Origin of the sequence: Cellulomonas fengjieae, from assembly GCF_018388465.1 — a bacterium.
In the GTDB taxonomy this organism is placed as follows: domain Bacteria; phylum Actinomycetota; class Actinomycetes; order Actinomycetales; family Cellulomonadaceae; genus Cellulomonas; species Cellulomonas fengjieae.
The window spans coordinates 113,547-227,912 of record NZ_CP074404.1; the positions used below are offsets into that span (position 1 = coordinate 113,547).

The following is a 114,366-nucleotide window of genomic DNA, read 5'->3' on the forward strand; positions in this document are numbered from 1 at the left end:
CACGCGGTCGAGGATCGCGTCCAGGACCGCCCCGCGGTCGAACTGCAGGGCGTGCAGGCGGGCGCGGGTCTCCCAGTCGGCGCGCTCGTCGGCGGACATCGCGAGGATGTGGTCCAGCGACTCTGCGATCGCCGACGGTGACTCGACCGGCACGATGAGTGCGCAGTCGCCGACCGCCTCCCCGATCCCGCCGGTGTCGGTCGTCACGATCGGCCCGCCGCCGGCGAGCATCTTCTCGGCGAGGGCGATCCCGAACGTCTCGACGAACTCCGGACGCGGCTTGCTGGGCAGCACGTACGCCGCCGAGCCCGCCATGAGGTGCGCCTTCTCGTCGTCGTCGACGTCGTCGAAGAACACGATGCGGTCCGCGGCCGACGACGCCGCCGCGAGCTCCTGGAGCCGTGCGGCGTCCGGTCCGTTGCCCGCCACGACCAGCCGCAGCGACTCCGCCGCGCGGCTGGCGGCGAACCCCCCGATGAGGTCGTCGACCCCCTTGGCGTGCGCCAGCCGGGACAGGAACAGCACGTAGCCGTCGGCGACCAGGCCGCGGGAGTCGAGCACGCGCGCGGTCTCGGACGTGTCCAGGTCGAGGTAGGACCCGACGTCGATCGCCGGGTAGGACACGGTGACGCGCTCGCGGCACTGGGCGGCGAACGTGGTGCCGTGCTTGGCGTCGATGGCGGCGGCCTCCGCGATGATCAGCTCGCGGGTGTAGTCGGAGACCGCGAGGCAGACGTCGTGCTCGAGGTAGCTCGACAGCACGTGCGCCGCCGCGCCGAACTCGTCCTTCTCGACGCACGCGCGCACCACGTTCGTGACGTCCGAGCCCACGGCCTCGGCGACCGTGGTCACGTTGACCGGCAGCCCGGTCCGACGGGCGACGTGGACGGCGTCGGCGACGGCGAGCGAGTGCGGGCTCAGGTACAGCGACATCGCCACGGTGGGCACGCCGTCGGTGAAGAGCTCGACCAGCCGGCCGACGATCCCCGCGAGCCAGCGCCCGTCGGGGACCTTGTAGTCGCCGACGGGCTCGGGGCGCTCCACGGTGATGCCCGGGGAGTACGGCAGCACACCGTCCAAGGGCTTGAGCGGCAGGCCCGTCGCCTGCAGCCGGTCGATCGGCCACGTGACGATGCGGACGTCGTCGAAACCCCGGTGCAGGGCCGCCTCCGCGAGGTTGCGGGCCTCACCCGAGTGCCCGCAGATCACCGGATCGGCGCGGACGACGATCACGAGACGGCGATGAGTGGTCACGTCGACTCCTTCAGCGCCGCAGCGCGGTGGTCGGGGGGTGGGTGCTGACGGACGGCGGCCGGACGGTGGTGCCCCAGTCGCTCGGGGCGGGCCCGAGCTCGAGGTGCAGGCGTCCGCCGCGATGGAGCTCGGTGCCGGTCAACCACGTGCGGTCGAGCCGATCACCGTCGAGGTGGACGGACTGTACATACTGGACAGGCCCGTCCGGGGTCGGTTCGACGAATCCGGAGGTCTCGATCGTGAGACTGCGGTCGCCGAGGTCGATGCTCGACTCCCGCCAGGCCGGCGCGCTGAGCAGGAACAGGTTCTGGCCGGCGACGGGGAACAGGCCGAGCGACGCCCACACGAACCACGACGACAGCCCGCCCGAGTCGTCGTTGCCCGGCAGGCCGCCGCGACCGGTGCCGAACTGGTTCTGCACGATGGCGTGCACCACCTCCGCGGTGCGATCCGGCCGGCCCGCGTAGTGGTACGACCACGGGGCCTCCATGTCCGGCTCGTTGTTCAGGCCCTCGAACCGGTTGAGCCCGTACCCCGCAGCCATCTCCGCGAGGTCGGGCCGGAGCCCGGGCTGGCGCACCGGCGGCGCACCGAACCCGAAGAACTCGTCCAGCTGGGCGACGAAGGCGTCGTCCCCGCCCGAGAGCTTGATGCGTGCCGCCATGTCGTGCAGCAGCCGGAACGAGTAGTTCCAGCGCCCGCCCTCGTAGTACGTCGAGTCCTGCAGGAGCCCGGTCTCCTCGTCGAACGCGTTGACCCAGCGGGCGGCGAGCGGCGTGAACTGCTCCACCAGCATCGGGTCGCCCACGTGAGCCGCGATCTGCGACGTGCACCAGTACCCGAACGCCAGGTCGAGCGTGTGGCTGATCGGATGGACCTTGCCGCGCAGCAGGAAGTCCTCGCCGTAGGTTCGACGCAGGTCGTTGTGCATGTGCACGAGCGCCCAGTCCCAGTCGATCCCGGGCAGCCCCAGCTGGCACAGGTCGGCGAGGAAGGTGTGCGCGAGAGCGGACGCCTGACGGCTGAACTGGTCGGCACCGCGCGCCATCCGGTACCCGATGGGGAGGTTGCCCTCCTCCTCCGAGATGTACAGCAGCGCGTTCGCCAGCTCGACCGCCTTGTCGGGCAGGAGCGTCGTCAGCAGCGGCAGCTGCGTCCGGTAGATGTCCCACATGGTCGCGATGTCGAACGCGAACGGTCCGTCGGCCGGCCAGAACGGTGACTCGTCGGGAGCGAGGCAGGGCTTGATCAGCGAGTGGTACAGCGCGGTCGAGAACACCGTCTGCTTGTCCTTCGACGGCGTGTCGACGCGGATCTTCCCGAGCGCCTCCTGCCAGACGTCGGCGGTCGCCACGCGCCTCGTCGCAAAGCTGGACGGACCCGGCCCGCACTCCCGCTCGAGGTTCTCGCGTGCCTGGTCGACGCCCCGCAGGGAGAAGCCGAACCGCAGCTCCACCACCTGTCCGGGTTCGGACGGACCGGCCCACATGAGCCCGAACGGGCGCAGCGTGGTCGGCCGGATCCGGTCGAAGTCCAGGCGCGTGCCACCGGGCATCAGCCGCCGGTCGTACCAGAGCATCTGGCGCCAGCGCGGGTCGTCGCACTCGACGTGGATGGCCAGCGGGGCACCCTCGACGACGATCTCGCCCTGCGCGATCCCGGGGCTGATGGAATGCAGGTGCGCCCGCAGCGGCACCGTGCGGCCGTGCGGGATCGTCAGCCCGCCGAGCGAGAAGTCGATGACCAACCGCGCGTCGCGGTGCGCAGGGAACGTGTACCGGTGCACGGCGGACTTCGGGCCGACCGTGATCTCCGCCCGGATGCCGGAGTCGAGAGTGGCCGAGTAGTAGCCGGGGGCCGCGCTCTCGTCGACGACGTCCCACAGCTGGCCCAAGTCGTCGAGCGGCTGGAGCATCGGGGTGACGCGGAAGTAGTTGTAGTACTTGCGGATCGCACCCGTGCCCGACTGCTGGAAGTGCGTGAACCCGCTGGCCACCTGCCGGTCGTACAGCTCGGTGGGCAGGCCCTCGGTGCCCAGGTCGTAGCGCCCGTAGCCCGTCGGGTACGCACCCGAGTACGCGCACGCGCTGACCATGCCGAGGGGGTAGGTGGCGCCCGGGTGCGTGTTGCCCACCTGCGGCTTCGGCCACCACCAGCTCGTGGCGATGCCGTGCTGCTGCGGCAGGCTCGTGGCCTCCGTGCCGATGAAGGGGTCGACGCGTTCGAACATCCGCCGCTCCTCGCGCTCGTCGTACGGGGACGTCAGGGTCCCCTGCGGGCGGCGCCTGCGTCCATGCCTCGTTGGGGCGACGGTACGTCGGGTGTGTTGCCGGGGGGTTTCGCGATGTGTTCCGGCCTGGCCCGGACGGTGACCTGCCCGAAGCAACTTCCATCCGTTCGGAGCTAGCTTCCCGCGACGACACGGATGAAGCTGCTGACCATGGTTCAGCGCTACGCACGTTTCACGCGTAGCGACGTGACGTCGACCGAAGCCGTGGAGCTTGGGCGCGTCGATGTGGTCGCGGCTCAGTTGTCCCGACACCTGGAATCTCGCACAGCAGCCATCGACCTCGTTCACATCCACGGGGCAGGCAGCAGCGCGGTTCAGACCATCGTGTCCGAGCTGCTCTTCGCCGAGTTGGGCTTTCGCGAAGAGGTCGTTCTCACGCCCGAGGTGGGGCTGGTTACGCGAGCGAGGCCAGATTTCGTCTATCCGCTGGGTCAAGGCCGCGGGATTGTCGCGGAGGTTGAGCGGGGGGGCACGACCACCAACAACCACGACCTCAAGGACTTCTGGAAGGTCCACATCGCGCCCGACGCACATCACTTGTTCTTGATCGTTCCCATGGCGAACTGGAACGCGGCGGGCAAAGCCCGTGAACGCCCGTTCGCACGAGTGGCACGCCGAATCCAGGCCTTCTTCGGGGATCCGCGCCGCGAGGTCGACGTCCTGAGTGCGCACGTCTTCGGATACGGCGGCATCGGTCGCTGATCGGCACACTGTTCTGATCGTTCGACGCAGCGTCTGCACGCGTTTGCGCCCCGTCGGCTCCCCGAGGCAAGGTGAATGGCTGCGCGCCAGCGGGCCGCGTGACCATCTGATCGAAGGGTATGCGTCAGATGACGGACGACCAGGTCCGACCCACCGTCCCGCGCAGTGCGTGGAACGCGCTCGTCGTGCTGATGGCCGGCATGTTCATGGCCCTGCTGGACACGACCATCGTCAACGTCGCCCTGCCGACGATCCAGGTCAGCCTCGACGCGTCGGAGGCCACGCTCAGCTGGATCATCAGCGGTTACGCGCTGGCGTTCGGCATCGCGCTGATCCCGGCGGGTCGGATCGGTGACCGGGTGGGGCACAAGTGGGTGTTCTTCACGGGGCTGCTGCTGTTCACGGTCGCGAGCGTCTTCTGCGGCCTGGCGAGCAACAGCGCCCACCTGGTCGTGGCGCGGGTGGCGCAGGGACTGGCGGGCGGCATCTTCGTCCCCGCCGTGACCGCGATGATCCAGCTGCTGTTCCCGCCGCAGGTGCGCGGGAAGGCGTTCGCGATCCTGGGGTCCGTCATCGGGGTCTCGACGGCGCTCGGCCCGATCCTCGGCGGGCTCATCATCGAGGCGTTCGGCGACGAGTCCGGGTGGCGGCTGGTGTTCTGGGTCAACATCCCGATCGGGATCGTCGCCCTGATCGCCGCCGCGAGGATCCTGCCGTCCGGCGCCGAGGCGCGCAGCCAGCACGGGTACGACGTCGTCGGGCTGCTGCTGCTCACCGCGGGACTGATCGCCCTGCTCGTGCCCCTGATCGAGGGGCAGGACCAGGGCTGGCCGACGTGGACCTTCGTCACGCTGGCGGCCGGGATCCTGCTGCTCGTCGCGTTCGGGTGGTGGGAGAAGCGGATCGAGGACGACAACCCGATGGTGCCGCCGCACCTGTTCTCGCACCCGGCGTTCACGGGCGGGACGATCCTCGCACTGGTCTACTTCGCGGCGTTCACCAGCATCTTCTTCACCATCGCGCTGCTGTGGCAGGCGGGGCTGGGGCACACCGCGCTCGAGTCCGGGATCGTCGCGGTGCCGTTCGCCCTCGGCAGCATCCTCGGCGCCTCGCAGAGCAACCGGCTGTCCCTGCGACTGGGCCGGACGGTCCTCATCGTCGGCACGGGCATGGTGGCCGTCGGGCTGACGTGGGTGTGGCTGGTGCTGCGGGTCCAGCCCGCGGCGGACCTGACGCACTGGGACTTCCTGGTCCCGTTGCTGATCGCCGGGATCGGCAGCGGGTTGTTCATCGCTCCGAACGCGCAGTTCATCGTCGCCACCGTCGACCGCTCGGAGGCGGGCGCCGCCAGCGGGGTCATCTCGGTGATGCAGCGCGTCGGTGCGGCCATCGGCATCGCCGTCATCGGCAGCGTCCTGTTCGGCACGCTGCACGTCGCGGGCAAGGACCCCGCCCAGATCCCGCAGGCCTTCGTCGACAGCGCCGCGCACGCGATGGCCGTCAGCGCCGTGCTCTCGGTGGTCAGCTTCGCGCTGGTGTTCGTGCTTCCCAAGAAGGTGGACCCGCGCGGCGGGCCACCGCCGACGGAGTGATTCGCCGCGGGTAGCGTGCACCACGCCCACGACGACGAGGAGCACCGCCATGAAGGACTTCGACCAGGCCCTGCGTACGGCGGCGCCCGGCACGATCGACGGCGCCAAGCTGCTCACACGGTTCGCCTACGAGCAGCTGGCCGTCCCGAGCGCGGGGCCCGTCGGGGAGCACCTGACGGGGTTCATCCCGGCGCTCGTGCCGCGCGACGGCACCAACCACCTGGTGGCGTTCTCGTCCGAGCAGAGGTTCAGGGACGAGGGGCGCCTCGGCGGTGACGCGATCTCGATGCCGGTCCGCGAGGTCCTGCTGCGGATGCCCGCGGACGTCGGCATCGTGATCAACCCGGGCAGCTCGCAGGGGTTCGAGCTGGGTCCGGACGTGGTCGCCGCGTTGCGGGACGAGCTGGCGCGGCCCCACGACGAGTGATCAGGCGGGCACCTTCACGGTGGTCAGGAACGCCGCGGCCTGCGCGAGGTTGTCGAACTGGTCGTCGACCAGGTCGACGAGCAGGTCGTTGCTCCACAGGATCAACCGCCCGATGGTGAACTGCTCCTTGGCGACCTCCGGCAGCGTCAGCCCGTAGACGCGCTGGGCGATCTCGCGCTTGCCGCCCCGCGCAGCACCGTAGGTCGGGATCGGCAGGTACTTGTCGGGGGCGCTCGCCACGAGCACGCGGGTCAGGGCGGGCTCCTTGAACCCCGCCATGCCGAGCCCACCCTGGCCGAGGATGAGGCGCGTCAGGCGGTCCGGCAGCGGCACGGTCGCGGGCCCGTAGAGCAGGTAGCGGATGGTGTTGCGGGTGCGGGCCGACGCCTCGTGCTGGCCCATCGTCTTCCACGCCCGGTTGAACGTCGCGGTCGTGGCGTTGGTGGCGCCGGGCGTCTCGTTGACGAACGAGAGCAGGTCGCGGGGGTCGCAGTCGACGATCTGCTCGCGGCTGAACACCTGCTGGTAGTGCGACCAGTCGAAGCCGGAGTCGGTGCGGGGGGCGGACGCGGCGAGCTCGTTCACCAGCGCCAGGCGGGCCGAGTCGACCGCGGATCGATCCGGGAAGCGGGCCTGGAGATCGGCCGACGAGGAGGGGCGGATCGACTTGGACTTCGACTCCCCGCGCGTCCACTGGTGTGCACAGGCGGTGCATCGGATGGTGCGGCGATCGTCTGCCAGACGTTCGACCAGTTCGAGGTCTCCGGACTTACAGACCGGGCATGTCAGCATGGTGCTCCTTCGTCTCTACAGAGATTGTGACGCACCCGGAGACTGCCCGGTGACGCTCCGTGGGTGCAGCCACCATGTGATCCCTGTTCCGATGCGCCTCAGACCGCACCGCTCGTAGAGGCCGACGCCCGCGGGTGTCGAGTTGAGCACCACGTCCCGCGCGCCGGCGGAGGCCGCGGCGCCGCACACCGCCTGCATGAGCGCGGTGCCCAGTCCGCGCCGCTGGAACGGCGGCCAGACGTCGACGTCGAACACGCCCGCGAGGTCACCGACGCGGTGCGACCACGCCCGGCCGGCGAACCGGCCGCCGGTGTACGCGGCGGCGTACCAGGCGCGAGTCGGCCGCAGGCGTGCCATCGCGAGCTCGCGTGCGTAGGCGGAGTGCTCGCCGCTGTAGTCGGTGGTCTCCTCCTGCAACCGCACCCGGGGATCGGCCGGGACGTCGCGCGGGACGGGGCCGGCCATCCACCAGGGCGACCACCCCTTCTCGAACCCGGCCGCCGCCAGCGGGCTCGGGTCCACATCGAGCCCCAGCCACGCGCCGAGGACCGTGCTGCCGAGGTTCCGGGCGCGTTCGATGCCGCGAGCCAACGCTCTCGGGTCGATGACCTGCGGGAAGAGGAGGTTCCCGTCCACCCAGCGCAGCCCGCCGTCCTCCCATGACTCCCCGCCGAGGACGTCGGCCCGCAGCTGGAACCAGCTCAGCTGGACGCGCTCGCAGTCGGCGACCGTCGGGCTCACGCGGGGAGCGGGCCGCGCCGGATCCGCTCCAGCAGCCCGTCTGGCGTGACGGTGTCGAAGTCCCAGTTGGAGTCGATCCACCAGGTCACACCCGCGGCCTCGAGAGCGGCGATCTGGTCCGTCGTCGCGGCGGGATCGTCCGGCAGCACGCCCTCGGCGACGAGCTCGAAAGGCCTCCCGCCGCGCTGCTCGGCGACCCACGTGGCGACCTCACGCAGCTCGTCCGGCTTCAGCGGGTCGAACCCGTCCTCCCGCCGGACGGCGATGACCCCGTCACGCGCCGCCGCCCGGCGCATGGACCTGGGTGCGAACCAGGCGCCGATCACCCAGACGGGGATGGTCCCGTGCACCGGCCGCGGCTGGAACTCGAAGTCGGTGAGCTGGTAATGCTCGCCCTGGAAGCTGAACTTCTCGCCGGTCCATGCCAGGTCGAGGATCGCGAGGGACTCGTCGAGCAGCGCCGCCCGTTCCTTGACGTCGACGTGCTCACCGACCACCCGGCTGTAGGCGCCGTCGTCGACGGCACCGAGCCCGACGGGCAGCACCAGCCGACCGCCGGAGAGCTGGTCGACGGTCAGCGCCTGCCGGGCCACCTCCCAGGGCTTGCGCCGCGGCAGCGAGAACACCATCGCGCCGAGCGTGATGCGGCTGGTCCGGACGGCGGCCGCGCCGAGCAGCGTCCAGGGGTCGAACGTGTCCATGCTGCCCACGCTGATGCCGTCCCAGGCCATGAAGCCGTCCCAGCCCGCCTCCTCGGCGGCGACGGCCATCGCGACGTTCTGTGCTGCGGACCCGCACGTGGCGGTGACACCGAACTTCATGCGCACGACGCTACGCCGGGCCGCCGACAGACGGCCGTAAATCCCTGGCAGCGACAGCGCCGCCGAGTGGACCCTGGTCGCCGCGGGCGCAGGTCGCCGGCGGGTCGCCGACGGCTCGCCCCGGGAGGTTCGACTCCTCCGCCCGCGACCACACGCACACCCGGTGAGGCGAGGACGCGGCTGCACGTCGACGCCCGCCGGGGCTCAACCCCGGCGGGCGTTCTGCCGATGTCCGCGCAGAGAACGACCCGCGCGCGCGACCCGTATCCAGGAGCAGCAGTGAGCACGCAGGACCCCTACCAGCAGCCGGGTGCGACCGGGTCGCCGACAGGCGGCTACGCGCCGCCGCCGCAGTACCCCAGCTACGGCGCACCGCCGGTCTACGGCACGCAGCCCGGCTACGGCACGCAGCCCGGCTACGGCACGCAGCCCGGTTACGGCACCGCGCCGGCCACGCCGGGGCACCCGTCCTTCGCGCCGTACGGTGCGACGGCGCCGGAGTACGGCCAGAGGTACCCCGCCTACGGGTACCCCGCGTACGGCTACCAGCCCATGCCGTTCACCCCCGCGCCGACGTACGCGCACTGGGGGCTGCGCGTCGCCGCGTACCTGCTGGACCTGCTGGCGGCGATCCCGTACTGGGTCGGCGCGTTCGTCTCCGGCTTCCTGTCCACGCCGGGGTACGACCAGTACGGCCAGCCGACCACCGTGTCGACACCGGCCGGGTCGGCCGCGCTGCTGATCGGCGGGTCGGTGTCGTTCGCGCTCTGGGTGTGGAACCGCGGTTTCCGACAGGCGCGCACGGGCCAGTCGTGGGGCAAGAAGATCGTCGGTCTGCGTCTCGCCGCGGAGGCGACCGGGGCCAACGTCGGTGTGTGGCGGGCGCTCCTGCGCGACCTGGCGCACTGGCTCGACGGCTGGCTCCTGGGGCTCGGTTACTGGTTCCCGCTCTGGGACGCGAAGCGGCAGACCTTCGCCGACAAGATCGTCGGAACGGTCTCGGTGCGATGAGTACCCCTCCCGGCTGGTACGACGACGGCGCCACGCGTGGCGTGCTGCGCTGGTTCGACGGCGCCGGCTGGACCGAGCACACGGCGATGCTGCCCCCGATGCCGGGGACCGTGGCGGCCGCGCCGTGGCCGCCGGCTGCGATCGTCGGCGCCGCGCCCGACGAGACGCTGCACTGGCTGCTCCCCGTCGGCCGCTCCTGGCAGTCGGTGCTGGCGGGCTACGTGGGACTCGTCGCGCTGGTGCTGTGGGTGCTGGGACCCGTGGCGATCCTGTTCGGCGTCCTCGGCCTGCGACAGGCCCGCACCGGCGGCCGCGGTTCCGGGCGGGCGTGGTTCGCGATCGTCGCCGGCGTGCTGGCGTCCGTTCTCGGCGTGGTCTCCCTGCTCGGCTTCCTCGTCTAGCCGCTGCGCACGTCGCCGACCGACGATGCCCGGTCGGGTGGCGGCGGCGCGCGAAATGCGGACGATGGAGGGATGAGCGATCAGACCACGCCCCAGGACCCCCGTACGCAGCACCCCGGTGCCGAGGCCCAGCCGGCCCAGAAGATCCCGCACCCGGGACTCACCGGCGAGATGCCCAGCGAGCCCGACCACGGCGAGGAGACGTACCGCGGCTCCGAGCGGCTCCAGGGCAAGCGAGCCATCATCACCGGTGCCGACTCCGGGATCGGGCGCGCGGTCGCGCTGGCGTTCGCGCGCGAAGGCGCCGACGTGGTGCTCTCCTACCTGCCCGAGGAGGAGGAGGACGCGCAGGAGACGGTGCGGCTGGTGGAGGCGGCCGGGCGCAAGGCGGTGACCGTGCCGGGCGACATCCGTGAGGAGTCGCAGTGCCAGGCGATCGTCGACACCGCGGTCGCGGAGCTCGGCGGGATCGACGTCCTGGTGAACAACGCGGCCTACCAGATGTCCCAGGAGGACGGACTGCTGGGGATCAGCACCGAGCAGCTGGACCGCGTGCTCAAGACGAACCTCTACGCCATGTTCTGGCTGACCAAGGCGGCCGTGCCGCACATGGAGCCGGGCAGCGCGATCATCAACACGAGCTCGATCCAGGCCACCCAGCCGAGCCCGGGGCTGCTCGACTACGCGGTCAGCAAGGCCGGGATCCTCAACTTCACCAAGGGGCTGGCGCAGCAGCTCGGGGAGAAGGGGATCCGCGTCAACGCCGTGTGCCCGGGCCCGATCTGGACGCCCCTGATCCCGGCGACGATGGACGAGGAGAAGGTGGACCAGTTCGGTGCCGAGACGCCGCTGGGCCGGGCCGGGCAGCCCGCGGAGGTGGCACCGGCGTACGTGTTCCTCGCCTCGCAGGAGTCCAGCTACGTGACCGGCGACCGCATCGCGGTGACTGGCGGGCGGCTCCTCTAGCCCGTCACGCCGAGCCGGCGCGCGCGGAGCAGGACCGCGTCCAGCATCTCGGGCGTCAGTCGTCCGGTGAAGGTGTTCTGCTGGCTCACGTGGAAGCAGCCGAGCACCACGAGCTCTGCGCCGTCCGGCCCCGCGAGGACCAGCTCCGCGCCGTGCCCGAACCGCGGTCGCGGTCGGGGGACGTGCCAGCCCTGCTCGGCGAGGGTCGTCAGGAGGGCCTGCCAGCCGAACGCGCCGAGGACGACGACCACGCGCGGGCGGATCAGCGCCAGCTCCCTGCCCAGGTACGGCCCGCACGTCCGACGTTCCTCGGGCGTCGGGTCGTTGGCCGGCGGGGCGCAGCGCACGGGCGCGGTCACCCGGATGTCGGTGAGCGTCAGCCCGTCGTCGCGTCGGGTCGAGGTCGCCTGGTTGGCGAAGCCGGTGCGGTGCATCGCCGCGAACAGGAAGTCGCCCGACCGGTCGCCGGTGAACATCCGGCCGGTCCGGTTGGCACCGTGCGCGGCGGGCGCGAGCCCGACGACGAGCACGGGCGCGTGCGGGTCGCCGAAGCCCGGCACCGGGCGTGCCCAGTACGTCTCGTCGCGGAAGGCGGCCCGCTTCTCGACGCCGACCAGCTCCCGCCACGCGACCAGTCGCGGGCACGCACGGCACGTGGGGACCACCGCGTCCAGCGCGGCCAGGTCCCGTGCGCCGGCGGCTGCGCGCACGACGTCCTCCGGCGTCGTCGGAACGCCTGCCGGGGTCACGGTGCGCTCGCGGCGGCACCCGGCTCCGGGACGTCGCGGACCCCGATCGTGCGCGCGCCGGCCGGTAGCGCGTCCAGCAGGCTGAGTGCCTCGTCGACCGACGCCACGTCGCGCGGCCCCGCCCCGGGTGCGGGCCCGTCGAGGCCCCAGCCCCGGACCGCGACCACCGGCAGGCCCGTGCGCACGGCGAGCGCCACCTCGCTGAGCGTCCCCCAGGAGCCCCCGACGCTGACGACGACGTCGCTCGACCGCACCAGCAGGGCGTTGCGGAGCTCGCCGAGCCCGGTGGGGATCGCCACGGTGACGTAGGGGTTCGCGTCGGCACGGTCCGCTCCGGGCAGCAACCCGACGACGACGCCACCGGCCTGCGCTGCGCCGCGCGCGGCCGCCTCCATGACCCCGCCCAGCCCGCCGCAGACCACGACGTGCCCGCGCTCGGCGAGCCCGCGCCCGAGCGCCTCGGCGTCCCCGAGCTCCGCCTCGGAAGCGCGAGACGGTCCCACGACCCCCACGTAGCTCATCCGACCCCCACGAGATCGTGGCTCCGGCACGAGATCGTGCGTGCGCACCCACGATCTGGTGCCGACGCCACGATCTCGCGGCGACGGGCGCGGCCGGCCCGGGACATCAGCCGAAGCGGTCCGGGTCGCCGGCGCCCACGCGGACGACCTCGGGGGCGCCCTCGGTCCAGTCGACGACCGTCGTGGGCTCCGTGCCGCAGTCACCGGCGTCGACCACCGCGTCGAGCACCAGGTCGAGCTCCTCCTTGATCTGCCAGCCCTCGACCATCGGCCACTCGGCGCCGGGCATGAGCAGCGTGCTGGACAGGAGGGGCTCGCCGAGCTCGCGCAGGATCGCCAGCGCCACCGGGTGGTTCGGGATGCGCACGCCGATCGTCCGCTTCTTGGCGTGCGCCAGCCGCTTGGGCACCTCGGACGTGGCCGGGAGGATGAACGTGTACGGGCCGGGCGTCGCCGCCTTGATCGCGCGGAAGGCGCTGTTGTCCAGCTGGACCAGCTGCCCGAGCTGGGCGAAGTCGGCGCACACCAGCGTGAAGTGGTGCCGGTCGTCGAGGTGGCGGATGGCCCGGATGCGGTCCGCGCCGGCGTGGTTGTCGATCCGGGACCCGAGCGCGTAGCAGGAGTCGGTGGGGTAGGCGATCAGCGCGTCCTTGCGCAGCAGGTCGACCACCTGCGCGATCGACCGCGGCTGGGGGTTCTCGGGGTGGACGTCGAAGTACCGGGCCATGGTGACGAGGCTACGGCTTGTCCGGCGCGACGCCGCGGACCTGGTCGGCCGCGAACCGTACGTGCGACGCGGCCAGCTTGCTCCGCGCGGCCTCGCCCAGGTCGACGCCGAGCACGTCCGCCAGGCAGACCAGGTAGACGAGGACGTCGGCCATCTCCTCGGCCGCGCGGGCCTTGCGCGCGGGGTCGGCGAACCGTGCCACCGCCTGATCGGCCGGGACCCACTGGAACAGCTCGGCCAGCTCGCCGACCTCGCCCACGAGCGCGAGGAGCACCGATTTCGGGTCGTGGAACTGCTGCCAGTCCCGTTCGGTGCTGAACTCCCGGACGAGGCGGGTCAGCTGGGCGATCTCTGGCTCTGCGATCTCAGGCTCTGCGGTCTCGTCGGTCACGGGACGAGGATCTCAGGCCGGGACCAGGTGCTCGGGACACACCTCGAACCGGTCGGGCGCCATGGACAGCTCGGCGCGGCCACCGGTGAGCGAGCGCAGGTCGAGCACGTAGCGGGCGAGCTCCGCCTCCGGCACCGAGGCCTCGATCTGCACCAGGCCGCCGTCGAGGGAGGTCGTGGCGTCGATGTGGCCGCGGCGCGCGGACAGGTCGCTCATCACGTCGCCCTGCGCGGCGATCGGCACCGTCACGGACACGTGGCTCACGGGCTCCAGCACGATGGTGCCGGCCGCGTGCAACGCCTCGCGCACGCCCGCCGCACCGGCGGTCCGGAACGCCATGTCCGAGGAGTCGACCGAGTGCGACTTGCCGTCGTAGACCTCGACGCGCAGGTCGACCACCGGGTACCCGTGCGGGCCACCCGCGGCCATCGCCTCGAGGACACCCTTGTGCACCGCCTGCACGTACGTCCGCGGGATGGCACCGCCGACGACGGCGTCGACGAACTCGACCCCGGAGCCGGGCGGCAGCGGCGCCACCCGCAGCTGCACCACCGCGAACTGCCCGTGCCCGCCCGACTGCTTCTTCACCTTGCCCTCGGCGGTCACCTCGCGCCGGATCGTCTCCCGGTACCCCACGGGCACGGGCGACGTGCTCACGTGCACCCCGAAGACGCGGGCCAGCCGCTCGAGGGCGACCGCCAGGTGGGTGTCGCCCAGGCCCAGCAGGACCGTGCTGTCCCCGGAGCGCTCCACACGCAGCGTCGGGTCCTCGGCGGTCAGCCGGGTCAGCGCGGCGGAGAGGCGGTCGTCGTCCGACTGCGTGACCGGTTCCAGCGCGAGACCGAACACGGTCGCCCGCTCACGCGGGGGCCGGGCGGTCATCGACGCACCAGGCCCGGAACGCTGTGCCAGCAGGCTTCCCGACAGCGTCCCGGTGAGCTTGGCCACCGCGCCGATCTGCCCCGCCGGCACCGCGTCGACCGGGAGGTGCTCCTTGCCGCGCAGCCGGAACAGGCCGGGGATCCGCTCCTCGGTGCGCGTCGCGGTGTTGAGCAGGCGGTCGCCGTTGCGGACGGTCCCCGACAGCACGCGGAACATGGTGACCTGGCCGACGAACGGGTCGGCGAGCGTCCGGAACGCGTACAGCAGCGTGGGCCCGGCCGGGTCGGCGGCCACCTCGACCTCGGTCCTGCCCGCCAGCACGCGCGCGGTCCGGTCGGCCGGTGACGGGCCGAGCTCGCACAGCAGGTCCGCGAGCCGGTCGACGCCCACACCCGTGACCCCCGACACGAGCACGACCGGGAACGCCGCACCGGCGGCGACCTCGTGCGCGAGCGTGCTCTCCAGCTCGGCGGAGGTCGGCACGTCACCCGACAGGTACCGCTCCAGCTGCGCGTCGTCGTGCGCGACGATCTCCTCGGTGACCTCGTCGTGCAGGCGGTGCTCCTCCTCGGACAGGCTCACCGGGAGCGCCTCGACGTGGTGGCGGCCGTCCGGGTCGTACGCGAGGCCCTCCTCGCTGAGCACGTCCGCGACCCCGGTGAACCCCGACTCCTCGCCCAGCGGCAGCTCGAGCGGGACGAGCCCGTCGCCGAACGCCTCCCGCAGGTCCGCCAGCACGTGGCGGAAGTCCGCCCGCGCCTTGTCCTCCTTGGTGACGACGACCATGCGCGGCACCCCGGCCTCGGCCGCGAGCCGCCAGGCGGCGTGGGTGCCGGCCTGCACCCCGTCGACCGCGCTGACCACGACCAGCGCGAGGTCCGCGACCGCCAGGGCGGCGTCGACCGCGCCCGCGAAGTCCGCCGACCCCGGGGTGTCCAGCAGGGTCACGTCGTAGGAGCTGCCGTCGGTCGCGGTCCAGGAGAAGGGGGCGACGCCGAGGCCCAGGGACATGCCTCGGGCGATCTCCTCGGGCTCGTGGTCGCACACCGTCGACCCGTCCTCGACCCGGCCGGCCCGGTTCAGCGCACCCGACCGGTGCAGCAGCGCCTCGGCGAGGGTCGTCTTGCCCGATCCCGCGGCGCCCAGCAGCGCCACCGTCCGGATCCGCGGCGTCGTTGCCTGGTCCATGGCCCACTCCCCGTCGAGGGTTGCTCTTGAGCCACCCTAGGACGCCACGAGCCCGGGACGCGAGGAACGTCCCGGGCTCGTGGTGGTGGTGCGGTGGGTCAGGACGCCGCGAGGATGTCCACGACGAAGATCAGCGTCGAGTTCGCCGGGATGGTCTCCGTCGCCTCGGCGCCGTAGCCCTTGTCCGGCGGGACGACGAGCAGCACCTGGCTGCCGACCGTCTGGCCGGGCAGGCCCTCGGTCCAGCCCGCGATCACGCCGTTCAGCGGGAACGTCGCCGGCTCTCCGCTGTCGAAGGACGACTCGACGGGCGTGCCGTCCCAGAGGAACAGGCTGTAGTTCACGGTGAGCGTCTGGTCCGCGGTGACCTCGGCGCCGGTGCCCTTGATGAGCGGCTGCACGACGAGGCTCGTCGGGGCGTCGCCGCCGACGGGCGTCACGGTGGGCTTGCCGGCGTCGTCGAGCGTGACGGTCGGGAGGCCGGCGGGCGGGGTCACAGCCTCACCCTCCGGTCCGTCCAGGGGCTTGGGCGTGTCCTGCGCGTCGACGACCTCGCCGACCACGACGTTGGTGCCCGACTCGCTGGGGACGGCGAAGACGATGCGGACGCCGACCTTCTGGCCGACGAGCGCGTCGTGCAGGTCGGGGACCAGCTGGTCGTCGGCGACGATCTTCTCGGCCTGGCTGGAGTACGTGTCGCCCAGCTCGGTGCCGTCGGCGCCGGAGACCGCGGTGGTCTGGATGGCGAGCGTCTGGCCGTCGGTGATCTCGGCACCGTCGCCCTCGTCCACCACCCGGACGACGAGGCTCTCGACCTCGAACGGCGTGGTCGGGAGGGTGATCGTCGGCTTGCTGCCGCGGTCACCCTCGACCTTGACCTTCTCCAGCGCCGCGACGTCGGCGGCGCTCGCGGTAGACGAGGCGGTCGAGGACGCGGACGGCTTGGGGTCGTCGGCCGAGCCGCCGGAGCAGGCGGTCAGCGCGAGGCCGAGGGACAGGACGAGAGCGGTGGCGGCGTAGCCGCGGCGAGCGGTGGTCGTGCGGCGCACGAAGATCCTCCGGAAGTTCGGGTCCCGCCCGATGAGGCGGCGGACCCGGGAACGGTACGCGAGATTGCTGGGAGTCCGCTGGACGGGGTGCCCGCCGGGCGGTGCGAAACGCTTCAGTCGCCACCGCCCGCGGGCCTCACAGGAGCCGGCGGTCGCCCTCGCGCACCACGCGCAGCCAGCGGTAGCCGTACCCGTCGAGCTCGACCTCGGTGGCTCCGCGGGCGTCGACCGTGCACGCCCCGTCCTGCAGCAGGTCGACCAGGCGCACGCTCTCGTCGCAGTCGTCGAGCCGCAGGGGCACCATGACCGACTCGGCGCCCAGGTTGTGCAGCGCGACGAGCGAGCCGTCGTCCCAGGTGCTGCGGTGGGCGAGCACCGCACCGTGGGGCTGGTCCAGGACCTCGGCCCTCGGGGTCCAGCCGAGCTCCGGGCACTCGCGGTAGCGACGGACCAGCAGCCGGATGAAGCTCAGGAGCGAGTCGGGGTCGCGTCGCTGGTCCGCGACGTTGACGTGCTCGGGGGAGAAGCCGCCCTCGGTGACCGGACCCGCGAGCTTGCGCTTGGGCGCTCGCGAGAACCCGCCGTTCACCTCCGACGTCCACTGCATGGGCGTGCGGACCGCCAGCCGGCCCTCGGCCGCCAGGTTCTCGCCCATGCCGATCTCCTCGCCGTAGAACAGCACCGGGGTGCCGGGCAGGGAGAACAGCAGGGAGTAGACCATCCGGATGCGGCGGGGGTCGCCGCCGAGCATCGGCGGCAGGCGCCTTCTCAGCCCGCGCCCGTACAGCTGCATGTCGGGGTCCGGGCCGAAGGCGTCGAACACCTCCTGCTTCTCGTCCTCGGCGAGCTTGTCCAGCGTGAGCTCGTCGTGGTTGCGCACGAACGTGGCCCACTGGGCGTCGTGCGGGATGTCCGGTCGCTCCTGGAGGGCCTTCGCGATCGGTCCCGCATCCTGCCGCGCGAGCGCCAGGTAGAGGTTCTGCATCCCGATGAAGTCGAACTGCAGCGACAGCTGGTCGCTGTCGGCGCCGTCACCGCCGAAGTAGAGCTTCTGCTCCTCGTAGGGCAGGTTGACCTCGCCCATGAGGATCGCGTCGCCCACGCGGCGCGTGAGGAACGCCCGCAGCTCCTTGAGGAAGTCGTGCTTGTCCTCGACCTTGTCTCCGGGGGTGTTGGCGGCGTCCGCGAGGAAGAACGGCACCGCGTCCACCCGGAACCCGCTCAGCCCCAGCTCCGCCCAGTACCCGATGACCTTCGCGATCGCGTCCCTGACCTGCGGGTTCGCCGTGTTCAGGTCCGGCTGCTGGTGGTAGAAGGTGTGCCGGTACCACTCGCCGGTGGCGTCGTCCTTGGTCCAGATGCCGTCCTCCTTGTCCGGGAAGACGACCTTCTCCTTGGTGGACGGGGGCGGGTCGGAACGCCACACGTAGAAGTCGCGGAACGGGCTGTCCTTGCTCTTGCGCGCGCTGACGAACCACGGGTGCTTCTCGGACGTGTGGTTCACCACCAGGTCGACGATCACGCGGATCCCGCGGTCCTTCGCGGTCCGGATCACCTCGACCAGGTCGCCCGAGTCGCCCAGCCGCGGGTCGACGCCGTAGAAGTCGGAGACGTCGTAGCCGTCGTCGTAGTCGGCGGTCGGGTAGAACGGCATGAGCCACAGGCACGTGACGCCGAGGTCCGCCAGGTGGTCGATGCGCTGGAGGAGGCCGCGCAGGTCGCCGACGCCGTCGTCGTTCCAGTCCATGTACGTCTCGACGTCCAGGCAGTAGATGACCGCGTTCTTCCACCACAGGTCACCGGTGTCGTGGATCCTCACGCGCCCACCTGCTTCAGCTGGGGGAGCAGGTGCTCGGCGGCCATGTCGACGAACGCGTCGAGCGTCGCGCTGCGCGGGGTGCTCGTCGGTGCGGCGTCGTCGTGCTTGTCGTGGCTGGGGCGAGGGTCCGTGGCTGCCTGGTGCAGGTAGACGGCGTCGAACCCGAGGGCGACCAGCTCGCTCACGCGGTCGGCGAGGCGCGCGGGGTCGTGGTCGATCAGCAGGCTGCGGTGCAAGGAGTCGTCGCCGACGTGGACGCCGAGGGAGTCGAACGCCTCGGGGGTGTCCAGGTCCCATGCCACGGGCGGACCGAACACCTGGCCCGCCATCTGCTCCCGGGCCACCGTCAGCGCCAGCTCGGCGGTCGGCGCCCACGAGAGGTGCACCTGCAGTGCGATCTGCCCACGCCCGCCGGCGTCGCGGTACTCCTGCACCACCTGCTTCATGATCTCGGGGCTCTGGTTCACCGTGACCAGTCCGTCGGCCCAGTCGGCGTGCGCCCGGGCGGTCGCCGGGGTGACCGCCGGCCCGATGAGCAGCGGCTTCTCGTCGGGAAGCGTCCAGAGCTTGGCCCGGTCCACCGTCACCAGCCCGTCGTGCGTGACCTCCTCGCCGTCCAGCAGCGCCCGGATCACCTCGACGCACTCCCGCAGGCGTGCGTCGCGCTTCGCCTTGGCCGGCCAGCGGTCACCCGTGATGTGCTCGTTGACGTTCTCACCGGAGCCCAGCGCCACCCAGAACCGGCCCGGGAACATCGCGGCGAGCGTCGCGGCCGCCTGGGCGATGATCGCGGGGTGGTACCGCTGGCCCGGTGCGTTGACCGCGCCGAGCGGCAGGCCGGTGGTGGCCAGCGCCGCACCCAGCCACGTCCACGCGAAGCCCGAGTGCCCCTGGGCGACCGACCAGGGTGCCCAGTGGTCCGAGCACATGGCGGCGTCGAACCCCGCCTGCTCCGCGCGCTGGGTGGCCGCGAGCAGCGCGGCCGGGTGGACCTGCTCGTGTGCGTTGTGGAACCCGACGATCGTCATGGGCATCGGTTCTACCGGCTGCAGCCCTCGCCCGCCCGTCGAGCGGCGTACCTCCGGGCGCCGAGAACACCGTGGTTCGCGCTATGAGCGGCCAGAACGCGACCAATGTCGTTCTCGAACGTCTGCGTCACACAGCCCGATGAACGCACCCAGCTCCGCGAGGGTCTCCGGGCGGGTCGGCAGGTAGTCGGTGAGGCGCGTCGAGCGGACGATGACCGCGCACCACTGCGCGCGCGAGACAGCGACGTTCAGCCGGTTGCGGTTGAGCAGGAACTCCATCCCGCGCGGCACCTCGTCGGCGGACGACGCGCACGTCGTGACCAGCACGACAGCGGCCTCCTGACCCTGGAACTTGTCCACCGTGCCCACCCGGACGTCGGGGATACCCGCTGCCTCCAGCGCCCGGCGGACGGTCCAGACCTGGGCGTTGTAGGGCGCGACGACGAGGACGTCCTGGCCCGTCAGGGGCCGGGCGGTGCCGTCCGTCCAGTCGCGGCCGAGCAGCGCACGGATCTCGTCGACGACCACCGCGGCCTCCTCGGGCGACGACACCGCGTTGCCCACGTGGTCGACGGCGACGGTCCGCAGCCCGGGCTCGACACCGTCGAGCGACCGCTGCGCCGTGCGGGGGACCGCAGTGAGCCGGTCCTCGTAGGACAGACGCGACACCGCCGCGCACAGGGCCGGGTGCATGCGCCAGGTGCGCGCCAGGAAGTAGCCGAGCTCGTCGGGAAGCGTGTCGTGCCCGTCGACCAGCCAGCCGAGCGCCGACCGGTCCACCGGCTCCGGGTGCCGGCCCTGCGTGACCTGCGGCAGCTGCTGCGGGTCGCCGAGCAGCAGCAGGTTCCGCGCCGCCGTGGACACCGCGATCGTGTCGGCCAGGGAGAACTGCCCCGCCTCGTCGATGACGAGCAGGTCGAAGCCACCGCTCGGGATCCGGTCGCCGCTGGTGAAGTCCCACTTGGTGCCGCCGACCACGAACCCGCCGGGCTGCCGGTCGTGGAACGCCCGGGCGCGCCTGCCGTCGGGCAGCGACTCCCAGACGGCGTCGTCGGGGTGCTGGTCCTGCGCCTTCTTGCCGATCTGCTCGGGTGCCAGGCCCGCGTCGTTCACCGCCCGCAGCATGTTCTCGACGACCGCGTGCGACTGCGCGACGACGCCCACCTTCCAGCCCTGCGCCGCGAGCGCCGCGACGACGTGACCGCCGGTGTACGTCTTGCCCGTCCCGGGCGGACCCTGGACGGCGAGGTAGGAGCCGTCGAGGTCGAGGACCGCGGCGATGATCGCCTCGGTGGTGCCCGTGACGTCGTCGGGCCGGGGTAGCGCAAGGGTGCGGGTGCGCGGGGGGATGCGGCGCAGCAGGTCGACCGCGGGCAGGTCCGGCAGCGCGGGGAGCCCGTCGGCCACGGCCTCGACGAGGACGCGGATGGCCGCCTCGATGCCCGTGGTCTGCGGCCCGGGGGTCGGCGCGAGGGCCATGGGCAGGCCCGGAGCGGGGACCTCACCCTTGCGCAGCCGCTCGACGATCCGCAGGACGTCGCGGGTGCCGGACGCCGAGTCGCTCGCGTGCTGCGTCGTCACGCCGAGGACCTCGACGCTCTGCGTCCACCCGCGATGCCCGGTGCTCGACGTCTGGGCGTAGGCCGGCGGTGGGTCGTAGAGGGCGTACGCCTTGCCGCCCACGCGCAGGTCGCTGCCCGGCTCCAGGTGTCCCGCAACCCGCAGGACGCGGCCGAACGTCTGCTTGCCGGGGCCGATGTTCCAGTCCTCGACCACCTCGGGTGACCCGTCGACCAGCAGCGTGCCGCGCGGGTCCAGCCACTCGGCGGGGTCGGACTGCAGCCGGTCGAAGTGCGCCCACCAGAACGGCTTGGCCTCCCGCGTGTGGTAGTCGACCGCGGCCGCGAGCAGCCGGACCGCCTGCTGGTCGCGTGGGTGCTCGAGCCGCTCGGCCTTCGCCAGCACGTCCGCGACCAGCGGGTCGACCGGCTCAGGCTCCCGCAGATCGGCCGCCACGGACCCCGTCGGCGCCGGTCCGTGGTCCAGCAGCCAGTCGCGCAGCCGCAGCGTCGAGACGCAGTCGTACCGGTTGTACCCGGCGATCTCGTCGAGCTTCTTGCGCCACTGCGTGTCGTTGCCGGCGTCGCGCAGGTCGCACGCCTCGGCGTACTCGGTGATGGAGTCGGTCGCGGTGGTCACGTCCCCCTCGCGGGTCTGATCACCCATGTACAGCGGCTCGAGCTTCTTCAGCGAGTACGAGGCGGCACCCACCCGCAGGCCGCGGCGCACGGTGGCGTACAGGTCGACCAGCACGCCGTCGCGCAGCAGCTGGTCCACCTGGTCCTCGCCGACGCCGTGCCGGCCGGCGAGCCGCAGCAGGGCCGTCCGCTCGTAGGGGGCGTAGTGGTAGACGTGCATGCCGGGGTGCGCGGCGCGGCGCTCGGCGACGTACGCGAGGAAGTCGACGAACGCCCGCTTCTCCTGCGCGCGGTCGTGCGCCCAGAACGGCCGGAACGCCTCGCCGGCCTCGACCACGCCGAACAGGTACTCCAGCCCCCAGTCGGCGGGCTCGTCGGCGGAGGCCGAGTCGTCGGTCCACAGCGGGTCGCCCTCGAAGTCGAAGAAGATGTCTCCCGGGTCGGGTGCGGGCAGGTCGGCGACTGCCGCCGGGTCGACCACCTCGAAGACCAGCGGCTCGGCCGACGTCTCCTGCCGGACCTGGAGCGCTGCCTGCCGACGCAGGTTGGCCAGCGTCGCACCGCCGATGCCCGGCACCGGGTCGGTCCCGGCCGCCAGCTGGTCGATGGTCCGGACCCCGGCCGCCGCGAGCCGAGCCCGCTGCGTCGAGCGCAGGCCCGCAACCAGCAGGACGTCCCGGTGCGCCGCGACCTGCGCCGCGCAGGCGTCGCACCGACCGCACGCGCGGTAGCGGGCGTCTCCCCACGTCACCGGGCGACCGCCCGCCCGGTGCTCGTCGAGCACCTGCTCCAGGCGCGCACGGCGCTCGCGGTAGAGCGGGAGCAGGTCGGCCAGCCGGTGGCTGGACCGCGACCGGTCGCCGAGGACCAGGTGGACCTCGTCGGTGACGGGGACCCCCGAACGGATCAGCTGGTCCGCGTACGCCGCCAGCTGCAGGAGGGCCGTGACCTTCACGCTGCGGGCCAGCTTGGTGTCCAGGACCGACCAGCGGCCGTCCTCGCGGACCAGGAAGTCGGCCCAGCCCGTGAACCGGCCGTCGAAGAACCCGGCCTGGTAGACGACGTCGGCGCCGGACGAGAGGGCCTCCAGCGTCGCCGCGTGCACGCGTTCCAGCGCGGCGCGCTCGCCGGCCTCGTCGTACCGGGGCCGGGCGATCATCACCACGGGGTGCGACGCGCGGTACGACCGCAGCACGCGGTCCTCGTGCGCCGAGCCCAGCGCGGAGACGCGTTCCAGCATCGCGTCGGCGGCGATCGGCACCGGCTCGCTCCAGCCGAGCCGGCCGTCGAGGTGGCTGAGGACGGCAAGCTCGCAGGCGGCGGCGTTGGCCAGGTCGCTCGGGCTGAGGACCAGGCCGCCGTCGTCGAGGAGGAACATGCGCTGAGGCTAGACGGCGTCTCCCACACCTCCCGGGCAGATCGCCCCGTACGGGGGTGTTCAGGACATCGCCGGGCCAGTAGATTCCGCGCAGCCCTGCGGGACCGCCGCGCGGCAGAGGCAAGGGGGCCGTCGTGCGCGCAGCGTTCCGGATCAGTGCCATCGCCGTCGTGACCGCGAGCGCGCTCGTCGTGCCGGCGGTGGCCGCGTCGGCCTGGACGTACCCGACGGGCCGCGCGCCGGTGGTGTCGGAGGCCGGGACGTCGGACCCCGCGACCACCTGCGCGGTCGGGGCCGAGCGTCCCTGGGTACGGAGCACCGCACCGACCCTGAGGGCCACGCTGAGCGACCCCGACGGGCAGGCGGTGCGCGCGACCTTCGCCGTCCTCGACTCCCGCGCCCGCGTGGTCTGGGCGCCGCCGGCGACCGCCGCGCAGGCGTCGGGCGCGCAGCACGCCGTCCAGGTCCCCGAGGGTCGCCTCCAGGACGGCGGCACGTACACCTGGCTCGTCACCGGCCGGGACGCGGGCGGACGCTGGGGTCTGCCGACCATCTGCCAGTTCGGCGTCGACGCCGCGGCTCCCGCGATCCCGGTCGTGACGCCGGTCGCCGGTGAGCCTGCCGTCTACGTGGAGGACGCCTCGTCCGGCGGCGTCGGCCAGCGAGGCTCCTTCGCCCTGAGCGACGAGGCGGCGGACGTCGTCGCGTACCGGTACTCGTTCGACAGCTCCGCGCTCGACCAGACCGTCGCCGCGAGCTCCCCGACGATCACGTACACACCCACCACCTCCGGCCCGCACACGCTGGAGGTGCAGGCCGTCGACCGGGCGGGCAACGTGAGCCCGTCGCGCCTGTACCGCTTCACGGTCACCCCGTCCGCCCCGACCGGCGGCGGCCGGTGGCTGCTGGACGAAGGCGCCGGCAGCACCGCGTCGAGCACCGGGAGCGCGGCGCCGCTGACCCTCACCCCGAGCACGACCTGGACGGCGGGCCCGCTCGCCGAGTTCGGCTCGAAGCCCGCCGACCGGGCACTGCTCCTGGACGACCCCGCCGACGGCGCGGCGGCCGCGGGTCCGGTCGTCGACACGTCGGTGAGCTTCACGGTCTCCGCGTTCGTCCGGCTCGACACGCTCGGCGCCCGAGGGACGGCGGTCAGCCAGGACGGTTCCCTGACCAGCGGCTTCGCGCTGGGCTACGACACGACTGGCTGCGCGGACGGGGCGCCCGCGTGCTGGACCTTCGGCATGGCCCGGGACGAGGTCGGTGCCGACGCGGCCGTGGTGCGGTCCGAGGCGCCGGCGAGCACGGGCTCCTGGGTGCAGCTCACGGGCGTGTACGACCGGGATCTGGGCACGGTCGACCTGTACGTCTGCGAGGTGGGCACCCCGGACGCGCCCGGCTCGAGGAACCCGGAGGGCAGCTCTCCGGTGGACTTCTCCGCCACCTGGTCCGCGACCGGCCCCTTCCGGCTCGGTCAGGGGTTCGACGGCGACGCGCCCTTCGGCGGCGCGGTCAGCTCCGTCGCGGTCACCGAGGGTGTTGCCGCCTCGCTGCCGTCGATCCGGCGGTCCTGCTCGGCGGGCGCCTGAGTCAGGCGGGAACCCGGACCCGTCCGGCGGAGCCGACCAGCGCGCGGGCGGGCAGCAGCCGGTCGATGCCGATGATGACCAGCCCGAGCACCCAGAACCCGGCGCCGTACAGCAGGACGTTCAGGCCCAGCCCGCCCCAGCCGAGCTCGCCGCGGTCGACGAAGCCGTACGGGTATGCCAGGTCGGGCCAGCCCAGCCCGCGGACGGTCACGAGCGCGACGTACGCGAGCAGGTAGCCGAGCCAGTACAGCGAGTGGCGCAGGCGCAGCCGGTGGTGGGCGTCGACGAGCAGGAAGTCGAGGAAGGCGGCGACCGGGTCGATCTGGTGCTCGATCTGGCCCGACGTGAGCCCGAACGCCACGCTGGGGGCATCCGCCCCCTCGGGTGCCAGCACGAAGGTCGCGACCAGGCCCGTGATCAGCAGGAACAGCGTGACGCCGCCCTTGAGCCAGCCGGGGGGCTGCGCCCGGTGCCGCAGCGACGCGATGCCGCCCCAGATCATCACCACGGCGAGCAGCAGGCCCGACTGGTTGGTGAAGTACAGCAACCCGTCCAGCTGCCCGCGCAGCCAGATCTCCTGCGTGCCGATGAGGGCGAGCGCGGCGACGGCGAACCGGAACAGCGCGACGACGACGTCCAAGACGGCCCCCTGACCGGTCGCGACGGGTGGTGACCACCGTGGCACGCGGGATCGGCGCTCAGAAAGGGCTGCTCGACGGGAAGGTTCCGGGCAGCCGTTCGGTTGCCTCGAAGAAGCAGCAGGACCCGCTGAGAGGAACCCCGTCATGTCCGTCGTCGTCACCGGTGCCAGCGGGCACCTCGGCCGTCTCGTCGTGCAGCACCTCCTCGCGGGCGGGATGCCCGCCGACCAGGTCGTCGCCGGAGGGCGGCGGACCGAGCGGCTCGAGGACCTCGGCACCCGCACGGCGACGGTGGACTACGACGACCCGGCGTCGCTGGAGACGGCGTTCGCCGGGGCCGAGACCGTCCTGCTCGTCTCGGGCAGCGAGGTCGGTCAGCGGGTCGCCCAGCACGGACGGGTCATCGACGCCGCGAAGGCCGCCGGGGTCCGCCGCGTCGTCTACACGAGCGCGCCGCACGCCGACACCACCGGCCTCGTCCTCGCACCGGAGCACAAGGCGACCGAGGAGCTCCTGCGCGCATCGGGTCTCGCGTGGACCGTCCTGCGCAACAACTGGTACACCGAAAACTACGTCGGCACGCTGCACCAGGCACGGAGCACCGGCGTGATCCTGACCAGCGCCGGCGACGGGCGCGTCGCCAGCGCGACCCGCGACGACTTCGCCGCGGGGGCTGCGGCGGTGCTGCTGGGCGGCGAGCACGACGGCCGCGTGTACGAGCTGTCCGGTGACGTCGCCTGGTCGTTCGACGACCTCGCCGAGGCGGCCTCGACGGTGCTCGGGGTGCCCGTCGTCGCCAAGCGGGTCTCCTCCGAGGAGCACCGCGCGATCCTGGTCGGCGCGGGTCTCGACGAGGGCACCGCCGGGTTCGTCGCGGCCCTCGACGCCGACATCGCCCGGGGCGACCTGGCCGACGCGACGTCGGACCTGCGCACCCTCATCGGCCGCCCGACGACGCCTCTGGTCGACGGCCTGCGCGCGGCGCTCGCGGAGTCCTGACCGCTCCGAGCGGTATCGAATCCAGCCGCTCCTGTGACTGGCGAGGCCGGCGTGACGGGTGAGTCGCCTCGAGCGCCCCACCAGTCACTCGGGCACGAGGAGCGGCTGGTTCCGACGGCGAGGCGATGTGCCGCCCCCGAGCAAGGAGAATGACCGCATGACCGCAACCGTTCAGGCCAAGGGTGTCGGGGCCGGCTTCGGCGATCGTGAGCTGTTCTCCGGTGTCGACCTCGTCGTCGCGCCCGGCGACGTCGTCGGCCTCGTCGGGCCCAACGGCGCCGGCAAGTCGACGCTCCTGCAGATCCTCGGCGGCCGCCGCCAGCCCGACACGGGCAGCGTCTCTGTGTCACCGGCGCACGCGCAGCTGGGCTACCTGGCGCAGGAGATCGAGCGCGTCGACGGCGAGTCCGTGCGGGCGCACCTGGAGCGCCGGACCGGCGTGGCCGACGCGCAGCGCGAGCTCGACCGGGCCGCCGACGCGTTCGGCGCCGGCGAGGAGGGAGCCGACGACGTCTACGCCGAGGCGCTCGAACGCTGGCTCGCGCTCGGTGGCGCCGACCTCGAGGCGCGGCTCGGCACGGTGGCCGACGACCTCGGGCTGACCGTCGACCTCGACCACCCGATGACCGCGCTGTCCGGCGGGCAGGCGGCGCGCGTGGGTCTGGCGGCGCTGCTCCTCTCGCGGTACGACCTGTACCTGCTGGACGAGCCGACCAACGACCTGGACGCGGCCGGCCTGGACCTGCTGGAGGATTTCGTCGTGCGGTCGGAGGCCGCCATCGTGGTCGTCAGCCACGACCGCGAGTTCCTGAGCCGCACGGTCACGGCCGTCGTCGAGATCGACCGCAGCCTGCAGCGCGTCTCCACCTACGGCGGCAGCTACGACTCGTACCTGGAGGAGCGCTCGATCGCCCGGCGCCGGGCGCGCGAGGCGTACGAGGGCTACGCGTCGCGGCTCGACGCCCTGAACGCCCGCGCCCGCATGCAGCGCGCGTGGATGGAGAAGGGTGTCCGCAACGCCCGCCGGAAGGCCTCCGACAACGACAAGTTCGTGAAGCACCACCGCGGCGAGACGTCCGAGAAGCAGGCCGCGAAGGCCCGGCAGACCGACAAGATGATCGCCCGCCTGGACGTGATCGAGGAGCCGCGCAAGGAGTGGCAGCTCCAGATGAGCATCGCCACGGCCGCTCGGTCGGGTGCGATCGTCGCGGTCGCGCGCAACGCGGTGCTGACCCGTGGCGAGTTCACGCTCGGGCCGGTCGACCTCCAGCTGGCCTGGAAGGACCGCGTCGCGGTCACCGGGCCCAACGGCGCCGGCAAGTCCACGCTGCTCGCCCTGCTGCTGGGCCGCCTGGAGCCGACGTCCGGCACGGTGGACCTCGGGTCCGGCGTGCTCGTCGGCGAGGTGGACCAGGCGCGGCGCGCGTTCGAGGGCGACGAGCCCCTGGTCGACGCGTTCTCCCGGGAGGTCCCCGACTGGCCGACCGCCGACGTCCGCACGCTGCTGGCCAAGTTCGGCCTCGGCGGGCACCACATCCACCGGCCGGCGTCCTCGCAGTCGCCCGGTGAGCGGACCCGCGCGGCCCTCGCGCTGCTGCAGGCCCGCGGCGTCAACCTGCTGGTCCTCGACGAGCCGACCAACCACCTGGACCTGCCGGCGATCGAGCAGCTGGAGTCCGCGCTGGACAGCTTCGAGGGGACGATCCTGCTGGTCACGCACGACCGCCGGATGCTGGACACCGTCCGGCTGACCCGCCGCTGGCACGTCGAGGACGGCCAGGTCACCGAGGTGACCGCGGACTGACGCCGAGGATCAGCCCTCGGGGGTGATCCCGCGGTGGCGCGCGACCATGGCGAACGCCAGGCGCAGCACGACCGTCAGCGCTCCGATGAGCATCACGAGCGCGCCGATCGAGGCCGCCGGCGTCAAGCCGGTCACCAGCCCGATCACCATCGCCAACGCGCCGGCCACGATCGCGGTTTTCTCGCCGTGGGTCATGTCTCGTCCCTCGCTCGGTCACGGCAGGGCGCCGCAACGGGGCGCTGAGGTTTTCACAGCCCGTTCGGAGAAGCAAAGAGCGGGCCCAGGCCGGCATCCCTCTGACGACGCCGAATCGGCGCGTGCGAGGACGTCGGCGTGCCCGGGCGCAACGATGTCCGCATGCCGTGGTTACGCTCGGTCGATTCGCCCGACGACGATGACGAGGACGGTTCATGAGCCAGCACGCACCCATCAGGTTCGGCGTGGTCGGCAGCGGCTGGCGGGCGGAGTTCTTCGTCCGCATGGCACGGCTGATGCCCGAGCGGTTCCAGTGCGTCGGCGTGGTGACGCGCGCGGCGGAGCGCGGTGCGCAGGTGGAGCGCGAGTGGGGCGTGCCGACGGTCCGCACCATCGAGGAGCTGGTCACCGCCGTCGGACCGACCACGGACCGCCCGGAGTTCGTCGTCGTCTCCGTCCCGTGGCCCGTGACGCCCGAGGCGACCGCAGAGCTGGTGGCGCTCGGCATCCCGGTGCTGGCCGAGACCCCGCCGGCGCCCGACGTGGATGGTCTGCGCGAGCTGTGGGCCGAGGTCGGCGCGACCGGGCTCGTGCAGGTGGCCGAGCACAGCCTGTCGATGCCGTCGCACGCGGCGCGGATCGCGGTGGTCGACCACGGCCTGATCGGGACGCCCACGAGCGTGCAGGTCTCCTCGACGCACCTGTACCACGCGGTGGGGCTCATGCGCCGGCTGCTCGGGGCCGGACGCGGTGACGTCGACGTGCGTGCCTCGGTGTTCACGGCCCCGCTCGTCGGCCCCCGCGGACGCGACGGCTGGACCGGCGCGACCGAGGCGGTGGACGCCTGGAACATCCTCGCGACGCTGGACTTCGGCCACGGCCGCAGCGCGCTCTACGACTTCACCGACAACCAGTGGCACAACCCGCTGCGCACCAACCGCATCGTCATCCGTGGCTCGCACGGCGAGATCGTCGACGACACGGTGACGCGCTGGGTGGACGAGCGCACGGTCCTCAGCTCGCCGATCGTGCGTCGGGTCAGCGGGATCGAGCAGAACCTGGACGGGTTCGACCTGGAGCACCTGAGCCACGACGGACGGGTCGTGTACCGGAACCGGTTCGAGGGGGCGCGGCTGGCCGACGACGACATCGCCGTCGCGTCGTTGATCGACGCCATGGGCTCCTGGGTGCGCGGCGACGGCCCGCCGCCGTACCCGCTCGCGGACGGCTGCCAGGACCACCTGCTGGGCCTCGCGATCGAGGAGGCGGGCCGCACCGGCGCGACGGTCCGCGCGGCACGGGAGGCCTGGGCGGACGCGTAGCGGATGCGGACTGGCGTCACCGGTGTAACGGTCTGTCCGTGACCCGTTTCGGCTACACCCTCATGACCGAGCAGTCCGGACCGAAGGACCTGGTCCGGTACGCGATCGCCGCCGAGCGCCTCGGGTTCGACTTCGAGGTGTCCAGCGACCACTACTTCCCCTGGCTCGACGCCCAGGGTCATGCGCCGCACGCGTGGACGCTGCTGGGTGCCGTCGCCCAGGCGACCGAGCGCGTGGAGCTCATGACCTACGTGACCTGCCCGACCATCCGGTACCACCCAGCCGTCGTCGCGCAGAAGGCCGCGACGCTCGGGGTGCTCTCCGACGGTCGGTTCCAGCTCAACGTCGGCGCGGGGGAGAACCTCAACGAGCACGTCGTCGGTGAGCGCTGGCCCGCGGTCGCGGAGCGTCACGACATGCTCGAGGAGGCCGTCGAGATCATCCGCGAGCTGCTCACCGGCGACCGCGTGAACTACACGGGCGACTTCTTCCAGGTGGACTCCGCCAAGGTGTGGGACCTGCCCGACGAGCCGATCCAGATCGGTGCGGCGATCTCCGGCCCGGCCTCGATCCAGCGGTTCTCCCAGCTGGTGGACCACCTGGTGGCCGTCGAGCCCGACGCCGACGCGATCCAGGCCTGGGACGACGCGCGCGGCCACGCGCTGCCGGTGTCGCGCAAGATCGGCCAGATCCCGATCAGCTGGGACCCCGACGAGGACGCCGCGATCGCCCGGGCGCACGAGCAGTTCCGCTGGTTCGCGGGCGGCTGGAAGGTCAACGCCGACCTGCCGACGACGGAGGCGTTCGAGGCCGCGAGCCAGTTCGTGCGACCCGAGGACGTCGCCGACCAGATCCCCTGCGGGCCGGACCTGGACGCCGTCGTCGAGGCGGTCTCCGCGTACTGGGAGGCGGGGTTCACCGACATCGCGCTCGTGCAGGTCGGCGACGAGCGCCAGGAGGAGTTCCTGTCGACGGCCGCCGGTCCGCTGCTCGAGAAGCTCCGCGCCGCAGCACCCAGCGACTGAGAGGACCGCACATGGCTGTCACCGCATTCGGCGACCTCCCGCTCGCCGACCGCGACCGCGAGTGGGACGGCGCCGCCGCCGAGAAGCGCGTCCGCGCCTGGGCCGGGGCGCAGGACGAGCCGAACGAGAAGTACCGGGACGCGCACGTCTGGTACGACGCCGACTCGAAGGACAACTTCACCGCGTACAAGCTGCTCATCGCCGATGTCGTCGACGGGAAGCTGACGGCGGTCCCGCGCGGGGTCTTCGCTGCCGCCGCCGTGATGCAGGGCTCGCGCGGCGGGGTCGACGTCCCGGACAAGGACCGGATGCGCATCAAGAGCCACCTGGCGAAGTACTACACGAAGCTCGACGACACCCCTCCCTGGGAGGACTGAGCCGCGGTAGGGCGCAGGGCGCGACAACGCGAAGACATCGTCCTGCCGGGCAGGACCAAGTCTTCGCGTTGAGCCGCAGAAGCCGGGGATCAGTCCCGGACCACGCCCGCGTCGACCGCCAGCAGGGCTGCCTGCAGGCGCGAGTCGCAGCCGAGCTTGGCGAGCACGCGCGTGACGTGCGTCTTCGTCGTGGCCTCCGTGATGTCCAGCGCCCGGCCGATCTCGGCGTTCGACATCCCGGCGCCCAGGCAGGCGAGCACGTCGCGCTCGCGGGGGGTGAGCTCGTCGAGCCCGGCCGTGGGCGCGCGTGGCCTCACCTGCGCGGCGACGAGGTCGGCGAGCAGGCGGCGGGTCACCTCGGGGGCCAGCACGCCGTCCCCGGCGGCGACGCGCCGGACGGCGTCGACCAGCTCGGCGGCCCCGACGGTCTTGAGCAGGAACCCGACGGCGCCGGCCGCCAGCACGCCACGCACGTACTCGTCGAGGTCGAAGGTGGTCAGGGCGAGCACGTCGGCGAGGCCCTCGGAGACGATCGCCCGGGTGGCCTCGATGCCGTCCATGCCGGGCATCCGGATGTCCATGAGCACCACGTCGGGCCGCAGCGCGCGGGCGTTCGCCACGGCCACGGCGCCGTCGGACGCCTCGCCCACCACGGTGATCCCGTCGGCGCTCTCGAGCATGAGCCGCAGGCCCGCCCGGATGGCGCCGTGGTCGTCGGCCAGCAGGACTCGCACGTCGGTCACGAGACCACCTTCGGCAACGTGGCCCGCACGACCCACCGGCCGTCCGACGGTCCGGCGGCGAGCGTCCCGCCCAGCGCCTCGGCACGCTCCCGCATGACGAGCAGGCCGGTGGCGGCGCTCAGCGGAGGGGTGGCACGGGACGGCTTCAGGGCGTTGGTCACGACGACCTCCACACGCTCCTGCCCGCCCACGGCGATCTCCACCGGGGCTCCCGGGGCGTGCCGGGCGGCGTTGGTCAGCGACTCCTGCACGATCCGGAAGGCGGCGTGGTCGGTCGCGGCCGGCAGGGGGGTCGGGGCGGTGCCGACCACCGCGACCTCCTGCCCGGTGGACCGCGCGGCGGCGACCAGGGCGTCGAGGCGGGCCAGGCCGGCGGGCGCCGTGACGGGGTCGGGCCGGCCGCGCAGCACCAGGATCATCGAGCGCATCTCCGACAGCGCGTCCAGCGCACCTGCGCGGACGGTGCGCAGGGTGGCCCGGTCGCGTTCGGTGTCGGCCGGCGCGGACAGGGTGGCCGCGGTGTGGATCGCGACCGCCGACAGGTGCCCCGCGACGACGTCGTGCAGGTCCCGTGCCATCCGCGCCCGCTCCTCGCGGATCGCCGACTCCAGATCGAGCTCGGCGATGCGGATCGCGTCGGCGGCCACCTCGCGAGCCAGGTCGGCACGCTCCCGCTCCAGGTCGGCGCGCCGGCTCTCGAGCTCCGCCAGCTCGGTGCGCTGCCGCACGTCCGAGGCCCACCACAGGGGCGTGCCGTACAGCGCGACCGCCTGCAGGAACAGCACCACGGCATCCCGGAGCGCGCCCCCGGCCACGACGAGGGCGACCGGCCCACCGACGCTGACGATCGCCACCACCCAGATGATCCGGCGCCGCACGACCGGGCCGGTGACCAGAGCAGCGGTGTACAGGGCGTCGAACAGCACGACGAAGATCGCGATGCCGCCGCCGAGGTACCCGTCGACCGCGGAGAGCACCGCCACGACGACCACGGTCAGCACGGGGTGCTTCCGCTTGGCCAGGAGCATCGACGCCGACGCCACCAGGATCAGCAGGTGCCACCAGACGGCGTAGCGGTCGATCGCGGTTCCGGTGAGGGTCGCGGGCGGGTTACCGGACAGGCCCAGCATCGCCAGGACGACGCCGAGCAGGACCAGCGAGGCGGCGACCACGCGGTCGTCCTGCATCGCGGCGCGCAGTCGTCCCATCCCGTCATCCCAGCACACCGTCGAGGCGCCGAGGTCGTCCGAAGGAGGTACGCGCTGGTGCGGCCAACGCCCGACGTGCCCGTGCGCGGACGCACCGAGGCTGGACGCATGATCGACGCCATCACGCAGAACCCCGTCGCCGCCCTGGTCGTCGCGTGCGAGGTCGCCTTCTGGGTGTTCCTCGCCGCCGCCGTCGTCGCGCGGTACGCCCTTCACCTGCGCCGGACCTCCACGGTCCTCCTGCTGTGCGAGCCGCTGCTGGAGGTCATCCTGCTCGTCGCCACCGTCGGGGACCTGCTGCGTGGTGCCGAGCCCACGTGGACGCACGGCCTGGCGGCCCTGTACCTGGGCTTCACGGTCGGCTTCGGCAAGCTCACCGTGCACACGGTCGACGCCTGGGTCGCCCACCGCTTCGCGGGCGGGCCGGCGCCGGAGCCGCGCCCGCGCACGGGTGCCGCGTCGCGCAGCTACGAGTGGCGGCTGTGGGGCCGGGTGGTTGTCGCGTGGGGGGTGGCCTGCGGCGTGCTGGCCGTGCTCATGCTCATCGCGACGGAGCCGGAGCAGCGCGAGGTCCTGCTGGGGTGGGCTGGCCGCGCGTCGATCGTGCTCGTGGGCTGGCTCGTGTCCGGGCCCCTCTGGCAGGAGATCTCGTCACGAGGACGCGCCGAGAGCGTCAGCTCTCGCTGACCCGGCGGACCTCGTCGACGTCCGCGTGGCGCATCTCGAACCAGACCGCCTTGGCCGCCTCGCCCTCCTCCTCGCACGTGCCCCAGCTGCTGGCCAGACGGTCGATGAACATCACGCCGCGACCGCCGAGGGCGGTGGCCGGGGGGTCGCGCACCACAGGCACCTCACGGGCGCCGTCGGTGACCTCGACGCGAGTCCGCTCGTCGTCGACGTGCACGCGCAGCACCACGGGCGGGTCGGCGTGCGCGACGGCGTTGGTCACGAGCTCGCTCACCAGCAGGACCAGCAGGTCGAGGTGGCCGTCGTCGACTCCCGCCTCGGCGAGGCGGTCGCGGGCCCAGTGGCGCGCAGGCGCTATCGCGGAGAGTGCGGGCGATACGGCCGTCTCGGCATACATCGGTGGCCTTCCGGTGGGCGAAGCGGGAACGACGAAGACCTGGGGCTTCCCTCGGCGTCAGCCACGGTTCTGCACAACGGGCGATTCGGCAACCTGAACACGCGTCTTGGGCACAAGTTCGTGCTGAGCGGCTGGGACGATGGGGGCGTGCAGACCACACCGAGCGCGCGCCACACCCCGTCGCGGAGCCAGGTCCGTCGGTGGCGGCAGTACCTCGCCGACGAGCGGGCCGAGGGTGACGTCTACCGCGACATCGCGTCCCGGCGCACCGGGGAGGAGCGCGAGATCCTGCTCGCGCTCGCCGAGGCCGAGCGCCGGCACGAGCAGCACTGGCTGGACCTGCTGGGCGACGATGTCGGCCGGCCGCGCAGCGGAGACCTGCGGACCCGCCTCCTGGGCGCGCTCGCCCGACGGTTCGGGTCGGTCTTCGTCCTCGCCCTGGCGCAGCGCGCGGAGGCGCGGTCCGGGTACGACGACGACGCCGATGCGACGGCGTCGATGGCGGCCGACGAGGCCATCCACGAGGAGGTCGTCCGCGGCCTGGCCACCCGGGGGCGCAACCGGATCTCGGGGACGTTCCGCGCCGCCGTGTTCGGTGCCAACGACGGGCTGGTCAGCAACCTCGCGCTGGTCCTCGGCATCGGGGCGAGCGGCGCGTCCAACGCCACCGTGCTGCTCACCGGGCTGGCCGGGCTGCTGGCAGGCGCGCTGTCGATGGGTGCCGGGGAGTACGTGTCGGTGCGCTCGCAGCGCGAGCTGCTCGAGGCGTCCCGGCCCGGTCCGGCCGCCCGGGCGGCCCTGCCGTACCTGGACGTGGACGCCAACGAGCTGGCCCTCGTCTACCGGGCGCGCGGCATGGATGCCCGGGCGGCGCAGGCCCACGCCGACGAGGTGCTCGGCTCGCTGGGCGACCCCGACGCCGTGCACGAGGCGGAGGCCGTCGACGAGCACGAGTCCGTCGGTACCGCGTTCGGCGCGGCGGCCGCCAGCTTCTGCTTCTTCGCGTCCGGTGCGGCGATCCCCGTCCTGCCGTACCTGCTCGGTGCCGAGGGCCTGACGGCCGTGGCGTGGGCGTCGGGGTTGGTGGGCCTCGCGCTGCTGGCCACGGGGGCGACGGTCGGGGTGCTGTCGGGCGGGTCGCCGGCCAAGCGTGCCCTGCGTCAGCTGGCCATCGGCTACGGCGCCGCCGGTGCCACCTACCTGCTCGGCCTCGCCTTCGGGGCGACCGTGTGACGTTCGTCATTCAAGACGAGCATTGCCAACCCTTACTTAGTAGAGGCTAACCTCACCAGTGTGACCTCCTGCGAGCGCGACGCCCTGCGCGGCGACGACCTCACCCTCGGCTACCACGGCACCGTCGTCGTGACGTCGGCGGGCCTGCGGCTGCAACCGGGCCAGGTCACCGCGCTCATCGGCCCCAACGGGTCCGGCAAGTCGACCCTGCTGCGTGCGCTCGCCCGGCTGCACACCCCCACGTCGGGGTACGTCAGCCTGCCCGACGTCCCGGACGTCCACACCCTGTCCGCCAAGGACTTCGCCTGCCGGGTGACGCTGCTGTCGCAGTCGCGGCCGACCCCGTCGGGCGTCAGCGTGCGGGACGTCGTCGGCTACGGCCGGCACCCGTACCGCGGCCGGTGGCGGCAGAACGACGCCGACGGTCCGCGCGCGATCGCCTGGGCCATGCGGGTCACCGGCGTCGAGACGATGGCCGAGCGCGGGGTCGACGAGCTGTCCGGCGGCGAGCTGCAGCGCGTCTGGCTCGCCACGTGCCTCGCCCAGGACACCCGGGTGCTCCTGCTCGACGAGCCCACCACCTACCTCGACCTGCGCTACCAGGTGGAGATCCTCGACCTGGTGCGCGACCTGGCCGACGACCACGGCGTGGCCGTCGGCGTCGTGCTGCACGACCTCGACCAGGCCGCCTCCGTCGCCGACCACGTGGTGCTGCTGCGCCGCGGCGAGGTGGTCGGGTCCGGCACGCCGCACGAGGTGCTCACCGCCGAGGCGCTCTCGCAGACCTACGGCATCCGGATCGACGTGCAGCACGACGAGGCCACCGGTCGTGTGCACACCCGCCCCGTCGGCAAGCACACGCACCGCGCCCACCTGACCACCGTCTAGACCCCACGCTCACCGACCTCTGAGGACACCCCTGTGCGCAAGACAGCCCTTCCCGCCCTCCTGGCCGCAGCCGCGCTGCTGCTGACGGCCTGCGGCACCACCGAGGACGCCGCCGAGGCGGCCCCCGCGGACACCGCAGCCGCCGGCGGGCCGATCACGATCACGGACGACCGCGGCACCGTCGAGCTCGACGCACCCGCCACCAAGGTCGTCTCCCTGGAGTGGGGCCTGACGGAGAACCTGCTCACGCTCGGGATCACCCCGGTCGGGGCCGCCGACGTCAAGGGCTACAACACGTGGGACACGTCCGTGCCGCTCGACGAGTCGACGCCCGACGTCGGCTTCCGCGGCGAGCCGTCGCTGGACGCCATCTCCGCCCTCGAGCCGGACCTCGTGGTCACCACCACTGACCTGCCGGCCGAGGTCATCGAGCAGATCGAGGCCGAGTACCCGGTCATCGCACTGCGCGGCTCGGACGCGTCCGACCCGATCGGCAAGATGCGCAGCACGATCGAGATCCTGGGCGAGGCCACCGGCACGTCCGACGCCGCGCAGGCCGCGCTCGACGAGTTCGACGCCAAGGTCGAGGACGCCAAGGGACAGCTGGACGAGGCCGGCGTCGCCGGTGCCTCCTTCACGATGGCCGACGGCTGGCTCTCGGACGGCGCCGTGTCCATCCGCATGTACACGCCCGGCTCCTTCCTCGGCGCCGTCGCCGACGAGATCGGCCTGACGAACGCGTGGACCGGCGAGGGCGACCCCGACTACGGCCTGGCCCAGACCGACGTCGAGGGCTTGACCGAGCTCGGCGACGTCCACTTCCTCTACGTGGGCAACGACACCGAGGGTGGCGACCCGTTCAAGGACGGCCTGACCGGCAACGCGATCTGGGAGCAGCTGCCGTTCGTCGTCGCGGGCAAGACCACGCGCCTGCCCGACGGCATCTGGATGTTCGGCGGCCCGGAGTCGGCGGCCGTGTTCATCGACGCCACCGTCGCCGCCCTGACGGCCTGACGGTCGAGCCGGCGGGGAGCGCGCACGCATGAGTGTGGTCGCAGAGGCGGGGTCCGCAGCGCTCGGCGCAGCGGACCCCGCCGCCCCGCCGGAGCGGGGGCGCAGCGCGCGGCCCGGCCGGATCGTGGCGGTGTTCCTCGCCGCGATCGTCGGCGTGGCCGTGCTCGCGGTCGTCGACCTGACGCTCGGCACCTCGCACGTCGGCGTACGGGACCTGCTCGGCCTGCTCACCGGGTCGGGGGACGACGAGGCGCTGGCCGTGCTCGTCGCCTCGCGCGCCCCGCGGGTGCTGGCCGCACTGGTGGTCGGTGCGGCCCTGGGGCTGTCCGGCAGCGCCCTGCAGTCGGTCGCGCGCAACCCCCTGGCCTCGCCCGACACGCTCGCGGTCAACGCGGGCGCGTACTTCACCGTCGTGCTCGCGGCGGTCACCGGGCTCGCCCTGCCGTTCGCGGTCAACGGCGTGCTCGCGTTCGTCGGCGGCCTCGCGGCCGCGTCGCTCGTGCTCGCCATCGCCCGCGGCGGTGCGGAGGGGCCCACCCGGCTGGTCCTCGCGGGCTCGGCCACGATGCTCGCCCTGTCGTCGCTCACGATCCTGCTGATGCTGCTGTTCGAGCAGGAGACGATGGGGATGTTCGCGTGGGGCGAGGGCTCGATCGTGCAGTCGGGCACCGCCAAGGTGGCCCAGGCGGCGCCGGTGCTGCTGCTCGCCGGGGCCGCGCTCGTGATCTGGTCGCGCCGGCTCGACGTGCTCGCGCTCGGCGACGACACGGCGTCCGTGCTCGGCCTGGACGTCAAGCGCACGCGCATCGTCACGGTCCTGCTGGCCGTGCTGCTCGCCGCGCTCGCGGTCACCGTCGCGGGGCCGATCGGGTTCGTCGGGCTCACCGCGCCGGTCATCGCGCGACTGGTCGCGGGACGCGTCCCGGGCCTCTCGCGGCACCGGCTGCTGCTTCCGCTGGCCGCGCTGGCCGGCTGCGTCGTCGTGCTCGCCGCCGACGTCCTGCTGCGGCTGGCCGTGCCCGGGGTCGCCGGTGTCGCGATCCCCACCGGCATCGTCACCACCTTGTTCGGCGCCTCGGTGATGGTCTGGCTGGCCCGGCGGCTGCGGGACTCGGGCCCCGCGCGCAGCACCGCGTCCGTCGGTGCCCACCCGGCGACGCGGAGCCGGACGGCGCTGGTCATCGGCGTGCTCGTCGCGGCCGTCGTCGCCGCGCTCGTCGCCGGCTTCCTGCTGGGCGACCGCCTGCTGCTCCTCGGCGACGTGACCAACTGGTTCGCCGGGGCGAGCGGGCGCCAGGTGACGTTCGTGCTGGACCAGCGCACGCCGCGGGTGCTCGCCGCGGTGCTCGCCGGTGCCGCGCTGGGCCTGGCGGGCACCACGGTGCAGGCCGTCGCGCGCAACCCCCTCGCCGAGCCCAGCCTGCTCGGCATCACCGGTGGGGCCGGGGTCGGTGCCGTGCTGGCGATCGCGCTGTTCCCCGGTACCGGCTTCTGGGTCGTGTCGCTCGGCGCGGCCGTCGGCGCCCTGAGCACGTTCGCGCTCGTCTACACGCTGGCCAACCGCCGCGGTCTGAGCTCGGACCGGCTGGTCCTGGTCGGCATCGGCGTCTCGGCCGTCGCGACGTCGCTCATCACCCTGCTCGTCCTGCTGACCAACCCCTGGAACACCACGATGGCGCTCACGTGGCTGTCGGGCTCGACGTACGGGCGCACGGCCACGCAGGTGTGGCCGGTGGTGATCGCGCTGCTCGTGCTGGTCCCGCTGCTGGTCCGCTGGCGCCGCGACCTGGACGTGCTGGCCGTGGACGACGACGTGGCCCGCGTGCTCGGCGTCCAGCTGGAGCGCACCCGGCTGGGGCTGCTGGTCGCGACCGCCCTGCTGACGGCGGCGGCGGTCTCGGCGATCGGCGTCGTCGGGTTCGTGGGCCTCGTCGCGCCGCACCTGGCCCGCTCGCTCGTCGGCTCGTCCCACACGCGGGTCATCCCCGTGGCGGCGCTGCTGGGCGCGCTGCTGGTCAGCGTCGCGGACACCCTGGGGCGCTCCGTCATCGCGCCGGCACAGATCCCCGCGGGCCTGCTGACCGCCATGATCGGCGCCCCGTACTTCATCTACCTGTTGTGGCGGACGCGAAGGAGCGCACTGTGACGAACACCGTGGTGAGGGTTGCCTCACCTTCCTCTACTGTGGGCGACGTGACAGTCACCGTGGAGGCCCCGGCAACGCCCTTCCGCATGTTCGCGGTGCAGGTCGCCGCCGTGCAGACCGTGTGCCCGAGCGTGCTGCGCGTGACGTTCACGGGCGACGACCTGGACCGCTTCGCGGACAACGGGTTCGACCAGCGGATCAAGTTCTTCCTCCCCCTGGCGCACGCGTCCTACGACGAGCTGCTCAGCCTCCAGGGCAGCGACGACTGGTACGGCCGCTGGCGCTCGATGCCCGACGACCGGCGCCACCCGATCCGCACCTACACGGCCCGCGGTGTGCGCCAGGAGCGCCGCGAGGTCGACGTCGACATCGTGCTGCACGGCGACCTCGGGCCCGCGTCGCGCTGGGCCCTGAACGCGGTGCCCGGCGACGACCTGGTGATCCTCGGTCCCAATGCCGATGCGACCGGCCCGCACGGCGGGGTCGACTTCATCCCGCCGGCCCACGCGGATCGTCTGCTCATCGCCGGCGACGAGACGGCGCTGCCGGCCATCGCGGGGATCCTCGAGCGGCTGCCCGCCGACGCGCGCGGCGAGGCCCTGATCGAGATGCCGCTGTCGGGCGACCGCCTGTCGCTGGTCGCCCCCGCCGGGGTGACCGTGCGCTGGTACGGCCGCGACGGCCGCGCCCACGGCGAGCTGCTCGTCCCCGCGGTCCAGGCCGCGTGCGCGCGCCTGCTGCCGGGTCAGGCACCGACCCCCGACGTCGTCCTGGAGGACGTCGACGTGGACGCGGGGATGCTGTGGGAGGTCCCGGTCGACGCCGAGGGCCACGCGCTGCGTTCCGACGCCGCGCTGTACGCCTGGCTGGCCGGCGAGGCGGCGGTCATCAAGAGCCTGCGGCGCCACCTGGTCACCGAGTGCGGCGTGGACCGCAAGGCCGTCGCGTTCATGGGGTACTGGCGCGCGGGGCGCTCCGAGGGGAACTGACGCCATCGGTATCCCTCCCGTTCGCTTTCGGAGAACGCGGGTGATCGCCCCTCGATTCATCCCATGACTGCTCGATATCCTTGCCTCCAAGCAAAACCGCGAAGGAGGCGCGATGGTCAGTAGCAAGGCGTGGGAGGGCTTCGTCACCGGACCCTGGTGCGACGGGATCGACGTCCGAGACTTCATCCAGCGGAACTACACGCCGTACACCGGCGACGCCGACTTCCTCGCGGGACCGACCGCGCGGACCACCGGCATCTGGGCGAGGCTCAGCGAGATGTTCCCCGCCGAGCGCGCCAAGGGCGTGTACGACATCGACAACAGGACCCCGTCGACGATCGTGTCGCACCCGGCCGGCTACATCGACAAGGACCAGGAGCTCATCGTCGGCCTGCAGACCGACGCCCCGCTCAAGCGCGCCATGATCCCCAACGGCGGCTGGCGGATGGTCGAGAAGAGCCTCCAGACCTACGGCTACGACGTCGACCCCGACGTCGCCAAGATCTTCACCACGTACCGCAAGACGCACAACCAGGGCGTCTTCGACGTGTACCCGCCGAACGTCCGCGCGGCCCGCTCGTCGCACCTGATCACGGGTCTGCCCGACGCGTACGGCCGCGGCCGGATCATCGGCGACTACCGCCGGGTGCCGCTGTACGGCGTCGACGCCCTGATCGACGCCAAGCGCCTGGAGCGGCACGAGCTCGACATGGAGCGCTCGACCGAGGACGTCATCCGCGACCGTGAGGAGAACGCGGAGCAGATCCGCGCCCTCACCGAGCTCAAGCAGATGGCCGCGTCCTACGGCTACGACATCTCCCGGCCCGCCGAGACCGCCCGCGAGGCCGTCCAGTGGCTGTACTTCGCCTACCTCGGTGCGGTCAAGGAGCAGAACGGCGCCGCGATGTCGCTGGGGCGGACCTCGACGTTCCTCGACATCTACCTGCAGCGCGACCTCGCCTCCGGTGCGATCACCGAGGAGTTCGCCCAGGAGCTCGTCGACGACTTCGTCATCAAGCTGCGCATCGTGCGGTTCCTGCGCACGCCCGAGTACGACGAGCTGTTCTCCGGCGACCCGACCTGGGTCACGGAGACGATCGGTGGCGTGGGCGAGGACGGTCGGCCGCTGGTCACCAGGACCTCGTTCCGGTTCCTGCAGACCCTGTACAACGTGGGCCCGGCCCCCGAGCCGAACCTGACGGTGCTGTGGAGCACGCGCCTGCCCGAGGGCTTCAAGAAGTTCTGCGCGCGGGTGTCCATCGACACCTCGGCGATCCAGTACGAGTCCGACGACCTGATCCGTGAGTCCTGGGGCGACGACGCGGCGATCGCGTGCTGCGTGTCCCCGATGCGGGTGGGCAAGCAGATGCAGTTCTTCGGTGCGCGCGTGAACATCGCCAAGGCCCTGCTGTACGCGATCAACGGCGGGCGCGACGAGATCACCGGCAAGCAGGTCGCCCCGGTCAGCGCCCCGGCCACCGGCGACGTCCTCGACTACGCCGACGTGTCGGCGAAGTACGACACGCTGCTCGACTGGCTGGCCCAGACCTACGTCGACGCGCTCAACTGCGTGCACTACATGCACGACAAGTACGCGTACGAGCGGCTCGAGATGGCCCTGCACGACCGCGACATCCTGCGGACCATGGCGTGCGGGATCGCCGGGCTGTCGGTCGTGGCGGACTCGCTCTCCGCGATCAAGTACGCGACCGTGCGGCCCGTCCGCGACGAGACCGGCCTGGTCGTCGACTACGTCACCGAGGGCGACTTCCCGACGTACGGCAACGACGACGACCGTGCCGACGACATCGCCGTGGAGATCGTCCGGTCGTTCATGGAGAAGGTCCGGGCGCAGAAGACCTACCGCGACGCCCTGCACACGCAGTCCGTGCTGACCATCACGTCGAACGTCGTCTACGGCAAGGCCACCGGCAACACCCCGGACGGCCGCCGCGCGGGCGAGCCGTTCGCGCCGGGCGCCAACCCGATGAACGGGCGGGACACCCACGGCATGCTCGCCTCGGCCCTGTCCGTGGCCAAGCTGCCGTACTCCGAGGCGCAGGACGGCATCTCGCTCACCTCCACGGTGGTGCCCTCAGGGCTCGGCCGCACGCGTGAGGAGCAGGTCGCGAACCTGGTGGGCCTCCTGGACGCCTACAACGTGTCCTCCGGGTACCACCTGAACGTCAACGTGCTGAACCGGGACACCCTCGAGGACGCCATGGAGCACCCCGAGAAGTACCCGCAGCTCACCATCCGCGTGTCGGGCTACGCCGTGAACTTCGTGCGGCTCACCCGTGAGCAGCAGCTCGACGTGCTGTCCCGCACGTTCCACGCCGGAGTGTGAGCCGATGACCAGCACGCTGACGGCGACCGCCGAGGGAGCCCCGGTGGTGGAGCTCGACCGGCCGCTGGTCGGCGGGTCCCACCACCGGTCGTCGGCAGGCACGGCAGGCCTGGACGCCAGCGACGCCGAGCGCAGCGAGAAGCTCGCCGCGATGCGGGCCGGCGAGCTCGGGTCGGTGCACTCCTGGGAGCTCGTCACCGCGGTGGACGGCCCCGGGACCCGGCTCACGGCGTTCCTGGCGGGCTGCCCGCTGCGCTGCCTGTACTGCCACAACCCCGACACCATGGAGATGCGCCGCGGCGAGCCCGTGTCGGCCGACGAGCTCCTGCGCCGCGTCGCGCGGTACCGGCGCATCTTCGAGGCGACCGGCGGCGGGCTGACCCTCTCCGGCGGAGAGCCGCTCATGCAGCCGGCGTTCGTCGCCCGCGTGCTGCGCGGGGCCAAGGAGCTCGGCGTCCACACCGCGATCGACACGTCCGGCTACCTCGGCGCGCACTGCTCGGACGAGATGCTGGCGGACATCGACCTGGTGCTGCTCGACGTGAAGTCGGGCCTGCCCGAGACGTACCGGAGAACGACCGGCCGCGACCTGCAGCCGACGCTCGACTTCGGGCGCCGGCTCGCGGCGAGCGGCACCGAGATCTGGGTGCGGTTCGTGCTGGTGCCCGGGCTGACCGACGCCCCGGAGAACGTCGACGCCGTCGCGGACTACGTGGCGACGCTGCCGACGGTCAGCCGGGTCGAGGTGCTCCCGTTCCACCAGATGGGTCGCGACAAGTGGACGACGCTCGGGCTGCGGTACGAGCTCGAGGACACCCAGCCGCCGACTCCGGAGCTCGTCGCCCGCGTGCGCCAGCAGTTCCGCGACCGCGGGCTCACGGTGCACTGAGGGGGCACGCCTACCAGGCCAGTGCGCGCAGGCCCCAGCTGAGGTCCCAGGACTGGCCGGCGGCGAGCCAGCGCAGGCCGCGACCGGAGTTGAGGGCATCGGGTGCCGCCGTCATCGGCTCGACCGCGATGGCCGTCGTGCGCTGCCCCTGCTGCGGGAACCTGTCCGTGACGTAGACCTGCACGTGGCCGAACGACCGGTCCGTCCACACCTCGACCGCGCGACCGTCGGGCGCGGCCAGGTAGTGCCGGTGCTCGCCGTCCTGCGCGGTGAGGTCGTGGTAGCAGGTGTTGAGGTCCGACCCGGCGACGAGGCGACCGTCGCGCAGGTCCACGCTCGCGTCGACGGGCTCGTCGCGCACCGGGATCAGGGCGGCGTCGACCGGTAGGTGGCGGTCGGCCAGGACGGCGAGCCGCAGCTCGTCGGCGGGCACGGTGCCCACGCGGACGTACGGGTGCGCGCCCAGCGCGACCGGCGCCGGCGCCGGGGAGAGGTTGCAGATCGTGTGGTCGACGCGCACGCCCGCCTCCTGGGCGGTGTAGGTCGTCGACAGGGCGACCTCGAACGGGTAGCCCGGCCGTGGCTCGACGACGGTCGCGACGGTGACGTTGCGTGCGCTCCTCGAGGTGACCTGGAACGTCGCCTCCCGCACGAACCCGTGGTTGGCGTTGCCGAGCTCGGGTTCGTCGACCTCGAGCTGGTGCTCGATGCCGTCGTGCGCCCAGTGGCCGCCGCGCACGCGGTTGGGCCAGGGGAACAGCAGCGAGCCGGCGCAGTACGGCACGGGTCCGTCGGCGTCGTAGGTGTGCACGAGCGGCTCGCCGTCGACCTCGAGGCTGTGCAGGCCGCCGCCGCGCAGGTCGACCGTGGCGTGGCTCCGGCCATCCGGAGAGGCCAGGTGGACCAGGTGTGCGGTCTGCCTGACCTCCCGGGTGCGGGTCACTTGGGCAGCCCGACCCGTCGCTCGCCGTTGCGCACCTGCTGGATGACGACGGCCGCGACGAGCAGCGTGCCCTGCGCGACGTTCTGCCAGAACGGGTTGACGCCGAGCAGGGACATGCCGTTGAGCAGGATGCCCAGCAGGATCACCGCGAGGATCGTGCCGCCGATCGAGCCCTTGCCGCCGCGCAGCGCGACGCCACCGAGCGCCGCGGCGGTGATCGACTGGAACTCGAGGCCCTCGGAGCCGGAGACCGGCTGGCCGGACCCGGTGCGGGCGGTGATCAGGATGCCCGCGAGGGCGGCGATCGTGCCGGACAGGACGAAGACGCCGAGGATGTACCGGTTGATGTTGACGCCGGACAGCCGCGCCGCGGTGTCGTTGCCGCCGACCGCGTAGATGTTCCGACCCATCCGCGTGTAGGAGAGCATCACGTGGATGAGCGCGGCGACCAGGACCAGGACCCAGATCAGAGTGGGGACGCCGAGCAGGGTCCCGCGTGCCAGGAAGACGTAGAACGAGTCCGCTCCCGTGTAGCCCTGGGCGCGCCCGTTCGAGACCAGCTGGGCGACGCCCTTGTACGCGATGAGGGCGGCCAGGGTGGCGATCATGGGGGTGACCCGGCCGAAGACGACGATGCAGCCGCTGATGAGGCCGCAGACCGCACCGACGGCGAGCGCCGCAGCGATGCTCGCCGGTGCACCGGCGTTCATGAACACCATCGCCGACGTCACGGAGGCCAGGCCGGCGACGGACCCGACGGACAGGTCGATGCCGCCCATGATGATGACGACGGTCTGCACGAGCGCCAGCAGGCCGGAGATCGTCACCGCCATGCCGATGGTCTTGAGGTTCGAGGCCAGGAAGAACGCCGAGTTCTGCGAGCCGATCGCGACGACGAGCACGATGATCGCGGCGACGAGGCTGAGGTTCTGGACGCCGACCGTGCGGACGGCCCGGGCGATGCGGCCCTCGGGTCGTGCGTGCGTGGTCGAGGCCGGCGGTGCCGCGGTGGTGGTCACGGTCGGGCTCCTTCGCTGTTCTGGGGTTCTGCGTTGAGGTGGTCGGCGATGGCCAGCGTGAGGATGCGTTCCTCGGTGGCCTCGCTGTGGTGCAGCTCGCCGGTGACCCGGCCCTCCTGCATGACGATGATCCGGTCGGCCAGACCGAGGACCTCGGGCAGCTCCGAGGAGATGACCAGCACGGCCACACCCTTCGTGGCGAGGTCGTCGATGATCGCGTAGATCTCGGCCTTGGCCCCGACGTCGACGCCGCGGGTGGGCTCGTCGAGGATGAGGACGTCGGTCTCGCGGGCGAGCCAGCGCGCCAGGACGACCTTCTGCTGGTTGCCGCCGGACAGGTTCTGCACCAGCTGCCCCATGGAGGGCGTCCGGATGCGCAGCGCCTCGATGTAGCGCTCGGCCAGCGCGCGCTCCTTGCGCCGGTCGACGACGCCGAACCGGCTGAGGGTGTCGAGCACCGCGAGCGCGATGTTGTCGCGGACCGTGCGGACCATGATCAGCCCGTCGGCCTTGCGCTCCTCGGGTGCCAGCCCGATACCGGCCGCGATCGCCTGGGCGGGACTGGTGAACCGCCGCGGTGTGCCGTGCACCTTGAGGGTCCCGCTCGTGACGGGTCGGTCGCCGGCGATCGCCAGGGCGAGCTCGGTGCGTCCGGCACCCACGAGCCCGGCGAGCGCGACGACCTCGCCGCGCCGCACGGTGAGCGAGACGTCGGTGACGTCCGGCGTGCTGACCGAGTCGAGCTCCAGGAGCACCTCGCCGGGGACCTGGCGGTTGCGTTCGTACATCGCGGACAGGTCGCGGCCGACCATCATCCGCACCACCTCGTTGACGGAGGTCTCGTCGACCCGGCGGCTGCCGATCAGGGCGCCGTCGCGCAGCACCGTCACGGAGTCGGCGATCTCGAAGATCTCGCGCATGCGGTGCGACACGTAGCCGACCGCGCGGCCCTCGTCGCGGAGCCGGGCGATGAGGTCGAAGAGCATGCGCGTCTCGCTGTCGGACAGCGAGGACGTCGGCTCGTCGAAGCAGATGACGGAGGGGTCGTCGATCAGCGCCCGGACGATCTCGACGATCTGGCGCTGCGCGGGGGACAGGTCGATCCCGCGGGTCGCCGGGTGGAGGAACCGCTCGAAGCCGAACCGGGCCAGGTCGGCCGCCGCCCGCTCCTGCAGGGCGCGCTGCGAGACGACGCCGCCCCGGGAGGGGAGCGCGCCGATGTAGATGTTCTCCGCGACGCTGACGAACGGGACGATCTCCGGCTCCTGGGCGATGACCCGGACCCCGGCGGCCCGCGAGTCCAGGGGGCTCGCGAACGAGACGGGCGCGCCGCCGACCTCGATCGTGCCGGCGTCGGGCTGGTAGTCCCCGGTCAGGATCTTCAGGAGCGTGGACTTGCCGGCGCCGTTCTCGCCCATCAGGGCGGTCACCTCGCCGGCGGGCAGGACGAGGTCCACGCCCGTCAGGGCGTGCACGGGTCCGAAGCTCTTGGTGATGCCTCGGGCCACCAGATCGGTCCGCACCGAGGTGGGGGACGGCGTCATTGTGACTCCCTGCTGGGTTGGTGGAGGGGAGCGGGCGGTGGCGTCGTGCGACGCCACCGCCCGCGTTGGGGTCACGTGCAGACGACGCCCTCGGACTCCCAGTTGGTCGCGTCGACCATGTGGGTGTCCGCGATCGTCTCGGCGGGCAGCGGCGTGCCGTCCCGCAGCTCGGCGACCATGGCCTTGACGGCGGCGCTGCCGACGTCGTAGCCGGAGATGAACAGGGCCGCCTTGTTGCCGGTCTCCTGGCCGGCGGCCCAGTCCTTGCAGGTCAGGTACGCGCCCAGGCCCACGCCGATGATGTTCGTCGGTGCGACGCCCTGGTTCTGCAGCGCGGTCACGACACCGGTCTCGGACTCGTCGTTGCAGCCCCAGACGAGCCAGTTCTCCACGTCCTGGTTGGCCGTGAGGACGGCACCGGCCTTGTTCAGCGCGTCGGTCACGGAGTTGTCCGTGCCGAGCTCGATGACCTCGGGCGCGTCAGCGGCACCCTCGGTGAACGACGCGGCCGCACCCTCGAGGCGCTGCACGCAGACCGAGAGGTCGGCCTTGCCGACCGCGATGATCTTCGTGTTCTCGGCGGTCCAGCCGGCCTCGGTGTAGAGCTCGGCCACCTTCTCGCCGATCGAGTTGCCCATGGCGGTGCCGTTGAAGCCGACGAACGGCGCGGCGTTGCCGTCGGCGTCCTCGAGGCCGTCGTCGGACGCGAGGAGCGGGATGCCCGCAGCCTCGGCGGCCGCGATGACCTGCGGGCCGATCGCCTGGTCGGGTGCGACCATCACGATGCCGTCGACACCGCGGGCGATCGCGGCGTCGAGCTCGCTGATCGCCTTGTTCGCGTCGGTGCCCAGGTTGACCACCGTGATCTTCACGTCGCCGAGCTCCTCGGCCGCGGCCTTGGCGCCGTCGGCCTGGTCGACGAAGTACTGCTGGTCGCCCTGCTTCTGCAGGTACACGAGCTCCAGGGCGCCGTCCTTCGCGCCCTGCGAGCTGTCGGCCTGCGGGGTCTCCTCCATGCCGGAGCTGCACGCGGCCAGTCCGAGCACGAGGCCGGTCGCCGCGCCCACGGCGGCGATCCAGCGGCTGTTGCGGGATGTCTTCGTCGTCATCGCCATTCCTTCTGTGGTGGGGGTGTTCTTGCGGTTGCAGTCGTGACCGACCTAGGTGTGGCCCCGGTCGGCTGCTCGGTCCACTGCGCAGGACCAGCGGGTCGTCGTCATCGGGCGCGCTCGGCGTCGACGAGGGTGGCCAGCTCCCGGCGCAGGTCGAGCGCGCGCACGCGGCTGGGCTCGCGGTGCAGGACGTCGTCGAGGCACGCCCGCGCGTGGTCGAGGTCGCCGCGCAGCGCCGCGACCTGTGCCTCGAGGAGAGTCGCCGTCGTGGCCCGGGCCGCCTGCGGGTCGTCCTGGAACAGCAGGAGCGTCGGCAGCGAGGTGGCGAAGTAGTCCACCGTCGCGGGGGTCGAACGCAGCAGCGCCGCGTGCGTCGCCAGGCGGTCGACCAGGGCGTCGGCCCGCACCTCGTCGCCCAGGCGGCGGAGCGCCAGCACGGCGTAGTAGGTCAGCTCCGAGAGCTCGACCGGCGCCATGCTCTGGAAGTCGCCCGTGGAGCGGGCGGCGCGCGACCACGCGTCGCGCGCGCCCGCGTCGTCACCCGTGGCGGCGAGCGCGTCGCCGAGCACGATCAGCAGGTTCGCGTGGTTGGCCAGGGGGTGGCGGGCCTCGCCGAGGCTCGCGACCGGCTCCAGCGCGCTGCGCACGTGCGCGAGGGCCAGCTCCGGGTCCCCGTCCCGCAGCGCCTGGCGGGCCAGCGCCAGCAGCGCCTCGTCCCAGGCGGAGAGCACCTGGCCCTCGCCGCCCTCCCACGGCTGGAAGCGACGGCCGCGCAACAGCTCCAGCGCGACGGGCGCCGCCCCGGTGGCGGTGAGCAGCTGCGCGCGCTCGACGCTGAGGTCGTCCCGGGCGTCGACCGCAGCGCTCTCGCGCTCCAGCACCGCGAGCCGGTGCTCGGGCGCCTCACCCGAGCGCTTGGCCAGCTGATCGCGCTCGTAGACCAGGCGCGGGTCGCCGGGCGCGGCGGTCAGGGCCCGCTCGTACAGCGCGCGGGCGGCCGCGCGGTCCCCGAGCACGTTGACCGCGGCGACCGCGCGGTTGCGCCACACCACGGGGTCGGCCGGGTCGAGGTCGCTCGCGGTGGACCACGCGGCGATCGCATCGTGCGGCCGCTTCTGGAAGTAGAGCCAGTGACCGAGCAGTGCCCAGGCCCGGGCGTCCCCGGGGTGTCGCGCGACGTGCGCCTGGAGCATGTCGGCGTCGTCGAGGCGCGAGGCGAGGCAGTGCACCGCCGGTGCCGTGCGCGCCGACGCGCGGTGCTGCTCGGCGGCGGCACGCTCACCGACCCGCTCGAGGATCCGCGCGGCGTGCAGGTGCACGAGCGGTCGGACCTCCACCTGACCGGGCGTGGTGTCGAGCCCGGCGGCGGTCTCGAGCAGCCGGACGGCGTCCTGCCAGGCACCCAGCGAGTCGTACTCGAGCGCGACGTCGAGCAGCGTCGGGGCGTCGGTGGCGAGCGGACGCCCGGCCAGGTCGCGGATCCACACGTCCAGGGGGTCCTTGGCCAGCGACCGGGCGAGCGTGGCGTGGGCCTCGGCGGGCCTGCCCGTGCGACGCAGCAGGAACGCCAGGACCGCCGCGCTCTGCAGGTTGTCCTCGTCGTCACCGGCTGCCGCCCGGGCATGGTCGAGCGCCGAGCGGTCGTGACCGCGCGCGGCGTCGAGCCGGGCCATCGCGAGGTGCGCCGCGGCCCGCCACGCGTAGTTCCAGCGCGCCTTGCCCCACTGCTCGTAGGCCTCGTCGGGTCGGCCGGTGCGCGCCAGCACCTGGCCGAGCCGGAACGCGGCCTCGCCGTCGCCCGGGTTCGTGTTCAGGCGGGTCTGGCGCGCGAGTGCCGCGCGCAGGTGGTGCTCGGCTTGCGCGTACAGGCCGGCCCGGTACCGCCGGCCGGCCAGGGCCAGGTTCGAGCGGTAGTCGCCCTCGTCCCGCCGCAGCGCCTCCAGCCAGTACGGCTCCGGGGACCGCGTCGCGTGGCGGTACTGCTCCAGGTGCACGCCCACCAGGTAGAGCTCGTCGACCGACGGCACGTCCTGCGGCGCGGGCGGCTCCTGGGCGGGTTCGGGCGACTGCGGTGCCTCGTGGACGGCGCGCGGCTGCCACGCGATGACCTCGGCACCGTCGTGCTCGACGACGAGCGTCAGGTCCGTCGGCTGCCAGGCGCCGTCCAGGTGCGCGGTATGCACGATCGGACGATCCGGTCCGGAGTCGGCCACCGCCTGCCACACGGTGCTGCCGGCCGGGTCGACCAGCCGGACGACGACCGCCGTGCGGGGCCGGGTGAGCGCGGCCGCGACTCGCACGTCCGTCCCGCCCGCGGTCGGGGTCACGTCGAGGCGCACGGCCGCCTCGAGGTTGGCCTGGTGGACGGGGCCGGTGTCCTGGATCGGGTACCAGTACTGGCTGAAGGTCTTGGTCTCGCCCGGGGCCAGGAACGTGAAGTCCGGCTGGTTGTCGGTGAAGACCCCGGCCATCAGCTCGACGTAGGGGCCGTCTCCGTCGGTGAGGTTGGCGTCCCACGCCCGGCCGAAGTCGCCGTCGCCCCACGTCCACTGCTTCTTGCCCGGGGCGACCTGGTGGTCGGCCCAGTGCACGAACCCGGCGCGGCGGCCGTGGTCGTACCCGCCGAAGAAGTCGTCCTGGGTGCCGAGCGCCATGTACGACGTGGGCACCGGGATGTTGCGGTACCAGTCGATCCGGTCGCCGTCCGGGTGCTCGTCGTCCTTGCGGGCCTGGTAGTCGATCCCGTAGTACGGGCGGTCGGCCGCGGGGAACGCCGTCACCGCGCGCTTGGCGTGGTCGGCGACCGCGTGCACGTCGGTGGGGAAGAAGGACTGGTAGTCGTCGTTGACCGCCGCCGCGACGTTCGCCCACCACAGGAACGTCTGCACCTCGTCGGTGCGGTTGAACAGGCGCGCGCGCAGCTCGATGACCGAGGAGTCGGGACGCAGCCGGATGCCGTGCATGCCCTTCATGCGTGCGAACGGGTCGTGGTCCGAGCACCAGACCGTGACGGCGCCGTCGGCCTCGTGCTCGATCGTCGCCTCGACGGGCAGGAAGGTCGCCGGGCGGTGGTGCTGCGGCCAGTTGAACTCCACGCCGCCGCTGATCCACGGCCCGGCGAGCCCCACGAGCGCAGGCTTGATGACGTTGTTCCGGTAGAAGAAGTCGTACCCGTTGGTGGTGTCCAGGCCGACGTGGATGCGGCCGCCGAGCTCCGGCAGGATCATCAGCCGGAGGAACGGGTTCTCCAGGTGGATCGCATCCCAGGAGCGGGGTGCCTTGGTGGGGCTGATCCGCTCGTGGAACGGCAGCGGGTACACCTGCCCCGACGACCCCTGGTACACGCGGTTCTCCAGGAACGCCGGGTAGCGGTCCGCCGGGTCCGGCAGGTAGGTGTCGATCAGCACCGGCTCCCGCCAGGCGGCGACACCGGCGCCCACGAGGTCCGCCGGCACAGCGGGGAGGTCGAGGTGGGAGACGTCATCGGCCATGGGGGGACGCTACGGCGCGGCGCCGCGGGTGCAGAATGGCAGTTCTTCCGAGAAACATGGACGAATCAATGACCATCACACCCGAACGGCAGGCCCGCCGACGCGAGGGGTTCCCGGGGCAGCGCATGCGCGTGCTGCCCCGCCCGCTCGTCGCCACGGCGCTCGCGTCGCCCGTGCTCTCGCAGCTGCTCGTCACCGACGTCGGCTACTTCCCGCGTGCCTCCAGCCACGGTCGGGCCCGCGCGCACGGGGCCGCGCAGCACGTCGTGATCGTGTGCGCGGCCGGCCGGGGGACGTGCACCCTCCCGTCGGGCGTGCACCAGGTCGGGGCCGGTCAGGCGGTCGCGCTGCCCGCCGGGCTGCCGCACCGGTACGAGGCCGACGCGGCCGAGCCCTGGACGATCTGGTGGATGCACCTCGTCGGCCACCAGGTCCCGGCGCTCCTGGAGGCCGTCGGCGCCACCGCGGACCAGCCCGTCGTCGGCGTCGGCGACCCCGCACGGGTGGTGTCCCTGATCGACACCGTCATCCGGCGCATGGAGCGGGACGAGACCATGGCCACGCTCCTGGCGTCGTCAGGTGCCGCGTGGCACGCCCTGGCACTCCTGGCAGCCGACCGACGCACGATCAGCCGGGAGCAGGCCGACCCCATCGAGGCGACGATCGAGCACCTGCGCGCCAACGTCTCGACGCGGATCTCGCTGGTCGACCTGGCCGGCATGGCGGGACTGAGCGTCTCGCACTACTCGGCGCTGTTCCGCCGCGCGACGGGGTACGGGGCGCTGGAGTACCAGACCCGCCTGCGCATGGGTGCGGCGCGCGAGCTCCTCGACACCACCGACGGCCCGGTCGCGGGCGTCGCCGCCCGGGTCGGGTACGCCGACGCCCTGTACTTCTCGCGCCAGTTCCGCCGCATCCACGGCATCAGCCCGACCGAGTACCGCTCCCACGACAAGGGCTGAGGGGTCGAGAGAGCGGCAGGTCAGGCGGCCGGTCAGGCGCCCGCGGGCCCGAGCAGGCGCAGGAGCCGGGCCACCTCGGCACGCACCGCGTCGCGTCCGGGCGTCAGGTACGTGCGCGGGTCGGTCACGTCGGGCCGCTCCGCCAGGACGCGCCGTACCTGCTCGGTCAGCACGACGTTGAGCCGCGTGCCCACGTTGACCTTGGTGATGCCGTGGCGCACCGCCGACACCAGGCCGTCGTCGGGCACACCGCTGGAGCCGTGCAGCACCAGCGGGACGTCGACGGCGTCGCGGATCCGCGCGATGAGCCCGTCGTCCAGGACGGCCTCGCGGCTGGACATGGCGTGCGAGGAGCCGACGGCGATCGCGAGCGCGTCCACGCCGGTGGCGGCGACGAAGGCGGCCGCCTCGGCCGGATCGGTCCGGACGCCGGGCGCGTGCGCACCGTCCTTGCCCCCGACCTCGCCGAGCTCGGCCTCGACCCAGCAGCCGACCGCGTGGCAGCGCGCCACGACCTCGGCGGTCCGGCGCACGTTCTCCGGGTAGCTGGCCCGGGACGCGTCGAACATGACGGAGCGGATGCCGAGGGCCAGCGCCTCGTCGACCAGCGCCTCGTCCTCCGCGTGGTCGAGGTGCACGGTGACCGGGACGGAGGCCGCCTCGGCGATGGCGAGCGCCCCGCGCGCGATCGGGGTGAGCGCGCCGTGGTAGCTCGCCGCGTTCTGCGAGAGCTGGAGCACGACGGGGAGCCCGGCGTCCTCGGCGCCGGCGACGATGGCCTCGGCGTGCTCGAGCAGGATCGCGTTGAACGCGCCGACCGCGGTGGCGTCGGCGCGGCAGGTGCGGGCGATGCCCGCCATGTCGGTGTTCATGCTCGGTTCCTTGCCTGGTGGAGGGGGTGGATCTGCACGTCGGACAACCACGCCGCGCGAGCGTCGGCGTCGATCTCGCCCGCGACCGGACGCAGGACGCACGCCGCGGAGGTCGCGACCATGTCGACGAGCGCGTCGGGCCAGCCGACGTCCGCCGCGTCGCCCGCGGCGGCCAGGTGGACGAGCAGCGCGGCGACGGCCGCGTCCCCGGCACCGGTGGCGTTGCCGGCGACCGGCGTCGGCAGACGCGCCGCCCAGCCACCGTCGGGCGTCACGCACACGATCCCGTCGGGACCCGACGTCACCGCCACGGCCGGGGCACCGTGGGCGACTAGCTCGGCCGCGGCGGCCACGACGTCGTCCTGGTCGTGCAGGGTGCGGCCGACGAGCTCGGCGAGCTCGGCCCGGTTCGGCGTGAGGAGCGCGCCGGAGCGGGCGACCGCGGCCAGGGGGGCGCCGGAGGTGTCCACGACGACCGGGACCCCGGACCGGCGGCACGTCTCGACGATCCTGGGCAGGACGTCGGCCGGGCAGCCGGGTGGCAGCGAGCCGCTCACCGCGAGGGCACGCACGCCCTCCGCGAGCACCTGCCGGACGGCGTCGAGCACCCGCTCGGTGAGGTGCTCGGGGTCGCGGACGTCGTGCCCCGCTTCCTGCAGGCTCGTGGTCGTGCCGTCGTCGGCGACGACGGCCACCGTGCGACGCACGTCGGTCAGCGCGTCGATGGCCAGCGTCCGCAGCCCGAGGGAGTCGAGCCCGTCGAGCAGCTCGTTGCCCGCGCGCCCACCGGTGAGCACCACGGCCCACGTGGTGGCGCCCAGCGTCTCCGCGACGGCGGCGGCGTTCACGCCCTTGCCGCCCGCGCGGGTCGTCACCTGCCGCACCCGCACGACGTCGTCCACCACGAGGGCGGGCACCTGGTACGTCACGTCGAGGGCCGGGTTGAGGGTGACGGTGGCGACCCGCACGGTGCCGTCGCGGAGCGCGCTCATCGGGCCTCGGACCTGCCGTCGGCGGGCTGAGCCGCCTTGCCGCCGTCCGTGACCGCACCGGCTGCCAGCTCCTCGCCGCGCTTCTCGTCGGCGTAGACCATCACGGTCGAGCCGGCCAGGGCGAGGACGATGCCGATCGTCTGGAACATGGACGGCAGGGTCCGGTAGATGATGAGCGACAGGATGATCGTGAGCACCGGCGCCAGGGCGTTGGTGACGGGCGCGACGATCGACGCCTTCCCGCGGCTGAACGCCATGACGAGGAAGAGCGCACCGGCGGCGTTGAGCACCTGGGTGGCCGCGGTCAGCGCGGGTGCCTGCCACGGGAACCCGCCGGGCAGCCCACCCATCATGATCAGCGCGACGGGGACCAGGGCGAGTCCGCTGATCGTCATCCAGGCGAACGTCGTGGCGTCGTTGACCCCGACGGTGGCGGCCTTGCGCATGAAGTAGGCCTGGACGCCCCACGCGACGCAGATCAGCACGGCCAGGAGCAGGTACGGGCCGGCGGTGAGGTCGGAGTCGCCCGAGGAGATGGAGAAGGCGACGATCGCGACGAGCGCCATCGCGACGCCGAGCGCGGTGAGCTTGTTGATCCGCTCGCGCAGGATGAGCATGGCCATCACGACCGTGATCGCGGGGGACAGGGCGATGATCGGGAAGATGATGTAGGCCGGGCCCATGGTGAGCGCCTTGAACAGCAGGAGCTGTCCGCCGGCGCCGGTGAGGCCGACGAGCAGGCCGTACTTCATCGCGACGCCGCGCCGGTCGAAGGTCCGTCCGCGCATCGAGAAGTACGCGGGGATGAGCATGGTGAAGGCCCAGACGATGTAGACCATCTCGTCGGGGTAGCCGTACCGCTCGGTCGGCTGGCTGGAGAAGGCTCCCCAGACGCCCCAGAACAGGACGAGCAGGGCGGCGTAGGGGATCCAGCTGGTGCCGCGGCGGGCCCCGGCGACGTTGCCGATGGAGCTCATGAGGGAGTGCCTTCCTGGGTGGGGGTGGGGGACTGCAGACGGTGGAGCTGCTCGGTGTCGAACCGGTGCCCCGCGAGGCGCGCGGCGTAGACGGCGGCACCGACGTGCGGGGGGAGCAGGGGCAGCCGCAGCTCGTAGGCGCGGGCCGAGCCCCGGACGGAGGCGGTGAAGGACTCCAGGACCAGGGGCGCGGTGAACATGCCGCCGGAGTAGGAGACCGGGACCGTGTCCTGGGCGTCGTAGCCGAGGGCGTCGGCGACGACGTCGACCAGCAGGCCCAGCTCGCGCCCGGCGGCCCGCAGGATGGACGTCGCCACTGCGTCGCCGTCCTGGGCGGCACGCGCCACCGCGTGGCTGAGGGAGGCGAGCTTGGCGCGGTCCCCGTGCCAGCGGTTCAGGGCGATGTCGACCACGTCGAGGTCGGCCGCGAGGTCGAGGGCCTGGCGGACGGCGTCGAGGAGCGGGCCCGCGGGCAGCCGGCCGTCGCTCATCCGCGTGAAGGCGTTCAGCCCCTGGATCGCGACCCAGTACCCGGACCCCTCGTCCCCGAAGAGCTCCCCCCACCCGCCGGCGCGCCAGCTGGTACCGCCCCGCTCGCCGTAGGCGATGGACCCCGTGCCGGAGACGACGTTGATCCCGTCGGCGCCGCCGAGCGAGCCGGCCCAGCCGCACACCATGTCGTTGCCGCAGGCGTGCAGCCCGGGCCCGAGCACGCGTCCGGCGATCTCGTCCAGGGTGGGCAGGTCGGCGCTGACCTCGCCGTAGCAGGGGACGCCGACGAAGGACGAGGTCAGGTGGTCCGGCGTGGTCCCGGCCGCGTCGCAGACCTCCGCGACACCCGCCCGCAGCACCCGCTCGACGAGCTCGATGCCCTCGGCGAAGTAGTACAGGCTCGGCTGAAGGCTCTCTGCGACGACCGCGCCGTCCTCATCCAGCAGGCAGAAGGCGGTCTTGGTGCCGCCGCCGTCGACGCCGAGGTACACGTCACTGTCCCTTCGGGCCGGTGTACGGGTGGATGACGACGCCCTGCACCACGCGGTTGACCTCGCCGCCGGGGAAGGGGTTGTCGGGGGTCAGCCCCTCGGCCAGCGATGCCGCCAGCGCGAGGACCTGGGCGAAGAGGACCGCCGGCAGCGCCCACTCGGCGTCGGGGAGCCCGGCGACCCCGGGGACCGACCACGTGGTGGCCGGCACGTCGGCGTCCCCGGTCGCGTCGACCACGACGACGCGCTCGGCGCCGAGGGTCGTCGAGAGCTCCCGGGCGAGGTCCACGTCGTACTGCCGCGTGTACGGGTCGTTCGACAGGTACACCACGGCCACGGTGGTCCCGTCCAGCGCGGACTTGGGTCCGTGCCGGAAGGCCATCGGGGTGTCCGCGAGGGCGAGCACGCGGCCGGCCGTGAGCTCCAGGCACTTGAGCGCGGACTCGTGGGCGAGACCCTTGAGCGCGCCCGAGCCCAGGTGCACGAGCCGGCGAGGGCGCAGCGCGAGGACCGCGGCGGCGGCCTCCTCGGCGACCGCGCGCACCGCCTCTGCGGCGGTCGCGAGGGCAGCGACGTCCGTGCCCGAGCCGAACGCCAGCAGGGTGGCCAGCGCCATCCCGGTGAACGACGAGGTCATCGCGAACCCCGCGTCGTTCGACGCCTCCGGGAGCGTCAGCACGTAGGCGTCAGCGCGGTCGGCGCAGCGCTGCCCCAGCGCGCCGGCGGCGTTGCAGGTGATGACGAGGTGCCGGGTCCCGGGGATCACCTGGTCGGCCAGCTCGACGGCGGCCACCGACTCCGGGCTGTCACCGCTGCGGGCGAAGGACACCAGCAGGACGGGCCGGTCGGCGGGGAGCGCGGTGGCCGGGGACGCCACGACGTCCGTCGTGGGCACGGCGGTGGCCGTGCGTCCCGTGTGCCGGGCCACCTCGGAGGCGACGAGCTCGCCGATGTACGAGGACGTCCCGGCACCCGTCAGCACGATCTCGGTGCGGGGGTCGGTGAGCGCGTCGGTGACGAAGCGGTCCAGTGCGTCGCGCTGGCCGGCGACGAGCGCCGCCACCTCCCGCCAGACGTCAGGCTGCTGCGCGATCTCCGCGCCCGTGCGGCACGAGTCGAGCACTGCACCGGTGTGCGTCGTCATGGGTGTCTCCTTTGAATCCGTGATCACCGGACGGTAGAACGCTAATACTGGACTGTCAACAGTATGCAACTGGTATTCAACTGGACGACCTGGAAACTGGTATGGTCCCGGTCATGGAAGCGGGCGAGGTCGGGCTGTTCGGGGCGGACGGGCGGCCACTGTACGAACGGGTGGCCGACGAGATCCGGGCCGAGCTCGCGCGGGACGCCGGGACCGGGACCCGCCTGCCCTCGGAGCGGCGGCTCGTCGAGCGCTTCGGCGTCTCCCGCGTCACCGTGCGCGCCGCGCTGAACGAGCTCAAGGCCCAGGGCGTCCTCGTCTCGTTGCCCGCGCGGGGGTGGGCCGTCGCGCCGACGACGCTCGAGGGTGCGGGCCGGTTGGGTCGGGACCACGTCCAGGGCTTCGCCGACCTCGCCGCGTCGCGTGGGCTGCGGATGCGCAGCCGCGTGCTGGAGTCGACCACCCGACCGGCGACCGTCAGGGAGGCCGAGGCGCTGCGCACCGCTCCCGGGGCGACGCTCTTCGAGATGCGCCGGGTCCGGTACCTGAACGACCTCGCGGTCGCCGTCGAGCACAACCGTCTGCCGCTGACCATCGCACCGGGCCTGCCCGAGGCGGACTTCGCCGAGACCTCCCTGTACGCGCTGCTGCGCGTGGCGGACCCGCCGCAGGTCCCGCGCTACGCCGACTACTCCGTCGAGGCGCGCAACGCCACGGCCGAGGAGCGCGAGCTGCTCGAGATCGACGGTCCGGTCCCGATCCTGTCCGCCATGCAGCTGACCTTCAACCAGGACAACGAGCCGATCGAGCTCACCGTCCAGGCGTACCGGGGAGACCGGTACACGTTCCACGCGTCCATCACGGACTGAGCCCGGCCGGGCGTCAGGTCCAGGCGGTCCAGTCCGCCTTGGCGATCATGCAGTGCCCGCCCTTGATCGCGTCCACCACCTGGCTGACCTCGAAGTCGCCCGCCGCCGACAGGTACGCGAGTGCGACCGAGCCAGGGACGCCGGGCCATCGAGGAGCACGACGCCGCCGCGGCGCACGCCGCGATGACCGAGCACCTCACGGCGGTACGGGGCCTGATCGCCAAGGAGACCCACTGACCGCTCGCTCTCGTACGATCGGCACGTGCCCCCCAGATCGCCGTTGCCGGCCCGGCACGGCCTGAGCGCCGCCTGGCTGCGCACCCCCGACTCCGACCGCTCGCGTGCGGACGCGTGGTCGACGATGGGCGACTGGCTGCGGCACCGCCTGCCCGAGCACGTCGACGTCGCCCAGATGCTGGCGGCGCGGCGCTTCGTCGACGAGGGCGGCCGCGCGGTGCGCGCGGAGGACCCCTACGCGCCGCACCGCTTCGTCTGGTTCCACCGCGACCTGCGCGACGAGCCCGTGGTGACCGCGCCGATCCGCGTGCTGCACCGCGACGACCGGCTCGTGGTCGTCGACAAGCCCGCGTTCCTCTCCTCGATCCCGCGCGGCCGGCACGTGCTGCAGAGCGTCGTCGTCCGGCTGCGCGACGAGCTCGGCCTGCCGGAGCTCTCGCCGCTGCACCGCCTGGACCGGGTCACGTCCGGGCTGCTGATGCTGGCGACCGAGCAGCGGTGGCGCGGGCCGTACCAGACGCTCTTCGAGCACCGTGCGGTGGACAAGACCTACTGGGCGCTGGCGCCCCTGCGCGAGGATCTCGAGCTGCCGGTGGTGGTCCGCAACCACATCCGCAAGGAGCGCGGCTCGTGGCAGGCCGAGGTGGTGCCGGGCGCCGCGGTCAACGCCGAGACGCGCATCGAGCTGGAGTCGCAGGTGGACGGTCGGGGGGTCTACCGCCTGACCCCGCGCACGGGCCGGACCCATCAGCTGCGGGTCCACCTGCACGGGCTGGGCATCCCGATCGTCGACGACCCGCTGTACCCGGTGGTGCGCGACGTCGAGGTCGACGACTTCAGCCGCCCGCTGCAGCTGCTCGCGGGCGAGGTCGCGTTCACCGACCCGGTCGACGGCAGCGCGCGGCGGTTCCGGAGCGCGCGACGCCTCCCGCTCGTCGCGGGCGACTGAGCCCCTACTCGTCCCAGGTCACGGAGGCGAGCATCGCCTCGACGTCGGCCCAGCGGCTCGCGTCGTCCGTCGGGTGCAGGTAGCCGAACGCGTACGTGTACCCGCCATGGTCGACCAGCCAGTCGGTGAGCCGGGGCGGTTCCGCCGGCCCGAAGGCGCGGTCCACCCGGACGAGCTCGCCGGCCGGGGCGTGCACGAGGGTCGCGTCCCGGCTGTACATCTCGACGCCCTCGACCGAGTCGTCCAGCCCGAGCTGGTCCTCGACCGACGCCCGCGCCCCGCCGGTCTGCGCGACCGGCCCGAGGCACACCCACAGGGCATGGTGCGCGCCACCGAGGAGCACGGTGTAGGACCCCGAGCCGGGGACGTTGCGGCTGTCCTCCGGCACCGGGGACATGAGCGAGAAGCCGGGGCAGTCGGCGGGGGTCACGTGCAGCGCGTGCGGCAGGGCCGCCGGCGCCGCCGTGAGGGTCTCGACCGGCCACATCGCGGGGTCGGCCCCCGGCGCAGCGGTGGGCCGCAGCGCGTAGGCCGTGGCACCCGCGACGACGGTCAGCGACACGGCGGCGACGCCGACGAGGGTTCGGGTGCGCACGGGCAGGGACGATAGCCGCGCCCGTCACCCCGACGGGCGGGCTCGCGCCAGGCTCACCCGTTCAGCGGGTCCGCCTGACGATCAGCCGGTTGACCACGTACAGCACCACGCCGATGGCCAGCAGCAACCCGGCGCGCAGGTAGACGTCGACGTCACGGCCCGTGACGGGCGACGCCAGCAGCAGCGACACGACGGCGCCGACCACGGGGACCCACGTGGGGGCTCGGAACGAGGGACCGTCGTCGCCCTTCGCGTGCTCGTCGTCGGGCACCTTACGCAGCCTGAGCACGGACACGTTGACGACCGCGAACACCAGCAGGAGGAGCAGGACCGTGGTGTCGGCCAGGCCGGCCAGGTCGCCGGTGCTCACCAGCGTGAGCGCGATGAGCACGGTGAACGCGATGGCGACGTACGGGGTCTGCCGCGACTGGTGCACCCGCCCGAGGATCTTGGGCACGATGCCCTCGTTGGACATCCCGTAGACCAGCCGCGACGCCATGATCATGTTGATCAGCGCGGTGTTGGTGACCGCGAGCAGTGCGATCACCGCGAACAGCCCCGGCGGGAACGTCAGGCCCGCCACCTTCACCACCTCGAGCAGGGGACCGGTGGACTCCGCGAGCGTCGCCGTGTCGACCAGCATCGACGACGTGAACGCGACGCCGAGGTAGATGAGCCCGGCGATGGCAAGGCCACCGAACAGCGCGCGGGGGAAGTCCCGTCGAGGCTTCTGCGCCTCCTCCGCGAGGTTGACCGAGTCCTCGAAGCCGAGGAGCGCGTAGAACGCGAGCGCGGTCGCGCCCAGGACGGCGATCAGCGGCGTCCCCTCGGTCTCCAGCTCGAGTGCGCGGGCGGGCTGGCCGTCGCCGGTGATCAGGGCCCAGGCACCGATCGCCAGGATCACCAGCAGGCCGGTCGCCTCGACGACGGTGAGCACCACGTTGACCCGCACCGACTCGGAGATGCCGATGAAGTTGACCACCGTGATGGCCAGCAGGAAGAACCACGCGGCGGCCAGGGTGGGGACCGTGAAGAACTCCGCGAGGTAGTCCCCGCCGAACGCGCGGGCCGCGGCGGACGCGCTGGTGATGCCGGACATCATCACCGCGAACGCGACCATGAACGTCAGGAACGGCCGCTTGAAGGCGCGGTTGGCGTACAGCGCGGCGCCTGCGGCCTTGGGGAACCTGCCGACGAGCTCCGCGTACGACGCCGCCGTGAGCGCCGCCAGGGCGAACGCGCACAGGAACGGCAGCCAGATCGCGCCACCCACCTGCGCGGCGACCTTGCCGGTCAGCGCGTAGATCCCGGCGCCCAGGATGTCCCCGACGACGAACAGCAGGAGCACCTTGCGCCCGATGGTCCGCTTCAAGGGCGTGGTCATCACCGTCTGCTCGCTCATCGTCGCCTCCGACTCGCAGGACCCGCGTTGCCTCAGTGTTCTGCGCACCGCGCTCCACCGCGCGTCGAGCCGCAACCCTGCCTAGGCTCGGACCTTCGAAGCCTGAGTCGAGTTCGGGAGGACTACGCATGATCAAGCGAGCCGTGTTCGTGGCGGGTGTCTCGGCGGGGTACCTGTTCGGAACTCCGGCCGGGCGTCGGCAGCTGGAGAAGGTCAAGGCCTGGGCCGGGGACGTGTGGCGCGACCCGCGCGTGCAGGAGTACGTCCAGGAGTACGAGAGCCAGGCGGCCGCGTTCGCCAAGAAGCAGGGCGCCGCGGTGTGGGAGAAGGCCGTCGACACCGCCAAGAGCGCGGTGTCGTCCTCGTCGTCGTCGACGACGACCAAGTACGCGGACGCGTCGCCCACGGTCGTGGAGCCGCTCCTGGACGCGGACGACGCCAACCCCGGACAACGGTGAGCCGTAGCCCCCTCCCCGCGGCGCCCGACCGGGAGTCGGTCTGGGACTACCCGCGCCCACCGCGCGTGGAAGCGACCTCCGAGCTGATCGTCGTGACGCTCGGTGGGCTCCTCGTGACCTCGACCACGGACGCCGTCCGCGTGCTCGAGACCAGCCACCCGCCCGTGTACTACCTGCCGCTCGACGCGTTCGCTCCGGGCATGGTGGAACCGGCGGACGGCTCGGCGGTGTGCGAGTACAAGGGCGTCGCCGACCACGTGTCGCTGCGGGTCGGCGACCGCCTGCTGGAACGGGTGGGCTGGACCTACCCCACGCCGCTGCCGGGGTACGAGGTCCTCGCCGGACGCGTCGCGCTCTACGCGGGCGAGCTCACGTGCACGGTCGACCGCGAGCCCGTCGTCCCGCAGGCCGGTGGGTACTACGGCGGGTGGATCACGCCGCGCGTGATCGGACCGTTCAAGGGCGAGCCGGGCACCGCCGGCTGGTGAGCTAGGTCGTGTCTGACAGGGGATCGCGTGATCGGTGATTCTGGTCGGGTGTCGCGATTCCAGGTCCTCTCGGATGCCCAGTGGTCGATGATCGAGGAGTTGCTGCCGCGACCGACGGGTCGTCGGGGTGGGCCATTCTCGGATCCCCGACGGGCACGGGCTGCCGTTGGGCGTGCTGCTCACGCCCGGGCAAGCCGGCGACTCCCCGACGTTCCTGCCCCTGATGGCCCGTCTCCTGCGACGCCGACGACTACCGCGGCCGCAACGTCATCGAGCGCCGCTTCTGCCACCTCAAGCAGTGGCGAGGGCTCGCGACACGCTACGACAAGCACGCGATCACCTACCGCGCCGCCGTCGTCCTGCACGCCGTCATCCCCTGGGCACGACACTTATCGGAAAGACCCTAGGTCGCTCAGGCCCGCCACTGCCACTCAGTCAAGGCCGAGCAGTCCGTACAGCTCCCGCAGGTCGTTCACGACGGTCTCGGGGCGCTCGGCCGGCAGCTCCGCCGCGGTGCCACGGTCGATCCAGACCGGGCGCATTCCGGCCCCGCGTGCGCCGCCGACGTCGGCGACGAGGTCGTCGCCAACGTGCAGAGTCTCGGACGCCGTCGCCCCCAGTCCGGAGAGCGCCAGCGCGAAGATCGCGGGATCGGGCTTGTGCACGCCGTGCTCTCCCGACACGATCACGACGTCGAAGGCGTCCTCGATCCCCGTCGCCCGCAGCTTGGCGCGTTGCAGCCCGCTCGGGCCGTTGGTGATGAGGGCGGTCGGGACACCCCGCTCGCTGAGCCTTCGGAGCACCTCTGCGGATTCGTCGTACAGGCGCAACGCCGTGCTCTCGGTCGTAGTGTGCAAAGCGTGCGCCTCCGCGGCAGCGGCGGCATCCGTCACCCCCACCGTGGCCAGCGCACGCCGCCAGACTTCCGTCGGCAGAGACTCGGGATCGATCTGTCCCCGCAACCAGGAGTCGCCGACCTCGGTCCAGTACTCCCACCAGGCGGTCTCGTTCGCGGCGGCAAGCGCTTCGGCGTCGACCCCGAAGCGTTCGGCCAGGCGCTCGGACACCGCCCGCACGACGCCGTCGACATGGTCGTCGCGCAGCAGCGTGCCGTCGAGATCGAGGCAGACCCACCTCGCCGGACTCATGCGCTCTGCTCCACGGTGACTGGTGTGCGGAAGGTGTGCGGGCGCATGGGGTCACGGTAGCCGGGGACGGGGCGACCACGAGGCCGGCGACGAGCGCCGCGTCAGCAGGGGCAGTTCCTCGATCAACGACCACTGGCCATCCGAGAGGACCTGGAATCGCGACACCCGACTGCAGCCCAGTGCGCATCCTGAACAGTTCGTCGGACAGGCCCTAGGCCTCGTCGGCGGCGAGCAGGCGGAGGGCCTCCTCGGCGATCTCCTGCGGCGGGCCGGCCACCGGGACGTCCACGCCGTCCTCGTCGGCGGCCAGGGGTTCGAGCGTGGCCAGCTGGCTGGCCAGCAGCGTCGCCGGCATGAAGTGGCCGGTGCGCGCCGCCAGCCGGCGCTGCAGCTCCTCCGGCGGGACCACCAGGTGCACGAACCGCACCCGGCCGGGCGCGGTGCGCAGGATGTCGCGGTAGGAGCGGCGCAGCGACGAGCACGTCACGACGGTCGGCCCGTCCGCGGCCGCCATCGCGTCCCGGATGGCGTGCAGCCACGGGAGGCGGTCGGCGTCGGTGAGCGCCCGCCCCGCGCGCATCGCCGCGACGTTGACCGGCGGGTGCAGGTCGTCGCCCTCGATCATCGGCCACCCCAGCCGGTCGGCCAGCAGCAGCGCGGTCGTCGACTTGCCGGTCCCCGACACCCCCATGACGACGAGATGCTCGACCGGTGTGCGCACGGGCCCCAGCCTCGCACGCTGCCGTGCGGCACCGCCGTCACCGAGGCAACTAAACTCGCGCGATGCGTTCGTTCGTCGTCGACACGACGCCTCTGCGGGTCAGTCCGGCGTACCGACGGCTGTGGTGGGGGCTGTCGATCTCCAACCTCGGAGCCCAGCTGACCGTGGTCGCGGTGGGGCTGCAGGTGTACGACATCACCGGGTCGACCGCCTCCGTCGGTGTCCTCGGGCTCTGCGCGCTGGTCCCGCTGATCTTCTTCGGGCTGTACGGCGGCGCGATCTCCGACCACCACGACCGCCGCCGGGTCGCGCTCGTGGCGTCGGTCGTCGCCTGGGCGGCCACCATCGGGCTCGCGGTGCAGGGCTGGCTGGGCAACTCCGAGGTCTGGGTGCTGTTCGCGCTGACGGCGGTCCAGTCAGGGGCCTTCGCGGTGAACTCGCCCGCGCGCTCGGCGATCATCCCGCGCCTGCTGGAGCCCAGCCTCCTGCCCGCGGCGAACGCGTTGCAGACCCTCGGCTTCAGTGTGGCGTTCACGGTCGGGCCGCTGCTGGGCGCCGCGCTCGTCGCGGCCTTCGACTACGGCGTCGCCTACACCCTCGACGCGCTGCTGTTCACGGCCGCGCTCGCGGCACTGTTCCGGCTGCCGCCGCAGCCGCCGGAGCCCTCCGACACGCGCCGGGAGCGGGCCGGCCTGGCGTCCGTGGTCGACGGGTTCCGGTACCTGGGCACCCAGCGCAACGTCCGGATGACCTTCGCGGTGGACCTGGTCGCGATGATCACGTCGTCCCCGCGCGTGCTGTTCCCGGCGGTCGGCATGGTCTACCTCGGCGGGGGCGCGACGACCACCGGCGTCCTGGTCGCGGCGACGGCGGTCGGTGTCGGGCTGGCGGGGCTGTTCTCCGGCGGGCTGACCCGGATCCGCTGGCAGGGCAGGATCATCGCGATCGCGATCACGGCCTGGGGGCTGGCCATCGCCGCCTTCGGCCTGACGCTCGTGGTGGCCGGTCGGACGCACCCGGACCAGGTGGTCTGGCTCGCGCTCGTGATCGCGGTGCTGATGCTCGTGGTCGCGGGGGCCAGCGACGCCATCAGCTCGGTGTTCCGGCAGACCATCCTGCAGACCGCGACCCCGGACGACATGCGCGGCCGCCTGCAGGGCGTGTTCATCGTCGTCGTCGCGGGAGGCCCGCGGCTGGGGGAGGCGCTGCTCGGCGGGGCGGCGTCGAAGGTCGGCGAGGGCTGGGCCGCGGTGATCGGCGGCTCCCTGTGCGTGGTGCTGCTGTGGCTTCTGGTCCGGACGCAGCGCTCGTTCTGGAACTACGACGCCCGGCACCCGGTGCCCTGACCCGGCGGCCCCCGGGGCAGCGCCGGTTCAGCGGCGGGGGATGTTGCGCAGGTTCGAGCGCGCCATCGCCATGACCTCGCCGACACCGCCGCCGAGCACCTCCTTGCTCATCGCCGCGGAGAACCCCGAGACCTGCTGGCGCGTGATCTTGGGCGGCAACGACAGTGCGCGGGGGTCCGTGACCAGGTCGATCAGCGCGGGGCCGTCGTGGGAGAACGCGGCGCGCAGGGCGGAGCGGATCTCGGTCGGCTTCTCGACGCGGACCGACGGGATGCCGATCGCCGACGCGACCGCGGCGTAGTCGACCGGGGGAGTGTCGGTGGCGTAGGACGGCAGGCCGTCGACGAGCATCTCCAGCCGGACCATCGCGAGGGTCGCGTTGTCGAACAGGACGATCTTGACCGGCAGGTCCAGCACCTTCACCGTGATGAGCTCGCCCAGGAGCATCGACAGGCCACCGTCGCCGGCCATCGCGACGACGTGCCGCCCGCCGCCGGACAGGGCCGCACCGATCGCGTGCGGGACCGCGTTCGCCATCGACCCGTGCAGGAACGAGCCGATGACCCGGCGGCGGCCGTTGGGCGTGATGTACCGGGCGGCCCAGACGTTGCACATGCCGGTGTCCACCGTGAACACGGCGTCGTCGGGTGCCTCCTCGTCCAGCAGCACGGCGGCGTACTCGGGGTGGATCGGCTCGGTGTGCTCGACATCCTTGGTGTACGCGCCGACCACCCCGCTCATCGCCCGCTCGTGCTTCTTGCGCATCTGGTCGAGGAACCGGTGGCTCCGCTTCGGCTTCACCAGAGCCAGCAGCGCCTTCGCCGTCTCTCCCACGTCGCCGAGGACGACGAGGTCGTTGCGCGTGCGTCGGCCGAGGTGCGTCGGCTCGATGTCGACCTGCGCGGTGCGCACGCCGGACGGCAGGAACTGGTCGTACGGGAAGTCGGTGCCGAGCAGGAGGAGCAGGTCGGCACCCTCCATCGCGGAGTGGCACGCGCCGTACCCGAGCAGCCCGGACATGCCGACGTCGAACGGGTTGTCGACCTGGATGACCTCCTTGCCGCGCAGGCTGTGGCCGACGGGCGCGTTGAGCACGCGGGCCAGCGCGAGGACCTCGGCGCGGGAGCCGCGCACACCGGCCCCGGCGAAGATCGTCACCTTGCCCGCGGCGTCGATCGCGTCGGCGAGCGCGCGGACGGCGCCCGCATCGGGAACCACGCGCGGCGGCGGCGGGGGAGTCAGGGTGTCGATGCCGGCATCCGGTGCATCGAGCTCAGCGATGTCACCGGACAGGGTCAGCACCGCGACGCCGGGGGCTCCGTACGCGTGGTGGATCGCGGACCGGATGACCCGCGGTGCCTGCGCGGCGGTCGAGATCATCTCCGAGTACACCGAGCACTCCACGAACAGCCGGTCCGGGTGGGTCTCCTGGAAGAACCGGGTCCCGATCTGCGCACTGGGGATGTGCGACGCGATGGCCAGGACGGGCACGCGGGACCGGTTGGCGTCGTACAGGCCGTTGATGAGGTGCAGGTTTCCGGGCCCGCTGGACCCCGCGCAGACGGCCAGCCGGCCGGTGAGCTCGGCCTCGGCGGCCGCCGCGAACGCCCCGGACTCCTCGTGGCGCACGTGCACCCACGCGATGTCCACACCGTCCTCGCGCGCCCGGCGGACGGCGTCGACCACGGGGTTCAGGCTGTCGCCGACGATCCCGTAGATGTGCCGCGCACCGGCGGCGACGAGCTGGGCGACGAGCAGGTCCGCGATCGAACGACGACGTGCCACGGTGACCTCCGGGTGAGGGGCGGTCAGCCCATCGTCAGGCCGGGCCCTCCGGCCCGCACCTCAGGGCACTACACCCGGGCCAACGCGTCCAGCGCCCGGCGCAGGTTGGCGACGACCGCGGTGCGGTGTGGCTCCACCCAGTCGCCCTCGAACCTGCGCGGCGTCATCTCGATCCACATGACGAGGCAGAGCCGCAGGCGGTACAGGTCGAGCCGCACGCGGGCGGACGGGCTGTCGACGTCCAGAGGGCCGTAGCCGGCCAGCACGAACGGCGTGCCGGGCTCGCGCCCCATCGGGTCGATCCCGACCAGGTCCGCCAGCGGATCGCCCCAGAACGCCCGCTCGGGGTCGATCACGCCGACGACCGCGCCGGTGGCCGGGTCGACGAACAGGTTGCCCGCCCACAGGTCCGTGTGGACCAGCGCGGGCGTGGTCACGTCCGACAGCACGGCCGCGTGGCGCTCCAGCGCCGCACGCACGTCCGACGCGGGCACCGGGACCGACCACCGCGCGGCGTCGTCGAGCAGCTCCTCGATCATGCCCGTGAACGACTCCGCCCAGGTGGCCTCCTGCCGACCGCACGGGTAGCCGAAGGCCGGGCCGGTCACGCCGTGCAGCGCGGCCAGGACCTCACCCGTGCCGCGCTCGGCGAGGGCGGTGCGGGGGTCCTGCGTCGACGGCCCGAACCCGGCGTCGGCCAGCGGCACGCCCGGCAGGTGGCTGACGACGACGGCGTCGCCGGGCAGCACCGTCCGGGAGAAGTCGGTGAGCAGCACGCGGGGCATCCGCAGCGCGGGCCGGGACGCGGCGAGGCCGTAGACCAGGGCCTCGGCCCGCAGCAGGTCGTGCTCGTAGGCGAGGAGCTGGTCCGTGCGGGTGGGGGCGGTCTTGGCCACCACGCGGGTCCCGTCGGTGAGCGTGACCCGGTAGGTCGTCGCGAACTGGCCGCCCGTGAGCAGGTCGGCCGAGGCCAGCTGCCCGATCGGTGCGACGAGCGAGGTCAGCGCGTCGATCACGCGTCGAGGGTACCGACCGGGCGCACGGGATCCACGGAGTCGGCGACCTCGCACGCCGCGACCGCCGCGCCGCCCGTCGCCGAGGGCGAGCCGGCCTCGACGGCGTCCGGGACGTGCTGGTCGCCGCCGTCGCCGCGCAGGGTCCGCAGCGCGCCGAGCGTGGCGACGACCGCGCCGCCGGCCGAGACGATGACCACGACGAACCCGGCGGACGACCCGTGCACGTCGATCTGCGCACCGGCGACCGACGAGCCGACGGACACGCCGACGCCGAGCGCGGTGCCCACCCAGGTGAGCCCCTCGGTGAGGCGCTCGCGGGGGACCAGGTCCTGCACGAGCGCGTTGCCGTTGATGAGCGTGGGTGCGATGGCGAACCCGGCGACGAACATCACCGCCGCGAGCGCCGTCAGCGAGTTCACCAGGAAGAAGAAGCAGACGCCGACCGCCAGGGCGACCATCCCCGTGGCGAACCGCAGGTACAGCGGGCGCCTCCACTGGCGGGTGCCGTAGAGCAGGCCGGAGATCAGCGACCCGAGGGCGAAGACCGCCAGGATCACCCCGGCCATGCCCTTGGCGCCGGACTCCTCCGCGAATGCGACGGTGGCCACGTCGGTGGCGCCGAAGATCGAGCCCATGGCCACGAAGACGATCGCGAGGACGATCATGCCGGGCCTGCGCAGCACGGAGCCCTTGGGGCGCGGGGTGCCCACCGCTGCCGGGGGTGGCTCGGTCTGGCGCAGGGTGAGGAACCAGTAGCCGCCGACGAGCATGGCGACCAACGGGACGATGAGGCCCGCGGTGGGCGCGACGCTCGTCGCCAGGAGCGTGGCCAGCACCGGGCCGATGATGAACACGAGCTCGTCGAGCGCCGACTCGAGGGAGTACGCGGTGTGCATCCGGTGCGGCTCGGCGCCCAGCACGCGGCTCCAGCGCGCCCGGACGAGCGACCCGAACGACCCGATGCCGGCGCCGGTGACCACGGCGGTGACGTAGAGCCAGGCCTCGTGCGTCTCGCTCGTCGCGGCGACGACGAGGCCGACGAGCCCGACCGCGGCGATAGCGACGGCCGGCCGCATGACGCGCGCCTGGCCGTGCCGGTCGACCAGCCGGGCGAGCTGCGGCGAGCACACGGCCTGCGCGACCACGTAGACGGCGGAGACCCGGCCCGCCAGCCCGTAGGAGCCGTACAGCGTCGAGATCATCAGCACGATCCCGATGCCGACCATGGACATCGGGAGCCGGGCGAGCACGCCGGCGCTGGAGAACGCGAGGGCCCCTGGTCGCGAGAGGACGTCGCGGTACGGCTGGAGCATCGGATAAGTCTCTCACCGGCCCTACCGCGGCGGCTCACCATGCCCCACCATTCATGGCATGACGGACGTGCGTGTGACCGACGCCACTGACGAGCACCGGTTCGAGGCGCGCAGCCCGGACGGGGTGCTCCTCGGGTTCACCGTGTACGACACCATCGGCGCCACGGTCGTCTTCACGCACACCGAGGTGGACCCGGCGCTCGAGGGCCAGGGCATCGCGTCGATGCTGGTCAAGGCCGCGCTGGACGCGGTCCGGGCGAGCGGCCGCGACGTCGTCGCGTTCTGTCCGTACGTCAAGGCGTGGCTCGGCCGGCACCCCGACTACCAGGACCTGCTGCGCACCGCGCAGGGATGACACCCCAAAGCTGGGCGGCCGTTGGGGTTGTGTATGCCGGCTTCCGCCCGCACAGTGAATGAACCGCCCCGGGAAGCACAGGGGGGAACGCAGCCGTCACGCCGGGCCGACTCAGACCCCGTGACCATCTCGACGGACAGGTAGCCCCGGCCCGTGTGGCCGATACCCCTGACGTCCTCGCTGCATCGTCAACGTCGTCGGTCAGTCGTCCCGTGCCCACACACGGCCGCTTGGGGAACCGACCATGTTCGTCTTCGTCCTGCAGCTCCGGGAGATGCTCTCCGGACAGTCCGAGATCTACCTCTTCGCCTTCTTCTCTGCCCTCGTCTGGGCCCTCTGGGTGCTCAAGGTGGTGTTCTCGCGCCGCTACCGGCCCGTCACCGCGCCCTACGAGGTCAGCACGAGCGTCGTGATCCCGGTGGTGGACGAGCCGCTGGACCTGTTCCGCGACGTGCTGACCCGCATCGTCGAGCAGCGTCCCGACGAGGTCATCGTCGTGATCAACGGCGCGGTGAACCCTGCCCTCCAGGAGGTCAGCGAGGAGTTCGCGCCCCTGGTCCGCTGGGTGCACACCCCGATCCCGGGCAAGCGCAACGCCGTGAAGATCGGCACCGAGATGTCGCGCGGGGAGATCACCGTGCTGGTCGACTCCGACACGATCTGGACCGACGGCACGCTGGCCGAGCTGGTCAAGCCCTTCGCGGACCCCGCGGTCGGCGGCGTGACCACCCGTCAGCGGATCCTGGAGCCGGAGCGGTCGTGGATCACCCGCTGGGCGGACTGGCTCGAGAACACCCGCGCGCTGTACTCGATGCCCGCACAGTCCGCGCTCGGTCAGGTGGGCTGCCTGCCCGGCCGCACCATCGCGTTCCGGCGCCGCATCCTCATGCAGGTCATGGACGACTTCATGCACGAGAAGTTCCTCGGGGTGTTCCTCGAGGTCTCGGACGACCGGACGCTGACCAACCTCACGCTCAAGGCCGGCTACAAGACCGTGTACCAGTACACGAGCCTGGTCTACACCGACGCCCCGCTGCAGGTGCGCAAGCTGGCCAAGCAGCAGCTGCGCTGGGCGCGCGGCAGCCAGTACAACACCCTGCGGATGCTGCCCTGGATGTCGGGCCACGCACCCCTGCTGGCGGTCTTCTTCCTCACGGACATCCTGCTGCCGTTCCTGCTGCTCGGGACGATCCTCGGCTGGATCTACCGGTCGGCGTCCGGCACGGGCGCCAACCTGTACGAGGCGATCCTCGAGACCTACACCGGCTTGAACGGCTGGGCCTGGGTGGTGGCGCTGATGGTCGTGTCGTCCGTGCTGTCGATGGCGATCCGCCAGATCCGCCACCTGCACGAGAAGCCGTCGGACTTCCTGCGGCTGCCCGTCTTCATCATCGTCTCGACCCTCTTCCTCATGCCCATCCGCATCCTCGGCTTCCTGCGCATGGCGCACGCCAGCGGCTGGGGAACCCGTTCCGGTGCGTACGGCGGAGGCGCCGAGAACGAGGACCTCATGGCCGAGCTCGAGACCGCCCCGGCGGCCCCGGCCGACCTCGTCGACCGGGCGCCCGACGAGCGCGGAGCCGCCGTCGCGACCGAGGTCCGACGCCGCACCGCCGAGTCCACCGCACCCCCGACCCCACCCCGACGACGACTGAACCCGCTCGCTGCGGTGCCCTACGGCATCGCGGTCGCCCTACTGGCACTGGAGGCCCTCGCCTATGCGTGAGCAGACCAAGGACCGCATCCTGCACGCCTCACCCCGCGCCCGCCTCGCGGCATCCGCGGTCGCCCTCGCCCTGCTCCTGGTGACCGCCCTCGTGTGGACGTCGCCGTCGAACGGCAGGGCGCAGGGCCCGACGAAGAGCGCCGAGCAGATCGCGCTCGAGAAGGAGAACGCCGAGCTCGAGGCCGCCCTGGCCGCCCGGACCGACGAGGTCGACAACCTCACCAGCTCGCAGGCGAAGGCAGCCGCCGAGCGTGCTGCCGGGGCGGCGCGCGGCAAGGCGAAGGCGGCGGCCGAGAAGGCCGCCGCCGCGGCCTCCGGGAAGGGCAAGGCCGACACCGAGCGGGCCGCCGCCGCCGCAACCGGCCGTCAGAAGGCCGCCGGTGAACGCGCCAAGGCCACCGCGCGGATCCAGGCAAAGGCTGCCGCCGAGCGCGCCGCGGCCGCAGCGACGGGCAGGGCCGAGGGGGCAGAGCTCCGCGCTGCTGCCGCGCAGCGGGAGGCAAGGCGGGCGAAGGCTGCGGTATCCAGCGGGCAGCCGGCGTCAGTGCCGGCTCCGGCTCCGGCCCCGGCCCCCGGTCCGGCGGTCGCCGCCAAGCCGGCGGCACCGCCCCTGTCCGAGCTGCTGAACCCCGCCACGCGCCAGTTCGGCCTCTACACCCCCCAGTCGCCGTTCAACTGGGCCGAGCTCGACGACGTCACCGCGAAGGTCGGCGTCGCCCCGACGATCGCCGGCTACTTCCAGGGCTGGGACGGACCGTTCCGTCCGGACGCCGTCACCCGTTCCTGGCGCAAGGGCATGCTGCCGCTGCTCACCTGGGAGTCGCGCCCGCTCACGGCCGCGAACAACCAGGCGCAGGACCCTGACTACTCGCTGCCCAAGATCATCGACGGCGCGTACGACGACTACCTGCGCCAGTACGCGCGCGACGTCGCCGCCCTCGGCCTGCCGATGGCCATCCGGCTCGACCACGAGATGAACGGCGCCTGGTACCCGTGGGGTGAGCGCGCGTCCGACGGCGGTCCGCTCAACGGCAACCGTCCCGGCGACTTCGTCGCGATGTGGCGCCACGTGCACGACATCTTCGAGGCCGAGGGCGCCAACGCGTACGTGCTCTGGGTGTGGGCGCCGAACATCGTCAACGCACTGCCCGAGTACGCCAGCAGCTCCTCGGAGTACCTGGCGAGCCTCTACCCGGGCGACGAGTACGTGGACTGGGTCGGCCTGTCGGGCTACTACCGCCCGCCGTACAAGGCGGACCAGACGCCGACGTTCTCGTACACCTACGACCGTTCCCTGGCCCAGCTGCGGTCGATCACCGACAAGCCGATCCTGCTGGCCGAGATCGGGGCCTCGGAGGTGGGCGGTAAGAAGAAGCAGTGGGTCGCCGACCTGTTCGCCGGGCTGGCGCGGCCGGAGAACGCCGACATCATCGGGTTCGCCTGGTTCCACCACACGGTCACGACGATCTCCGGCGGCCAGCGCGTCACCAACGACTGGCGCATCACGTCCCGGGCGGACTCCCTGCAGGCGTTCGTCGACGGCATCACCAACCCGGCGGCGGGCTTCGTCGACGGGCCGGCCGTGGCCCCCGCCGCGGCGCCTGCACCCGAGGTCGCGGCGCCCGCACCGGCACCCGCCCCGACGCCCGAGACGGTGCCGGTCCCGACCCCGGAACCGAGCCCGACACCGACGCCCGAACCCACGCCCGAACCCACGCCGACGCCCGAACCCACCCCGACGACCACCCAGGAGCCGTGATGAACGACGTTCTCGACACCCCCGTCCGTCGACCGTTCGACCCGACCGGCCCGGCTCCGCGCATCGCGGTGCTCGGTACGGGCTACCTCGGCGCCACCCACGCGGTGGCCATGGCCCAGCTGGGCATGGAGGTGGTCGGTGTGGACACCGACCCGCACAAGGTCGAGATGCTCACCGCGGGCAAGGTCCCGTTCTACGAGCCCGGGCTGCCCGAGCTGCTCTCCGAGCAGATGGCCACGGGTCGCCTGCGGTTCACCACGGACGTGGCCGAGGCGGTGGGCTGGGCCGATGTGCACTTCGTGTGCGTGGGGACCCCGCAGTCCAAGACCAGCCACGCCGCCGACCTGCGCTACGTCGAGGCGGTCACGACGGCCATCACCGAGAACCTCACCCACGACGCCCTGATCGTCGGCAAGTCCACCGTGCCCGTCGGCACCGCGGCCCGCCTGCGCACCCTGGTGGCCCGGGAAGCCCCCGCCGGCGTGCGCGCCGAGCTGGTCTGGAACCCCGAGTTCCTGCGCGAGGGCAAGGCGGTGGCGGACACGCTGCACCCGGACCGCATCGTCCTGGGCGGCACATCGAGCGACGCCGAGGCTCTGCTGCGGCGCGTGTATGCCGGGCCGATCGCCGAGGGCTCTCCGGTGGTGGTCTGCGACCTGCCGACCGCCGAGCTGGTCAAGGTCAGCGCGAACGCATTCTTGGCCACGAAGATCTCGTTCATCAACGCGATCTCCGGGGTCTGCGAGGCCGCCGGCGCGGATGTCACGGTGCTGGCCGACGCCCTGGGACACGACGTGCGGATCGGGCGGCAGTTCCTCGATGCCGGGCTCGGGTTCGGTGGCGGGTGCCTGCCCAAGGACATCCGCGCGCTGATGTACCGCGCCAACGAGCTCGGCGCCGGCCGGGCGGCGGCGCTGCTCCAGCAGGTCGACGAGATCAACATGGGGCAGCGCCAGAGCGTCATCGACCTGGCCGTCCAGGCGTGCGGCGGGTCGGTGCTCAACCGGCGGATCGGCGTGCTCGGTGCTGCGTTCAAGCCGCACACCGACGACGTGCGCGACTCCCCGGCGCTCAACGTCGCGGCCGCCCTGCACCTGCGTGGCGCCCAGGTCACGGTCTACGACCCCGAGGCCGGCGACACCGCGAGGGCGATGTTCCCGACCCTCGGGTACGCGACCAGCGTGGACGAGGCCGTCGAGGGCACCGACGTGATCCTGGTGCTGACCGAGTGGGACGAGTTCATCCAGGCCGACCCGGCCCACCTGGCCCTGCTGACGCACCAGCCGGCCGTGATCGACGCTCGCGGCCGGCTCGACGCCGCGCGGTGGCGTTCGGCGGGATGGACATTCACCGGACTGGGCCGCGCCGCTCTCGCCGCCTGACCCTGCCGACGGCCCCGGAACCCCCCGGGGTCGTCGGCACGTCCGCTACGCGCCCAGCGCCGCCGACACGACGTCCTTGGCCTCCGCCTGCACCTGCGCCAGGTGCTCGGCGGACACGAACGACTCGGCGTAGATCTTGTAGACGTCCTCGGTGCCCGACGGCCGGGCCGCGAACCATGCGTTGTCCGTGGTGACCTTGAGGCCGCCGATCGCCGCGTCGTTGCCGGGCGCGTTGGTGAGCTTCGCGGTGATCTGCTCGCCGGCGAGCGTCGTGGCCGTCACCTGCTCGGGCGTCAGCCGGGCCAGCGTGGCCTTCTGCTCGCGGGATGCCGCCGCGTCGACCCGGGCGTACCAGGACTCACCGAACTCCGCGACGAGCTCGCGGTGGTGCTGCGACGGAGAGCGCCCGGTGGTCGCCAGGATCTCCGAGGCGAGCAGCGCCGGGAGGATGCCGTCCTTGTCGGTGGTCCACACGGTGCCGTCCTTGCGCAGGAAGGACGCGCCCGCGGACTCCTCGCCGCCGAACCCGACGGACCCGTCCACCAGCCCGGGGACGAACCACTTGAACCCGACCGGCACCTCGAGCAGCCGACGGCCGAGCCTGCCCGCCACGCGGTCGATGAGGCTCGACGAGACCAGGGTCTTGCCGATGGCGGTCCCGGCCGGCCAGCCCGGGCGCGCACCCCCGTACAGGTAGGCGATCGCGACCGCGAGGTAGTGGTTCGGGTTCATCAGGCCGTCGGGCGTGACGATGCCGTGCCGGTCGGAGTCCGTGTCGTTGCCCGTCGCGATGTCGAAGGGTGCCGGGTCGCCGGCCATGCGCGCGACCAGCGACGCCATCGCGTACGGCGACGAGCAGTCCATCCGGATCTTGCCGTCCCAGTCGAGGGTCATGAACCCGAACTGCGGGTCCACCGTCGGGTTCACCACGGTCAGGTCGAGCCCGTAGTAGTCGCCGATCTCCCCCCAGTACTCGACCGACGCACCGCCGAGCGGGTCCGCGCCCATCCGGACGCCGGCCGACCGGATGGCGTCGAGGTCGATGACGTTGGCCAGGTCCGCGACGTAGGACGACAGGTAGTCGTGCTTGAAGGTCGTGTCCGCCGCCAGCGCCGTCTCGACGCTGACGCGCGGGACGTCACGCCAGCCGGACGCGAGGATCGCGTTGGCGCGGTCGGCGATCCAGCCCGTGGCGTCCGAGCCCGCGGGGCCGCCGTGCGGCGGGTTGTACTTGAAGCCGCCGTCGCGCGGCGGGTTGTGCGACGGGGTCACGACGATGCCGTCGGCCAGGCCGGGGCCCTGCGTGCGCACCCCCTCGGAGGTGCCCGCGCCGTTGTGCCGCAGGATCGCGTGCGAGACGCCGGGCGTCGGGGTCCACGAGTCGCGGGCGTCGACGTGCACCTCGACGTCGGCCGCGGCGAGGACCTCGAGCGCCGACCGCCACGCCGGGTCGGACAGCGCGTGCGTGTCGCGGCCGATGAACAGCGGGCCGTCGATCCCCTGCCCGCGCCGGTACTCGACGATCGCCGCGGTGATGGCGACGATGTGGGCCTCGTTGAACGCCGTGTCCAGCGCAGAGCCGCGGTGCCCGCTCGTGCCGAACACCACCCGCTGCGCGGGGTCGTCGAGGTCCGGTTCCCGGTCGTAGTAGGCGCCGGCCAGGGCGTCCAGGTCGACCAGGTCGGAGGGCTGGGCGGGTGTTCCGGCGCGCGGGTCCATGCCGCGATCCTGCCCCACCGCCCGGCGTGCCGCGACCCCCTGGGCGGCTGGTCGGCCCGGTGCGGACCGGTAACCTTTCCGGCATGGCCAAGAACTCGTCCGACTTCGTGCTGCGCCCGTTCGAAGGGCTCCCCGGTGAGCCCGACTGGGTGGCGCTCAAGGAGCTCGTCCCCGCCGCGACGGCGACCGCCCGCACGACCGCCGAGCACGGCGCGCGCGACGTCCTGGTGACCACGGTGCTGCCCAACGGCTGGCCCGCGCTGCACCGCGCCGACGGGATGATCCTGCTGGCCCTGCAGACCACCACCAGCTCCAACGACGTCAGCCGCGACCTCGCGCACGCCCTGCTGGAGGCCCTCGAGGTCGAGGCGGGCACCGCCGTCGAGACGATCGGCCTGCCCGAGCCGGGGCCGCGCCTGCAGGACGTGCTGGACCTCGGCGTCCCCTTCGAGGTCACCGTGCAGGGCTCGTTCGCGTACTGGCTCGACCCGGACACCGAGCGGACCCCGGAGCTCGAGGCCGCGATCGAGGAGGCCGACGCCGGCATCATCGACACCGTCAAGCTCCAGGCGGCCGAGTCCGCCTACTGGTGCCGGATGGGTCCGCGCGAGTTCCTGCGCTGGGCGCAGCCGCACGAGGAGCAGGTGGTCCTCGACGGGCTGGCGCGCCTGCACGCCCGTCGCGAGTCGGGCTTCGAGGGCGCCAAGTTCATCGGCTACTTCCGCTCCGCGGGCCTCGTCGTGCCGGTGTGGGAGCTTGCGAAGGGCTCCGAGGCCGAGGACATCGAGGGGCCGGTCGCCGAGTTCCTGCCCCGGTTCGAGGCGGCGCTCGCGGACGCGACGCCGCTGGACGCCAACGAGCGCCGCGCGCGGGCGGGTCTGGTCGCCCGCCAGGTCACGCTGCGCTGACGGGCGGGACCTGGTCGGATAGGTAGGGTGACCGACGTGACGCGCAAGGGCGGCCAGGCCGCGGACGAGCAGGCGGGGACCGCTGCGCCGACCCTTGCCGACGCGGGCCCCGGGACCGCGAACCCGTCCGCGGCGGCGCGCAAGGCGGCCGCCGAGGAGCGCAAGGCGGCGGCACAGCGGGCCCGTCAGCGTGTCGCCGTGATCATCCCCGCCAAGGACGAGTCCCGACGGATCGCCGCGACCGTGCGCTCGGCCCGCGCCATCCCGCACGTGGACCTGGTGCTCGTCGTCGACGACGGCTCGGAGGACAACACCCAGCACGTCGCGCGCGAGGCCGGCGCGGTCGTCGTCCGGCACTCGCACAACCGCGGCAAGGCCGCCGCCATGGAGACCGGTGCCGCCGTCGTCGCCATGCGGGACGCGCCCGACCGTCAGCCCCGGATCCTGCTGTTCATCGACGGCGACCTGGGGGAGACCGCGGTCAACACCGCGCCCCTCGTGCCGCCGGTGTTCGAGGGCCACGCGGACCTGGCGATCGCCTTGATCCCGCCGCAGCCCGGCGCCGGTGGCCGCGGGATCGTGGTCGGCACCGCCCGCCGCGCGATCTCCGCGATGACCGGCTGGACGCCGACGCAGCCCTTGTCTGGCATGCGCTGCCTGACCCGCGCGGCGTTCGAGGCGGCCACCCCGCTGGCGCACGGCTGGGGCGTCGAGACCGGGATGACGATCGACCTGCTCCGGCGCGGCTTCCGCGTCGTCGAGGTGCCGTGCGACCTGAAGCACCGGCCGTCCGGCTCCGACCTCAAGGGCCAGCTGCACCGGGCCGCCCAGTACCGGGACGTGGTGCTGGCGGTCAACGCCCGCCGCGTCCGGCGCGCCGCCGGTGCGGTCAAGCGGACCGTGGCCCCCGCGCAGAAGCCTCCGCAGACCCACCGCTAGTCGGCGGCTGGTCGGCCGCCAGCTCGCCGGCGGCCGGTGCCACGTCGCCCTCCGGGGCGCCGAGCCGCCACTGCGCGGCCGCGGCCACGAGGCACGGGACGGCCAGCGCGATGCCGGTGGCGGGCACCACGATCCCGGAGTCGTTCATCAGGAACCCCACGGTCAGCGCCGCCGTGATCGCCGCGATCGCGGGGCGCAGCAGGGGAACCGCGCTGGTCAGTCCGGCCAGCGGCCCCTGGCCCATGAGCGCGCCGCGCCGCGGGCGGCCGCCCACGACGACGAGCCAGGTCAGGGCGATCCCGCCGATCGCGGTCACCAGGTACCGCCACGACGTGAGCACCCTGAGGTTGACGGCGATCTTGCGCTCGACCACGTCCCAGAGGCCCCCGTCGAGCACGGTGGCGAAGAACCGGCCGAGGTGCGTGCGGTCCGCCGCGGGCCGCAGCCAGTCGAGCACCGCGAAACCCCCGACGACCACGGCACCGACCAGCGCGATCAGCCCGATCCAGCGCCAGCTGACCCGGCGGCCGCTCACCACGATGGTCAGCATCGCGAACGCGAGGATGAGGGCCGGCGGCCCGCCGAAGTCGCTGCCGAGTCCGGGCGCGCCGTCCACGACGACCAGCACCAGCCCGAGCGCGGCCACGGCGACCGTGGCCAGGGTGCGTCGGCCCTTGCGCAGCAGCGGGTCCGCGATGGCGACGGCGAGCAGCAGGCCGCCCGCGGTCAGCAGCGCGAACGCCTGGTTGCTCATCCCGTAGAACCGGGCCGCCAGGAGCCGGTGAGCGCCCATCGGGGAGTCGATGATGAGCGTGGAGCCCGTGCAGGCGGTGACGACGAGCACGGCCACGGTCACGCCCGCGACCACGCCCGCCGGGCCGAGCAGGTTGCGCCGCCACGGACCCACCAGGGCGAGCGCGGTGATCGCCGCGATCCAGCCGAGCAGCACCCACCAGAACGCGGTCACCGGCGTGCCCGCGCGCCACCACGGGATCGTGTTGGTGAGGAACGAGGCGACCGGTGCCGCGGCGAGCGCGAGCGCGGCCACGTGCAGCACCCGCAGCGCCGGGCGCAGCGGACGCCGGTCCGAGCGGCCCGTGCGGCTGAGGATGATCGCGGCGGCGATGAACAGGACCGCCTGGATGAGCACCAGACGCGTCGAGTAGTCGCTGCTCACGCGGGTGACCATCGTGGCGTGCCGTTGGATGTCGAGCAGCTCTGCGAGCCGCGCGGTCGCGGTGCCGGTCGGCGGTCCGGGCAGGATCTCGGCGCCGCTGAACGCGGCGGCGCTGTTGTCCAGGCCGATGCCGGCCAGCAGGGTCGGCGTGACGTCGACGGTCTGGATGAGGCCCGGCTGCCGGGTCGAGCCGGAGGTCAGCAGGCTGTCGACGTACTCGTCGCCGTCGGGCGCCAGGCCGGTGGCGGCGGCCAGCTGCAGCGCGGTGCGCCCGGAGTCGGCGAGCGAGACCACCAGGACGGTCGCGCCCGAGCGCTGCGCCCCGGCGATCGCGGCGCCGACCCGCTCGTCGATGGCCTGCGCCTGCAGCGCCCGGGACGGCTCCACGATCGCGTCGGGGGTCGACACGTCGGGCGGCGTCGGCTCCGTCAGCTCGCCCGGCACGGTCTCCGTCGGCTGCGGGACGCTCGGTCGCGACGCCGTGGCGTACCCGGGGTCCCGGAGCGAGCCGGCGTCCACGACGACCAGCCGGGAGGTGCCGAGGGCGTCGCGGACGGCCTGGGTGATGCCCGTGCTCGTCGTCGGCAGGGCCTCGTGCGTGCCCACGGGGAACCCCGCGGTGTCGGCGAGCGCGATCGCGGCACCGGGGCCGATGCCGGTCACGGCGGACCCGGCGGCGGCCAGCGCGTCACCGAGGAGACCCGCCGTGGCGCCGTACGACTCGGCGTCGGCCGCCGCGACGTACTCCTCCCAGCCGGGCACCTGACCGCTCTCGCCGGGGTCGCGCAGGGTCCGGCAGGTGCCGTCGTCCACCCCCACGTCGGCCGCGCGCGTGCCGGTCGACACCGCGAGCCAGCCGTCCGCGGGGCACGAGCGGGACGCGACGCTGCGAGCGGCGACCAGACCGATCGAGCCCTCGCGGGACATCGACCACAGCGCGGGGGTGGTCAGGGTGGTGACGTCGTCCCAGCGGACGCCGGTCACGCCGACCAGGAGCACCGGTGCGGGAGCGGGGTCGTCGGCGGCCTGCGCGGGCGTCACCAGGAAGACGCCCACCAGGGCGAGCACGAGCGTGAGCACCGCACCGCGGAGCAGGGACGCGCGCGGGCGGGCGGGGGTCGGCACCGCTCCAGCCTACGGGCGCACTACCCTCGACCCCGGCGGCGCTGCGGGTATCCGTGCAGCGTGCACACCATCTGCACGGGAGGGACGCGATGTCTCAAGCGCTACCGCGCTACGCCTACCTGGGGCCGGCCGGCACCTTCACGCAGGCGGCGCTGCGCCAGGTCGTCCCCGCGGGGGAGTGCGTCGAGCTGCCCGTGACCGACGTGGCGTCGGCCATCGAGGCCGTGCGGACCGGCGACGCCGACTTCGCCGTCGTGGCGATCGAGAGCACCGTCGAGGGGGGCGTGACCGCGACCCTCGACAGCCTCGCGGGCGGCGACCCGCTCGTCATCGTGCGCGAGATGCTGGTGCCGGTGCAGTTCGCGCTCGCCGCGGCGCCGGGCGTCCGGCTCGAGGACGTGCGGCGGATCTCCGCGCACCCGCACGCGTGGGTGCAGTGCCGGCGCTGGCTCGCGCGCCACCTGCCGTCCGTGGTGCACGTGCCCGCGACGTCCAACACCGCGCCCGCCGCGCTCATCGCCGCCGGTGGTGCGCAGCCGGGCTTCGACGCCGCGCTGGTGCCGCCGGCAGCCGTCGAGCCGTACGGTCTCGTCGCCCTCGCCGAGGACGTCGCGGACAACGTGTCGGCGCAGACCCGGTTCGTCGTCGTCGGTCACCCCGGTGACGTGCCCGCGCGCACCGGGGCGGACAAGACGACGCTGGTCGTGCACCTGCCGGACAACGAGGCGGGCGCGCTGCTCGCGATGCTCGAGCAGTTCGCGGTGCGCGGGGTGAACCTGTCGCGGATCGAGTCGCGACCCATCGGGGACGCGCTCGGCCGCTACTCGTTCTCCCTGGACGCCGAGGGCCACATCACCGACGAGCGCGTCGGCGAGGCCGTGATGGGCCTGCACCGGCGCTGCCCGTACGTCAGGTTCCTCGGCTCGTACCCGCGGGCCGACGCCGTGGAGCCGACCGTGCACGTGGGCACCGCCGACGCCGACTTCGTCGAGGCCCGCTCCTGGCTGCAGGCCGTCCGTGGCGGCTCCGCGACCTGACGGTCAGGCCCGGACGGCCTCCGTGTCGGGCTCGTAGGCGAGCAGCTGCTCGAGGAGGCGCAGCGAGCTGTCCTTGGCCAGGGACTCACCCGTCCACGTCTCCTTGAGGGTGAGCGTCCGCCCGTCGTGCAGCGTGAGCTCGGCGTGCAGCGGGGTCCGCTTGGTGATCTTCGCCGTCGCGATCTCCTCGTAGGCGAGGAAGCGGTGGTACGACGCGAGCTGCAGCACGGAGCCGGACTGCAGCAGCCCGAACATGCGCGCCTTGCCGTTCTCGTCGCGCTTCGGCGTCGGCACCAGGATCATGCCGAGGTCGAGCACCAGCACGTCGTGCTTGGTGCCGTCGACCTTGACGCTCGCGAGCCCGCCGAGCACCTCGCCACCGTGGGCGGTGGCGGTGTCGGCCACCTGACCGGTCGAGGTGACGTCGACACCGAGCTCGGCGAGGTGCGCGCGCGCCGACTCGATCGTGTCCGGACGCAGCGCCGCCGCGACCACCGGCGTGAGGTTGATCGGCCGGCCGTCGCGGCCCGCGAGCGCCGCCGGACCGCTCCACGAGTGCTGCCACCGGGCGACCCCTGCCTGGACCGCCGCCTGGCTCACCAGCAGCTCCATGACGTCGGCCAGCGGGTCGCCCTCACCCTCCTCCGCGACGATGCCGAGGTCCTCCTCGAGCCGCCCGCGCCCGCCACCAGCCACCACGTCGAGCACGGTGCCGAGGTTGGCGCGCTGCTGCCCGGCCACCCGTGCCGCCGCCCGGTACACGACGTCCGCGGTGCGCTGGCGTGACGCCGCCAGGGAGGTCGCGGTGAGCTCCTCCCAGTCGAGCTGGGTGCGGCCGTCGACGTCGACCGCCGCCGCCGCGAGGTCCGTGGCCACGGCGTCGAAGCCCGGGATCAGCGACGACGCCGGGCGCGTGTCGCGGGGGACGTCGACGTCGGGCATGGCCTCCATCGCGGCGACGCGGGCGGCGATCGAGGGGTGGCTGTCCCAGCGCGACTGCTCGGCCGGCGGCGCGTCGTCGCGCATCTGCGCCAGCTCCGTCGTCCGGGCGGCGACCAGGTGGCCGAAGCCGCCGAAGAAGCCCTGTGCGGTCGGCGCGTAGCCCGACTCCCACGCGTCCTCGAGGTAGCTGCTCAGGTAGAACGACCAGGCCGCGTCCGCGACGGGGATCTCGCGCAGGGCGCTCTGCGCGGTGGCGCGGCCGGCGATCCGCACGGAGAGCTGGTCCGCCTCGAGCTCCTGGCGCCGGTTCACGGCCGCGGAGACGACGAAGAAGAGGCGCGCGTACTGGCGCAGGAACCAGCCGACGATGTTGCCCGACAGCTGCTGGAGCGTCGCGATGATCGCCTGCTTGCCGCGGTAGGTCAACGGTCCGAGGCGCGTGTGGCTCCGGGAGTAGTGCCCGAGCTCGTGCGCGAGCACGGAGCGCAGCTGGCCCACGTCCAGTGTCTGGAGCAGCGGGACTCCCAGGTACAGGTGCCGCGTCCCGCCGACGAGGCCGAGCAGCCGGGTGTCCTCGGAGACGGCGGCGTTCACGTCGGGCAGGAGCCGGATGTCGTCGGGTGCGCGGGTGTCGGCGGCGGCGGCGAGCTCGCGGACGGTCTCCCACAGCTCCGGCGCGTCGGCGGGCGTCAGCGCCGGGCCGCGGTCGGGGGCCGGGCGTGCCCGCGCGACCTGCCACAGCGCGACGACGAGGCCGACCGCGACGGCCGCGGTGAAGAACCCGAGCTTGGCGGCGGCGGCCTCCGCGTCGGACTGGAACGCCCACACGGTGAGCGCCCCCATGCCCACGATCAGCCCCAGGGCGACGACGTAGAAGCCGGCCAGCAGCACCGCCGACAGGGCGGCGCGCAAGGTCGTGGTCACGAGAGAGGTCCTTCCGGTGCGGGGCCGCCACTGCCGCGGACCTCGGTTCGCGGGGGAGCGTAGCGGTCCGACGACCGGTGCGAGCGTCGTGCGGCGGGCGTCGTTGGACCGAACGGATTAAGCCGTCGCGACGCGCACGACGAGCGCCCCGTGGTCCACCCGCGCGGACAGCTCGGTGACCCGTCCGACGATGTCGCCGTCGACCTGCACGTGCTCGCCGCCCTGCACCACCACGCGCACCTCCTGCGCCCGCGTGTGGTCGATGCGGCCGATCTTGGCCGGCAGGTCGTTGCGCACGCCCGCGCCCTGGAGCATGACCTCCCCGAACAGCTGCGCCCAGCCCGCGATCCCGCCACGGGTGTCGATCGCGGCGATGTCGAGCCAGCCGTCGTCGAGCTGCGCGTCCGGCAGCAGCGTGATCCCGCCGGGCAGCCGCCCGCAGTTGCCGATGAGCAGGCTGCGCAACCGGGTGGACGTCATGGGCTGGTCGTCGAGCCGGACGTGCACCCGGGTGCGGCGGCCGTGCAGGTGGCGCATGCCCGACACGAAGTACGCGATCCAGCCGACCCGGGCCTTGAGCTGCTCGTCGGTGTCGGCGACCATCGCCGCGTCGAACCCGAGCCCGGCGATGACCAGGAAGATGTGGTCGCGCTGGAGGTCGAGCTCGGTGTAGGGCTCCGCGGCGTCCGCCACCGGGTCGTCGGGGTCGGACTGCCAGCGGTGCACCCGCAGCCAGCCCACGTCGATCGTCCGGTCGCGGCCCTCCAGCGCCAGCCGCAGCGCCGCCATGGGGTCGCTGAGGGGCAGGTCGAGGTTGCGTGCCAGCAGGTTGCCGGTGCCCAGCGGGATCAGGCCCATCGGGACGCCAGTGCCGACGAGCCCTTCGGCCACCGCCCGCACCGTGCCGTCCCCGCCGATCGCGACGACGACGTCCGCCCGCTGCGCGACAGCCGCGCGCGCCTGGCCGACCCCGGGGTCCGCGATCGTCGTCTCGAGCCACAGCGGCTCGGGCAGCCCGCGCGCCGCGCACGCGGCCAGCACGGCGGTCCGCAGCGCGGGCAGGTCCTGCTTCGAGGGGTTGGCGACGAAGGCGACGCGCTGGCCGGCCGCCTCGACGTCGCGCGCCGGCCGGAGCTCGCGGGCCCCTGCCCCGGTGCCGGGCGTCTCGATCCGGCGGCGCAGCTCGCGCTGCCGGAGCAGCAGGATCACGGCCAGCACGAGCGCGGCGAGCGCGACGACGGCCGCGCACACGGCCACCCACCCCTCCCAGGTCACGGGTCTGAATCTACGGGTCGCGCCGCGTCGGCCGGTGCAGGATCCGGCGAGCCTCCTGGTGATCCGCGCCGCACCCGCCCCGCACGCGGCCCCGGGCCCAGCGCGGCAGTGGCACCGGCGTCCCGTCCCGCTCCGCTCCGCGAGATCGTGGCATCGGCACGAAGTCGTGGGTGTGAACCGACGATCTCGTGCCGAACCCACGATCTCGTGCGGGCGGCGGGCCGGGCGGCGGGCGGGCGGGCGGCGGGGCGGTGCCTGCGGTCGGGCGGGTCAGGTGTGGGTCTGTAGGGTTCTTGGGTGATCGATCTGCGGCTCCTGCGGGAGGATCCCGACCTTGTCCGAGCCAGCCAGGTGGCGCGGGGCGACGACCCGCACCTCGTCGACGAGGTGCTCGACGCCGACGCGCGCCGACGCTCCGCGCTCACCGAGTTCGAGACGGTGCGCGCCGAGCAGAAGTCCCTGGGCAAGCTCGTCGCCAAGGCGCAGGGCGACGAGAAGCACGCGCTGCTGACCCGCGCCAAGCACCTCGCGGAGCAGGTCAAGGCGCTGCAGTCCGACGCCGACGCCGCCGAGGCGCACGCGACGGAGCTGAGCCGCCGCATCTCGAACGTCGTCGAGGACGGCGTGCCCCCCGGCGGGGAGAACGACTACGTCGTGCTCAAGCACGTCGGCGAGGTGCGCGACTTCGACTTCCCGGTGCGGGACCACCTCGCGCTCGGCGAGGGCCTCGCGGCCATCGACACCGAGCGCGGCGCCAAGGTGTCCGGCGCGCGGTTCTACTACCTGACCGGGATCGGCGCGCGCCTCGAGCTGGCGCTGCTGAACGCCGCCGTGGACAAGGCGCTGGGCGCCGGGTTCACCCCGGTCATCACGCCGACGCTGGTCAAGCCGGAGGTCATGGCGGGCACCGGCTTCCTCGGCGCGCACGCCGACGAGGTCTACCACCTGCCGGCCGACGACCTGTACCTGGTCGGCACGAGCGAGGTGGCGCTCGCGGGCTTCCACATGGGGGAGATCCTCGACCTGTCGGCCGGGCCCAAGCGGTACGCCGGCTGGTCGGCCTGCTACCGGCGCGAGGCCGGCTCGTACGGCAAGGACACCCGCGGGATCATCCGCGTGCACCAGTTCCACAAGGTCGAGGCGTTCGCGTACACGACGGTCGAGGACGCCTACGACGAGCACCGCCGGATCCTCGGCTGGCAGGAGGAGATGCTGGCCCTCGCCGAGCTGCCGTACCGCGTCATCGACACGGCCGCGGGCGACCTGGGCTCCAGCGCGGCCCGCAAGTTCGACTGCGAGGCGTGGCTGCCCAGCCAGGAGCGGTACCTCGAGCTGACCTCGACCTCCAACTGCACGACGTTCCAGGCCCGCCGCCTCGGCGTCCGCGAGCGCACCGCCGACGGCTCGATGCGGCCGGTCGCCACGCTCAACGGCACCCTGGCCACCACCCGCTGGATCGTGGCGCTCCTGGAGAACCACCAGCAGGCCGACGGTTCGGTCCGCGTCCCGGCGGGGCTGCGTCCGTACCTGGGCGGCCTCGAGGTGCTGGAGCCGGCGCGATGACCCGCTGCCACCTCGTCGCCCTCGACGTCGATGGGACGCTGATGTCCTACGACGGCAGGATCTCCGACGAGGTGCGGGCCGCCGTGCGCGCCGTGCGCGACGCGGGCATGCACGTGGTCCTGGCGACCGGCCGCGGCGTGCACTCGGCGGCTCCCGTGGCGCACTCGCTCGGGCTCACGCAGGGGTGGCTGGTCTGCTCGAACGGGGCGGTGACCGCCCGGCTCGACCCGGCGGCGGAGAACGGGTACGAGATCGTCCGCGTCGTGACGTTCGACCCCGGCCCGGCCCTGCGCACGATCGCCCTCGAGCTGCCCGACGCCCTGTTCGCGGTCGAGGACCTCGGCCTGGGCTTCCGCGTCAGCGCCGACTTCCCCGAGGGGGAGCTGTCCGGCGACCTCGAGGTGGTGTCCTGGGAGGAGCTGACCTCGACCCCGGCCACCCGGGTCGTGATCCGCAGCCCCGGCAGCACCCCGGAGCTGTTCCACGAGCTGGTCGAGCGCGTCGGCCTGCACGAGGTCGAGTACGCAGTGGGCTGGTCCGCCTGGCTCGACCTGACGCCCGGTGGGGTGTCGAAGGCCAGCGCGCTCGAGGACGTCCGCCAGCACCTGGCCGTGCAGCCGCACGCGACCGTGGCGATCGGGGACGGCAGCAACGACGTGCAGATGCTGCGCTGGGCGGCCCGCGGTGTGGCGATGGGCCACGCGGGCGACGCGGTGCGCGCCGCGGCCGACGAGGTCACCGGCGCCATCGAGGACGACGGCGCGCTCGCGGTGCTGCACAGTCTGCTGAACTGAAGCGCTGCCGACGATCTCGTAACCCGAGGCGGTGGTTCCGCACGGTTTCCGTCGTCCGAGGTGCCTGAATCCCCTCGTTACGTAATCGTGACCGGATTACGCGCGGTTGCCGGTTGCGCCCGACTTTGCGAAGGGCTTGCATCGATCGCACAGGCGCGGTCGAGACGGTCGCGCCCTTGCGACATGACGACGTGGAGGTCTCATGAACGGCACGCGCACGCGCCGGGGATACAGGGCGGCTGCAGCAGCGGGGGCGGGGCTCGCACTCCTGCTGGCCGGGTGCTCCGGCGGCGACGGTGACGGGGGAGGCGGTGACGAGGGCACCGGGGAGGCCACGGCGGACTGCGCCGACTTCGAGCAGTACGGCGACCTGACCGGCAAGACCATCTCGATCTACGCGGGCATCGTGACGCCCGAGGACCAGCCGTACGTCGAGTCGTTCGCGCCGTTCGAGGAGTGCACGGGCGCCACGGTCGACTACCAGGCGGACAAGCAGTTCGAGCAGCAGATCCTCGTGCGCGCCGAGGCCGGCAACCCGCCCGACATCGCGATCGTCCCGCAGCCCGGTCTGCTGGCCCAGCTGGTGGCCACCGGAACGGTCGTGCCGGCGCCCGAGGGCGTCTCCGCCAACGTCGACGAGTTCTGGGACGAGGCGTGGAAGGAGTACGGCTCGGTCGACGGCACCTTCTACGCCGCCCCCTCGGGCGCGAGCGTGAAGTCGCTCGTCTGGTACTCGCCGGCGCAGTTCGAGGAGAACGGCTGGGAGATCCCGACGACGCTGGACGACCTCGCCGCCCTCTCGGACTCGATCGTCGACACCGGCATCAAGCCGTGGTGCGCCGGCATCGCGTCGGGTGAGGCGACCGGCTGGCCGGTCACCGACTGGATGGAGGACATGATGCTCCGGGTCGCGGGCCCGGAGGCCTTCGACCAGTGGGTCTCGCACGAGATCCCGTTCAACTCCGAGGACCCGACGGCCGCCCTCGACGCGGTGGGCGACTACCTCAAGAACGACGCGTACGTGAACGGCGGCTTCGGTGACGTGACGTCGATCGCCAGCACCGCCTTCCAGGACGGTGGCCTGCCGATCCTCGACGGCCAGTGCGCCCTGCACCGGATGGCGAGCTTCTACGCGGCCAACTGGCCCGAGGGCACGACGGTCGCCGAGGACGGCGACGTGTTCGCGTTCTACCTGCCGGCCGAGTCGGAGGACGAGCGCCCCGTGCTCGGCGCCGGCGAGTTCGTCACGGCGTTCTCCGACCGGCCCGAGGTGCAGGCGCTGCAGGAGTTCTGGTCGAGCGCCGAGTGGGCCAACCTCAAGGCGAAGTCGAGCTCCGACCTCACGGGCGGCGGCTGGCTGACGGCCAACAAGGGGCTCGACAAGGAGAACCTGGTCAACCCGATCGACATCCTGTCCGCCGACATCCTGCTGGACCCCGAAGCGGTGTTCCGGTTCGACGGCTCGGACCGGATGCCGGCAGCCGCGAACAGCGCGTTCTGGAAGGAGGCGACTGCCTGGATCACGGGGCAGCCGACCATCGAGACGCTGAACAAGATCGAGGCCGCCTGGCCGGCGTCCTGACATGAGCCCGGTCCCCGGGGCCGCCCGCGTGGCGACCCCGGGGATCGGGCTGTCCAGGTCCCACGTCCCCGTCCCCGGGAGGTTCGGTGCAGCTCGCCGAGAAGTTCGGCACGATGGTGGTGGCCCTGCTGGCCTTCACCGCCGTCATCGGTCTGATCCTGTTCGTCGTCGCGCTCCTCGAGAAGCGCGGCGTCAGGCGCGTCGCCTGGTTCTTCGTCGGCCCCACCGCCCTGCTCCTGCTGGTGGGCCTCGTGTACCCCGCAGCCCGCACCATCGTGCGGTCGTTCTTCGACGCCGCCAACGAGGCCTTCATCGGCTTCGACAACTACTCGGCGATCTTCACCTCGCCCGACCAGCTCGTCGTGCTGCGCAACACCGTGCTGTGGGTGGTCGTCGCCCCGTTCATCGCCACGGCGGTCGGCCTGCTCTACGCGATCATCGTGGACGGCGCGCGCGGTGAGGCGTTCGCCAAGTCGCTGATCTTCCTGCCGATGGCGATCTCGTTCGTCGGCGCCTCGATCATCTGGAAGTTCGTCTACGAGTACCGGTTCTACGACCCCGACCTCAAGGTCAACCCCGAGCAGATCGGCCTGCTCAACCAGATCGTGGTGTGGCTCGGCGGGCAACCTCAGCAGTTCCTCATCAACGAGCCGTGGAACAACCTCTTCCTCATCGTCGTGATGATCTGGATCCAGGCCGGCTTCGCGATGACCATCCTGTCCGCCGCGATCAAGGCGATCCCCACGGACATCGTCGAGGCCGCCCGCCTCGACGGGGTGTCCGGCTTCCGGATGTTCCGGTTCATCACGGTGCCGACGATCCGGCCGACGCTCGTGGTCGTCCTCACGACGATCGCCATCGGCAGCCTCAAGGTCTTCGACATCGTGCGCACGATGACCGGTGGCCTGTTCGGCACGAGCGTCGTGGCGAACGAGTTCTTCACGCAGAGCTTCAGCGCCGGCAACCAGGGCCTGGGCGCGGCGCTGGCCGTCCTGCTGTTCGTCCTCGTGGTGCCGATCATCGTCTACAACATCCGCCAGCTGCGCGCCTCGGAGGCACGATGACCACCACCGGCCCCCAGCTCGACCTCGGCGGCATGCAGGGCCCGTCGGACACCCGCGACGGCCGCCCGTCGGCGCTCGCGGAGGCGACCAAGAAGCGCCTGAGCTCGCCGTGGGCGTCGCTCGTCGCGGTCGTCCTCGCCGTCGTGTGGACGATCCCGACGTTCGGCCTGCTGGTCAGCTCGTTCCGCCCCGCGCGGGACATCAGCCGGTCGGGCTGGTGGACGGTCTTCACCAGCCCGAACTTCACGCTCGAGAACTACGAGCTCGTGCTCTCGCCCGAGGGCAGCAGCTCGCTGGCGCCGTACATCGTCAACTCGATCGTCATCGTGATCCCCGGGGTCGTCATCCCCATCCTCATCGCGTCGCTCGCGGCCTACGCATTCGCGTGGATGGACTTCAAGGGCAAGAACGTGCTGTTCGTGGCGGTGTTCGCGCTCCAGATCGTGCCCATCCAGGTGACGCTCATCCCCCTGCTCAGCCTGTACGCGGACCTCAACATCGCGGGCACGTTCTGGTCGATCTGGATCTCGCACACCATGTTCGGCCTGCCGCTGACCGTGTTCCTCCTGCACAACTTCATCCGGGAGGTCCCGCACGAGCTGCTGGAGGCGGCGCGTGTGGACGGCGCCGGGCACGTGACGATCTTCTTCCGGCTCATGCTGCCGATCCTGAAGCCCGCGCTCGCGGCCATCGGGATCTACCAGTTCCTGTGGGTGTGGAACGACCTGCTGGTGGCGCTGACGTTCGCCGGGTCGTCGCAGGAGGTGGCACCGATGACCGTGGCGCTGTTCAACCTCACCGGCCAGCGCGGCTCGCAGTGGTTCCTGCTCACGGCGGGCGCGTTCGTGTCGATCATCATCCCGGTGCTGGTGTTCCTCAGCCTGCAGCGCTACTTCGTGCGCGGCCTGCTAGCCGGGTCGGTCAAGGGGTAGGTCGGAGCAGGGTCCGGGCGCTCCTCCGACCGCGTCTAGCCTGAGGCCGTGCCCGCGCCCCTGCTCTTCGTCGTCTCGGGGCTGACGCAGTACCTGGGCGCAGCGCTCGCGGTCGGGGTCTTCGGCACGATCGCCGCCGCCAGCGTCGCGTGGCTGCGGGTGGCCGTCGCTGCCGTCGTGCTCGTGCTGTGGCAGCGGCCGTGGCGGTCCCGGTGGCGGCTCGCGGACCTGCGCACCGCCGCGGTCTTCGGGGTGGTGCTCGCCGTGATGAACGTGGCGTTCTACGTCGCGATCGACCACCTGCCCCTGGGCACGGCGGTGTCGCTGGAGTTCCTCGGCCCGGTGGCGGTCGCCGCGGTGACGGGGCGGGGGTGGCGCGACCGGGTCGGCATCGCGGTCGCCGCGGCGGGGGTCGTCCTGCTGGCGGGTGTCAGCCTCGACACCGGGCCCGACGCGGTGGTCGGACTGGTGGCGATCAGCGTCGCCGCGGCGTGCTGGGCCGCGTACATCCTGCTCGGCCGGCGCGTGGCACGGGCGGCGAACGGCGGGATCCGCGGCCTGTCCGTCGCGATGGTCGCCGGTGCGGTGGTGCTCGGACCCCTGCTGGCCGGTGGCGCCGGGCCGGTCCTGCACGACGGGCGGCTGGCCGCGCTGGTGATCGCGATCGCGGTGTGCTCGTCGGTGGTCCCGTACGCGCTCGAGCAGGTGGTGCTGCGCACGGTGCGGCCGGCCACGTTCGCGGTGCTGCTGGCGATGCTGCCGGCGACGGCCGCCGTCGTCGGCGCCGTCCTGCTCCAGCAGGTGCCGCACGGGCTCGAGGTGGTCGGCCTGCTGCTGGTCTCCGGCGCGATCGTGCTCACGGGCCTGGACCGCGACGCCCCGCCCACGGACGAGGCGCCGCCGCCGGCCTGACCGCTGCCGTCGCGAGGGGCCTAGAGGTACTGCCCGGTCGGCGGGTTGGGGGTACCCGGGTCCGCGACCGGGACCGGCATACCCGGTACCGGCCCCGGCCGCAGCTGTCGACGCATGCCCGTCAGCTGGCTCTGCGCGGCCATCTGCTGCGCCACGAGTGCGGTCTGGATGCCGTGGAAGAGGCCCTCGAGCCATCCGACCAGCTGGGCCTGCGCGATGCGCAGCTCGGCGTCCGACGGCGCCTCGTCCTCGACGAACGGGAGCGTGATGCGGTGGAGCTCGGAGACGAGCTCGGGCGACAGTCCGCCCTCGAGCTCGTGCAGCGACCGCTCGTGGATCTCCGCCAGCCGTGCGCGGGCCGCGTCGTCGAGCGGTGCGCTGCGCACCTCGTCGAGGAGCTGCTTGATCATCGTCCCGATCCGCATGACCTTCGCGGGCTGGTCCACCAGCGACGTGATGTCCTCGGACTTGTCGCCGTCGGCGTCGGCGTCGGGACCGAGCACCACCACCCGGCGCTCGTCGGCGGTCGGAGCGTGCTGCGCGTCGTTGTCGGCCATCAGGCATTCTCGCCGAAGTGCGCGCCGGGCGCAGCCGGACGGCACCTGGCTAGGGTGGTCGTCATGGCCTGGCTCAGCACACCTGCCCATGCCCGGTGGCTCGAGGACGAGACCGACCGGCTGCTCGACTTCGGACGGCCCTCGGCGGTGACCGGAGGGTTCGCCCGGCAGGACGAGGCCGGCGCCCCGGTCGACGGCCCGCTCGAGCTGTGGGTCGCGTGCCGGATGACGCACGTGTACGCGATCGGGCACCTGCTGGGCCGCCCCGGCTCCGCGGCCCTGGTCGACCACGGCATCGAGGCCCTGACCGGCGCGTTCCACGACGACGAGCACGGCGGCTGGTTCGCCGAGGTCGAGCGTGACGGCACCCCGCGGGACACCGACAAGGCCGCCTACCCGCACGCGTTCGTCATCCTGGCCGCGTCGAGCGCGACCACGGCGGGCCGCCCCGGCGCCCGCGCTCTGCTGGGCGAGGCGCTCGCGGTCTCGGAGCAGCGGTTCTGGGACGACGAGGCCGGCATGGTCGTCGAGCAGTGGGACCGGACGTTCGGCACGCTCGACGGCTACCGCGGCGTCAACGCGAACATGCACACGGTCGAGGCCTACCTCGCGGCGGCCGACGTCACCGGCGAGCGCGTCTGGCTGGAACGGGCGGTGCGGATGGTGGAGCGCGTGGTGCACAGGTGGGCCGCCGGCAACTCCTGGCGCATCCCGGAGCACTTCGACGCCCGGTGGGCACCGGACCTCGAGTACAACGCCGACACCCCGGCGCACCCGTTCCGCCCGTACGGCGCGACCATCGGCCACTGGCTCGAGTGGGCCCGGCTGACCCTGCACACCCGGGCCGCCCTCACGGCACGGGGGGACGTCGCCCCGGCCTGGATGCTCGACGACGCGATCTCGCTGTTCGACGCCGCCGCGCGCGAGGGGTGGGCCGTGGACGGCGCCCCCGGCTTCGTCTACACGGTCGACTGGTCCGGCGCACCCGTCGTGCGCGAGCGGATGCACTGGGTCGCCGCCGAAGCCGTCGCCGCGGCGGCCGCGCTGCACGCCGTGACGGGCGAGGACCGGTTCGACGACGCCTACACGCAGTGGTGGGAGTACATCGGCACCTACCACCTGGACCGGGTCGGCGGCTCGTGGTGGCACGAGCTGGGCACGGACAACTCGGTGTCGCGCACGGTCTGGGCCGGGAAGGCCGACCTCTATCACGCGGTGCAGGCCACCCTCGTGCCGCGCCTGCCGCTGACCCCGATGATCGCCCCGGCCCTGGCGGCCGGCCTCCTCGACTGACGACCTGACTCAGGCAGAGGCGCAACGTCCGAGCACGTGGCTGCCCTGGCGACCATCTGCTCGGGCGCTAGGGGGTGCGTGGGCCGGGACGCTCCGGATCAGGGGATCAGCAGGACCTTGCCGAAGGCCTCACCGGTCTCGAGCAGGCGGTGCGCGTCGCCGGCCTGGTCGAAGCCCAACCGCGCGTGCACGACCGGCTTGACCGACCCGTCGGCGACGAACGGCCACACGTGCCGGCGGACGCCGTCCATGATCGCGACCTTCTGGTGGTGCGGGCGGGACCGCAGCGTGGTGCCCAGCACGCTCGCCCGCTTCGTCAGGAGCACGGCCAGGTCCAGCTCGCCGCGCCGGCCCTGCTGCATCCCGATGACGACGAGCCGTCCGTCGTCGGCGAGCATCGCCAGGTTGTCCGCGAGACCACCCGCGCCGAGCACGTCCAGCACCACGTCGACGCCCCGGTCCTGCGTGGCCTCGCGGACGCGCTGCACGAGCCCGGGCTCGCGGTGGTCGAGGGCGACGTCGGCACCGAGCGCGAGCACCCGGGCCGTTCGCTGCGGTCCGCCGGCGGTGGCGAGGACCCGCGTGCCGAGGGCACGCGCCACCTGGACGGCGATCGACCCGACGCCACCCGAGCCCCCGTGCACCAGGAGACTCTCCCCGGGCGACAGCCGCGCCGCGCGCAGGTTCGACCACACCGTGGCGAGCGCCTCCGGCAGCGCGGCGGCGTCCACGGTCGGGACGGCCTCGGGGACGCGAAGCGCCAGGTCGGCGGGCACGGTGACGCGCTCGGCGTAGCCACCGCCCGCGAGGAGCGCGGCGACGCGGTCACCGAGCTGGATGTCGTCGGGACCGAGCCCGGCGCCCCGGGCGACGACCGTTCCGGAGACCTCGAGGCCCGGCCAGGCGGGTGCTCCCGCGGGCGGGGGGTAGTGGCCGGCGCGCTGCAGCAGATCGGCCCGGTTGACGCCCGCCGCGGCGACCTCGACGAGCAGGTCGCGCGGTCCCGGCACCGGCTCCTGCACGTCGTCGACGGTGAGGACATCGGGCCCGCCCGGTCGGGTGATCACCACGGCTCGCACGTCCGCACACTAACCCCGCGGCGTCCCGTGACCGGATTGTCCCGGTTACCGCCGCTTCCCGGGGGGTGAGGTCCGTGGCAAACTCTGCCCGCGGGCTAATGGTCTGGTGTCCAGGAGCCGATGAAGGCCCACGGGGAAACTCGCGGTCAACTGATCAGAGTGCACGACCGGCACGACGTGGTGACGACACCCGCTGCCGGAACACGAAGGGAACGACATGCTGCGACGGCTCGGCATCCGCGCCAAGGTTCTGGCTGTCCTTGCTGTCCCCATGATCGTGCTGCTCGCCGCCGGTGGGTACATCTCCTGGAACGCGCTGTCGGAGCTCCGCTACGCCCGGGCCTCCGAGAGCGTCATCGACATCCTCCAGGCCTATGCGCCGGTCTCGGCCTCGCTGCAGGCCGAGCGGCTCGCGACCTTCAACGGGGGCACACCCGAAGACATCGCTGCCGCGCGTGGGGCCACGGACGCCGCCCTGGCGAAGGTGCGGCCGATGACGGCGGACCTGGACCTCAGCGAGTTCCCGCAGCCCGTCGTCGACCGGTTCCTCAACGTGCAGGACGCGCACAACGCCAAGCTGGAGGCCACTCGCGCGGGTGTCGACCAGCGCTCCCAGCGGGTCCAGATGGAGCTCAACTACTCCGACATCATCAGCGGCCAGCTCGCCCTCATGGAGCAGGTCGCCGGCAGCCTCAGGAACCGTGACCTGGCGGAGTACGTCACGGCGTACGAAGAGATCGGCACGACCGCCGACAGCCTCGTCGTCGAGATGATCCGCGGCATCGCGCTGCTCAGCACCCGCGCCCCGGCGCCCGCCTCGGTCCGCCAGTACGGGTCCGTCGCCGCCTCCACGGAGCTGGCGCGCGAACGTGCCCGCGACAGCGTGACGGGCCTGGGCGTGGACGGCCTGGCGTTCCCCGTCAAGGACCCCACGACGTCGTTCTCCTCGATGCGGACGACGCTCCAGCAGGGCAACCCGGAGGGCTTCGCGACCCTTGACGTGCAGGGGTACGTGGAGAACATCCAGCGCCAGCTGGCCACGCTCTCCGAGCTCAATGCGCAGGTGCTGGACGAGGCGAACCAGGTCTCCGCAGGAGCGTCCGCCGACGCGCAGACCCGCGCCGTCGTCACCCTCGCCATCGTCGTCGGCGCGGTCGTGGCCTCCCTCCTCCTCGCGCTGCTCGTCTCCCGCGGGATCGTGATCCCGCTGCGTCGCCTGACCAAGGCGGCCGCCGACGTCCGTGAGCAGCTGCCGCGACTGGTCGAGCAGGTGGCGATCCCCGGCGAGGGCCCGGCCATCACGCTGGCGCCCATCCCGGTGACGTCCCGCGACGAGGTCGGCCAGCTGGCCGCCGCCTTCAACTCGGTGAACGCGACCACGGTCCAGGTGGCCCAGGAGCAGGCCGCCCTGCGTGGGTCGATCGCCGAGATGTTCGTCAACGTGGCCCGCCGCGACCAGGTGCTGCTCAACCGCCAGCTGTCGTTCATCGACTCCCTGGAGCGTGCCGAGGAAGACCCGAGCACGCTGGCGAACCTGTTCCGCCTCGACCACCTCGCCACCCGCATGCGTCGTAACGCGGAGTCCCTGCTCGTGCTGGCCGGCATCGACTCCGGCCGCCGCCTGCGCGACGCGATGCCGCTGTCGGACGTGGTCCGCACGGCCTCGTCCGAGATCGAGCAGTACGACCGCGTCGAGCTGGACCTGCAGGCCGACCCGCACATGCACGGCTTCAACGCGCTCGGCGCCGCCCACCTGCTCGCGGAGCTCCTGGAGAACGCGACGATCTTCTCCGAGCCGGAGACGCCCGTCACGGTGACCACCGGCGTCTCGGGCCAGTTCGTGATCGTCCGCATCCTCGACCAGGGCCTCGGCATGAGCGACGCGGAGCTCGAGGCCGCGAACGCCAAGATCATCTCGACGTCGGCCAGCGACTCCCTGGGCAACCAGCGCCTCGGCCTCTTCGTCGTCGGCCGCATCGCGCAGCGCCTGGGTGCGGAGGTCCGGCTGCTCAAGGCCGCGCACGGCACGGGCACCGAGACGATCGTCCGGTTCCCGGCGACGCTGTTCGTGATGACGGAGACCAGCCTCTACGGCATGGGCGCACCCGCCGCGGCCCCGCCCGACGAGCCGGTGCGGATCGAGGCGCCGGTCGTCGAGGAGGTCGACCTCGCCGCGCTGACGGACGGCCAGACCTCGCTCGGGCTGCCCCAGCGTCGCCGCCGTGACGACGAGGCCGACAGCCCCGCCGGCCCGGCCGAGCCCGCCCCGAGCCTGGCGCAGGCGAGCGGCCTGCCGAGCCGGCCCAAGAAGACCTTCGACGAGGACAACCTCGTCCTGCCCGAGGCGCCCGACGGTCGCATCTCCGCGGAGCTCTCGGCCGCCGACACCGACTGGAAGCCCGCCACGGTCGCCCCGCTGCAGGGTGGACTGCCGAGCCGTAGCCGCGCCGCGACCCCCGCCTGGGCGCAGCCGGAGGAGCCGACGACCACCGCGGCGGCGCCCCCGCCCCCTGCCGCCCGTGCGGGGCTCTTCTCGGGCTTCCGCGGTCGCACCGAGACCTCCTCGGTCAACACCGGCGAGAACCTCGTGGTACCCGGCCTGGCGTCGAACGACGAAGGGCGCGCTCAGACGCCGGCGATCCACGCCCCGTGGATGTCGAGCGGCGCGCACGCGGCGCCCGTCGAGCCGATCGTGGTCCCCGAGCTCGCGGGCGACGACGACTCGTGGGAGAGCCAGGAGGCACAGAACCGCGAGGCCGCCGCCCTGGCCGCGGCCCAGGAGCCAGCCCAGGACGAGCCGGCCGACGACACACCGGCGCCCGCGTGGGAGCCGACCCCTGCGTGGGGCGACCAGACCACCGACGCGACCGAGACGCCCGAGGAGCCCGCCTGGGAGCCGACGTCGCTGGAGGCACCCGCGTGGGAGCCCTCCGCCGCCGAGCAGACGCCCGTCTGGGACGCACCCGCCGCGGCATGGGCAGAGCCGGCCGCCGACGAGACCCCGTCGTGGCAGCCTCCCGCCTCGGCCGAGACCCTGTCGTGGGCCGCGCCCGTCGACGAGGCGCCGGCCTGGGAGCCGGTCGTCGCCACGTCCGACGAGGCGCCGTCCTGGGGTGCCCGCGCGACGGAGGAGACCCCGTCGTGGCAGCCGCCCGCCCCTGAGGACACCCACGCGTGGGCCTCGCCGGTGACCGAGGAGCCGGCCTGGGAGCCGACCATCGCCGCCATCGAGGACCCCTCCTGGGATGAGGTCGACGTCGAGGAGACCCCGTCGGACGCCGTGGCCGCCGAGACGTCGGACTGGAGCGCGCCCGCGCCCCACGAGCCCGCCGCCCCGACCACGGATGCGCCCGCCGCACCCGTACGCACCTTCACGTCCTACAGCGGCTACGCCGGCTGGGGCGCACCGGCCTCCGACGCGCCGTACCAGCCGTTCGAGCGCACGCTGGACGAGGCACGTGCCTGGCACACCGGTGCCATGCCGATCGTGCCCGAGCCGGTCGCGGTCCAGGCGGCACCTGCGCCGTCGCCCGAGCCGGCACCCCAGCCCGAGCCCGAGCCCGAGGCCGAGCCGCTGACCGTCGTCGACGGCGTGGCGTTCCGGCCGATCCAGCTCGAGCCCGACCCGGAGCCCGAGCCGTACGTCGAGCCGGAGCCCGAGCCCGAGCTGTACGCCGAGCCCGAGCCCGAGCCCGAGCCCGAGCCGACGCCCGTCTGGGCCGCCCCCGTGCCGGCCGTCTCCACGTGGCAGAACTTCCACTCCGCCCGCCCGCCGGTGGAGTCGCCGACGCAGCTCTTCACGCCGATCGAGGCGGCTGCGGCGGTCACGCCGGAGCCGGTCGAGCACGCACCGGTCGCCGAGGCGCCGGCGGCCTTCGCCGCACCGGCGTGGGCACCCACGGCAGCGCCGGCCCCCGCCGCGCCCGTGCAGGCCCCGTTCGCCGAGGTCGTGCAGACGCCTGTGGACGACGCCAAGTCGCGGCGCAAGTGGGGCCTGTTCGGCCGCAAGAAGTCCGACGAGGTCGACTCCGAGCCGACGCCTGCCGTGCAGGCGCCCCCGGTCGCCGAGCCCGTCAACCAGGCCGCCCCCGTGCGGACCTCGGCCTGGACGGCCGAGGCCCCCTCCGCGCAGGCGCCGTCCGGAGCCGAGTCACCGTCGTGGATGGCGTCGACCACCTGGTCGGCCCCCGCGGCCCCCGCGCCGGCCGCTCCGCTGCCCCCCGCGCCGGCTCCGTCGGAGCGGGCGTCGGCCGGGTCGTGGGCGCCCCCCGAGTGGGCCGCTCGACCGGGCGGCAACCCGGCACCGGCGTCCACCGTCCCGCACCCCACGCTGCCGCCGTCGGTGGCCCCGCGGATCGGGACGCTCGACGACGAGGTGGCGGCGATGCTCGCACTCCGCTCGGACATCCAGGAGCAGGCTCTCTCCGAGCTCTCGCAGCTGTCGGCCTACCGGCCGTCCGCGACGGGTGGCAACGCGGAGCGCCTGATCAAGCGAGTACCCACAGCTGTCCCGGCGACGCTCGTCACCGAGGACGAAGGGAAGCCCGTGCAGCGGGACGCGGACCAGCTCCGGTCGCGCCTGTCGAGCTTCCAGTCCGGGACCACCCGTGGCCGTCGTGCCATGGAGGACCCGTCCGGCCAGAACGGCGTGAGCTGATGACTGCCCCTGATCCCGAACCCGTCACCACCCTGGTGGCGTCCACCCCCGCAGTCATCGACTGCACCAGCAAGGAGGAAGTGTGACCGCGCTCAGCACCGAGGCAGCCAACTTCGGCTGGCTCCTGGACAACTTTGTCCGGACCGTGCCCGGCACTCGCCACACACTCGTGGTGTCTGCGGACGGTCTTCTCATGGCGATGTCCGAGCGACTCGACCGCACCAGCGGCGACCAGCTCGCGGCCATCGTCTCCGGGATGTCAAGCCTGACCCGTGGCGCAGCGCGCCAGCTCCGCGCGGGGGAGGTGCGTCAGGCGATCGTGGAGATGGACAACCTGTTCCTCTTCCTCATGAGCGTCTCGAACGGCTCCGTCCTCGCCGTTGTTGCCGAGTCCAGCTGCGACGTCGGCCTCATCGGGTACGAGATGGCGATGCTCGTCTCTCGCACCGAGGCCACCCTCACCCCGCAGCTCATCTCCGAGATGCGTGGACAGCTCCCCGTCGACGGCGCGACCCGCGCCCCGGTGGCCTGAAGCCGCGGGGGAGAATGACCCATGAGTGAGCACATCGAGTACGAGGCCAGAACGGTGCGGCCGTATGCCGTCACCGGTGGTCGCGTGCGCTCGGCGCGCTCCGACCTGCCTCTCGAGGCGCTGGTCGAGGCGATGCCAGGCGCGGTGACGAGCCAGGGACTCCCGCCCGAGAAGCGGGCAATCCTGCAGCACGCGGCATCGAACTACATCTCGGTCGCCGAGCTTTCCGCTCTGCTCCACCTTCCGCTGGGCGTGATCCGGATCCTCGTCTCGGACCTCGCCGAACAGCAATACGTGCGCGTGCACACTTCACAGCCGGTCGAGGTCAACACCGGTGAGTCCCCTGCCCTGTCCCTCAGCGTGCTGGAGAGTGTTCTCAATGGCATTTCCGCCCTCTGACGCCGCTGTGGCCGCTCCGGCGGGCACGGCAGGAAGCGTCGCACCCACTGTCGTCAAGATCGTCGTCGCAGGCGGCTTCGCCGTCGGCAAGACGACCTTCATCGGCTCCATCTCGGACATCGAGCCCCTCAACACCGAGGCCGCGATGACCGAGCACTCGGTCGGCGTCGACGACGCCGGCGGGGTGTCGGACCGCAAGACCACCACCACGGTGGCGATGGACTTCGGTCGCATCGCCCTGCCGGGGTCGCTCTGGCTCTACCTGTTCGGTACGCCTGGCCAGGACCGGTTCCTGTTCATGTGGGACGACCTGGTCCGCGGCGCCATCGGCGCCGTCGTCCTGGTCGACACCGACCGGCTCGACCAGTGCTTCCCGGCCGTGGACTACTTCGAGAGCCGCGGCATCCCGTTCGTCGTGGGCGTCAACTGCTTCGACGGCGTCGCCAAGCACCAGCTGGACGACGTCCGTGACGCGCTGGCGATCCCGGCGCACGTGCCGGTGCTCTACACGGATGCCCGTTCCCGTGCGGCCACGAAGCAGGCGCTGATCTCCCTCGTGCAGCTCGCGATGGAGCGTCTGCGCAGCCGGTGACACCTGTGGTCCTACCCGACGGCGGCCGACCCCCCCAGGGGGGTCGGCCGCCGTCGTCGCAGGACCGCGTGCGACATCATGGGGCCGTGACCGGCCCGTCGTCCGTCCCGACGCCGCGCCGCGTGGGTGCCGGGGCGGCCGCGCCGAACCGGCGGTTCTACGCGGACGGGTCGGCGCTGTCCCGCTACCTGGTCGGAGCCCCGTGCCGGGCGCAGTGGTTGGCGTGGGCCGCCGACCACGAGGCCGATCTGGTCACCACACCGCTCGCCCTGACCGAGCTCCGCCGCATCGCCCGACCGCGTGGCGTCGAGGCGCACGGCGTGGCCCACGACGTCGGCGACCGCCTGGAGGTCGTCCGGTTCTCCGACCAGACGCTGCGGGCGGCCACCAAGGTGTCCGGCGTGCTGCCGCCGTTCATCGCGCTGCACCTCGGGGTCGCGCTCGCGCATCCGGGGATCGAGGGCATCGCGACGTACGACCTCCCGCTCGCCCAGGTCGCCGCGCTGCACGAGCTGACCGTCGTGTCCCCGGGCTTCCCGGCGTTCTGGTGGGAGCGAGCCGGGTAGTGCAGGGCCTTCCGGTGGATCGCCACCGGGCCTAGTTTCGGAACGTGAGGCCGACGCGCAGCGGGCGGACCGACGTCGATGCCGCACCGCGCCCACGGGCAGGTCGGGACGGCGGCCCGGACGTGCTGACCCGCGCGCAGAGCGAGGCCCGAGGCGCGCGTGAGCGTGCGCGAGTGCCCCGCAGCAGCCTGGGCGCCGTCGGTCCCGTCGACGTGCGCCCCGACCCCGTCGACCTGCTGGTGTCGCAGGGCGCGGCCCGCCTTCCCGAGCTGCTGCCGCTGCGCTACGGCCGCATGGCGGCATCCGCCTTCGCCTTCTACCGGGGAGCGGCGCTGCTCATGGCGTCCGACCTGGCCCGGACCCCGCACTCGGACCTGGGCGTCCAGCTCTGCGGCGACGCGCACCTGTCGAACTTCGGGCTCTACGGCACGCCGGAGCGTCGGCTGCTGTTCGACCTGAACGACTTCGACGAGACGCTGCCGGGGCCGTTCGAGTGGGACGTGAAGCGGCTCGTCGCGAGTGTGGAGGTCGCCGCGCGCGGCATCGGCCTGGGCGCCGGCAAGCGTCGGGACGTGCTGCTGCATGTCGCGCGGGCCTACCGGACGGCGATGCGGGAGTTCGCCGACAGGCCCACGCTCGAGGTCTGGTACGCCCGGCTCGACGCCGACGACGAGCTGCGCGACCTCCGCTCCGACCTGGGCAAGGCCCAGGCGAAGCGGACGGAGTCGACCGTCCGGAAGGCGCGGACGCGCGACCACCTGAGCTCCGTCGGAAAGCTGACCGAGGTCGTCGGTGGCTCTCGTCGGTTCGTGTCCGACCCGCCCCTGGTGAGCACCCTGCCCGAGCTGCTGGGTGCGGCCGGTGCCCGCGAGTTCGCCACCGCCATGGGTGGGCTGGTCAGTGCCTATGCGGCGAGCCTGCCGCCCGATCGACGGCACCTGCTGGCCCAGTACCGCGTGGTCGACCTGGCCCGCAAGGTCGTCGGGGTGGGCAGCGTCGGCACGCGCGCGTGGATCCTGCTGTTCCAGGGCGTGGACGACAGCGACTACCTGATCCTGCAGGCCAAGGAGGCCCAGGAGTCGGTGTTGGAGCGGTTCCTCGGCGCCAGCGGGTACGCCCAGTCCGGGCAGCGCGTGGTCGAGGGACAGCGCCTGATGCAGGCCGCGAGCGACGGCCTGCTGGGCTGGCAGCGCACGACGGGGATCGACGGGCACCAGCGCGACTTCTACGTCCGCCAGCTGCGGGACTGGAAGGGGTCGGCCGTCATCGAGGGGATGCGGCCCGCCGGGTTCCGCCGGTACGGAGCGATGTGCGCCTGGACCCTCGCCCGGGCGCACGCGCGGTCGGGCGACCGCGTCGCGATCGCGGCCTACCTCGGCAGGTCCTCCTCCGCCGACGAGGCCTTCGCGACCTTCGCCACGGACTACGCCGACCGCACCGAGAGCGACCACGCCGCCCTCGTCGCAGCGATCGGCGCCGGCCGGCTGCAGGCCGTGCACGGCGTCTGAGCGCCTACGTCGCGGCCGTCCGCCGGCCCAGCGCCGCGACCGCCGCCGCGACGACCTCAGGATCGGTGGTCGTGTACCCGTCCGACCCACCACCGGGCCCGCCGGACTCGGCCACGTGCCGGCTCGCGGACAGGTGCACGGCGTCCACGCCGACGTCGACCAGCGCACCGATGTCGGCCGGGCGCACGCCGCCACCTGCCATGACCTGGAGCCGTCCGGCGCCGTGCGCCACGGTCGCGGCCAGCCGGTCGAGCCCGTCGATGCTCCGGCTCGCGCCACCGGACGTCAGGACGCGCACGATCCCCAGCGACACGAGCTGGTCGAGCGCGTCCTGCAGCGCCGGCACGGTGTCGATCGCCCGGTGGAACGTGATCTCTCGCCCGTCGGCGGCGTCGACCAGCCGCGCGACGGCGTCCCGGTCCACCGCGCCGACGGTCGACAGCGCGCCCACGACGACGCCGGCCGCGCCGGCCCGGACGGCGGCGCGGACGTCCCTGGCCTGCACGTCGAGCTCGTCGGCGGAGTACACGAACGACCCGGCGCGGGGCCGGACCAGCACGTGCACCCCGACGTGGGGCGGGACGGCGGCGAGGACCGCGTCGAGCAGCCCGCCGGACGGGGTGAGGCCGCCGGTCGCCGCCAGGGCCGCGCACAGCTCCAGCCGGTCGGCACCGAGCGCCGCCGCCGTCACTGCGCCGGCGACGTCCTGGACCGCGATCTCGAGGAGCGTCACGCCCACGACAGCAGCGGTGCCCCGGCGGCCACGGTGTCGCCCGGTGCGGCGAGCCGGTCGAGGGCTCCGGCCGGCGCCTCCAGGCCCACCACCGGGCAGACGGGTGAGCGCCCGCCGGCGGCCACGGCCGCGGCGTCCCAGCTGAGCACGACCTGGCCGGCTCGCACCACGGAGCCCTCCGACGTGTGCAGGGTGAACCCGGCTCCCCCGAGCTCGACGGTGTCGATCCCCAGGTGCACGAGCACCGCGCGACCGTCCTCGTGCTGGACGACGAACGCGTGCGGGTGCAGCTTGACGATCGTCCCGCCGATCGGGGAGACGACCTCCGCGCCGGCCTGCGGCGGCGGGTCGATCGCCAGGCCGGGGCCGACCAGCTCGGCGGAGAACACCGGGTCGGGCACCTCGGAGAGGGCCAGCACCTGGCCGCTCACGGGTGCGAGGACGGTCAGCGCGGTCATCCCCGCAGGTCCTCGATGTCGGACGCCAGCGTGTCCGCTTCCGGGCCCACGATCACCTGGACGGCGATGCCGGAGCGCACCACCGCGATCGCACCCGCCGACTTGAGCCCCCGCTCGTCGACGAGCGCGGGGTTCTCCACCTCGACCCGGAGGCGCGTGATGCACGGCTCCAGGTCGACGACGTTCGCGTCCCCGCCGAGGGCCGCCAGGATCTGCTCTGCCTTGGTCACGTCCCGTTCCTCACATCAGCTCGTCGAGATCCGTGGCGATGAGGTCGACGTGGGGCCCCACCACGACCTGCACCACCCGTCCGGAGATCATCACCCCGAACGCACCCGCGGCCCGCAGGCCCGCCGCGTCGACCCGCCCCGTGTCGCGCACCAGAGACCGTAGCCGCGTGGTGCACGGCTCGATCTCGTCGATGTTGTCGACGCCGCCGAGGGCCGCGAGGATCGCCGCCGCCTGGTCCCTGCTGTCCGGCCTCATCGCGGTCCTCCGGTTGCTCCCACGGACACCGGGGCGTCCGCGTCGCTGGGGTCCGGGCCGGCGACCGCCGGCTCGGTCGTGCGGCGCCGGGGCACCAGGGTCGGGCGGGGTGCGCTCAGCGGGACCCACACGCTGTAGCGGTCGGCGCGGTAGCAGGCGCGGGAGAACATCGTCGCGGCGTCGACGGAGTAGGTCCGGCGCTCGGCGCGCAGGACGGCTCGGCTGTCACCGAGCCCGAGCAGCGACGCCTCGGTGTCGGTCGCCTCACCCGCCGAGAGCGTGTCCTCGCCCCACTCGGGGGCGAGCCCGCGGTCGCGCAGTGCCGCGTACACCGACTCGGGCGGGCCGTCGTCGAACAGGGTGGGCGCGAGGGCGACGGGTACCCACGCCTGCTCGATGCAGATGGGGGTGCCGTCGGCGCTGCGGACCCGGTAGAGGAAGTGCACCTTGGCGCGCGGCTCGAGCTCGAGCGCGGTCGCGACGTCGGGGGTCGCGGCCACCACCTGCGCGGCCAGCACGGTCGCCGCGGGCTCCATGCCGCGCCGACGCATCTCCTCGCCGAACGTCGTCAGCCGCATCTCGAAGTCCATCCGCTGCGGCGCGACGAACGTGCCGCGGCCCTGCTCGCGGACCAGGACGCCCTCGGTGACCAGCGCGTCGACGGCCTGTCGGACGGTCATCCGGGACAGGCCGAACTGCTGGGACAGCCGCCGCTCGGACGGGATCGCGTCGCCGACCTTGAGGTCCTGCGCGACGAGCGTGGCCAGGTGGTCGCGCACCGTCAGGTACTTGTGTGCGCTGCCCTGCTCGGACTGCTCCACGCGAGCCGACTCCTGTCTGCGACGACGGCCTGCGTCGTCGCGACGTGACCCTTGACACATCATGAGGTCTAGACCACTCTGCTCGCAACTGGTCCAGACCAGACGGATCAGACACCCCCCAGGCCTTCAGGACCACCCACCGAGGAGTGCTCCATGACCACCATCACCGCGGACGCTACCGAGAAGCGAGGCTTCCCCGGCCTGGCTCAGCTCCAGCGCATCGGCCGCTCGCTCATGCTGCCCATCGCGTCCCTGCCGGCAGCCGCCCTGCTGCTGCGCCTCGGTCAGGACGACATGCTCGGTGCCGACGGCCTCGGCGCCAACGCCGAGTGGCTCCTGCCGGTCGCCGCCGTCCTGGCCGCCGCCGGCAACGCGCTGTTCGCGAACCTACCGCTGCTGTTTGCGGTCGGCGTCGCGGTCGGCTTCGCCCGCAAGGCGGACGGGTCCACCGGTCTTGCGGCGGTGATCGGCTACCTCGTCTTCACCGGCGTGACCGACGCCCTCTCGCCGTACGTGCTGGGGGAGGCCGCCGAGGGGGAGAAGCAGGAGCTGATCAACTACGGCGTGCTCGGCGGCATCGTGATCGGCCTGATCACGGCGCTGCTGTTCCAGAGGTACTACCGGATCAAGCTCCCGCCGTACCTCGCCTTCTTCGGCGGGCGGCGCTTCGTGCCCATCGTCACGGCGGGGGTCTCGGTGCTGATCGCCGTGGTCGGCGCGCTGATCTACCCCGTGTTCGACACCGCGTTCACCGCGGTCGGCGACTGGGTCACCGGCTCGACGATCCTCGGCGCGTTCGTCTACGGCACGCTCAACCGGCTGCTCGTCCCGCTGGGGCTGCACCACATCCTCAACTCGCTGCCGTGGTTCCAGTTCGGCTCCTACACGGACGCCGGTGGCGAGGTCTGGAACGGCGACATCGCTCGGTTCCTGCACGGCGACCCCACCGCGGGCGCGTTCATGACCGGGTTCTTCCCGATCATGATGTTCGCGCTGCCGGCCGCCGCGCTGGCGATCGTGCACACCTCCAAGCCGAAGAACCGCAAGGTCATCGCCGGGATCATGGGCTCGGCCGCGCTGGTCTCCTTCGTCACGGGTGTCACCGAGCCGCTCGAGTTCGCGTTCGTCTACGTGGCCTACCCGCTGTACGTCATCCACGCGCTGCTCACCGGCACGTCGATGGCGCTGGTCAACGCGCTCGGCATCAAGGACGGGTTCGGGTTCTCCGCCGGCGCGATCGACTACCTGCTCAACTTCCGGATCGCCACCATGCCGCTGCTGCTGATCGCCATCGGCCTCGGGTACGCCGTCGTCTACTACTTCCTGTTCCGGTTCGTCATCACGCGCTGGAACCTGAAGACGCCCGGCCGCGAGGACGACGACGACGTCCGCACGAGCGTGCTGGAGGACCAGCCGCCGGCCGACGACGACGAGGCGACCCGGTCCACCGGGACCCGGGCGACGACCGTGTCCGGCGATCCGGTCACGGCCGGCCCGGCCACCTCCGACCAGGCCACGCCCGGTCCGGCCCCGTCACGATGACCCCCGCGGTCGCCGCCGGTCCGCTGACCCTGAGGGGGTTCGGGGTCAGCCCGGGGCGCCGGGTGGGCGCCGTGGCGCGGATGCCCGACGCCCCGCCGGCGCCGTCGCCCGAGCCGTCGGCCGCGGGCACGGACCCGGACGCGGCGGCGGCCGCGGTGCAGGGCGCCGCCGCGCGCGTCAGGGACGCCCTGGCGCGCGCGGCGGACGCAGCGAGCGGGGAGGCGGCCGACATCCTGGCCGTCACCGCGGCGATGGCGGCGGACCCGTCGCTCGTCGACGAGGCGCGGCGCCGCATCGTCGAGACCCGGTCGTCGCCCGCCCGAGCGGTCTGGGACGCGGCCGAGCTGGTCGCCGAGCAGCTGCGGGCGCTGGGCGGGATGTTCGCGGACCGGGCCCGGGACGTCCAGGACGTGCGGGACCGCATCATCGCCGAGCTGCTGGGTACGCGGCCCCCGGGCATCCCCGACCCGGGGGAGCCGTTCGTGCTGGTGGCGCGGGACCTCGCCCCCGCGGACACCGCGCGGCTGGACCCGTCGCACGTCCTGGCGATCGTCACCGAGGGCGGCGGGCCGACGGCCCACACGGCGATCCTGGCGCGGTCGCTCGGCATCCCGTGCGTCGTCGCGGTGGCCGGTGCGCTCGACCTCGCCGACGGGGAGACCGTGCTCGTCGACGGGTCGTCCGGCGAGGTGGTCCGGCACCCGTCGGCGGACGCCGTCGCGAGCGTCGCCCACGCCGTGTCCCGCCCGACGCGGCTGGCGGGACCCGGTCGCACCGCCGACGGGCACGCCGTCGCGCTCCTGGCGAACGTGGGTGATCCCGCGGGTGCCGTGGCGGCCGCCGAGGCCGGCGCCGAGGGCATCGGCCTGTTCCGGACCGAGTTCGGCTACCTCGGCCGGACGGCGCCGCCGGGCGTCGATGAGCAGGTCGACGCGTACGCGCAGGTCTTCGCCGCGTTCCCGGTCGGCAGGGTGGTGATCCGCACGCTCGACGCCGGTGCCGACAAGCCGCTGCCCTTCGTGACGGCAGCGGGCGAGCCGAACCCCGCGCTCGGCGTGCGCGGGCTGCGCACCTCCTGGGTGCACCCGGGCATCCTCGACGACCAGCTCGCCGCGATCGCGCAGGCCGCAGCGTCGTCGTCGGCGCAGGTCTGGGTCATGGCGCCGATGGTGGCGACGGCCGAGGAGGCCGACGCCTTCGTCGACCGCTGCGCCGCCCACGGCCTCGCCCAGGCCGGCGTCATGGTGGAGATCCCGGCGGCCGCGCTGCGCGCCGGCGACCTGCTCGACCGCGCGCGGTTCGCGAGCCTCGGCACCAACGACCTCGTGCAGTACGCCATGGCCGCGGACCGGGAGCTGGCCTCGCTCGCGCCGCTGTCGACGCCGTGGCAGCCCGCGGTGCTGTCCCTGGTCGAGCTGGCCTGTGCCGGCGGGCGTCGTCGGGACCGGCCGGTCGGCGTGTGCGGGGAGGCCGCGGCCGACCCGGCGCTGGCGCCGGTCCTGGTGGGGCTCGGCGTCTCGTCGCTGTCGATGACGGCGCGGGCGCTGCCCGACGTCGGCGCGGTGCTCGCCTCCGTCACGCTCGACGCGTGCCGGTCGCTGGCCGCGGTCGCGCTCGCCTCGAGGACGGCGGACGAGGCGCGGGCGGCGGTGCGCGCCGGGCTCCCGGTACTGGCCGAGCTCGGGCTCTAGGTGCCCGGCGGGCGCGAGGTCTCCTGCAGGCGCTAGGTCGTCTGCCGCAGGAACTGCTCGAGCGCGTCGATCGAGGTCAGCGCGTCGGCGTCGTCCTCGGGCGTGGCCAGCACGACCTCGTCGCCGTGCCCGACCCCGAGCGTCATGATCGCGAGGATCGAGGCGGTGGCGACCGGAGTCCCGCCGTTCTTCGCGATCGTCACCTTGGCGGGCAGCGAGCCGGCCGCCGCGACGAACTGCGCGGCCGGGCGGGCGTGCAGCCCTTCGGCGAGTGCGACGATGACGGAACGCTGCATGGCCTGCCTCCAGGACGGGTCGACGATGACGCTGGCGACTCTACTGGTCTAGACCACGCGGGCGCGAATGCGTGTGGGAGACTCGTGCCGCTGCGGGCCCGGCCCGCTGCGGGAGGGCTGTCTGAGTGGCCGAAAGAGACGGTCTTGAAAACCGTTGGAGCGGGACAACCCCGTTCTCGTGGGTTCGAATCCCACGCCCTCCGCAAAGCAATATCGCCGCAGGTCAGAGGGCAAACCGTGGGTCAGCCACAACGGGTGGGTAGTCGCGGTTCAATCTTGGCCCGCGGCACGTTCAAGCCCTAGTTCTGCCTGTGTGAACTAACAGGGGACTAACACGGGGACTAACGGAGCGGCCAACCACGGACAGATCAATCCCAGGATGCGGCCGCTGGGCAGGCCGCAGTACGGATGAAGTTGCAGGTCAAGGGCTCCTCGGTATGCCTGCACGCTCCGTGTGTGGGTGCTCGGTCGTAGCGTGCCGACTCGCCAAGCCGAACAGTCTCGACACACCCGGCTCAGATAGCTGAATCCTGAGCTAAGCTGCTAGCTTAGACACACCAGAAGTTCGACACCGGAGACGCCATGACTGCCCTTGCACCTACCCCGGCGTTCCGGTTCGTTGACCTCTTCGCTGGAATCGGTGGCTTTCACGCGGCGCTGGCGGCGTACGGCGGCGAGTGCCGGTACGCCGTCGAGATCGACAGGGCCGCGGCTGCTGTCTATGACCGGAACTGGGGCCACAACCCGCTTGGCGACATCACGAAGGACGCTGACGAAGGCGTCATGAAGGTGCCTGCTCACGATGTGCTGGCAGCTGGGCTGCCGTGCCAACCGTTCTCGAAGAGCGGTGCGCAACGAGGGATGGAAGAGACCAGGGGGACGCTCTGGTTCAACACGTTGCGCATCATCGAAGAGCACCATCCGAGCGTCGTCCTTATCGAGAACGTTCGGAACCTCGCGGGACCGCGCCACGACCATGAGTGGAAGATCATCGTGAAGGCGCTCCGGCAGGAGGGCTACCGGGTCGCAGATAAGCCGGCGATCTTCAGCCCGCACCTTCTCCCGCCCGAGCTGGGTGGAAGACCACAGGTCAGGGAGCGGGTCTTCGTGACGGCGACCTACAACCCGAAGGGGATCGGCGACGACCGACCCGCACCCGTAGCGACTATGGCGGACCGGTTCAACGGGTGGGGGCCAGACGCCTGGGACCTTGAGACGCACCTGCCGCTCGACCCGGACCACCACGTCTCTGGCTGCGACCTCTCGACGTCGGAGCGGCTCTGGATTGACGCGTGGGACGACTTCGTCCAGCTCATGTGGGAGCGGGTCGAAGGCGGTCGGCTGCCGGGCTTCCCCATCTGGGCGGACCACTGGGTCACGGAGACCGACCTCGAGATTCCATTGGGTACGCCGTCCTGGCGCCGGATCTTCCTGATCAAGAACTCGCAGTTCTATTCCGAGAATCAGGAAGTGCTCGACGCGTGGGCCGGGAAGTGGGGTGTGTTCACCGAGGCGTTCCCGCCGTCGCGGCGGAAGCTCGAATGGCAGGCTCAGGACACTCCGACCTTGTGGGAGACCGTGATGCACCTGCGGCCGTCGGGGCTTCGTGCAAAGCGTCCGACGTACGTGCCAGCATTGGTCGCCATCACCCAGACGTCGATCGTAGGACCCCGGGAGCGTCGTCTGTCTCCTAGGGAAGCGGCACGGCTGCAGGGACTCCCGGAGGGTTTCGACTTCGGAGCCCAGTCCAACGGTGCGACGTACAAGCAGCTCGGGAACGGGGTGAACACGGGGGTGGTGTGGCACATCCTCCGCGAGCACGTGAACCGCGACCGCGACATCCTGAAGACGACCGCCAAGGGGAAGCGCATCCTCGCGGCGGTCGACGCAGCACCGGCCGCTCCGGACAAGGTTCTCGCTGAGATGTTCCCGGTGAAGGGCTAGAGGCCGGAGGCGCGCGACGCGGGCGAGGACCGGCGGTCGAACTTGCCGCGCTGCGACAGATAGAAGTCGGGGGGCGCGGTGGTTCCAACGTCCTGCGCAAGCACGTCATCCTCGGCCACGACGTCCTTAAGCGCGCCACACTCGACCTGGTCGCCGCGGTGCTCAGCGAGGACTGCACGGCCCGGATGACGTACAGCCGGGGTTGCTGGCTACGACTGACGCGAGATTGCTGAGCCCGTCAGAGTTGCGCCCAGTCGCGCTGCTGCCACAACGCGTCGGGACGCGGACGCTGCCCCGGAAGTTCCGGTATACGAATCACCGTTCCGCGCAGCGCGACGTATCCCGGGTCGGTCACGTGGTCAGCCACAAGAACGGTCAGGTCTTCTTCGTGGACCGCGAGGAGTCCGACGTCCCACATTCGATGAAGGTCCGCACGGAGGAGTATTCCGTTACTCGGGAGGTTCGTGTTCGGCCCCTTGTAGGGGCGGATGTGCGCGGCCTCGAGCACCTGCACCAGCGAAGTCCCAGTAATCGCGCATCGCCGTCCGTACGCCGTCAGGAGATGGCGACGGAAAAGGGTCTGACCCTCGCGGACGACGGTATTGCGCATGGACCACTTGCGCTCATCAGACAGGTCGAGCGCGTCGATCGCATCGTCTTCACCGTCTGGTCCGCCAGCTTCCACTCCCAGGACCATCGCGATACGCGCAGCGGGCGCGCTGTTGAGCGGGGCCACGGCATGTCCACCGACGAGGATGCCTTCAAGGATGACGCGAAGCACCCGGTTTGTGATCGTGCCGCGCTGCGAGTGGAAGTCGGCGCCTTCCAGGTCGGTAAGTGACTCAACGAGCAGGTCGATGTTCGCCTCGATGCTGCCAGTTGCCTGGGCGCCCAAGCCGAGCGCGTCGGCGATGGCAACGAGGAACGTGCCCTCGACATTCGACCCCTTCCCGCAGTCGTGGTGCGCGATCCCGAGCGCGTCAGAGATTGCACCCATGAGCGGGCGTTCCGGCTCGCGGATGCCTTCCCCGCGTCGAGCGCGTGGCGACATGCCTAGCCCCCTCGCGTCAGTCGCTGCACTGCGGCGTCGAACTGCTCGGCTGTCAGTGACCCCGCATCACGCAACGCGACGAGCGTTTGAAGTTCAGAAGCGAGATTTCCCTGGACAGGCTTGGACGCGACGAACATTCGAGCGAGCGTGGGGTACTGCTGCGAGTTCAGGAGGGACTCGATGAAGGCGAGCCAAGGATCCTCGGACCCTGTGCCTGGGTTGACGGGCATATCGCAGATGGCGACACACTCTGGATGAGCGACGGCGTGCGCGCGGATCGCTGCGAAGCCGAGCATCGTCGCGTCGCCGCTGTCGTACGTCTGCGCAGCCAGCTCGGTGTGGACCTTTGGATCTGCGAAGACGATTCCCGGAAGGTGTGGTGAGAGGAAGACCGTCGACTCGGTGAACCCGCCACCTGACCCGCCGAGCCCGTTGGTGATCCGGTACGCCATTGCCTTCGGTGCCGTCTGGTTCTTCACGGACCAAAGGCCGCGCGCGTCCTCGCGAAGTGCGCGCAGGTCGAAGCCGTTGGCGTTGTGTCCGCCGGGGACGCTGAGGACTCCGGCTGCGAAAGCTGCGGACGCCAGAATCCACTCGACCGCACCGCCGCTCCCGAAACGGTTCGCACGGTCCGTGGGGTTGACCCTGTGCACGTTCGCGCGGAGCGCCTGCTCGAGCTCGTTTCGAAGTTGTGTGCTGGTGGCGAGTGCGTCCCGGAACTCGTCGAACGCTCGAGATCCGCTGCTCGCGTCACTGCCGCCGCCGAGACCGAGGGTGCCCTGCTGACCTGCACCGCGCTTCGCCACGATCGGGACCCTAGCGATCTGGTGTGCTAGCTGGTTGTCGACGCACCGGCACACGCTGCACAAACGCGCTCGACGGCCAAAGCAACGTCGGCCGTGACCTCGTGTTCCCAGATGCGGAGCACCGTCCACCCGGCCTCTTGCGCGAGTCTCGTCGATCGTTCGTCGCGCACACGGTTGCGCTGCATTTTGGCTTCCCAGAGCAGAGCATTTGGCCCGGACCAAGGTGTGCGACGGCCATGTGTTGGGCAGCCGTGCCAGAAGCAGCCGTCCACGAACACGGCCACCCGGTGGCGCGGAAGCACAAGGTCCGGGGTGCAACCCTTGGCGATCTGAGGATGCAGACGGAAACGGAAGCCCGCGGCGTGGAGCGCCGATCGCAGCCTCACCTCCGGCCTCGTCGAGACCTTCGTTCGTCCCGCGAGGTGTCGTCCCTGCGCTGTTGCGACCCATCTCTCAGGCATCGAATCCAGCGTAGACACGCTTGACCCAGCACATCCCGCCGAGTGGATCCTCGTCGGCTGTAGATTCCCCGCCATGGTCGACGATCACTCAAACGCGGCAGAGCGGCGCAAGATCGCGATCGAAGCGCTCGGGCCGCAGTTGAGTGGAGACCCGAACTCAGCGGCGGGGCGCCTCGGACGGATGCTCACCGACTCGCGTTCGATGATCGTCAGCGCAGACATCGACGGTCTCGTGTCCGCCGCAATGCTTGCGTCGGTCGCAAAGAACTACAAGATCGTCGCCTTCTCCGTTCTGTCGGGCGAATGGCTCGTTCACCCGAGCGTCGCGACGAGGGTTCCCGACGACGCGTTCGGTATTGACTTGTTCTCCACACGCTTCGACTCGGTCAGCAACCACATCATCAAGTGGGGCGACCGACAGCCGAGGGCTGCTGGTGTCGCAGCAGCCTTCGAAGCCTGGGACTCGGCGGTCGACGCGGCCGCGAACGTCCACCTTGTCGCGTCTCCGACGATGTGGGCCGGCACGCAGGCGGGCTACGACGAGCCCGGCAAGGCGTACTCGGCCCGCTACAAGTACCCGCTGGGCACGGCGCAACTCCTGTTGGCGATGCTTGAGGCGTCCGGCAACGCGCCGAAGTTCTACGACCGGACGTACCTGCCCTGGCTCGTCGCGAATTGCGACGGCGGCATTGCGACCTATACGCGCTATGCGGCGAACGCTCGCGTCTGGTGGCCGGTGTTGGCGGGCGCTGTTGGACCCGGGAGCCTCACGGCTCAGGTCTTTGACCTAGTGGACCGGATGCGCCCTCACGACTTTCTCGACGCCGTGCACCGGTTGGATCGCGAACGGGCACAGGCCGACCCCGCCTGGCTAAACGATGCCTGGAAGCTCGCCAGCACGGAGCCTGCAACGATCACGCGAACGCTCCGGTGGCTGACTGATCTGACAGGTTGGGCCGACCCCGTCCTCGGCGGCATCGGCGGCATCGCTGG

Annotated in this window: 101 protein-coding genes, 1 tRNA gene and 1 pseudogene (2 of these 103 running past the window's edge); 52 read left to right on the top strand and 51 right to left on the bottom strand. The window is 72.6% G+C overall.

Annotation, left to right across the window (positions count from 1 at the left end):
* Window positions 1-1,254, bottom strand: partial view of a glycosyltransferase gene (locus KG102_RS00570; protein ID WP_208289735.1) — the 5' portion only. It extends 36 nt beyond the left edge of the window; only the first 1,254 of its 1,290 coding nucleotides appear in the window; its start codon is at window positions 1,252-1,254; its stop codon lies off the left edge, out of view.
* A gap of 10 nt (window positions 1,255-1,264) precedes the next feature.
* Window positions 1,265-3,484, bottom strand: a complete 2,220-nt coding sequence (locus tag KG102_RS00575; RefSeq protein WP_208210487.1) for a glycoside hydrolase domain-containing protein — start codon at window positions 3,482-3,484, stop codon at window positions 1,265-1,267.
* A gap of 195 nt (window positions 3,485-3,679) precedes the next feature.
* Here KG102_RS00575 and KG102_RS00580 point away from each other — a divergent pair, with 195 nt between their 5' ends.
* The 3 genes from KG102_RS00580 to KG102_RS00590 all read left to right on the top strand — a co-directional run bounded on the left by KG102_RS00580 (window position 3,680) and on the right by KG102_RS00590 (window position 6,265).
* Window positions 3,680-4,246 carry a hypothetical protein gene (locus KG102_RS00580; RefSeq protein WP_243884678.1) on the top strand — a complete coding sequence of 189 codons (567 nt, stop codon included), beginning with the start codon at window positions 3,680-3,682 and terminating at the stop codon, window positions 4,244-4,246.
* A 128-nt stretch (window positions 4,247-4,374) separates the two neighbouring features.
* Window positions 4,375-5,838, top strand: coding sequence for a DHA2 family efflux MFS transporter permease subunit (locus KG102_RS00585; RefSeq protein ID WP_208289734.1), 1,464 nt, complete (start codon window positions 4,375-4,377; stop codon window positions 5,836-5,838).
* A gap of 49 nt (window positions 5,839-5,887) precedes the next feature.
* Window positions 5,888-6,265, top strand: coding sequence for an SseB family protein (locus KG102_RS00590; RefSeq protein ID WP_208210472.1), 378 nt, complete (start codon window positions 5,888-5,890; stop codon window positions 6,263-6,265).
* Here the strand turns inward: KG102_RS00590 and KG102_RS00595 are convergent, their stop codons facing one another.
* The 3 genes from KG102_RS00595 to KG102_RS00605 all read right to left on the bottom strand — a co-directional run bounded on the left by KG102_RS00595 (window position 6,266) and on the right by KG102_RS00605 (window position 8,619).
* Window positions 6,266-6,850: a hypothetical protein gene (locus KG102_RS00595; RefSeq protein ID WP_208210470.1), complete on the bottom strand. Its 585-nt coding sequence runs from the start codon at window positions 6,848-6,850 to the stop codon at window positions 6,266-6,268. It lies immediately after the preceding gene.
* 222 nt (window positions 6,851-7,072) lie between these two features.
* Window positions 7,073-7,798, bottom strand: coding sequence for a GNAT family N-acetyltransferase (locus tag KG102_RS00600; RefSeq protein WP_208289733.1), 726 nt, complete (start codon window positions 7,796-7,798; stop codon window positions 7,073-7,075).
* Window positions 7,795-8,619 (bottom strand): LLM class flavin-dependent oxidoreductase, encoded by an 825-nt coding sequence (locus tag KG102_RS00605; protein ID WP_208289732.1) that lies wholly within the window; start codon window positions 8,617-8,619, stop codon window positions 7,795-7,797. Before KG102_RS00605 ends, KG102_RS00600 begins: the two co-directional genes overlap by 4 nt.
* 279 nt (window positions 8,620-8,898) lie before the next feature.
* On the opposite strand from KG102_RS00605, the gene KG102_RS00610 reads away from it, so the two are divergent.
* From KG102_RS00610 to KG102_RS00620, 3 genes are all read left to right on the top strand, one after another.
* Window positions 8,899-9,630, top strand: a complete 732-nt coding sequence (locus KG102_RS00610; protein WP_208210457.1) for an RDD family protein — start codon at window positions 8,899-8,901, stop codon at window positions 9,628-9,630.
* Window positions 9,627-10,031: a DUF2510 domain-containing protein gene (locus KG102_RS00615; protein WP_208289731.1), complete on the top strand. Its 405-nt coding sequence runs from the start codon at window positions 9,627-9,629 to the stop codon at window positions 10,029-10,031. The genes KG102_RS00610 and KG102_RS00615 overlap by 4 nt, the downstream gene beginning before the upstream one ends.
* A gap of 72 nt (window positions 10,032-10,103) precedes the next feature.
* Complete coding sequence (locus KG102_RS00620) at window positions 10,104-10,997, top strand: SDR family oxidoreductase (protein ID WP_208289730.1); 894 nt, start codon at window positions 10,104-10,106, stop codon at window positions 10,995-10,997.
* Here KG102_RS00620 and KG102_RS00625 read toward each other — a convergent pair.
* The 9 genes from KG102_RS00625 to KG102_RS00665 form a co-directional block, all read right to left on the bottom strand.
* Window positions 10,994-11,746: a uracil-DNA glycosylase gene (locus tag KG102_RS00625; RefSeq protein ID WP_208210450.1), complete on the bottom strand. Its 753-nt coding sequence runs from the start codon at window positions 11,744-11,746 to the stop codon at window positions 10,994-10,996. The genes KG102_RS00620 and KG102_RS00625 overlap by 4 nt on opposite strands.
* A complete protein-coding gene (locus tag KG102_RS00630; protein ID WP_208289729.1) occupies window positions 11,743-12,267 on the bottom strand; it encodes a TIGR00725 family protein in 525 nt (174 codons plus the stop codon). Before KG102_RS00630 ends, KG102_RS00625 begins: the two co-directional genes overlap by 4 nt.
* Window positions 12,268-12,373: 106 nt before the next feature.
* Window positions 12,374-12,994: an L-threonylcarbamoyladenylate synthase gene (locus tag KG102_RS00635; RefSeq protein WP_208210446.1), complete on the bottom strand. Its 621-nt coding sequence runs from the start codon at window positions 12,992-12,994 to the stop codon at window positions 12,374-12,376.
* A gap of 10 nt (window positions 12,995-13,004) precedes the next feature.
* Complete coding sequence (locus tag KG102_RS00640; RefSeq protein WP_208289728.1) at window positions 13,005-13,385, bottom strand: nucleotide pyrophosphohydrolase; 381 nt, start codon at window positions 13,383-13,385, stop codon at window positions 13,005-13,007.
* 12 nt (window positions 13,386-13,397) lie between these two features.
* The gene (locus tag KG102_RS00645; RefSeq protein ID WP_208289727.1) at window positions 13,398-15,455 is read right to left on the bottom strand and encodes an elongation factor G; all 2,058 of its coding nucleotides are present in this window, start codon (window positions 15,453-15,455) and stop codon (window positions 13,398-13,400) included.
* 98 nt (window positions 15,456-15,553) lie between these two features.
* Window positions 15,554-16,504 carry an FKBP-type peptidyl-prolyl cis-trans isomerase gene (locus KG102_RS00650; protein WP_208289726.1) on the bottom strand — a complete coding sequence of 317 codons (951 nt, stop codon included), beginning with the start codon at window positions 16,502-16,504 and terminating at the stop codon, window positions 15,554-15,556.
* Between the two features lie 136 nt (window positions 16,505-16,640).
* Window positions 16,641-18,323, bottom strand: coding sequence for an alpha-amylase family protein (locus KG102_RS00655; RefSeq protein ID WP_208289725.1), 1,683 nt, complete (start codon window positions 18,321-18,323; stop codon window positions 16,641-16,643).
* Window positions 18,320-19,351, bottom strand: a complete 1,032-nt coding sequence (locus tag KG102_RS00660; RefSeq protein WP_208210425.1) for a TIGR03885 family FMN-dependent LLM class oxidoreductase — start codon at window positions 19,349-19,351, stop codon at window positions 18,320-18,322. The genes KG102_RS00655 and KG102_RS00660 overlap by 4 nt, the downstream gene beginning before the upstream one ends.
* An 81-nt stretch (window positions 19,352-19,432) precedes the next feature.
* Window positions 19,433-22,927, bottom strand: coding sequence for a TM0106 family RecB-like putative nuclease (locus KG102_RS00665; RefSeq protein WP_208289724.1), 3,495 nt, complete (start codon window positions 22,925-22,927; stop codon window positions 19,433-19,435).
* A gap of 134 nt (window positions 22,928-23,061) precedes the next feature.
* On the opposite strand from KG102_RS00665, the gene KG102_RS00670 reads away from it, so the two are divergent.
* A complete protein-coding gene (locus KG102_RS00670) occupies window positions 23,062-24,516 on the top strand; it encodes a LamG domain-containing protein (protein ID WP_208289723.1) in 1,455 nt (484 codons plus the stop codon).
* 1 nt (window position 24,517) lies between these two features.
* Here the strand turns inward: KG102_RS00670 and KG102_RS00675 are convergent, their stop codons facing one another.
* On the bottom strand, window positions 24,518-25,156 hold the full coding sequence (locus KG102_RS00675) for a Pr6Pr family membrane protein (protein WP_208289722.1): 639 nt from the start codon (window positions 25,154-25,156) through the stop codon (window positions 24,518-24,520).
* A 145-nt stretch (window positions 25,157-25,301) separates the two neighbouring features.
* Here KG102_RS00675 and KG102_RS00680 point away from each other — a divergent pair, with 145 nt between their 5' ends.
* Both KG102_RS00680 and KG102_RS00685 read left to right on the top strand, forming a co-directional pair.
* Window positions 25,302-26,156 (top strand): SDR family oxidoreductase, encoded by an 855-nt coding sequence (locus tag KG102_RS00680; RefSeq protein ID WP_208289721.1) that lies wholly within the window; start codon window positions 25,302-25,304, stop codon window positions 26,154-26,156.
* A gap of 157 nt (window positions 26,157-26,313) precedes the next feature.
* The gene (locus tag KG102_RS00685) at window positions 26,314-27,960 is read left to right on the top strand and encodes an ABC-F family ATP-binding cassette domain-containing protein (RefSeq protein WP_208210418.1); all 1,647 of its coding nucleotides are present in this window, start codon (window positions 26,314-26,316) and stop codon (window positions 27,958-27,960) included.
* A gap of 9 nt (window positions 27,961-27,969) precedes the next feature.
* Here KG102_RS00685 and KG102_RS00690 read toward each other — a convergent pair whose 3' ends face one another.
* The gene (locus KG102_RS00690) at window positions 27,970-28,155 is read right to left on the bottom strand and encodes a hypothetical protein (protein WP_208289720.1); all 186 of its coding nucleotides are present in this window, start codon (window positions 28,153-28,155) and stop codon (window positions 27,970-27,972) included.
* A gap of 215 nt (window positions 28,156-28,370) precedes the next feature.
* Between KG102_RS00690 and KG102_RS00695 the strand changes: the two genes are divergently transcribed.
* Genes KG102_RS00695 through KG102_RS00705 form a run of 3 tightly spaced genes read left to right on the top strand, consistent with a single transcriptional unit; the run spans window position 28,371 to window position 30,879 of the window.
* Complete coding sequence (locus KG102_RS00695) at window positions 28,371-29,477, top strand: Gfo/Idh/MocA family protein (protein WP_208210417.1); 1,107 nt, start codon at window positions 28,371-28,373, stop codon at window positions 29,475-29,477.
* A gap of 38 nt (window positions 29,478-29,515) precedes the next feature.
* Window positions 29,516-30,502 (top strand): TIGR03557 family F420-dependent LLM class oxidoreductase, encoded by a 987-nt coding sequence (locus KG102_RS00700; protein ID WP_208289719.1) that lies wholly within the window; start codon window positions 29,516-29,518, stop codon window positions 30,500-30,502.
* A gap of 11 nt (window positions 30,503-30,513) precedes the next feature.
* Window positions 30,514-30,879 (top strand): hypothetical protein, encoded by a 366-nt coding sequence (locus KG102_RS00705; protein ID WP_208289718.1) that lies wholly within the window; start codon window positions 30,514-30,516, stop codon window positions 30,877-30,879.
* Between the two features lie 89 nt (window positions 30,880-30,968).
* On the opposite strand, the gene KG102_RS00710 is transcribed toward KG102_RS00705, so the two are convergent.
* The gene (locus tag KG102_RS00710) at window positions 30,969-31,622 is read right to left on the bottom strand and encodes a response regulator (RefSeq protein WP_256440396.1); all 654 of its coding nucleotides are present in this window, start codon (window positions 31,620-31,622) and stop codon (window positions 30,969-30,971) included.
* Window positions 31,619-32,830, bottom strand: coding sequence for a sensor histidine kinase (locus tag KG102_RS00715; protein WP_208289717.1), 1,212 nt, complete (start codon window positions 32,828-32,830; stop codon window positions 31,619-31,621). Before KG102_RS00715 ends, KG102_RS00710 begins: the two co-directional genes overlap by 4 nt.
* 108 nt (window positions 32,831-32,938) lie before the next feature.
* Here KG102_RS00715 and KG102_RS00720 point away from each other — a divergent pair, with 108 nt between their 5' ends.
* Window positions 32,939-33,517, top strand: coding sequence for a hypothetical protein (locus KG102_RS00720; RefSeq protein ID WP_208210406.1), 579 nt, complete (start codon window positions 32,939-32,941; stop codon window positions 33,515-33,517).
* Here the strand turns inward: KG102_RS00720 and KG102_RS00725 are convergent.
* Window positions 33,504-33,914: an ATP-binding protein gene (locus KG102_RS00725; RefSeq protein WP_208210405.1), complete on the bottom strand. Its 411-nt coding sequence runs from the start codon at window positions 33,912-33,914 to the stop codon at window positions 33,504-33,506. The two genes, KG102_RS00720 and KG102_RS00725, sit on opposite strands and share 14 nt — an antisense overlap.
* Window positions 33,915-34,061: 147 nt before the next feature.
* Between KG102_RS00725 and KG102_RS00730 the strand changes: the two genes are divergently transcribed.
* The 7 genes from KG102_RS00730 (at window position 34,062) to pflA (ending at window position 43,420) form a co-directional block, all read left to right on the top strand.
* On the top strand, window positions 34,062-35,147 hold the full coding sequence (locus KG102_RS00730) for a VIT1/CCC1 transporter family protein (RefSeq protein WP_208210403.1): 1,086 nt from the start codon (window positions 34,062-34,064) through the stop codon (window positions 35,145-35,147).
* A 60-nt stretch (window positions 35,148-35,207) separates the two neighbouring features.
* Entirely contained in the window at window positions 35,208-36,035 is an 828-nt protein-coding gene (locus KG102_RS00735) for an ABC transporter ATP-binding protein (RefSeq protein ID WP_208289716.1), read from the top strand.
* Window positions 36,036-36,068: 33 nt separating this feature from the next.
* On the top strand, window positions 36,069-37,049 hold the full coding sequence (locus KG102_RS00740) for an ABC transporter substrate-binding protein (RefSeq protein ID WP_208289715.1): 981 nt from the start codon (window positions 36,069-36,071) through the stop codon (window positions 37,047-37,049).
* A gap of 28 nt (window positions 37,050-37,077) precedes the next feature.
* Window positions 37,078-39,195: an iron ABC transporter permease gene (locus KG102_RS00745; RefSeq protein WP_208289714.1), complete on the top strand. Its 2,118-nt coding sequence runs from the start codon at window positions 37,078-37,080 to the stop codon at window positions 39,193-39,195.
* 86 nt (window positions 39,196-39,281) lie between these two features.
* Window positions 39,282-40,184, top strand: a complete 903-nt coding sequence (locus tag KG102_RS00750) for a siderophore-interacting protein (RefSeq protein ID WP_208211163.1) — start codon at window positions 39,282-39,284, stop codon at window positions 40,182-40,184.
* 112 nt (window positions 40,185-40,296) lie between these two features.
* Complete coding sequence (pflB, locus tag KG102_RS00755; RefSeq protein ID WP_208289713.1) at window positions 40,297-42,531, top strand: formate C-acetyltransferase; 2,235 nt, start codon at window positions 40,297-40,299, stop codon at window positions 42,529-42,531.
* Window positions 42,532-42,535: 4 nt separating this feature from the next.
* Entirely contained in the window at window positions 42,536-43,420 is an 885-nt protein-coding gene (pflA, locus tag KG102_RS00760; RefSeq protein ID WP_208289712.1) for a pyruvate formate-lyase-activating protein, read from the top strand.
* 10 nt (window positions 43,421-43,430) lie between these two features.
* Here pflA and KG102_RS00765 read toward each other — a convergent pair whose 3' ends face one another.
* From KG102_RS00765 to KG102_RS00785, 5 genes are all read right to left on the bottom strand, one after another.
* Window positions 43,431-44,363: an aldose 1-epimerase family protein gene (locus KG102_RS00765; protein ID WP_208289711.1), complete on the bottom strand. Its 933-nt coding sequence runs from the start codon at window positions 44,361-44,363 to the stop codon at window positions 43,431-43,433.
* Window positions 44,360-45,382 carry an ABC transporter permease gene (locus KG102_RS00770; RefSeq protein ID WP_208210385.1) on the bottom strand — a complete coding sequence of 341 codons (1,023 nt, stop codon included), beginning with the start codon at window positions 45,380-45,382 and terminating at the stop codon, window positions 44,360-44,362. The genes KG102_RS00765 and KG102_RS00770 overlap by 4 nt, the downstream gene beginning before the upstream one ends.
* Window positions 45,379-46,926, bottom strand: a complete 1,548-nt coding sequence (locus KG102_RS00775) for a sugar ABC transporter ATP-binding protein (protein WP_208210384.1) — start codon at window positions 46,924-46,926, stop codon at window positions 45,379-45,381. The genes KG102_RS00770 and KG102_RS00775 overlap by 4 nt, the downstream gene beginning before the upstream one ends.
* A 71-nt stretch (window positions 46,927-46,997) precedes the next feature.
* Complete coding sequence (locus KG102_RS00780) at window positions 46,998-48,035, bottom strand: substrate-binding domain-containing protein (protein ID WP_208289710.1); 1,038 nt, start codon at window positions 48,033-48,035, stop codon at window positions 46,998-47,000.
* A 107-nt stretch (window positions 48,036-48,142) separates the two neighbouring features.
* Entirely contained in the window at window positions 48,143-51,529 is a 3,387-nt protein-coding gene (locus KG102_RS00785; RefSeq protein WP_208289709.1) for a DUF5107 domain-containing protein, read from the bottom strand.
* A gap of 68 nt (window positions 51,530-51,597) precedes the next feature.
* Between KG102_RS00785 and KG102_RS00790 the strand changes: the two genes are divergently transcribed.
* On the top strand, window positions 51,598-52,491 hold the full coding sequence (locus tag KG102_RS00790) for a helix-turn-helix transcriptional regulator (protein ID WP_208210373.1): 894 nt from the start codon (window positions 51,598-51,600) through the stop codon (window positions 52,489-52,491).
* 32 nt (window positions 52,492-52,523) lie between these two features.
* On the opposite strand, the gene KG102_RS00795 is transcribed toward KG102_RS00790, so the two are convergent.
* Genes KG102_RS00795 through KG102_RS00815 form a run of 5 tightly spaced genes read right to left on the bottom strand, consistent with a single transcriptional unit; the run spans window position 52,524 to window position 57,459 of the window.
* The gene (locus KG102_RS00795) at window positions 52,524-53,363 is read right to left on the bottom strand and encodes a class II fructose-bisphosphate aldolase (protein ID WP_208289708.1); all 840 of its coding nucleotides are present in this window, start codon (window positions 53,361-53,363) and stop codon (window positions 52,524-52,526) included.
* Window positions 53,360-54,355: a 1-phosphofructokinase family hexose kinase gene (locus KG102_RS00800; RefSeq protein ID WP_208289707.1), complete on the bottom strand. Its 996-nt coding sequence runs from the start codon at window positions 54,353-54,355 to the stop codon at window positions 53,360-53,362. Before KG102_RS00800 ends, KG102_RS00795 begins: the two co-directional genes overlap by 4 nt.
* Window positions 54,352-55,332 (bottom strand): DMT family transporter, encoded by a 981-nt coding sequence (locus KG102_RS00805; protein ID WP_208289706.1) that lies wholly within the window; start codon window positions 55,330-55,332, stop codon window positions 54,352-54,354. Before KG102_RS00805 ends, KG102_RS00800 begins: the two co-directional genes overlap by 4 nt.
* Window positions 55,329-56,315: an N-acetylglucosamine kinase gene (locus tag KG102_RS00810; RefSeq protein ID WP_208289705.1), complete on the bottom strand. Its 987-nt coding sequence runs from the start codon at window positions 56,313-56,315 to the stop codon at window positions 55,329-55,331. Before KG102_RS00810 ends, KG102_RS00805 begins: the two co-directional genes overlap by 4 nt.
* Window position 56,316: 1 nt before the next feature.
* A complete protein-coding gene (locus KG102_RS00815; RefSeq protein ID WP_208289704.1) occupies window positions 56,317-57,459 on the bottom strand; it encodes an SIS domain-containing protein in 1,143 nt (380 codons plus the stop codon).
* Window positions 57,460-57,572: 113 nt separating this feature from the next.
* On the opposite strand from KG102_RS00815, the gene KG102_RS00820 reads away from it, so the two are divergent.
* Together KG102_RS00820 and KG102_RS00825 are read left to right on the top strand one after the other, a co-directional pair.
* Complete coding sequence (locus KG102_RS00820) at window positions 57,573-58,328, top strand: GntR family transcriptional regulator (protein ID WP_208289703.1); 756 nt, start codon at window positions 57,573-57,575, stop codon at window positions 58,326-58,328.
* 262 nt (window positions 58,329-58,590) lie between these two features.
* A complete protein-coding gene (locus KG102_RS00825) occupies window positions 58,591-59,514 on the top strand; it encodes a pseudouridine synthase (RefSeq protein WP_208289702.1) in 924 nt (307 codons plus the stop codon).
* A gap of 4 nt (window positions 59,515-59,518) precedes the next feature.
* On the opposite strand, the gene KG102_RS00830 is transcribed toward KG102_RS00825, so the two are convergent.
* Together KG102_RS00830 and KG102_RS00835 are read right to left on the bottom strand one after the other, a co-directional pair.
* Window positions 59,519-60,109 carry a hypothetical protein gene (locus tag KG102_RS00830; RefSeq protein ID WP_208289701.1) on the bottom strand — a complete coding sequence of 197 codons (591 nt, stop codon included), beginning with the start codon at window positions 60,107-60,109 and terminating at the stop codon, window positions 59,519-59,521.
* Between the two features lie 61 nt (window positions 60,110-60,170).
* Window positions 60,171-61,511: an APC family permease gene (locus tag KG102_RS00835; protein WP_208289700.1), complete on the bottom strand. Its 1,341-nt coding sequence runs from the start codon at window positions 61,509-61,511 to the stop codon at window positions 60,171-60,173.
* Between the two features lie 128 nt (window positions 61,512-61,639).
* On the opposite strand from KG102_RS00835, the gene KG102_RS00840 reads away from it, so the two are divergent.
* From KG102_RS00840 to KG102_RS00850, 3 genes and pseudogenes are all read left to right on the top strand, one after another.
* Window positions 61,640-61,969, top strand: a complete 330-nt coding sequence (locus tag KG102_RS00840) for a YtxH domain-containing protein (RefSeq protein WP_208210346.1) — start codon at window positions 61,640-61,642, stop codon at window positions 61,967-61,969.
* The gene (locus tag KG102_RS00845) at window positions 61,966-62,457 is read left to right on the top strand and encodes a DUF427 domain-containing protein (RefSeq protein ID WP_208289699.1); all 492 of its coding nucleotides are present in this window, start codon (window positions 61,966-61,968) and stop codon (window positions 62,455-62,457) included. The genes KG102_RS00840 and KG102_RS00845 overlap by 4 nt, the downstream gene beginning before the upstream one ends.
* Window positions 62,458-62,705: 248 nt before the next feature.
* Window positions 62,706-62,864, top strand: a pseudogene (locus KG102_RS00850) (IS5/IS1182 family transposase); the annotation flags it as partial.
* 24 nt (window positions 62,865-62,888) lie between these two features.
* Here KG102_RS00850 and KG102_RS00855 read toward each other — a convergent pair.
* Window positions 62,889-63,605, bottom strand: a complete 717-nt coding sequence (locus KG102_RS00855) for an HAD family hydrolase (RefSeq protein WP_208289698.1) — start codon at window positions 63,603-63,605, stop codon at window positions 62,889-62,891.
* A 211-nt stretch (window positions 63,606-63,816) separates the two neighbouring features.
* Entirely contained in the window at window positions 63,817-64,326 is a 510-nt protein-coding gene (locus tag KG102_RS00860) for a gluconokinase (RefSeq protein ID WP_307802845.1), read from the bottom strand.
* 62 nt (window positions 64,327-64,388) lie between these two features.
* Between KG102_RS00860 and KG102_RS00865 the strand changes: the two genes are divergently transcribed.
* The gene (locus tag KG102_RS00865) at window positions 64,389-65,672 is read left to right on the top strand and encodes an MFS transporter (protein ID WP_208210340.1); all 1,284 of its coding nucleotides are present in this window, start codon (window positions 64,389-64,391) and stop codon (window positions 65,670-65,672) included.
* A 27-nt stretch (window positions 65,673-65,699) separates the two neighbouring features.
* Here the strand turns inward: KG102_RS00865 and KG102_RS00870 are convergent, their stop codons facing one another.
* From KG102_RS00870 to KG102_RS00880, 3 genes are all read right to left on the bottom strand, one after another.
* A complete protein-coding gene (locus tag KG102_RS00870) occupies window positions 65,700-67,457 on the bottom strand; it encodes a pyruvate dehydrogenase (protein ID WP_208289697.1) in 1,758 nt (585 codons plus the stop codon).
* Between the two features lie 68 nt (window positions 67,458-67,525).
* On the bottom strand, window positions 67,526-68,473 hold the full coding sequence (locus KG102_RS00875) for a phosphotransferase family protein (protein ID WP_249667405.1): 948 nt from the start codon (window positions 68,471-68,473) through the stop codon (window positions 67,526-67,528).
* Window positions 68,470-69,786 carry an MFS transporter gene (locus KG102_RS00880; protein ID WP_208289695.1) on the bottom strand — a complete coding sequence of 439 codons (1,317 nt, stop codon included), beginning with the start codon at window positions 69,784-69,786 and terminating at the stop codon, window positions 68,470-68,472. Before KG102_RS00880 ends, KG102_RS00875 begins: the two co-directional genes overlap by 4 nt.
* A gap of 58 nt (window positions 69,787-69,844) precedes the next feature.
* Between KG102_RS00880 and KG102_RS00885 the strand changes: the two genes are divergently transcribed.
* The 4 genes from KG102_RS00885 to KG102_RS00900 all read left to right on the top strand — a co-directional run bounded on the left by KG102_RS00885 (window position 69,845) and on the right by KG102_RS00900 (window position 75,008).
* Window positions 69,845-70,141, top strand: coding sequence for a GNAT family N-acetyltransferase (locus tag KG102_RS00885; protein WP_208210332.1), 297 nt, complete (start codon window positions 69,845-69,847; stop codon window positions 70,139-70,141).
* A gap of 244 nt (window positions 70,142-70,385) precedes the next feature.
* Window positions 70,386-71,867 carry a glycosyltransferase family 2 protein gene (locus tag KG102_RS00890; protein WP_208289694.1) on the top strand — a complete coding sequence of 494 codons (1,482 nt, stop codon included), beginning with the start codon at window positions 70,386-70,388 and terminating at the stop codon, window positions 71,865-71,867.
* Window positions 71,860-73,626: a glycoside hydrolase family 26 protein gene (locus KG102_RS00895; protein ID WP_243884677.1), complete on the top strand. Its 1,767-nt coding sequence runs from the start codon at window positions 71,860-71,862 to the stop codon at window positions 73,624-73,626. The genes KG102_RS00890 and KG102_RS00895 overlap by 8 nt, the downstream gene beginning before the upstream one ends.
* Window positions 73,626-75,008, top strand: coding sequence for a UDP-glucose dehydrogenase family protein (locus KG102_RS00900; protein ID WP_208210320.1), 1,383 nt, complete (start codon window positions 73,626-73,628; stop codon window positions 75,006-75,008). The genes KG102_RS00895 and KG102_RS00900 overlap by 1 nt, the downstream gene beginning before the upstream one ends.
* A gap of 45 nt (window positions 75,009-75,053) precedes the next feature.
* Here the strand turns inward: KG102_RS00900 and pgm are convergent, their stop codons facing one another.
* Complete coding sequence (pgm, locus tag KG102_RS00905; RefSeq protein WP_208289693.1) at window positions 75,054-76,727, bottom strand: phosphoglucomutase (alpha-D-glucose-1,6-bisphosphate-dependent); 1,674 nt, start codon at window positions 76,725-76,727, stop codon at window positions 75,054-75,056.
* Window positions 76,728-76,810: 83 nt separating this feature from the next.
* Between pgm and KG102_RS00910 the strand changes: the two genes are divergently transcribed.
* Both KG102_RS00910 and KG102_RS00915 read left to right on the top strand, forming a co-directional pair.
* Window positions 76,811-77,635 (top strand): DUF5926 family protein, encoded by an 825-nt coding sequence (locus KG102_RS00910; RefSeq protein WP_208289692.1) that lies wholly within the window; start codon window positions 76,811-76,813, stop codon window positions 77,633-77,635.
* Window positions 77,636-77,671: 36 nt separating this feature from the next.
* A complete protein-coding gene (locus tag KG102_RS00915; RefSeq protein ID WP_372438397.1) occupies window positions 77,672-78,574 on the top strand; it encodes a glycosyltransferase family 2 protein in 903 nt (300 codons plus the stop codon).
* Here KG102_RS00915 and KG102_RS00920 read toward each other — a convergent pair.
* Window positions 78,525-80,876, bottom strand: a complete 2,352-nt coding sequence (locus KG102_RS00920) for a hypothetical protein (protein ID WP_249667406.1) — start codon at window positions 80,874-80,876, stop codon at window positions 78,525-78,527. The two genes, KG102_RS00915 and KG102_RS00920, sit on opposite strands and share 50 nt — an antisense overlap.
* Before the next feature lie 89 nt (window positions 80,877-80,965).
* Here KG102_RS00920 and pheA point away from each other — a divergent pair, with 89 nt between their 5' ends.
* Window positions 80,966-81,913 carry a prephenate dehydratase gene (gene pheA / locus KG102_RS00925; RefSeq protein ID WP_208210315.1) on the top strand — a complete coding sequence of 316 codons (948 nt, stop codon included), beginning with the start codon at window positions 80,966-80,968 and terminating at the stop codon, window positions 81,911-81,913.
* Between the two features lie 3 nt (window positions 81,914-81,916).
* On the opposite strand, the gene KG102_RS00930 is transcribed toward pheA, so the two are convergent.
* Both KG102_RS00930 and KG102_RS00935 read right to left on the bottom strand, forming a co-directional pair.
* Window positions 81,917-83,779, bottom strand: coding sequence for a M48 family metallopeptidase (locus tag KG102_RS00930; protein WP_208289691.1), 1,863 nt, complete (start codon window positions 83,777-83,779; stop codon window positions 81,917-81,919).
* A gap of 117 nt (window positions 83,780-83,896) precedes the next feature.
* A complete protein-coding gene (locus KG102_RS00935) occupies window positions 83,897-85,054 on the bottom strand; it encodes a diacylglycerol/lipid kinase family protein (protein ID WP_208210305.1) in 1,158 nt (385 codons plus the stop codon).
* 297 nt (window positions 85,055-85,351) lie between these two features.
* Here KG102_RS00935 and serS point away from each other — a divergent pair, with 297 nt between their 5' ends.
* The 6 genes from serS to KG102_RS00965 all read left to right on the top strand — a co-directional run bounded on the left by serS (window position 85,352) and on the right by KG102_RS00965 (window position 91,901).
* Window positions 85,352-86,617: a serine--tRNA ligase gene (serS, locus tag KG102_RS00940; RefSeq protein ID WP_208289690.1), complete on the top strand. Its 1,266-nt coding sequence runs from the start codon at window positions 85,352-85,354 to the stop codon at window positions 86,615-86,617.
* Window positions 86,614-87,411 (top strand): HAD family hydrolase, encoded by a 798-nt coding sequence (locus KG102_RS00945; RefSeq protein ID WP_208289689.1) that lies wholly within the window; start codon window positions 86,614-86,616, stop codon window positions 87,409-87,411. The genes serS and KG102_RS00945 overlap by 4 nt, the downstream gene beginning before the upstream one ends.
* 202 nt (window positions 87,412-87,613) lie before the next feature.
* Window positions 87,614-88,993: an ABC transporter substrate-binding protein gene (locus KG102_RS00950; protein ID WP_208289688.1), complete on the top strand. Its 1,380-nt coding sequence runs from the start codon at window positions 87,614-87,616 to the stop codon at window positions 88,991-88,993.
* A 113-nt stretch (window positions 88,994-89,106) separates the two neighbouring features.
* Window positions 89,107-90,057 (top strand): carbohydrate ABC transporter permease, encoded by a 951-nt coding sequence (locus KG102_RS00955; RefSeq protein WP_208211142.1) that lies wholly within the window; start codon window positions 89,107-89,109, stop codon window positions 90,055-90,057.
* The gene (locus tag KG102_RS00960) at window positions 90,054-90,989 is read left to right on the top strand and encodes a carbohydrate ABC transporter permease (RefSeq protein ID WP_208289687.1); all 936 of its coding nucleotides are present in this window, start codon (window positions 90,054-90,056) and stop codon (window positions 90,987-90,989) included. The genes KG102_RS00955 and KG102_RS00960 overlap by 4 nt, the downstream gene beginning before the upstream one ends.
* A gap of 48 nt (window positions 90,990-91,037) precedes the next feature.
* Window positions 91,038-91,901 carry an EamA family transporter gene (locus KG102_RS00965; RefSeq protein ID WP_208289686.1) on the top strand — a complete coding sequence of 288 codons (864 nt, stop codon included), beginning with the start codon at window positions 91,038-91,040 and terminating at the stop codon, window positions 91,899-91,901.
* A gap of 20 nt (window positions 91,902-91,921) precedes the next feature.
* On the opposite strand, the gene KG102_RS00970 is transcribed toward KG102_RS00965, so the two are convergent.
* Entirely contained in the window at window positions 91,922-92,458 is a 537-nt protein-coding gene (locus tag KG102_RS00970) for a bacterial proteasome activator family protein (protein WP_208210295.1), read from the bottom strand.
* Window positions 92,459-92,521: 63 nt separating this feature from the next.
* Between KG102_RS00970 and KG102_RS00975 the strand changes: the two genes are divergently transcribed.
* The gene (locus KG102_RS00975) at window positions 92,522-93,751 is read left to right on the top strand and encodes an AGE family epimerase/isomerase (protein WP_208289685.1); all 1,230 of its coding nucleotides are present in this window, start codon (window positions 92,522-92,524) and stop codon (window positions 93,749-93,751) included.
* A 98-nt stretch (window positions 93,752-93,849) separates the two neighbouring features.
* On the opposite strand, the gene KG102_RS00980 is transcribed toward KG102_RS00975, so the two are convergent.
* Window positions 93,850-94,830, bottom strand: coding sequence for an NAD(P)H-quinone oxidoreductase (locus tag KG102_RS00980; protein ID WP_208210291.1), 981 nt, complete (start codon window positions 94,828-94,830; stop codon window positions 93,850-93,852).
* Between the two features lie 217 nt (window positions 94,831-95,047).
* Between KG102_RS00980 and KG102_RS00985 the strand changes: the two genes are divergently transcribed.
* The 6 genes from KG102_RS00985 (at window position 95,048) to KG102_RS01010 (ending at window position 103,084) form a co-directional block, all read left to right on the top strand.
* Window positions 95,048-99,487: a HAMP domain-containing histidine kinase gene (locus KG102_RS00985; RefSeq protein WP_208289684.1), complete on the top strand. Its 4,440-nt coding sequence runs from the start codon at window positions 95,048-95,050 to the stop codon at window positions 99,485-99,487.
* An 82-nt stretch (window positions 99,488-99,569) separates the two neighbouring features.
* The gene (locus KG102_RS00990; protein ID WP_208210289.1) at window positions 99,570-100,019 is read left to right on the top strand and encodes a roadblock/LC7 domain-containing protein; all 450 of its coding nucleotides are present in this window, start codon (window positions 99,570-99,572) and stop codon (window positions 100,017-100,019) included.
* Window positions 100,020-100,040: 21 nt separating this feature from the next.
* A complete protein-coding gene (locus tag KG102_RS00995; protein ID WP_208210288.1) occupies window positions 100,041-100,418 on the top strand; it encodes a DUF742 domain-containing protein in 378 nt (125 codons plus the stop codon).
* Window positions 100,399-101,010, top strand: a complete 612-nt coding sequence (locus tag KG102_RS01000; RefSeq protein WP_028046055.1) for a GTP-binding protein — start codon at window positions 100,399-100,401, stop codon at window positions 101,008-101,010. The genes KG102_RS00995 and KG102_RS01000 overlap by 20 nt, the downstream gene beginning before the upstream one ends.
* Window positions 101,011-101,096: 86 nt before the next feature.
* Window positions 101,097-101,576, top strand: a complete 480-nt coding sequence (locus KG102_RS01005; RefSeq protein WP_249667408.1) for a type II toxin-antitoxin system VapC family toxin — start codon at window positions 101,097-101,099, stop codon at window positions 101,574-101,576.
* A gap of 173 nt (window positions 101,577-101,749) precedes the next feature.
* On the top strand, window positions 101,750-103,084 hold the full coding sequence (locus KG102_RS01010; RefSeq protein ID WP_249667409.1) for a DUF2252 domain-containing protein: 1,335 nt from the start codon (window positions 101,750-101,752) through the stop codon (window positions 103,082-103,084).
* A 4-nt stretch (window positions 103,085-103,088) separates the two neighbouring features.
* On the opposite strand, the gene KG102_RS01015 is transcribed toward KG102_RS01010, so the two are convergent.
* Genes KG102_RS01015 through KG102_RS01035 form a run of 5 tightly spaced genes read right to left on the bottom strand, consistent with a single transcriptional unit; the run spans window position 103,089 to window position 105,582 of the window.
* Entirely contained in the window at window positions 103,089-103,823 is a 735-nt protein-coding gene (locus KG102_RS01015; RefSeq protein ID WP_208210287.1) for a copper homeostasis protein CutC, read from the bottom strand.
* Window positions 103,814-104,275, bottom strand: coding sequence for a PTS sugar transporter subunit IIA (locus KG102_RS01020; protein ID WP_208210286.1), 462 nt, complete (start codon window positions 104,273-104,275; stop codon window positions 103,814-103,816). The genes KG102_RS01015 and KG102_RS01020 overlap by 10 nt, the downstream gene beginning before the upstream one ends.
* Window positions 104,272-104,505: a PTS transporter subunit EIIB gene (locus tag KG102_RS01025; protein ID WP_208210285.1), complete on the bottom strand. Its 234-nt coding sequence runs from the start codon at window positions 104,503-104,505 to the stop codon at window positions 104,272-104,274. Before KG102_RS01025 ends, KG102_RS01020 begins: the two co-directional genes overlap by 4 nt.
* Window positions 104,506-104,515: 10 nt before the next feature.
* Window positions 104,516-104,761 carry a glucose PTS transporter subunit EIIB gene (locus tag KG102_RS01030; protein ID WP_208210284.1) on the bottom strand — a complete coding sequence of 82 codons (246 nt, stop codon included), beginning with the start codon at window positions 104,759-104,761 and terminating at the stop codon, window positions 104,516-104,518.
* On the bottom strand, window positions 104,758-105,582 hold the full coding sequence (locus KG102_RS01035; protein ID WP_249667410.1) for a GntR family transcriptional regulator: 825 nt from the start codon (window positions 105,580-105,582) through the stop codon (window positions 104,758-104,760). The genes KG102_RS01030 and KG102_RS01035 overlap by 4 nt, the downstream gene beginning before the upstream one ends.
* A gap of 153 nt (window positions 105,583-105,735) precedes the next feature.
* Here KG102_RS01035 and KG102_RS01040 point away from each other — a divergent pair, with 153 nt between their 5' ends.
* Together KG102_RS01040 and ptsP are read left to right on the top strand one after the other, a co-directional pair.
* Entirely contained in the window at window positions 105,736-107,124 is a 1,389-nt protein-coding gene (locus KG102_RS01040; protein WP_208210282.1) for a PTS transporter subunit EIIC, read from the top strand.
* Window positions 107,121-108,815, top strand: coding sequence for a phosphoenolpyruvate--protein phosphotransferase (gene ptsP, locus KG102_RS01045; RefSeq protein ID WP_208289660.1), 1,695 nt, complete (start codon window positions 107,121-107,123; stop codon window positions 108,813-108,815). The genes KG102_RS01040 and ptsP overlap by 4 nt, the downstream gene beginning before the upstream one ends.
* Before the next feature lie 32 nt (window positions 108,816-108,847).
* Here the strand turns inward: ptsP and KG102_RS01050 are convergent, their stop codons facing one another.
* Window positions 108,848-109,111, bottom strand: a complete 264-nt coding sequence (locus KG102_RS01050) for an HPr family phosphocarrier protein (protein WP_208210280.1) — start codon at window positions 109,109-109,111, stop codon at window positions 108,848-108,850.
* Between the two features lie 111 nt (window positions 109,112-109,222).
* Here KG102_RS01050 and KG102_RS01055 point away from each other — a divergent pair.
* Window positions 109,223-109,314, top strand: a tRNA-Ser gene (locus KG102_RS01055).
* A gap of 379 nt (window positions 109,315-109,693) precedes the next feature.
* Window positions 109,694-111,055 carry a DNA cytosine methyltransferase gene (locus KG102_RS01060; RefSeq protein ID WP_208289659.1) on the top strand — a complete coding sequence of 454 codons (1,362 nt, stop codon included), beginning with the start codon at window positions 109,694-109,696 and terminating at the stop codon, window positions 111,053-111,055.
* Between the two features lie 238 nt (window positions 111,056-111,293).
* Here the strand turns inward: KG102_RS01060 and KG102_RS01065 are convergent, their stop codons facing one another.
* The 3 genes from KG102_RS01065 to KG102_RS01075 are packed head-to-tail and all read right to left on the bottom strand — an operon-like array spanning window position 111,294 to window position 113,448.
* Window positions 111,294-112,052, bottom strand: coding sequence for an HNH endonuclease (locus KG102_RS01065; protein ID WP_208289658.1), 759 nt, complete (start codon window positions 112,050-112,052; stop codon window positions 111,294-111,296).
* Between the two features lie 56 nt (window positions 112,053-112,108).
* Window positions 112,109-112,912, bottom strand: a complete 804-nt coding sequence (locus KG102_RS01070) for a hypothetical protein (protein ID WP_208289657.1) — start codon at window positions 112,910-112,912, stop codon at window positions 112,109-112,111.
* A gap of 26 nt (window positions 112,913-112,938) precedes the next feature.
* Window positions 112,939-113,448: a very short patch repair endonuclease gene (locus tag KG102_RS01075; protein WP_322972664.1), complete on the bottom strand. Its 510-nt coding sequence runs from the start codon at window positions 113,446-113,448 to the stop codon at window positions 112,939-112,941.
* On the opposite strand from KG102_RS01075, the gene KG102_RS01080 reads away from it, so the two are divergent.
* Window positions 113,447-114,366, top strand: the 5' portion of a protein-coding gene (locus KG102_RS01080) for a hypothetical protein (RefSeq protein WP_208289655.1). Its footprint extends 220 nt past the window's final position; 920 of the gene's 1,140 nt are visible here — the first part of the coding sequence; it begins with the start codon at window positions 113,447-113,449; the stop codon falls past the right edge of the window. The genes KG102_RS01075 and KG102_RS01080 overlap by 2 nt on opposite strands.

What these genes read in the sequence shown, in the direction of transcription:
- KG102_RS00575 (WP_208210487.1), bottom strand. Translation starts at nt 3,484, where the DNA reads ATGTTCGAACGCGTCGACCCCTTCATCGGCACGGAGGCCACGAGCCTG.
- KG102_RS00580 (WP_243884678.1), top strand. Translation starts at nt 3,680, where the DNA reads ATGAAGCTGCTGACCATGGTTCAGCGCTACGCACGTTTCACGCGTAGC.
- KG102_RS00585 (WP_208289734.1), top strand. Translation starts at nt 4,375, where the DNA reads ATGACGGACGACCAGGTCCGACCCACCGTCCCGCGCAGTGCGTGGAAC.
- KG102_RS00590 (WP_208210472.1), top strand. Translation starts at nt 5,888, where the DNA reads ATGAAGGACTTCGACCAGGCCCTGCGTACGGCGGCGCCCGGCACGATC.
- KG102_RS00605 (WP_208289732.1), bottom strand. Translation starts at nt 8,619, where the DNA reads ATGAAGTTCGGTGTCACCGCCACGTGCGGGTCCGCAGCACAGAACGTC.
- KG102_RS00615 (WP_208289731.1), top strand. Translation starts at nt 9,627, where the DNA reads ATGAGTACCCCTCCCGGCTGGTACGACGACGGCGCCACGCGTGGCGTG.
- KG102_RS00620 (WP_208289730.1), top strand. Translation starts at nt 10,104, where the DNA reads ATGAGCGATCAGACCACGCCCCAGGACCCCCGTACGCAGCACCCCGGT.
- KG102_RS00630 (WP_208289729.1), bottom strand. Translation starts at nt 12,267, where the DNA reads ATGAGCTACGTGGGGGTCGTGGGACCGTCTCGCGCTTCCGAGGCGGAG.
- KG102_RS00635 (WP_208210446.1), bottom strand. Translation starts at nt 12,994, where the DNA reads ATGGCCCGGTACTTCGACGTCCACCCCGAGAACCCCCAGCCGCGGTCG.
- KG102_RS00645 (WP_208289727.1), bottom strand. Translation starts at nt 15,455, where the DNA reads ATGGACCAGGCAACGACGCCGCGGATCCGGACGGTGGCGCTGCTGGGC.
- KG102_RS00660 (WP_208210425.1), bottom strand. Translation starts at nt 19,351, where the DNA reads ATGACGATCGTCGGGTTCCACAACGCACACGAGCAGGTCCACCCGGCC.
- KG102_RS00665 (WP_208289724.1), bottom strand. Translation starts at nt 22,927, where the DNA reads ATGTTCCTCCTCGACGACGGCGGCCTGGTCCTCAGCCCGAGCGACCTG.
- KG102_RS00680 (WP_208289721.1), top strand. Translation starts at nt 25,302, where the DNA reads ATGTCCGTCGTCGTCACCGGTGCCAGCGGGCACCTCGGCCGTCTCGTC.
- KG102_RS00685 (WP_208210418.1), top strand. Translation starts at nt 26,314, where the DNA reads ATGACCGCAACCGTTCAGGCCAAGGGTGTCGGGGCCGGCTTCGGCGAT.
- KG102_RS00690 (WP_208289720.1), bottom strand. Translation starts at nt 28,155, where the DNA reads ATGACCCACGGCGAGAAAACCGCGATCGTGGCCGGCGCGTTGGCGATG.
- KG102_RS00695 (WP_208210417.1), top strand. Translation starts at nt 28,371, where the DNA reads ATGAGCCAGCACGCACCCATCAGGTTCGGCGTGGTCGGCAGCGGCTGG.
- KG102_RS00705 (WP_208289718.1), top strand. Translation starts at nt 30,514, where the DNA reads ATGGCTGTCACCGCATTCGGCGACCTCCCGCTCGCCGACCGCGACCGC.
- KG102_RS00715 (WP_208289717.1), bottom strand. Translation starts at nt 32,830, where the DNA reads ATGGGACGACTGCGCGCCGCGATGCAGGACGACCGCGTGGTCGCCGCC.
- KG102_RS00720 (WP_208210406.1), top strand. Translation starts at nt 32,939, where the DNA reads ATGATCGACGCCATCACGCAGAACCCCGTCGCCGCCCTGGTCGTCGCG.
- KG102_RS00725 (WP_208210405.1), bottom strand. Translation starts at nt 33,914, where the DNA reads ATGTATGCCGAGACGGCCGTATCGCCCGCACTCTCCGCGATAGCGCCT.
- KG102_RS00745 (WP_208289714.1), top strand. Translation starts at nt 37,078, where the DNA reads ATGAGTGTGGTCGCAGAGGCGGGGTCCGCAGCGCTCGGCGCAGCGGAC.
- KG102_RS00750 (WP_208211163.1), top strand. Translation starts at nt 39,282, where the DNA reads ATGTTCGCGGTGCAGGTCGCCGCCGTGCAGACCGTGTGCCCGAGCGTG.
- pflB (WP_208289713.1), top strand. Translation starts at nt 40,297, where the DNA reads ATGGTCAGTAGCAAGGCGTGGGAGGGCTTCGTCACCGGACCCTGGTGC.
- pflA (WP_208289712.1), top strand. Translation starts at nt 42,536, where the DNA reads ATGACCAGCACGCTGACGGCGACCGCCGAGGGAGCCCCGGTGGTGGAG.
- KG102_RS00775 (WP_208210384.1), bottom strand. Translation starts at nt 46,926, where the DNA reads ATGACGCCGTCCCCCACCTCGGTGCGGACCGATCTGGTGGCCCGAGGC.
- KG102_RS00780 (WP_208289710.1), bottom strand. Translation starts at nt 48,035, where the DNA reads ATGACGACGAAGACATCCCGCAACAGCCGCTGGATCGCCGCCGTGGGC.
- KG102_RS00785 (WP_208289709.1), bottom strand. Translation starts at nt 51,529, where the DNA reads ATGGCCGATGACGTCTCCCACCTCGACCTCCCCGCTGTGCCGGCGGAC.
- KG102_RS00790 (WP_208210373.1), top strand. Translation starts at nt 51,598, where the DNA reads ATGACCATCACACCCGAACGGCAGGCCCGCCGACGCGAGGGGTTCCCG.
- KG102_RS00795 (WP_208289708.1), bottom strand. Translation starts at nt 53,363, where the DNA reads ATGAACACCGACATGGCGGGCATCGCCCGCACCTGCCGCGCCGACGCC.
- KG102_RS00800 (WP_208289707.1), bottom strand. Translation starts at nt 54,355, where the DNA reads ATGAGCGCGCTCCGCGACGGCACCGTGCGGGTCGCCACCGTCACCCTC.
- KG102_RS00805 (WP_208289706.1), bottom strand. Translation starts at nt 55,332, where the DNA reads ATGAGCTCCATCGGCAACGTCGCCGGGGCCCGCCGCGGCACCAGCTGG.
- KG102_RS00815 (WP_208289704.1), bottom strand. Translation starts at nt 57,459, where the DNA reads ATGACGACGCACACCGGTGCAGTGCTCGACTCGTGCCGCACGGGCGCG.
- KG102_RS00820 (WP_208289703.1), top strand. Translation starts at nt 57,573, where the DNA reads ATGGAAGCGGGCGAGGTCGGGCTGTTCGGGGCGGACGGGCGGCCACTG.
- KG102_RS00835 (WP_208289700.1), bottom strand. Translation starts at nt 61,511, where the DNA reads ATGAGCGAGCAGACGGTGATGACCACGCCCTTGAAGCGGACCATCGGG.
- KG102_RS00840 (WP_208210346.1), top strand. Translation starts at nt 61,640, where the DNA reads ATGATCAAGCGAGCCGTGTTCGTGGCGGGTGTCTCGGCGGGGTACCTG.
- KG102_RS00855 (WP_208289698.1), bottom strand. Translation starts at nt 63,605, where the DNA reads ATGAGTCCGGCGAGGTGGGTCTGCCTCGATCTCGACGGCACGCTGCTG.
- KG102_RS00865 (WP_208210340.1), top strand. Translation starts at nt 64,389, where the DNA reads ATGCGTTCGTTCGTCGTCGACACGACGCCTCTGCGGGTCAGTCCGGCG.
- KG102_RS00880 (WP_208289695.1), bottom strand. Translation starts at nt 69,786, where the DNA reads ATGCTCCAGCCGTACCGCGACGTCCTCTCGCGACCAGGGGCCCTCGCG.
- KG102_RS00885 (WP_208210332.1), top strand. Translation starts at nt 69,845, where the DNA reads ATGACGGACGTGCGTGTGACCGACGCCACTGACGAGCACCGGTTCGAG.
- KG102_RS00890 (WP_208289694.1), top strand. Translation starts at nt 70,386, where the DNA reads ATGTTCGTCTTCGTCCTGCAGCTCCGGGAGATGCTCTCCGGACAGTCC.
- KG102_RS00895 (WP_243884677.1), top strand. Translation starts at nt 71,860, where the DNA reads ATGCGTGAGCAGACCAAGGACCGCATCCTGCACGCCTCACCCCGCGCC.
- KG102_RS00900 (WP_208210320.1), top strand. Translation starts at nt 73,626, where the DNA reads ATGAACGACGTTCTCGACACCCCCGTCCGTCGACCGTTCGACCCGACC.
- pgm (WP_208289693.1), bottom strand. Translation starts at nt 76,727, where the DNA reads ATGGACCCGCGCGCCGGAACACCCGCCCAGCCCTCCGACCTGGTCGAC.
- KG102_RS00910 (WP_208289692.1), top strand. Translation starts at nt 76,811, where the DNA reads ATGGCCAAGAACTCGTCCGACTTCGTGCTGCGCCCGTTCGAAGGGCTC.
- pheA (WP_208210315.1), top strand. Translation starts at nt 80,966, where the DNA reads ATGTCTCAAGCGCTACCGCGCTACGCCTACCTGGGGCCGGCCGGCACC.
- KG102_RS00945 (WP_208289689.1), top strand. Translation starts at nt 86,614, where the DNA reads ATGACCCGCTGCCACCTCGTCGCCCTCGACGTCGATGGGACGCTGATG.
- KG102_RS00950 (WP_208289688.1), top strand. Translation starts at nt 87,614, where the DNA reads ATGAACGGCACGCGCACGCGCCGGGGATACAGGGCGGCTGCAGCAGCG.
- KG102_RS00955 (WP_208211142.1), top strand. Translation starts at nt 89,107, where the DNA reads ATGGTGGTGGCCCTGCTGGCCTTCACCGCCGTCATCGGTCTGATCCTG.
- KG102_RS00960 (WP_208289687.1), top strand. Translation starts at nt 90,054, where the DNA reads ATGACCACCACCGGCCCCCAGCTCGACCTCGGCGGCATGCAGGGCCCG.
- KG102_RS00970 (WP_208210295.1), bottom strand. Translation starts at nt 92,458, where the DNA reads ATGGCCGACAACGACGCGCAGCACGCTCCGACCGCCGACGAGCGCCGG.
- KG102_RS00975 (WP_208289685.1), top strand. Translation starts at nt 92,522, where the DNA reads ATGGCCTGGCTCAGCACACCTGCCCATGCCCGGTGGCTCGAGGACGAG.
- KG102_RS00985 (WP_208289684.1), top strand. Translation starts at nt 95,048, where the DNA reads ATGCTGCGACGGCTCGGCATCCGCGCCAAGGTTCTGGCTGTCCTTGCT.
- KG102_RS00995 (WP_208210288.1), top strand. Translation starts at nt 100,041, where the DNA reads ATGAGTGAGCACATCGAGTACGAGGCCAGAACGGTGCGGCCGTATGCC.
- KG102_RS01000 (WP_028046055.1), top strand. Translation starts at nt 100,399, where the DNA reads ATGGCATTTCCGCCCTCTGACGCCGCTGTGGCCGCTCCGGCGGGCACG.
- KG102_RS01020 (WP_208210286.1), bottom strand. Translation starts at nt 104,275, where the DNA reads ATGACCGCGCTGACCGTCCTCGCACCCGTGAGCGGCCAGGTGCTGGCC.
- KG102_RS01030 (WP_208210284.1), bottom strand. Translation starts at nt 104,761, where the DNA reads ATGAGGCCGGACAGCAGGGACCAGGCGGCGGCGATCCTCGCGGCCCTC.
- KG102_RS01040 (WP_208210282.1), top strand. Translation starts at nt 105,736, where the DNA reads ATGACCACCATCACCGCGGACGCTACCGAGAAGCGAGGCTTCCCCGGC.
- ptsP (WP_208289660.1), top strand. Translation starts at nt 107,121, where the DNA reads ATGACCCCCGCGGTCGCCGCCGGTCCGCTGACCCTGAGGGGGTTCGGG.
- KG102_RS01050 (WP_208210280.1), bottom strand. Translation starts at nt 109,111, where the DNA reads ATGCAGCGTTCCGTCATCGTCGCACTCGCCGAAGGGCTGCACGCCCGC.
- KG102_RS01060 (WP_208289659.1), top strand. Translation starts at nt 109,694, where the DNA reads ATGACTGCCCTTGCACCTACCCCGGCGTTCCGGTTCGTTGACCTCTTC.
- KG102_RS01065 (WP_208289658.1), bottom strand. Translation starts at nt 112,052, where the DNA reads ATGGGTGCAATCTCTGACGCGCTCGGGATCGCGCACCACGACTGCGGG.
- KG102_RS01075 (WP_322972664.1), bottom strand. Translation starts at nt 113,448, where the DNA reads ATGGCGGGGAATCTACAGCCGACGAGGATCCACTCGGCGGGATGTGCT.